General features: G+C 63.1%; 95 protein-coding genes, 8 tRNA genes and 1 other RNA gene (2 of these 104 only partly in view). 60 read left to right on the forward strand and 44 right to left on the reverse strand.

Annotated features, from left to right (window positions below; all coding sequences use genetic code 11):
• The 21 genes from aceA to ACYZGB_RS09305 form a co-directional block, all read left to right on the forward strand.
• A protein-coding gene (gene aceA / locus ACYZGB_RS09205) for an isocitrate lyase (RefSeq protein ID WP_055402695.1) crosses the window boundary here: on the forward strand, positions 1-596 show its 3' end. 736 nt of this gene lie to the left of the window's left edge; the window shows 596 of its 1,332 coding nt (coding positions 737-1,332); its start codon lies off the left edge, out of view; the stop codon is at positions 594-596.
• Positions 597-913: 317 nt separating this feature from the next.
• Positions 914-2,833 carry a threonine--tRNA ligase gene (thrS, locus tag ACYZGB_RS09210; protein WP_462387949.1) on the forward strand — a complete coding sequence of 640 codons (1,920 nt, stop codon included), beginning with the start codon at positions 914-916 and terminating at the stop codon, positions 2,831-2,833.
• A gap of 81 nt (positions 2,834-2,914) precedes the next feature.
• Complete coding sequence (gene infC, locus ACYZGB_RS09215) at positions 2,915-3,520, forward strand: translation initiation factor IF-3 (protein ID WP_082836404.1); 606 nt, start codon at positions 2,915-2,917, stop codon at positions 3,518-3,520.
• 181 nt (positions 3,521-3,701) lie between these two features.
• On the forward strand, positions 3,702-3,905 hold the full coding sequence (rpmI, locus tag ACYZGB_RS09220) for a 50S ribosomal protein L35 (protein WP_010465963.1): 204 nt from the start codon (positions 3,702-3,704) through the stop codon (positions 3,903-3,905).
• A gap of 25 nt (positions 3,906-3,930) precedes the next feature.
• The gene (gene rplT, locus ACYZGB_RS09225; protein WP_005795139.1) at positions 3,931-4,290 is read left to right on the forward strand and encodes a 50S ribosomal protein L20; all 360 of its coding nucleotides are present in this window, start codon (positions 3,931-3,933) and stop codon (positions 4,288-4,290) included.
• A gap of 101 nt (positions 4,291-4,391) precedes the next feature.
• On the forward strand, positions 4,392-5,444 hold the full coding sequence (gene pheS, locus ACYZGB_RS09230; RefSeq protein ID WP_462387950.1) for a phenylalanine--tRNA ligase subunit alpha: 1,053 nt from the start codon (positions 4,392-4,394) through the stop codon (positions 5,442-5,444).
• 70 nt (positions 5,445-5,514) lie between these two features.
• The gene (pheT, locus tag ACYZGB_RS09235; RefSeq protein ID WP_462387951.1) at positions 5,515-7,962 is read left to right on the forward strand and encodes a phenylalanine--tRNA ligase subunit beta; all 2,448 of its coding nucleotides are present in this window, start codon (positions 5,515-5,517) and stop codon (positions 7,960-7,962) included.
• A 38-nt stretch (positions 7,963-8,000) separates the two neighbouring features.
• Entirely contained in the window at positions 8,001-8,327 is a 327-nt protein-coding gene (locus ACYZGB_RS09240; RefSeq protein WP_108617000.1) for an integration host factor subunit alpha, read from the forward strand.
• A gap of 97 nt (positions 8,328-8,424) precedes the next feature.
• Positions 8,425-8,859, forward strand: a complete 435-nt coding sequence (locus ACYZGB_RS09245) for a MerR family transcriptional regulator (protein ID WP_462387952.1) — start codon at positions 8,425-8,427, stop codon at positions 8,857-8,859.
• A gap of 30 nt (positions 8,860-8,889) precedes the next feature.
• Positions 8,890-8,966 (forward strand) — tRNA-Pro (locus ACYZGB_RS09250).
• 162 nt (positions 8,967-9,128) lie between these two features.
• A complete protein-coding gene (locus tag ACYZGB_RS09255) occupies positions 9,129-9,434 on the forward strand; it encodes a single-stranded DNA-binding protein (RefSeq protein WP_462387953.1) in 306 nt (101 codons plus the stop codon).
• A 912-nt stretch (positions 9,435-10,346) separates the two neighbouring features.
• Positions 10,347-12,884 (forward strand): nitrite reductase large subunit NirB, encoded by a 2,538-nt coding sequence (nirB, locus tag ACYZGB_RS09260; protein WP_462387954.1) that lies wholly within the window; start codon positions 10,347-10,349, stop codon positions 12,882-12,884.
• Positions 12,885-12,901: 17 nt separating this feature from the next.
• The gene (gene nirD, locus ACYZGB_RS09265) at positions 12,902-13,261 is read left to right on the forward strand and encodes a nitrite reductase small subunit NirD (RefSeq protein ID WP_462387955.1); all 360 of its coding nucleotides are present in this window, start codon (positions 12,902-12,904) and stop codon (positions 13,259-13,261) included.
• 58 nt (positions 13,262-13,319) lie between these two features.
• Positions 13,320-14,636 (forward strand): nitrate- and nitrite sensing domain-containing protein, encoded by a 1,317-nt coding sequence (locus ACYZGB_RS09270; protein WP_462387956.1) that lies wholly within the window; start codon positions 13,320-13,322, stop codon positions 14,634-14,636.
• A 345-nt stretch (positions 14,637-14,981) separates the two neighbouring features.
• The gene (locus ACYZGB_RS09275; RefSeq protein WP_462387957.1) at positions 14,982-16,328 is read left to right on the forward strand and encodes a tyrosine-type recombinase/integrase; all 1,347 of its coding nucleotides are present in this window, start codon (positions 14,982-14,984) and stop codon (positions 16,326-16,328) included.
• Between the two features lie 112 nt (positions 16,329-16,440).
• Entirely contained in the window at positions 16,441-16,698 is a 258-nt protein-coding gene (locus tag ACYZGB_RS09280) for an AbrB/MazE/SpoVT family DNA-binding domain-containing protein (RefSeq protein ID WP_462387958.1), read from the forward strand.
• Positions 16,699-16,916: 218 nt separating this feature from the next.
• The gene (locus ACYZGB_RS09285; protein ID WP_462387959.1) at positions 16,917-18,293 is read left to right on the forward strand and encodes a hypothetical protein; all 1,377 of its coding nucleotides are present in this window, start codon (positions 16,917-16,919) and stop codon (positions 18,291-18,293) included.
• Positions 18,294-18,430: 137 nt separating this feature from the next.
• A complete protein-coding gene (locus ACYZGB_RS09290) occupies positions 18,431-19,534 on the forward strand; it encodes a patatin-like phospholipase family protein (RefSeq protein ID WP_462387960.1) in 1,104 nt (367 codons plus the stop codon).
• Positions 19,535-19,547: 13 nt separating this feature from the next.
• Entirely contained in the window at positions 19,548-20,615 is a 1,068-nt protein-coding gene (locus ACYZGB_RS09295; RefSeq protein ID WP_462387961.1) for a cyclic GMP-AMP synthase DncV-like nucleotidyltransferase, read from the forward strand.
• The gene (locus tag ACYZGB_RS09300) at positions 20,615-22,309 is read left to right on the forward strand and encodes a ThiF family adenylyltransferase (protein ID WP_462387962.1); all 1,695 of its coding nucleotides are present in this window, start codon (positions 20,615-20,617) and stop codon (positions 22,307-22,309) included. Before ACYZGB_RS09295 ends, ACYZGB_RS09300 begins: the two co-directional genes overlap by 1 nt.
• Positions 22,306-22,812 carry an MPN domain-containing protein gene (locus ACYZGB_RS09305; protein WP_462387963.1) on the forward strand — a complete coding sequence of 169 codons (507 nt, stop codon included), beginning with the start codon at positions 22,306-22,308 and terminating at the stop codon, positions 22,810-22,812. The genes ACYZGB_RS09300 and ACYZGB_RS09305 overlap by 4 nt, the downstream gene beginning before the upstream one ends.
• 275 nt (positions 22,813-23,087) lie before the next feature.
• Here the strand turns inward: ACYZGB_RS09305 and ACYZGB_RS09310 are convergent, their stop codons facing one another.
• The 3 genes from ACYZGB_RS09310 to ACYZGB_RS09320 all read right to left on the reverse strand — a co-directional run bounded on the left by ACYZGB_RS09310 (position 23,088) and on the right by ACYZGB_RS09320 (position 25,903).
• Positions 23,088-23,891: a DNA/RNA non-specific endonuclease gene (locus ACYZGB_RS09310; RefSeq protein WP_462387964.1), complete on the reverse strand. Its 804-nt coding sequence runs from the start codon at positions 23,889-23,891 to the stop codon at positions 23,088-23,090.
• Between the two features lie 246 nt (positions 23,892-24,137).
• Positions 24,138-25,436: a Y-family DNA polymerase gene (locus tag ACYZGB_RS09315; RefSeq protein ID WP_462387965.1), complete on the reverse strand. Its 1,299-nt coding sequence runs from the start codon at positions 25,434-25,436 to the stop codon at positions 24,138-24,140.
• 20 nt (positions 25,437-25,456) lie between these two features.
• Positions 25,457-25,903, reverse strand: a complete 447-nt coding sequence (locus ACYZGB_RS09320; protein WP_462387966.1) for a LexA family protein — start codon at positions 25,901-25,903, stop codon at positions 25,457-25,459.
• Between the two features lie 36 nt (positions 25,904-25,939).
• On the opposite strand from ACYZGB_RS09320, the gene ACYZGB_RS09325 reads away from it, so the two are divergent.
• The 7 genes from ACYZGB_RS09325 (at position 25,940) to ACYZGB_RS09355 (ending at position 36,507) form a co-directional block, all read left to right on the forward strand.
• Positions 25,940-26,629 (forward strand): SOS response-associated peptidase, encoded by a 690-nt coding sequence (locus ACYZGB_RS09325; protein WP_462387967.1) that lies wholly within the window; start codon positions 25,940-25,942, stop codon positions 26,627-26,629.
• Between the two features lie 53 nt (positions 26,630-26,682).
• Positions 26,683-26,883 carry a type II toxin-antitoxin system VapB family antitoxin gene (locus tag ACYZGB_RS09330; protein WP_462387968.1) on the forward strand — a complete coding sequence of 67 codons (201 nt, stop codon included), beginning with the start codon at positions 26,683-26,685 and terminating at the stop codon, positions 26,881-26,883.
• A gap of 836 nt (positions 26,884-27,719) precedes the next feature.
• Positions 27,720-29,465 (forward strand): type I restriction-modification system subunit M, encoded by a 1,746-nt coding sequence (locus ACYZGB_RS09335; protein WP_462387969.1) that lies wholly within the window; start codon positions 27,720-27,722, stop codon positions 29,463-29,465.
• The gene (locus tag ACYZGB_RS09340) at positions 29,462-30,787 is read left to right on the forward strand and encodes a restriction endonuclease subunit S (protein ID WP_462387970.1); all 1,326 of its coding nucleotides are present in this window, start codon (positions 29,462-29,464) and stop codon (positions 30,785-30,787) included. Before ACYZGB_RS09335 ends, ACYZGB_RS09340 begins: the two co-directional genes overlap by 4 nt.
• Positions 30,784-31,650: a GIY-YIG nuclease family protein gene (locus ACYZGB_RS09345; protein ID WP_462387971.1), complete on the forward strand. Its 867-nt coding sequence runs from the start codon at positions 30,784-30,786 to the stop codon at positions 31,648-31,650. The genes ACYZGB_RS09340 and ACYZGB_RS09345 overlap by 4 nt, the downstream gene beginning before the upstream one ends.
• Before the next feature lie 187 nt (positions 31,651-31,837).
• Positions 31,838-33,352 carry a Fic family protein gene (locus tag ACYZGB_RS09350; protein ID WP_462387972.1) on the forward strand — a complete coding sequence of 505 codons (1,515 nt, stop codon included), beginning with the start codon at positions 31,838-31,840 and terminating at the stop codon, positions 33,350-33,352.
• Positions 33,353-33,369: 17 nt separating this feature from the next.
• Positions 33,370-36,507: a type I restriction endonuclease subunit R gene (locus tag ACYZGB_RS09355; protein WP_462387973.1), complete on the forward strand. Its 3,138-nt coding sequence runs from the start codon at positions 33,370-33,372 to the stop codon at positions 36,505-36,507.
• 371 nt (positions 36,508-36,878) lie between these two features.
• On the opposite strand, the gene ACYZGB_RS09360 is transcribed toward ACYZGB_RS09355, so the two are convergent.
• The 8 genes from ACYZGB_RS09360 to ACYZGB_RS09395 form a co-directional block, all read right to left on the reverse strand.
• Positions 36,879-38,885, reverse strand: a complete 2,007-nt coding sequence (locus ACYZGB_RS09360) for a hypothetical protein (protein WP_462387974.1) — start codon at positions 38,883-38,885, stop codon at positions 36,879-36,881.
• A gap of 406 nt (positions 38,886-39,291) precedes the next feature.
• Positions 39,292-40,251, reverse strand: coding sequence for a hypothetical protein (locus tag ACYZGB_RS09365; protein WP_462387975.1), 960 nt, complete (start codon positions 40,249-40,251; stop codon positions 39,292-39,294).
• A gap of 989 nt (positions 40,252-41,240) precedes the next feature.
• Positions 41,241-41,316 (reverse strand) — tRNA-Thr (locus tag ACYZGB_RS09370).
• A gap of 12 nt (positions 41,317-41,328) precedes the next feature.
• A complete protein-coding gene (locus tag ACYZGB_RS09375; protein ID WP_063460605.1) occupies positions 41,329-42,336 on the reverse strand; it encodes a class 1 fructose-bisphosphatase in 1,008 nt (335 codons plus the stop codon).
• A gap of 22 nt (positions 42,337-42,358) precedes the next feature.
• Positions 42,359-45,115, reverse strand: a complete 2,757-nt coding sequence (gene pepN, locus ACYZGB_RS09380; RefSeq protein ID WP_462387976.1) for an aminopeptidase N — start codon at positions 45,113-45,115, stop codon at positions 42,359-42,361.
• Positions 45,099-45,773: an HAD family hydrolase gene (locus ACYZGB_RS09385; protein ID WP_462388025.1), complete on the reverse strand. Its 675-nt coding sequence runs from the start codon at positions 45,771-45,773 to the stop codon at positions 45,099-45,101. Before ACYZGB_RS09385 ends, pepN begins: the two co-directional genes overlap by 17 nt.
• Positions 45,774-45,782: 9 nt before the next feature.
• Positions 45,783-46,887, reverse strand: a protein-coding gene (prfB, locus tag ACYZGB_RS09390) for a peptide chain release factor 2 (RefSeq protein ID WP_109790915.1) whose coding sequence is annotated in 2 segments (ribosomal slippage) — positions 45,783-46,805 and positions 46,807-46,887 — 1,104 coding nt in all. Because the reading frame shifts where the segments join, the coding sequence is not laid out codon by codon here.
• Positions 46,888-47,089: 202 nt separating this feature from the next.
• Positions 47,090-47,998 (reverse strand): alpha/beta fold hydrolase, encoded by a 909-nt coding sequence (locus ACYZGB_RS09395; RefSeq protein WP_462387977.1) that lies wholly within the window; start codon positions 47,996-47,998, stop codon positions 47,090-47,092.
• Positions 47,999-48,152: 154 nt separating this feature from the next.
• On the opposite strand from ACYZGB_RS09395, the gene ACYZGB_RS09400 reads away from it, so the two are divergent.
• Positions 48,153-49,214: an aldo/keto reductase gene (locus tag ACYZGB_RS09400; protein WP_462387978.1), complete on the forward strand. Its 1,062-nt coding sequence runs from the start codon at positions 48,153-48,155 to the stop codon at positions 49,212-49,214.
• Between the two features lie 127 nt (positions 49,215-49,341).
• Here the strand turns inward: ACYZGB_RS09400 and ACYZGB_RS09405 are convergent, their stop codons facing one another.
• Positions 49,342-50,769 carry a M20 family metallopeptidase gene (locus ACYZGB_RS09405; RefSeq protein WP_462387979.1) on the reverse strand — a complete coding sequence of 476 codons (1,428 nt, stop codon included), beginning with the start codon at positions 50,767-50,769 and terminating at the stop codon, positions 49,342-49,344.
• 25 nt (positions 50,770-50,794) lie between these two features.
• Positions 50,795-51,793: a Bug family tripartite tricarboxylate transporter substrate binding protein gene (locus ACYZGB_RS09410; RefSeq protein WP_462387980.1), complete on the reverse strand. Its 999-nt coding sequence runs from the start codon at positions 51,791-51,793 to the stop codon at positions 50,795-50,797.
• Positions 51,794-51,945: 152 nt separating this feature from the next.
• Here ACYZGB_RS09410 and ACYZGB_RS09415 point away from each other — a divergent pair, with 152 nt between their 5' ends.
• From ACYZGB_RS09415 to plsY, 3 genes are all read left to right on the forward strand, one after another.
• On the forward strand, positions 51,946-52,905 hold the full coding sequence (locus ACYZGB_RS09415) for a LysR family transcriptional regulator (protein WP_462387981.1): 960 nt from the start codon (positions 51,946-51,948) through the stop codon (positions 52,903-52,905).
• Positions 52,906-52,974: 69 nt separating this feature from the next.
• Positions 52,975-53,466: an aminoacyl-tRNA deacylase gene (locus ACYZGB_RS09420; protein WP_056063754.1), complete on the forward strand. Its 492-nt coding sequence runs from the start codon at positions 52,975-52,977 to the stop codon at positions 53,464-53,466.
• 57 nt (positions 53,467-53,523) lie between these two features.
• Positions 53,524-54,198: a glycerol-3-phosphate 1-O-acyltransferase PlsY gene (plsY, locus tag ACYZGB_RS09425; protein WP_462387982.1), complete on the forward strand. Its 675-nt coding sequence runs from the start codon at positions 53,524-53,526 to the stop codon at positions 54,196-54,198.
• 48 nt (positions 54,199-54,246) lie between these two features.
• On the opposite strand, the gene ACYZGB_RS09430 is transcribed toward plsY, so the two are convergent.
• From ACYZGB_RS09430 to ACYZGB_RS09440, 3 genes are read right to left on the reverse strand one after another with little or no spacing between them, the layout of a single operon-like run.
• Complete coding sequence (locus ACYZGB_RS09430) at positions 54,247-55,266, reverse strand: HD-GYP domain-containing protein (protein WP_462387983.1); 1,020 nt, start codon at positions 55,264-55,266, stop codon at positions 54,247-54,249.
• A gap of 6 nt (positions 55,267-55,272) precedes the next feature.
• Entirely contained in the window at positions 55,273-55,938 is a 666-nt protein-coding gene (locus ACYZGB_RS09435; protein WP_462387984.1) for a retropepsin-like aspartic protease family protein, read from the reverse strand.
• A gap of 43 nt (positions 55,939-55,981) precedes the next feature.
• A complete protein-coding gene (locus ACYZGB_RS09440) occupies positions 55,982-56,467 on the reverse strand; it encodes a YajQ family cyclic di-GMP-binding protein (RefSeq protein WP_056063745.1) in 486 nt (161 codons plus the stop codon).
• 73 nt (positions 56,468-56,540) lie between these two features.
• On the opposite strand from ACYZGB_RS09440, the gene murB reads away from it, so the two are divergent.
• Positions 56,541-57,614, forward strand: a complete 1,074-nt coding sequence (murB, locus tag ACYZGB_RS09445) for a UDP-N-acetylmuramate dehydrogenase (protein ID WP_462387985.1) — start codon at positions 56,541-56,543, stop codon at positions 57,612-57,614.
• A gap of 187 nt (positions 57,615-57,801) precedes the next feature.
• Here the strand turns inward: murB and argG are convergent, their stop codons facing one another.
• The 4 genes from argG to ACYZGB_RS09465 form a co-directional block, all read right to left on the reverse strand.
• Entirely contained in the window at positions 57,802-59,139 is a 1,338-nt protein-coding gene (gene argG, locus ACYZGB_RS09450) for an argininosuccinate synthase (RefSeq protein ID WP_462387986.1), read from the reverse strand.
• A gap of 30 nt (positions 59,140-59,169) precedes the next feature.
• Positions 59,170-59,487: a pyrimidine/purine nucleoside phosphorylase gene (gene ppnP / locus ACYZGB_RS09455; protein ID WP_063460592.1), complete on the reverse strand. Its 318-nt coding sequence runs from the start codon at positions 59,485-59,487 to the stop codon at positions 59,170-59,172.
• Between the two features lie 182 nt (positions 59,488-59,669).
• Positions 59,670-60,320 carry a glycine zipper 2TM domain-containing protein gene (locus tag ACYZGB_RS09460; protein WP_462387987.1) on the reverse strand — a complete coding sequence of 217 codons (651 nt, stop codon included), beginning with the start codon at positions 60,318-60,320 and terminating at the stop codon, positions 59,670-59,672.
• A gap of 173 nt (positions 60,321-60,493) precedes the next feature.
• Entirely contained in the window at positions 60,494-60,880 is a 387-nt protein-coding gene (locus tag ACYZGB_RS09465; protein ID WP_462387988.1) for an ArsC family reductase, read from the reverse strand.
• A gap of 60 nt (positions 60,881-60,940) precedes the next feature.
• On the opposite strand from ACYZGB_RS09465, the gene folC reads away from it, so the two are divergent.
• The 12 genes from folC to ACYZGB_RS09525 all read left to right on the forward strand — a co-directional run bounded on the left by folC (position 60,941) and on the right by ACYZGB_RS09525 (position 70,616).
• Entirely contained in the window at positions 60,941-62,266 is a 1,326-nt protein-coding gene (folC, locus tag ACYZGB_RS09470; protein WP_462387989.1) for a bifunctional tetrahydrofolate synthase/dihydrofolate synthase, read from the forward strand.
• A gap of 34 nt (positions 62,267-62,300) precedes the next feature.
• Positions 62,301-63,149 (forward strand): SPOR domain-containing protein, encoded by an 849-nt coding sequence (locus ACYZGB_RS09475; RefSeq protein WP_462387990.1) that lies wholly within the window; start codon positions 62,301-62,303, stop codon positions 63,147-63,149.
• 35 nt (positions 63,150-63,184) lie between these two features.
• Positions 63,185-63,673, forward strand: a complete 489-nt coding sequence (locus ACYZGB_RS09480; protein WP_094290903.1) for a CvpA family protein — start codon at positions 63,185-63,187, stop codon at positions 63,671-63,673.
• A gap of 78 nt (positions 63,674-63,751) precedes the next feature.
• Complete coding sequence (purF, locus tag ACYZGB_RS09485) at positions 63,752-65,257, forward strand: amidophosphoribosyltransferase (RefSeq protein WP_462387991.1); 1,506 nt, start codon at positions 63,752-63,754, stop codon at positions 65,255-65,257.
• Positions 65,258-65,379: 122 nt separating this feature from the next.
• Positions 65,380-66,801 carry a glutamate--tRNA ligase gene (gene gltX, locus ACYZGB_RS09490; protein ID WP_462387992.1) on the forward strand — a complete coding sequence of 474 codons (1,422 nt, stop codon included), beginning with the start codon at positions 65,380-65,382 and terminating at the stop codon, positions 66,799-66,801.
• 65 nt (positions 66,802-66,866) lie between these two features.
• A tRNA-Ala gene (locus tag ACYZGB_RS09495) sits at positions 66,867-66,942 on the forward strand.
• A gap of 30 nt (positions 66,943-66,972) precedes the next feature.
• Positions 66,973-67,048 (forward strand) — tRNA-Glu (locus tag ACYZGB_RS09500).
• Positions 67,049-67,101: 53 nt separating this feature from the next.
• A tRNA-Asp gene (locus ACYZGB_RS09505) sits at positions 67,102-67,178 on the forward strand.
• Positions 67,179-67,240: 62 nt separating this feature from the next.
• Positions 67,241-67,316 (forward strand) — tRNA-Ala (locus tag ACYZGB_RS09510).
• Between the two features lie 30 nt (positions 67,317-67,346).
• A tRNA-Glu gene (locus ACYZGB_RS09515) sits at positions 67,347-67,422 on the forward strand.
• Positions 67,423-67,475: 53 nt separating this feature from the next.
• Positions 67,476-67,552 (forward strand) — tRNA-Asp (locus ACYZGB_RS09520).
• 298 nt (positions 67,553-67,850) lie between these two features.
• A complete protein-coding gene (locus ACYZGB_RS09525; RefSeq protein ID WP_462387993.1) occupies positions 67,851-70,616 on the forward strand; it encodes a bifunctional diguanylate cyclase/phosphodiesterase in 2,766 nt (921 codons plus the stop codon).
• Positions 70,617-70,770: 154 nt separating this feature from the next.
• On the opposite strand, the gene ACYZGB_RS09530 is transcribed toward ACYZGB_RS09525, so the two are convergent.
• The 3 genes from ACYZGB_RS09530 to ACYZGB_RS09540 all read right to left on the reverse strand — a co-directional run bounded on the left by ACYZGB_RS09530 (position 70,771) and on the right by ACYZGB_RS09540 (position 73,650).
• Positions 70,771-71,529 carry a 3-hydroxyacyl-CoA dehydrogenase gene (locus tag ACYZGB_RS09530; RefSeq protein ID WP_436138782.1) on the reverse strand — a complete coding sequence of 253 codons (759 nt, stop codon included), beginning with the start codon at positions 71,527-71,529 and terminating at the stop codon, positions 70,771-70,773.
• 115 nt (positions 71,530-71,644) lie between these two features.
• Positions 71,645-72,697, reverse strand: coding sequence for an extracellular solute-binding protein (locus ACYZGB_RS09535; protein ID WP_462387994.1), 1,053 nt, complete (start codon positions 72,695-72,697; stop codon positions 71,645-71,647).
• 404 nt (positions 72,698-73,101) lie between these two features.
• Entirely contained in the window at positions 73,102-73,650 is a 549-nt protein-coding gene (locus tag ACYZGB_RS09540; RefSeq protein ID WP_124515095.1) for a phasin family protein, read from the reverse strand.
• 200 nt (positions 73,651-73,850) lie between these two features.
• Between ACYZGB_RS09540 and ACYZGB_RS09545 the strand changes: the two genes are divergently transcribed.
• From ACYZGB_RS09545 to ACYZGB_RS09585, 9 genes are all read left to right on the forward strand, one after another.
• The gene (locus tag ACYZGB_RS09545; protein ID WP_462387995.1) at positions 73,851-74,789 is read left to right on the forward strand and encodes a histone deacetylase family protein; all 939 of its coding nucleotides are present in this window, start codon (positions 73,851-73,853) and stop codon (positions 74,787-74,789) included.
• Positions 74,786-75,277 carry an acyl-CoA thioesterase gene (locus ACYZGB_RS09550; protein WP_462387996.1) on the forward strand — a complete coding sequence of 164 codons (492 nt, stop codon included), beginning with the start codon at positions 74,786-74,788 and terminating at the stop codon, positions 75,275-75,277. Before ACYZGB_RS09545 ends, ACYZGB_RS09550 begins: the two co-directional genes overlap by 4 nt.
• 221 nt (positions 75,278-75,498) lie before the next feature.
• On the forward strand, positions 75,499-76,719 hold the full coding sequence (gene pncB / locus ACYZGB_RS09555; RefSeq protein WP_462387997.1) for a nicotinate phosphoribosyltransferase: 1,221 nt from the start codon (positions 75,499-75,501) through the stop codon (positions 76,717-76,719).
• Positions 76,720-76,808: 89 nt separating this feature from the next.
• Complete coding sequence (locus ACYZGB_RS09560; protein WP_462387998.1) at positions 76,809-78,221, forward strand: sodium:proton antiporter; 1,413 nt, start codon at positions 76,809-76,811, stop codon at positions 78,219-78,221.
• 172 nt (positions 78,222-78,393) lie between these two features.
• Positions 78,394-79,383: a 2-hydroxyacid dehydrogenase gene (locus tag ACYZGB_RS09565; protein ID WP_462387999.1), complete on the forward strand. Its 990-nt coding sequence runs from the start codon at positions 78,394-78,396 to the stop codon at positions 79,381-79,383.
• Between the two features lie 71 nt (positions 79,384-79,454).
• Positions 79,455-81,179, forward strand: a complete 1,725-nt coding sequence (locus ACYZGB_RS09570; RefSeq protein ID WP_462388000.1) for a DNA recombination protein RmuC — start codon at positions 79,455-79,457, stop codon at positions 81,177-81,179.
• A complete protein-coding gene (locus ACYZGB_RS09575) occupies positions 81,176-82,375 on the forward strand; it encodes an MFS transporter (RefSeq protein ID WP_462388001.1) in 1,200 nt (399 codons plus the stop codon). The genes ACYZGB_RS09570 and ACYZGB_RS09575 overlap by 4 nt, the downstream gene beginning before the upstream one ends.
• Before the next feature lie 50 nt (positions 82,376-82,425).
• Positions 82,426-83,763 carry a surface lipoprotein assembly modifier gene (locus ACYZGB_RS09580; RefSeq protein WP_462388002.1) on the forward strand — a complete coding sequence of 446 codons (1,338 nt, stop codon included), beginning with the start codon at positions 82,426-82,428 and terminating at the stop codon, positions 83,761-83,763.
• 47 nt (positions 83,764-83,810) lie between these two features.
• Positions 83,811-84,773, forward strand: a complete 963-nt coding sequence (locus ACYZGB_RS09585) for a FecR family protein (protein ID WP_462388003.1) — start codon at positions 83,811-83,813, stop codon at positions 84,771-84,773.
• Between the two features lie 202 nt (positions 84,774-84,975).
• Here the strand turns inward: ACYZGB_RS09585 and ACYZGB_RS09590 are convergent, their stop codons facing one another.
• From ACYZGB_RS09590 to ACYZGB_RS09610, 5 genes are all read right to left on the reverse strand, one after another.
• Positions 84,976-85,839, reverse strand: coding sequence for an LOG family protein (locus tag ACYZGB_RS09590; RefSeq protein WP_462388004.1), 864 nt, complete (start codon positions 85,837-85,839; stop codon positions 84,976-84,978).
• A gap of 93 nt (positions 85,840-85,932) precedes the next feature.
• Positions 85,933-86,319 (reverse strand): fluoride efflux transporter CrcB, encoded by a 387-nt coding sequence (crcB, locus tag ACYZGB_RS09595; protein ID WP_462388005.1) that lies wholly within the window; start codon positions 86,317-86,319, stop codon positions 85,933-85,935.
• Positions 86,320-86,358: 39 nt separating this feature from the next.
• Positions 86,359-87,669 (reverse strand): TRAP transporter large permease, encoded by a 1,311-nt coding sequence (locus tag ACYZGB_RS09600; protein ID WP_462388006.1) that lies wholly within the window; start codon positions 87,667-87,669, stop codon positions 86,359-86,361.
• A gap of 68 nt (positions 87,670-87,737) precedes the next feature.
• The gene (locus tag ACYZGB_RS09605) at positions 87,738-88,274 is read right to left on the reverse strand and encodes a TRAP transporter small permease (RefSeq protein WP_462388007.1); all 537 of its coding nucleotides are present in this window, start codon (positions 88,272-88,274) and stop codon (positions 87,738-87,740) included.
• Between the two features lie 2 nt (positions 88,275-88,276).
• Complete coding sequence (locus ACYZGB_RS09610) at positions 88,277-89,290, reverse strand: TRAP transporter substrate-binding protein (RefSeq protein WP_462388008.1); 1,014 nt, start codon at positions 89,288-89,290, stop codon at positions 88,277-88,279.
• Positions 89,291-89,473: 183 nt separating this feature from the next.
• Here ACYZGB_RS09610 and ACYZGB_RS09615 point away from each other — a divergent pair, with 183 nt between their 5' ends.
• A complete protein-coding gene (locus tag ACYZGB_RS09615) occupies positions 89,474-90,004 on the forward strand; it encodes a winged helix DNA-binding protein (protein WP_462388009.1) in 531 nt (176 codons plus the stop codon).
• 112 nt (positions 90,005-90,116) lie between these two features.
• On the forward strand, positions 90,117-93,767 hold the full coding sequence (locus tag ACYZGB_RS09620) for a hydantoinase B/oxoprolinase family protein (protein WP_462388010.1): 3,651 nt from the start codon (positions 90,117-90,119) through the stop codon (positions 93,765-93,767).
• Between the two features lie 51 nt (positions 93,768-93,818).
• On the opposite strand, the gene ACYZGB_RS09625 is transcribed toward ACYZGB_RS09620, so the two are convergent.
• The 16 genes from ACYZGB_RS09625 to gyrA form a co-directional block, all read right to left on the reverse strand.
• Positions 93,819-94,193 carry a monovalent cation/H(+) antiporter subunit G gene (locus ACYZGB_RS09625; protein ID WP_462388011.1) on the reverse strand — a complete coding sequence of 125 codons (375 nt, stop codon included), beginning with the start codon at positions 94,191-94,193 and terminating at the stop codon, positions 93,819-93,821.
• Complete coding sequence (locus ACYZGB_RS09630) at positions 94,190-94,468, reverse strand: K+/H+ antiporter subunit F (RefSeq protein ID WP_462388012.1); 279 nt, start codon at positions 94,466-94,468, stop codon at positions 94,190-94,192. Before ACYZGB_RS09630 ends, ACYZGB_RS09625 begins: the two co-directional genes overlap by 4 nt.
• On the reverse strand, positions 94,465-94,980 hold the full coding sequence (locus ACYZGB_RS09635) for a Na+/H+ antiporter subunit E (protein ID WP_462388013.1): 516 nt from the start codon (positions 94,978-94,980) through the stop codon (positions 94,465-94,467). The genes ACYZGB_RS09630 and ACYZGB_RS09635 overlap by 4 nt, the downstream gene beginning before the upstream one ends.
• The gene (locus tag ACYZGB_RS09640) at positions 94,977-96,692 is read right to left on the reverse strand and encodes a monovalent cation/H+ antiporter subunit D (RefSeq protein ID WP_462388014.1); all 1,716 of its coding nucleotides are present in this window, start codon (positions 96,690-96,692) and stop codon (positions 94,977-94,979) included. Before ACYZGB_RS09640 ends, ACYZGB_RS09635 begins: the two co-directional genes overlap by 4 nt.
• Positions 96,693-96,851: 159 nt before the next feature.
• Positions 96,852-97,217, reverse strand: coding sequence for a Na+/H+ antiporter subunit C (locus ACYZGB_RS09645; protein ID WP_291504442.1), 366 nt, complete (start codon positions 97,215-97,217; stop codon positions 96,852-96,854).
• Positions 97,208-100,174, reverse strand: a complete 2,967-nt coding sequence (locus ACYZGB_RS09650) for a monovalent cation/H+ antiporter subunit A (RefSeq protein WP_462388015.1) — start codon at positions 100,172-100,174, stop codon at positions 97,208-97,210. The genes ACYZGB_RS09645 and ACYZGB_RS09650 overlap by 10 nt, the downstream gene beginning before the upstream one ends.
• Before the next feature lie 115 nt (positions 100,175-100,289).
• Positions 100,290-100,754: a ComEA family DNA-binding protein gene (locus tag ACYZGB_RS09655; RefSeq protein WP_462388016.1), complete on the reverse strand. Its 465-nt coding sequence runs from the start codon at positions 100,752-100,754 to the stop codon at positions 100,290-100,292.
• A 40-nt stretch (positions 100,755-100,794) separates the two neighbouring features.
• Positions 100,795-101,952, reverse strand: coding sequence for a lipopolysaccharide assembly protein LapB (gene lapB, locus ACYZGB_RS09660; RefSeq protein ID WP_462388017.1), 1,158 nt, complete (start codon positions 101,950-101,952; stop codon positions 100,795-100,797).
• Positions 101,942-102,280: a LapA family protein gene (locus ACYZGB_RS09665; RefSeq protein WP_462388018.1), complete on the reverse strand. Its 339-nt coding sequence runs from the start codon at positions 102,278-102,280 to the stop codon at positions 101,942-101,944. Before ACYZGB_RS09665 ends, lapB begins: the two co-directional genes overlap by 11 nt.
• Before the next feature lie 120 nt (positions 102,281-102,400).
• On the reverse strand, positions 102,401-102,736 hold the full coding sequence (locus tag ACYZGB_RS09670) for an integration host factor subunit beta (protein ID WP_063460558.1): 336 nt from the start codon (positions 102,734-102,736) through the stop codon (positions 102,401-102,403).
• An 84-nt stretch (positions 102,737-102,820) separates the two neighbouring features.
• The gene (gene rpsA / locus ACYZGB_RS09675; protein WP_063460557.1) at positions 102,821-104,506 is read right to left on the reverse strand and encodes a 30S ribosomal protein S1; all 1,686 of its coding nucleotides are present in this window, start codon (positions 104,504-104,506) and stop codon (positions 102,821-102,823) included.
• Positions 104,507-104,700: 194 nt separating this feature from the next.
• Complete coding sequence (locus tag ACYZGB_RS09680; RefSeq protein WP_462388019.1) at positions 104,701-106,731, reverse strand: bifunctional 3-phosphoshikimate 1-carboxyvinyltransferase/cytidylate kinase; 2,031 nt, start codon at positions 106,729-106,731, stop codon at positions 104,701-104,703.
• A 156-nt stretch (positions 106,732-106,887) separates the two neighbouring features.
• The gene (locus tag ACYZGB_RS09685; RefSeq protein WP_063460555.1) at positions 106,888-107,760 is read right to left on the reverse strand and encodes a prephenate dehydrogenase; all 873 of its coding nucleotides are present in this window, start codon (positions 107,758-107,760) and stop codon (positions 106,888-106,890) included.
• Positions 107,761-107,772: 12 nt separating this feature from the next.
• The gene (gene pheA / locus ACYZGB_RS09690) at positions 107,773-108,870 is read right to left on the reverse strand and encodes a prephenate dehydratase (RefSeq protein ID WP_094290939.1); all 1,098 of its coding nucleotides are present in this window, start codon (positions 108,868-108,870) and stop codon (positions 107,773-107,775) included.
• A gap of 51 nt (positions 108,871-108,921) precedes the next feature.
• Positions 108,922-110,031 (reverse strand): 3-phosphoserine/phosphohydroxythreonine transaminase, encoded by a 1,110-nt coding sequence (serC, locus tag ACYZGB_RS09695; protein ID WP_462388020.1) that lies wholly within the window; start codon positions 110,029-110,031, stop codon positions 108,922-108,924.
• 116 nt (positions 110,032-110,147) lie between these two features.
• Positions 110,148-112,820, reverse strand: a complete 2,673-nt coding sequence (gene gyrA, locus ACYZGB_RS09700; protein ID WP_462388021.1) for a DNA gyrase subunit A — start codon at positions 112,818-112,820, stop codon at positions 110,148-110,150.
• A 224-nt stretch (positions 112,821-113,044) separates the two neighbouring features.
• Between gyrA and ompA the strand changes: the two genes are divergently transcribed.
• From ompA to ssrA, 4 genes are all read left to right on the forward strand, one after another.
• Positions 113,045-113,689 carry an outer membrane protein OmpA gene (gene ompA, locus ACYZGB_RS09705; RefSeq protein WP_094290942.1) on the forward strand — a complete coding sequence of 215 codons (645 nt, stop codon included), beginning with the start codon at positions 113,045-113,047 and terminating at the stop codon, positions 113,687-113,689.
• Positions 113,690-113,779: 90 nt separating this feature from the next.
• On the forward strand, positions 113,780-114,490 hold the full coding sequence (gene ubiG / locus ACYZGB_RS09710; RefSeq protein ID WP_462388022.1) for a bifunctional 2-polyprenyl-6-hydroxyphenol methylase/3-demethylubiquinol 3-O-methyltransferase UbiG: 711 nt from the start codon (positions 113,780-113,782) through the stop codon (positions 114,488-114,490).
• 9 nt (positions 114,491-114,499) lie between these two features.
• A complete protein-coding gene (locus ACYZGB_RS09715) occupies positions 114,500-115,165 on the forward strand; it encodes an HAD family hydrolase (protein WP_462388023.1) in 666 nt (221 codons plus the stop codon).
• 12 nt (positions 115,166-115,177) lie between these two features.
• Positions 115,178-115,343, forward strand: a transfer-messenger RNA (tmRNA) gene (gene ssrA, locus ACYZGB_RS09720); it runs 221 nt beyond the window's last position.

Genomic DNA, 115,343 nt, shown 5'->3' on the forward strand with positions numbered 1-115,343 from the left:
CCAACCTGATTACGTCCGACCACGACGCCAACGACAAGCCCTTCCTGACCGGCGAGCGTACGCAGGAAGGCTTCTACCGCGTCAAGAATGGTCTGGAACAAGCCATCAGCCGTGGCGTGGCCTACGCTCCCTACGCCGACCTGGTGTGGTGCGAAACCGGCGTGCCAGACATCGGTTTCGCCCGTGAATTTGCGCAAGCTGTGCACGCCGCCTGCCCCGGCAAGCTGCTGTCGTACAACTGCTCGCCCTCGTTCAACTGGAAGAAGAACCTCAACGACAAGCAGATCGCTTCCTTCCAGGAAGACCTGTCGGCTCTGGGCTACAAGTACCAGTTCATCACGCTGGCCGGTATCCACATCAACTGGTTCAACACCTTCCAGTTCGCCCATGCATACGCCCAAGGCGAAGGCATGAAGCACTACACCGAGATGGTGCAAGAGCCTGAATTCGCAGCACGCGAAAAGGGCTACACCTTCGTGTCGCACCAGCAGGAAGTGGGCGCAGGCTACTTCGACGATGTGACCACGGTGATCCAGGGCGGCTCGTCCTCCGTGAAGGCCCTGACGGGTTCGACCGAAGAAGAGCAGTTCCACTGATCTGAGGACTTTTTGCGCCGCTTGGGTGTGGCGCAAAATGCACCGGATGCAAGCCCGAAGCACCCGCTTCGGGCTTTTTTGTTGGCGGCAAGGTTAAAATGCCAGCAAATTCACTGCACAAGAGCGAGAAAGGCAATCTGGTTATGACACCGCGAACTACATCGGAGATGTTGACCGGCCGTTAAGGCTGGCTGTTCGCGCCTGCACGAGATTGCACACACCTCCAAAAAGCGCGGACCTGTTCCGCGCTTTTTTGTTTTCTGGGCTTGGCGCGTGCCCGCATCCATTGCACTGATTGAAAAGAAAGAGTTACTCCCATGATTCACATCACGCTTCCTGATGGCTCGCAGCGCGAATTCCCGGGGCCTGTCACGGTCGCCGAAGTGGCGGCTTCTATCGGCACGGGTCTGGCCAAGGCGGCCCTGGCCGGCAAGATTGACGGCAAAGTGGTGGACACCAGCTACCAGATCACGGCCGACGGTCCGCTGTCCATCGTCACGGCCAAGGATGCCGATGGGCTGGAGGTCATTCGCCATTCCACGGCCCACTTGCTGGCCTATGCCGTCAAGGAACTGTTTCCTGAAGCCCAGGTGACCATCGGCCCGGTGATCGAGAACGGTTTCTTCTACGACTTCTCGTACAAGCGCCCCTTCACGCCCGAAGACCTGGTTGCCATCGAAAAGCGCATGACCGAACTGGCGACCAAGGACGAGCCTGTGGTGCGCCGCGTGCTGCCGCGCGACGAGGCCGTGGCCTATTTCAAGAGCCTGGGCGAGAACTACAAGGCCGAGATCATCGCCAGTATCCCGAGCAACGAGGATGTGAGTCTGTACCGTGAAGGCAACTTCGAAGACCTGTGCCGTGGCCCCCACGTGCCCAGCACGGGCAAGCTCAAGTTCTTCAAGCTCATGAAGGTGGCGGGCGCCTACTGGCGCGGTGATCACCGCAACGAGATGCTGCAACGCATCTATGGCACGGCCTGGTCCACGAAGGACGAGCTGCAGCAGTACCTCACGATGCTGGAAGAGGCCGAAAAGCGCGACCACCGCAAGCTGGGGCGTGAACTGGACCTGTTCCATATGGACGAGCACTCGCCTGGCACCGTGTTCTGGCACCCCAAGGGCTGGGCGCTGTGGCAGGAGGTGGAGCAGTACATGCGCCGCGTGTACCGCAACAACGGCTACCAGGAAGTGAAGGGCCCGCAGATCCTGGACAAGAGCCTGTGGGAGAAAACGGGCCACTGGGACAAGTACCGCGACAACATGTTCACGACCGAGTCGGAAAAGCGCGACTATGCACTCAAGCCGATGAATTGCCCCGGACACATCCTGATCTACAAGCAGGGCATCAAGAGCTACCGCGACCTGCCGCTGCGGTATGGCGAGTTCGGTGCCTGCCACCGCAACGAACCCACGGGCGGTCTGCACGGCATTATGCGCGTGCGTGGCTTCACGCAGGACGACGGCCACATCTTCTGCACCGAAGAGCAGGTGCAGGAGGAGTGTGCCAACTACACGGCGCTGGTGCAGAAGGTCTACAAGGACTTCGGTTTTACGGACATCATCTACAAGGTGGCTACCCGCCCCGAGGCGCGCATCGGCACAGAAGAAGCCTGGGACCGTGCCGAGAAGGCGCTGATGGATGGTCTGCGTTATTCGGGCTGCGAGTTCGAGATCGCCGAGGGCGAGGGTGCCTTCTACGGCCCCAAGATCGAGTACACGCTCAAGGACGCGCTGGGTCGGCAATGGCAGTGCGGCACGATGCAGATCGACCCTAACCTGCCTGAGCGCCTGGACGCCGAGTACGTGGCCGAAGACGGCAGCCGCAAGCGCCCCCTGATGCTGCACCGCGCGACGGTGGGCAGCATGGAGCGCTTCATCGGCATGCTGATCGAACACTACGCCGGTGCCTTCCCTGTCTGGCTGGCGCCAGTGCAGGTGGCGGTGCTCAACATCACCGATGCGCAGGCCGACTACTGTCGCGAAATTGCAGCAAAACTGCAAAAAGCACTGCCGAATCAAGACCTTAGAGTGGCGGTCGATCTGCGCAACGAGAAGATTACGTATAAAATACGTGAGCATTCGTTGCAAAAGCTGCCGTACATCCTTGTCGCGGGCGACAAGGAGAAGGCCGCAGGAGCCGTCGCAGTGCGCGGCCGGGGCAATCGTGACCTCGGCGTGATGTCCATTGAAGCGTTCGCTGAGCTGATCGCCCAAGACATCGCCACCAAAGCCTGATTTTTGCCTTAAAACATGCTTTGGCGCCTGCCAGTTGTGCGGTTGTTGCTACAAAAATTGTAGTGTTTTGATTCAAGGAAGATAGCCATCGCTACTGAATTTCGTGATCGTCGCCACCGGGAAGAGCGCAAGCACCGCCTGAACCGTGAAATCATGGCCCCGGAAGTTCGTCTTTCCGGGCCTGATAACGAGCCTTTGGGTGTTGTCAGCCTGATGGAAGCCCTGCGCATGGCTGGCGAGCTGGATGTGGATCTGGTGGAAATTGCTGCCACTGCAAATCCACCGGTGTGCCGCCTCATGGACTACGGCAAGTTCAAGTACCAAGAGCAAAAGCGTGCGGCGGAAGCCAAAGCCAAGCAGACGGTCATTGAGATCAAGGAAGTCAAGTTCCGCCCCGGGACGGACGATGGCGACTACAACATCAAGATGCGCAATATCCGCCGTTTTCTGGCGGATGGCGACAAGTGCAAGATCACGCTGCGCTTCCGTGGCCGCGAGATCACGCACCAGGAATTGGGCCTTGCCTTGCTCAACCGCATCCGCGACGAGCTGGCAGACACCATCATCATCGAGCAGTTTCCCAAGCTGGAAGGCCGCCAGATGATCATGATGATTGCGCCAGGCCGCAAGAAGCCTGCCGCCAAACCGGCTGCAGAAGGTGCTCCGGCACCGGGGGCAGCTGCCTGAGTGGTGGTGGGGTGAGTATCAAGATTTGAGCGCTGCGCCTGAAAAGGTGCGGTGCTTGAAGGTGGTGTCCAAGCACTGCCAAACGAGAGGTGAAAGCCTTTCGAAAAAGTGGCTCGGGGCCAACAAGTTTGCAGATCGGTTTGCAAACGCCTCACGAGCACAATGAAAAAGGAGCATTTATATGCCCAAAATGAAGACCAAGAGCAGCGCGAAAAAACGTTTCCGCGTTCGTCCCGGTGGCACCGTCAAGCGCGGTCAAGCCTTCAAGCGTCACATCTTGACCAAGAAGACCACCAAGAACAAGCGCCACCTGCGTGGTGCAGTTGCTGTGCATGAGACCAACATGGGCTCTATCGCACAAATGCTGCCCGGTATGGGCGTGTAATTAACGACGAACAAGGAGTACATACATGCCTCGCGTCAAACGTGGTGTAACGGCCCGTGCCCGTCACAAGAAAGTTCTCGCCCTTGCCAAGGGTTTCCGTGGTCGCCGCGGTAACGTCTTCCGTATCGCCAAACAGGCGGTAATGAAGGCTGGGCAATATGCCTACCGTGACCGCCGCACCAAGAAGCGCGTGTTCCGCCAGTTGTGGATCGCCCGTATCAACGCCGCTGCCCGTGAACTGGGCCTGACCTACAGCCAGTTCGCCAACGGCCTGAAGAAGGCATCCATCGAGATCGACCGCAAGATGCTGGCTGACCTCGCAGTGCACGACAAGGCTGCCTTTGGCAGCATCGTGGAGCAAGTCAAGGCCAAGCTGGCTGCTTGAGTTCACGATGAGCGGCTATCGTTCTGATAGCTGCTTGCGCAATAACAGCAAGGGCTAGGGCTTGAAAAGGCACTAGCCCTTGTTCATTTTCAAGAGTCGATATGAACGAGTTGGATTCCCTGGTTGAAAGCGCGACGCAACTGTTTGCCCAAAGCGCCACTCCCGCTGATCTGGAAAACGCCAAGGCGCAGTTTTTGGGAAAGTCGGGCCGTGTGACGGAGCTCATGAAGGGCATGGCGCAGCTTTCCGTCGAGGAAAAAAAGTCTCGTGGTGCAGCCATCAACGTCGCCAAGCAGGCCATTGAGGCAGCGCTGACCGCGCGCCGCCAGGCGCTGGCCGATGCCGAGCTGCAGGTCCAGCTCAAGGCCGAGGCCCTGGATGTGAGCCTGCCGGGGCGCCAGCGCGGGCAGGGCGGCCTGCACCCCGTGTCTCTCACGTTCGAGCGCATCGAGGGCATCTTCGGCTCCATGGGTTTCGACGTGGCCCAGGGCCCCGAGATCGAGACCGACTGGTTCAACTTCACCGCGCTGAACACGCCGGAAGACCATCCCGCGCGTTCCATGCACGACACCTTCTACGTCGAGGGCGGCACGCCCGAGGCGCCCAATCTGCTGCGCACGCACACCAGCCCCATGCAGATCCGCCACGCCGTGCAGCATGTGAAAAAACACCGCACTCTGCTCGACGCCGGCCAGCCCATGCCCGAGATCCGCGTCATTGCGCCGGGACGCACCTACCGCGTGGACAGCGACGCCACGCACTCGCCCATGTTCCACCAGTGCGAAGGTCTGTGGATTGGCGAGAACGTGAGCTTCAAGGACTTGAAGGTCATCTTCACGGCGTTCTGCCGCACCTTCTTCGAGAGCGACGACCTGGTGCTGCGCTTCCGTCCGAGCTTCTTCCCCTTCACCGAGCCCAGCGCCGAGATCGACATCCAGTTCCAGACCGGCCCGCTGGCCGGCCGCTGGCTGGAGGTGGCTGGCTCCGGCCAGGTGCACCCCAACGTGGTGCGCAACATGGGCCTGGACCCCGAAAAGTACATCGGCTTTGCCTTCGGCATGGGCATGGACCGCATGACCATGCTGCGCTATGGCGTGAACGACCTGCGCTTGTTCTTTGACGGCGACATCCGCTTCCTGTCGCAGTTTCAGTAAAGCCCGCCGATTTAGCGACGCGCGCACGCCAGGCGGCAGCGCGCCGATCCTTTAGAACAAGAGTCCGACTATGCAATTTCCTGAATCCTGGTTGCGCGAGTTCTGCAACCCACCCCTTTCGACGGCCGAGCTGGCCGAGACGCTGACCATGGCCGGCCTGGAGGTGGAAGAGCTGCGCCCCGTGGCGCCGCCCTTCACCAAGATCGTGGTGGGTGAGATCAAAGAAGCCGTGCAGCACCCAGATGCCGACCGCCTGCGCGTGTGCCAGGTGGATGTGGGGCAGGGCGCCTTGCTCAACATCGTGTGCGGCGCGCCCAACGCCCGCGTGGGCATCAAGGTGCCTTGCGCGCTGGTGGGCGCCGAGCTGCCGCCTGGCGACGATGGCAAGCCATTCCTTATCAAGGTCGGCAAGCTGCGCGGCGTGGAAAGTCAGGGCATGCTGTGCTCGGCCCGCGAACTCAAGCTGTCTGAGGACCATGGCGGTCTGCTCGAGCTCGATGCCTCTGCAACCGTGGGCCAGGACATCCGCACCCACCTGAACCTGGACGACACGCTGTTCACGCTCAAGCTCACGCCCAACCTGGCGCACTGCCTCAGTGTGTACGGCATTGCGCGCGAAGTGTCAGCGCTCACCGGCGTGCCGCTGCAGCAGCCTTCGTTTCCCGCGGTGGCGGCAAAACTGTCCGACAAGCTCGCCGTCAAGGTGAGCGCGCCCGACCTGTGCGGCCGCTTCTCCGGCCGCATCGTGCGCAACGTGAACACGCGCGCCGCCACGCCCCAGTGGATGCTGGACCGCCTGGCGCGCTGCGGCCAGCGCGGCGTGTCGCCGCTGGTGGACATCTCCAACTACGTGATGTTCGAACTGGGCCGGCCGTCGCACATTTTTGATCTCGACAAAATCCACGGCGGCCTGGACGTGCGCTGGGGCAAGCCGGGCGAGCAGCTCAAGCTGCTCAACGGCAACACCATCACCGTGGACGACAAGGTCGGCGTGATTGCTGACGAGCAGCAGGTCGAGTCGCTCGCCGGCATCATGGGCGGCGACGCCACCGCCGTGTCCGACGACACCAAGCACATCTACATCGAGGCGGCCTTCTGGTGGCCCAAAGCCGTGGCAGGGCGCTCGCGCCGCTTCAACTTCTCGACCGATGCCGGCCACCGCTTCGAACGCGGCGTGGACCCGAGCCTCACGGTCGAGCACATCGAACGCATCACCCAGCTGGTCATCGACATCTGCGGCACGCCGGACACGGCCTGCGGCCCCATGGACGACCAGTCTGTTAACCTGCCCGTGCCCCAGCCCGTCACGCTGCGCGTGGCGCGCGCTTCCAAGGTCATCGGCATGCCGCTGGCCCAGGCGCAGTGCGCCGACGTGCTGGCCCGCCTGGGCCTGCCGGTGGTGCAGGGCGAAGGCACGCTCACCGTCACGCCGCCCGCGTACCGCTTCGACATCACCATCGAAGAAGACCTGATCGAAGAAGTGGCGCGCATGGTGGGCTACAACAACCTGCCCACCACGCCGCCGCTGGCTCCCATCACGCCCAAGTTGCCGGCCGAGGCCACGCGCAGCCCGTTTGCCGTGCGCCGCTCTCTGGCCGGGCTGGGCTACCAGGAGACCATCAACTTCAGCTTTGTCGAAGAGCGCTGGGAGCACGAGCTGGCCGCGAACGCCCAGCCCATCAAGCTTCTCAACCCCATCGCCAGTCAGATGAGCGTGATGCGCTCGACGCTGCTGGGTTCGCTGCTGCAGGTTCTGAAGTTCAACCTGGACCGCAAGGCCCAGCGTGTGCGCGTGTTCGAACTGGGCCGGGTGTTCCTGCGCGACGCCACGGTGCGCAACACCGACACCACCGTCGAAGGCTTCAACCAGCCCATGCGCGTGTCGGGATTGGCTTACGGCCAGAACGATGCCCTGCAGTGGGGTCGCGAAAAGCAGGCCATCGATTTCTTCGATGTGAAGGGCGATGTGGAGGCTTTGCTGGCCCCCGTGCAGGCGAGCTTCGAGGCTGCGACCCATCCTGCAATGCACCCAGGGCGCTGCGCTCGGGTGCTGGTTGATGGTCGCGCCATTGGCTTCGTGGGCGAGCTGCATCCGCAGTGGCGCCAGTCCTGGGACTTGCCCTTGGCGCCCGTGATGTTCGAGCTGGAGCTCGACGCGGTGCTGCAGCGCGTGGTGCCGCAGTTCAAGTCGGTGGCCAAGCACCAGGCTGTTGAGCGTGACATCGCTGTGGTCGTCGCTGAGCGCGTGACGCATGCTGAGATCGTGTCGGTCGTTCAGCAGGCAGCGCCCGACGGGTTGCTGCGCTCTGCTGTTCTGTTCGACGTGTACCGTCCCAAGTCGCTGCGTGCTGGCGAGGAGGCTCCGGTCGGCGCTCTGGCTCAAGGCGAGAAGAGCCTGGCCGTCCGCCTGACCCTGGCCCGCGACGAGGCCACGCTGACCGAAGCCGAGATCGAGGCCGCTGTGCAGGCCATCGTCGATCAACTGGTGCAGCGTACCGGTGCGCGTCTGCGTGTTTGATGACAATGATGACATTGACCGAGAGAGGGAGTGACACCATGATCGAGTTCGCCGTCGAAAGCCTGGAGACTCCGGCATTGACCAAGGCACAGCTGGCTGATCTCCTGTTCGATCAGATCGGTCTGAACAAGCGCGAATCCAAGGACATGATCGATGCATTCTTCGACCTGATCGCGCAGAGTCTGGTCGAAGGCAAGGACGTCAAGCTATCGGGCTTTGGCAACTTTCAGATCCGCACCAAGGCGCCGCGTCCGGGGCGCAATCCGCGGACCGGAGAAGCCATTCCCATCAAGGCGCGCCGGGTGGTGACCTTTCATGCCAGCAGCAAGCTCAAGGAGCAGATCCAGACAGCAGCTGCAGTGTGAGCTTGTACCGATTTTGTTCTCAAGATGAGATTGGTGGCTGGCAGTATTTGCGCGTCTGCAGTACGCTTGTCGGCTTTCCGGTTTGAATCCGCATTCCATGGGCACCACCCTTCCTTCCATTCCTGCCAAGCGATACTTCACGATTGGTGAGGTTGCGGAGTTGTGCGGCGTAAAGCCCCATGTGCTGCGGTACTGGGAGCAGGAGTTCACGCAACTGCGCCCCATGAAGCGACGCGGCAATCGGCGCTATTACCAGCACCACGAGGTGCTCATGATTCGCCGTATCCGGGACCTGCTGTACGACCAGGGCTTCACCATCAGCGGAGCCCGAAACCGTCTTCAAGAGTTAGCCCACCCAGCGCGTGAAGAGCCTTCGGTTGGCGTTGCGATGGAGTCGTTTGATGGCGAGGTGCCCAGCATGTTGATAGAAAGCGCAACTGATCTTTCAATTCCTTCGGGAGGCTTCGCACTGGACTCCAACGCAGTGCGCAAAGAGTTATTTGAGATTCGTGCGCTACTTTCTCTGAGTTGATGTTTTTTGTGTATATAATCTAAGTCTTGTCGGCGTGTAGCGCAGCCTGGTAGCGCACTTGCATGGGGTGCAAGGGGTCGCGAGTTCGAATCCCGCCACGCCGACCATTGTTAGCAAAAGCCCAGAACCGAAAGGTTCTGGGCTTTTTTGCTTTTGCGCCTCAATGCCGACTTGTGCGGGCTGACGGATCATGGTCCGTTTCATTGGCGCTGTGGCCAAAAGTGCCGCAGCCGGAACAAAGCAACGCCCGCAGCGGGCCAAGGATCTTCATGATTGATGGACTGGTGGCTGGAAGGCTGTATGGCGAGACCGAGCAACGCACAGACAAGGCGGGCAAGACTTTCACCTTGGCCAAGGTGCGTGCCAGCACCGCTGATGGGGAACTGCTGTTTGTCAATGTGATTGCGTTTGATGCAGCGGTCTGCACCGAAATGCGTGCCATGCAAGACGGCGACTCTGTGGCGCTGTCGGGCAGCCTTTCTCCGCGTGTGTGGACAGACAAACAGGGGAACGCCAGGCCCGCGCTGGACATGGTGGCGCACCGCGTGATCGTGCTGCCTGGTATTGGCAGCTGAGTGCCCTGTAGGCAAGAGCGTCATTGCCCGTGGGGGCGCAACGTCGCACATATGGCGCCTGCGTTGTCCTGACTGGCGGATGACTCACTCGGACTCAGGTGGCGCGGCCTTCTGTTTTTGATCGTGCTGCGGGAGGGCTCGCACAGCCACCATCACTGCGCTGGCGCCTGAGTCACGATTTCTGAGAGGCAGGCTTCCCCGGCGCAAACCCCAGGGCTTTGAGTTCATCCTCGCTCAGATGCAGCTCTGTCAGCTCGGGTTGCCGTGCTTCGACATTGCGCCGCCGTTCAAAGTTGGTGGGGGGGGGCCTGCTTCCGTCTCTCTGCGGTCCTTGCCACTGCGCCGGTCTGAGGCGACTCTGCGCTCTACGCTCATGGTCGTGATCTGCTGTTGAAGATGGGGATGAGATGCCTGGCACCAGTGTGGCCCTGTGGGGGGGTGAGGTGCTTTGTTCGCAGTCTGCCCGAGTTGATGCTGTTTGCAAATCAGAAAACGACCGTTTGCGATGCGCTGCGCCGGATGCTGGGCCTTCGCGGATTCCCCATGTTGGGGAAGTGCATCGCACCGCATTGATGCGTCTTCGCCCTGGGGCATGAGAAAACAGTTTCGGTGGCGCCAGTTTTCGCTCTGGATAGGTTTTCGCGTTTTTTGCCAAGGGGTGAAACGTCGGCACGGATATTGCTTCAACTTTGCTGATCCCTTGGTAATGCTGCCCCGGGATCCCATGAAATCCTCCGCTAAAGATGGCGGAACCCAAGCGAGTGTTGGGCATGCTGGCCCATCGTTTGGTTGTTCCAACCCACGCCCGTGTTGTCTGCGGAGGGTGAGGTGCCACGCTGCCCTGCTTGGGCAGGTAAGGCGCACATCCTGCATCCCCCCAGCGGCGCACCGGGCCATTGCAGGATGAAAAGCATGAAGATTGTTCTTATTGGTCACGGCATGGTGGGCCACAAGTTCCTGGAGAGCCTGGCGGAAACGGGCCTGTCCCATGTGGAAGTGACGGTGCTGTGCGAAGAGCCCAGGGCGGCATACGACCGGGTGCATCTGTCCGAATTCTTCAGCGGCAAGACGGCTGAGGATCTTTCACTGGTCGAGCCAGACTTCTTTGACCGCACAGGCTTTTCGCTGCGCCTCGGGACGCGTGCCGCGTCCATCGACCGGCGCACCTGCACCGTGACCTCCGTCAGTGGGGAGGTCTTGCCGTACGACAAGCTGGTGCTGGCCACAGGTTCCAACCCGTTTGTGCCGCAGGTGCCGGGGCGTGACCGTGAGCATTGCTTCGTCTACCGCACCATCGAGGACCTGGAGGGCATGCAGGCCTCGGGCGCCAAGTCCAAGACCGGCGTGGTGGTGGGCGGTGGCTTGCTGGGCCTGGAATGCGCCAAGGCATTGCGCGACATGGGCCTGGAGACCCATGTGGTCGAGTTTGCGCCCCGCCTGATGGCCGTGCAGGTCGATGAGGGCGGTGGGCGCGTGCTCAAGGCCAAGATCGAGGAGCTGGGCGTGCAGGTGCACACTGGCCGCAATACGCAAGAGATCACGGATGGCGCACGTGCGCGCCACCGCATGAAGTTTGCGGACGACTCCTACCTGGAGACCGACATGATCGTGTTCTCCGCTGGCATCCGCCCGCGCGATGAACTGGCCCGCCAATGCGTGCTGGCCATCGGCCCGCGTGGCGGCGTGGCCATCGACAGCGCTTGCCGCACCAGTGACCACAATGTGTATGCCATTGGCGAATGTGCATCCTGGAATGAGCAGACCTTTGGCCTGGTGGCGCCGGGCTACGACATGGCGCGTGTGGCGGCCCGCCACATTGCGGGTGAAGTTGATGCCGCCTTTGTGGGTGCCGACATGAGCACCAAGCTCAAGCTCATGGGCGTGGATGTGGCCAGCATCGGAGACGCGCACGGCAAGACGCCGCACAGCCGCAGTTGCCAGTACGTGGATGAACGTCGGCAGGTCTACAAGAAGATCGTCATCAGCGAAGACGGCAAGCAACTGTTGGGCGCCGTGCTGATAGGGGATGCCACCGAATACGGCACGCTGCTGCAGATGGCGCTCAACGGCATCACGTTGCCCGAGGACCCCGAGTTCCTGATCTTCCCGTCCAGCGACGGCAAGGCCAAGCCCGGACTGGGTGTGGAGGCGTTGCCTGACACGGCGCAGATCTGCTCGTGCAACAACGTCACCAAGGGGGGCATTTGCGAGGCCGTGGGCAATGGCGCCTGCACCATCGCCGATATGAAGGCCTGCACCAAGGCGGGCGCCACCTGTGGCGGCTGTGTGCCCCTGGTCACCCAGGTCATGAAGGTCGAAATGGCGCGCCGCGGAATGGCGGTGAACAACCACATCTGCGAGCACTTCGCGTACTCGCGCCAGGAGATCTATCACCTGGTGCGCGTGGGGCAGATCAAGAGCTTCGAGGACCTGCTGGCAAAGCACGGCAAAGGTCTGGGTTGCGACATCTGCAAGCCCGTGGCGGCCAGCGTGTTCGCCTCGTGCTGGAACGAATTCGTGCTCAAGAAGGAGCTGGCCAGCCTGCAGGACAGCAATGACTATTACCTGGGCAACATCCAGAAGGACGGCACTTATTCGGTGGTGCCGCGCATGCCCGGTGGCGAGGTCACACCCGACGGCCTGATCGCCGTGGGCCAGGTGGCCAAGAAGTACGGCCTGTACACCAAGGTCACTGGCGGTGCGCGCGTGGACATGTTTGGCGCACGGGTGGAGCAGCTGCCGCTGATTTGGGAAGAGCTGATCGCTGCGGGTTTCGAGTCTGGCCACGCGTACGGCAAGTCTCTGCGCACCGTGAAGAGCTGCGTGGGCTCTACCTGGTGCCGCTACGGCGTGCAGGATAGCGTCGGCCTGGCTGTGGAGCTGGAGAACCGCTACAAGGGGCTGCGCGCCCCGCACAAGATCAAGTTCGGCGTCTCGGGCTGCACGCGTGAATGCGCCGAGGCCCAGGGCAAGGACATCGGCGTCATCGCCACCGAGAAGGGCTGGAACCTTTACATCTGCGGCAACGGCGGCATGAAGCCGCGCCACGCCGAGCTGTTTGCGTCCGACCTGACGAAGGAAGACCTTGTGCACATGATCGACCGGGTGCTGATGTTCTACGTGCGCACAGCCGACCGTTTGCAGCGCACCAGCACCTGGCGCGAGAACCTCGAAGGCGGCCTGGACTACCTCAAGGACGTGCTGCAGAAAGACAGCCTGGGCCTGTGTGCAGAGCTGGAATCGCAGATGCAGAACGTGGTGAACACCTACCAGTGCGAGTGGAAGACGGCCGTGACCGACCCCGAGACGCGCAAGCGCTTCCGCTCCTTCGTGAACAGCGAGAAGGCCGACGAGAACGTGCTCTTTGTGGAAGAGCGCGGCCAGATTCGTCCGGCACGCGCCGAAGAGCGCAGCACCAACAAAGTCATCCCCATCCACCAGGCCGCTTGAAGAAAGAAGAGAACACCATGAGCGCACTCCCTATGAACAGCTGCACCGACTCCCTCGCCTGGACCGACATTTGCGCGGTCGATGACATCCTGCCCAGCACTGGCGTGTGCGCCCTGGTGGCCAACCGCCATGTGGCGGTGTTCCGTGTCGGCGCCGATCAATTTTTTGCCATCGACAACGTGGACCCCAAGTCCGGTGCCAGCGTGCTGGCACGGGGCCTGGTGGGCAGCATTGGCGACCGCGTGGTGGTGGCCTCGCCGCTGTACAAAAACCACTTTGACCTGCAGACCGGCGAATGCCTGGAGACGCCCGAGCAATCGGTGAGCGCCCACAGCGTGCGCGCCGTGGGTGGCCGTGTCAGTGTCTCCGTGGCCTGACACAATCGCAGTCACGTCGCCGCACGTCTGCTGCGCCACAACAACCCAGGAACCCTGCATGCTAGACCCGGCTGCGCCTTTGTCGGTATCGAACCTTGTGCTCCGCTCCAAGCAGCTGGAGATTGATGCCGTGCGCCACCTCGCCAGCCGCGCCGAGCTGGTGGACGTGATCGGGCAGCTGATTCAGGGCCTGCAGCGGGAGCGGGGCGTCTCGGGCGCGTATCTGGCCTCCAAGGCCCAGCGGTTTGTCGATGTGCGGCTGCGTGTCATCGAGGAGGTTGCGCCCCTGGAGGTGCGGCTGCGCGAAGTGTTTGCACAGCACATTGAGCCGGGGCAGGGCGCCACCGCCAAGGCGCTGTCGCTGATGGCGTGGGCCCTGCTGGGCCTGGAGTCGCTGCCGGCGCTGCGCACCCAGATCGAGCGGCAGGCCATGTCGGCGCATGATTCCGTGGCGGCCTACAGCCATCTCATTGCGGGGCTGATTGAGCTGGTTTTCCATGTGGCCGATGCGGCGGGCCTGCCCAGCGTCTCGCGCATGCTGGTGGCCCTGCTGCACTTGGTGCAGGCCGAGGAAGAGGCGGGCCAGGAACGGGCCCTGGGAGCCTTGCTGTATGCGTCTGGCAGCAGCAACGAGGCGCACCAGCAGCGGGTGATTCACCTCATCGACGCACAGGAGCGCAGCCTGCGCGTGTTTTCTGAGTTTGCCGAGCCCGCGCTGCGCGCCCGTTGGGAGCAGCAGCAACTGGTGCCTGCCGCAGCCCAGCTGGAGCGCCTGCGCCGTGCGCTGTGCGTGACCCGGCCGGGGGCGGCGCTCGACAGCGACCTCAGCGACACCTGGTTTGACCTGTGCTCCGAGCGCATCAGTGCGCTGTGGCACCTGCAGGTGGACCTCGTCAAACGCCTGCGCGAGGACTGCGAGGCGCGCATCCTGGAGGCCCAGCAGGACCTGCAGGACTCCAAGGGCTTGCTGCGCGGCCTGCGTGACAACCCGCCACAGCGCACCCATGCGGTGGACCGCTTTTTTGATATGGCCCAGGTGCCATCGGCCGCGCCAGAGCCCGTCGGTGCTGCTGCCCGCACAGGCGAATCGGCCTCGCTGGTGGACTTGCTGCAGAGCCAGTCCGCGCGCATGGCCAGCATGGAGGCGGAGCTGGAGGCCGCCCGCCGCACGCTCAACGAGCGCAAGGTGATTGAGCGGGCCAAGGGTGTGCTGATGGCGCGGCTGGGCATGAACGAGGAAGTGGCCTTCCGGGCACTGCAGAAAACCTCCATGGACCAGAACCGCCGCCTGCTGGAAGTGGCGGAAGCCACGCTGTCGCTGCCGGATTTTGCGTTCGCGCAGCAAGGCGCCCAAAACCCCAAGCCCGGGTCCTGAGGGGGGCGTTGGCGGTCATGTTTATCCGCTGCAACGGGCAGTGATGCTGGTGCTCAGAGTTTTCTGAGAAAAAAGGCTTCTGCCAGGCCCATGAAAAAAGCCCTGACTCTTGCGAATCAGGGCTTTTCATTTGGTGCCGGAGAGATGAATCGAACACCCGACCTTCTCATTACGAATGAGGTGTTTGATGCGTTGATCGCAATTGATGTGTGTTGCAAATGCTATATAAAACAATAACATACAGGAAAAACTTGCAGGCGACGGAAACGTTGGTGTTGATTTGAATGCCTGAAAATTGACTCTTTCAGTCTGTAAAATGTCTGTAAATTTTATGGACATGGCTTCATGGCACGCCCCAGCAAAAACGCGATCATCGATTTCACCGCCTCTCACGACCTGACTCATGGCATGCTTGATCGCGCGGTCTGCCCACCTGACAAATCGTTCGTCCTCATCAAGGATGCAGAGAAAAAAGGACTACGTCTCAGAGTGACTGCTGCTGGTGGAAAGCACTGGCAGTTTGAGACTCGGGTGAAAGGCAAGCTCTTTTCCCGTGCCCTTGGTGAGTGGCCCACCATCTCTATTGCTGATGCACGCGCTGAGGCCCACCGCTTGCGGGGGCTGACTGAGCAAGGTGTTGACCCCAGGCTTGGCGAAGCTGAAAAGGCAGCCCAGCTCGCGAGAGCCGTCCAGCTAGAGGCTGAGCAGGCTGCAGCCCAGTCAATCTTGGTTGGGGATGTATGGGAGTTGTATCTAGTCCAAGGCAAGCCCAAGCGTAAAGACTGCTGGAAGCCTCGTTATCTTGCTGATCTACGCGCAATGTCCAGCCCAGGTGGCGACAAGAAAAAGCGGGGCGCAGGGTTGACCAAGCCAGGGCCATTGTTTCCCCTGATGGGGCTGCCATTGGCATCCGTTGATGAAGACGTTCTCCAAGGTTGGTACGAGCAAGAGTCGCTTCGTGGCCGGCATCAAGCTGCCAGGGCCTTGATGATGTTCAGAGGCTTCCTTCGCTGGTGTTCTGCTCGACCAGAGTACCGTCGTATCGTCAATAGGGATGCGGGTCGCTCTGCCGCGATTCTGGAGAACTTGCCGCCAATGACGCGTCGGACAGATGTGCTCGAAACCGCTCAGATGGTGCCCTGGTGGAATGCTGTTGAACAGCTCCCGAATCGAACGGCGGCGCGTTATCTACAGGCGCTGCTCTTGACGGGGGTTCGGAGAGAAGCGCTTGCAGCCCTCAAGTGGGTGGATGTGGATTTCCGCTGGATGAAGCTGACCGTGGCAGACAAAGTCGAGGGCACGCGGGTAATACCGCTTACTCCGTTCCTCGCGAAGCTGTTGAGTGCCCAGCCAAAAATCAATGAGTTCATCTTCGCGGGCACCGGAAAGCGTGGACATATTGTTGATGCTCGTGCCAGCCTTGCCAAGGCACTCAAGGCGGCGGGTATAGATCACCTTACGCTGCATGGTCTGCGTCGCGCATACAAGCAGCGTGGACGTGCAGTAGCTCCCCATGGAGCTGTTGACCAAATGCAGGGCCATAGGCCATCTGGGACTGCTGATGGATATGCCATCCTGCCTCTGGATGACTTGCGGCCATTCGCACTGACCATTGAGAGGCATATCCTCAAGCTCGCGGGTGTTGCTGTTGCAGATGTGGTGTTGGATGGGATGGTAGAAGTAAGCCGCTGACCGACATCTCGTTTACATTCATTGCATTTGCAAGAGCTTGGTTGGCTGCGATGCCACACAGTACCTTTGCAAGATGCACATTCATTCAAAAGCACTCAGGCCGGAGCGACTTATGTACACCACTCATTTGCGCGATGTAGGCAGTTCAGTCATGCTGACCATTCCGCCCGAGTTTCTCAAAGTGCTGCATCTTGACGCTGGCTCATCTGTGAGCATCGCGATCGAAAACGGCCGTTTGATCATTCAACCCAAGGCACCACCACGCTACACGCTGGATGAGCTGATAGCCCAAACCGACCCAACAGCGCTGGCAGCCGCCAAGGCCGACATGTTCTTTATGAGCGGGCCGGTGGGTAGAGAAATATTATGAATTTTTGAGGGCCTCGCGTAAACGAGGTCTAAGGGCGTTGGGTTTGCTTATCCAAATAGGCTGTTCAGTGATTGCGGTTCATCTTCCTTATGTTTAGAACATGACTCTTTGCCAAGAGCGGATATTGGTCTGCGTCAATTTATTGCGGTAGATATTTCCAATCGGTGTGCCGGGATTGAGTTGAAATGTCAATCGCTACTCGTTAAAAATCTGTAGAAATGTTAAATTTCGCGCTTTCGGCTTCATTGCGAAAAAATCTCGGCGAGCATGGAATAATATTTGTTCATCACGCGGCAGGTGCAGTGCAACGCCTGCTGCCCCATGTGGAAATTACAGGTTGGCAAGAAGCCTCTTGGGCCAATGCAGGGTGTGTATGGACAAACTCCAAGAGACGAGAAGTTCGGATCACGATTACCTTTGGAGCAAAGGTCAATCCAAATTCAATATCTCTCAGTGCCTTGGCGAGGCGTCGGAGCATTCCTGGTAGCAGCTCCGTGGCTTCTGAAATTATTGATATTCGAGAGCACCATATTTGCGATTTGATTGCTCGGAGAATATCTGAAATTCTTTCAAACGCTCCAACTCTTCGTCTTGATCCAATTGCTCTGCAGGCGGTGTCTCGGGATTTTGACGAATCCATTGTCTCAGATCACATACAACAGCATCACAAACTCAATTTGCCGGTTTCAAAGGTGTTGCGTACGCTGCACACTCTGTCGGAACAGAGTTATGAAAACAAGGCGTTGACCTTCGGCTGTATCCTTGATCCACATAACCCCGCTCCTGTAGGTTCTGATGCTTTTCCCGGCGACTTCCTACGGAGTAAAAAGTACAAGGCACTATCTGACGGTTTTCGCACGGCATACCTCATCTCCACAAACGGTGCCCTTGTTGACTTTATTGACTTGAACCGAGCAAATTCCGCAACTTTATCGGAGAAGCATCATTTCCCTGACTGGACCGAGTCAATCGCCAAAGCCAGCCGAGGCGGTCGTTGCGGAATCGCCCTGAGCCGCCAAGGTGACATTCTCGTGTTCGATGAAGGCACCTTACGGCTCTCTTATCGGTTTGGTCAGTGGCAATATTGGAATCATGTGCATCTCATCAAGCTGCTTCGTGACAGAGCCAAGGCGCAGCGTGTGCGCAAGCAGGTCCTTGGGAGAGTAGTAGGTAAGATCTACCGCGTTGCACTAGATGTTTCATTTCGGCGTTCGGGTGGACTGCTTGTAATTCTGCACAACAAGCAGAAGCTGCATGAAATAGTCCGACTAGGCGACGCGATTGGCGATCCCGGCCGTCAGAGCACGGACGCATCCTTTGATGCAGTCATTGCACCGCGAATGTTTCAGTCGCTGCCGCGATCTGTAGCGGTTGAGCTTGCTTCGCTAGACGGTGCTGTGGTGCTGAAGAATTCTGGTGAAGTCGCCGCATATGGTGCAGTACTCCAGCCACAATCTCCTGGCGAATTACATGGTTCTGAGGGAAGCCGAACTAAAGCTGCAATTGGGGCCTCATTCTACGGGCTTGCCGTGAAGATAAGCTCTGATGGAGACATAAGTGTTTACTACGAGGGGAAAGAATTCATGCGTGTCTAGTCATGAGAAAATGGTAAAGGCATTAGAATCCTTGTGGACTTTGGTCTAGCTCATAGAAAGCCCAAGGGAAGACCTTAAAGGTTGCTGCACTTGAGTTGAGGTGCAATATCAAAATACATATTCGATGGGGAATAGCGGTGAATGAATCGGTAGAAACCAAACCCTTTCGAGTACTGTGCCTTGATGGAGGAGGCATGCGAGGGGTTTATCAGGCCGCTTACCTTGCGACTTTCGCTGGTCGGATTGCTAAGCAGGCGGGGCACGACAACGTCTCTCTCGATATCGGCAAGGCATTCGACCTTATCGTCGGTACGAGCACTGGCGGCATAGTCGCGAGCGCTCTGGCCAAAGGCATCCCCTTGCAGGCAGTGCAGGACCTCTACGCACAGTACGGGAGCAAGATCTTTCCGTACCAAACGCTACGGTCGATGCCCTTCATCGGGAACTTCCTGATCCGCAACTTCGGCTGCGGCCTGCGCGAGGGCGAAGCGGCCTTGCGTGATGCTCTCAGCTCGAAGTTGGGCACAACGACGGTCGGCGAGGTTTACGAGGCTCGCAAGATCGCGTTGGCTATTCCGGCTCTCGACCTCAACCGCCACTCAGCGGTAGTTTTCAAAACCAAGCACCTGAGTCGCTTGAACGGCCGCGACGATCCCCGCACGCTGGTCGATCTCTGCATGGCCAGCACTGCAGCTCCCATCCTGCGCTCAATGGCCCAACTTGACGAACCGGGCGGTGATGGTGCGACCACGGCCACCTACGTCGACGGGGGCCTGTGGGCAAACAATCCCGGCTTGGTCGGCATGATGGAAGCGGTCGAAATCCTTCATGACCGTGCGGAGGAGCGCCCAATCCAGCTCTTCATGTTGGGCACGCTACCTGCCCAAGGCGGCGAAGAAGTCACCGATAGCGGTCGGTACCGCGGTGCTCCGGGATGGAAATTCGGCCTAAAAGCCATCGAGGCGGGCATGAATGCCCAGGCCGTGGGCTACGGCTACCTTACTAACAAGGTCGCGGAGCTGCGTCGCGACGGCAGTTTCGCGTACCGCCTTCCTGCCCAGTGCCCGTCCAAGGTGTTGCAGGAGTTGCTATCCAACATGGACGACGCTCGGCCGAAGCTGCTCAACGCGCTTGCGCGTCAGGCCATTTCCGACGTGGACTACGCTTGGGCAAGCCAGGCGCACAACCTACACATGCAAGCCTTCCGGGCCGCGCTTTCCGAGTCCCCGCCGCATCCATAGAACAGGAGGAGCCATGGCTGATATCAACTGCAACGCCGAGATGACCGCGTACCACAGTGACCAGGTCACGCTATCGCTGAAGCAGCAGCAGGATATGCGCACGCGACGCGACGCCGGTCGCACGCGGCTTCAGAACGGCCTCGACACCGCTGGCAAACCCCAGCCGCGAGAGGTCCGATCCCAGGGTTCCTACCAGATGCGCACCATGGTGCAGGACCCGGAGAACGACTACGACATCGACGACGGAGCCTACTTTCAGAATAACGACCTGAAGGACGGTGATGGCGTGCATTTGACGCCGCTGGCCGCCCGTCAACGGGTTTGCGATGCCCTTAAGTGGGACGGCCGCTTCAAGCAGGAGGCCGAGGTCAAAAATAACTGTGTCCGCCAAGCCTACGCTGCGGGCTATCACATCGATGTACCCGTATACCGCATCATTCTCGTGAAGGACTGGCAGGGCAATGAAACCGAGCGTTACGAACTCGCTAGCGGCGATGAATGGATCACTTCGGACGCGCGGGCCGTGACCCGCTGGTTCAACGAAAAGGTAAAGGAGCTCAACCAGAACGACGGCGAACTGAACGAGGGCCAGTCCGACGGCAGTCAGCTGCGACGTATCACCAAGCTGACCAAGAAGTTTTCGCGGCGAGCTGACTGGAAGGCCAAGGCCACCAGCGGCATCACTATCACCAAGCTGGTCGTCGACCATTTCATGGTCAGTGCCAACCGCGACGACACTTCGCTGCGCGAGACTTGGAGAAAGATCCATGCGGCAACAACTTGGTCCACACAGGTCGCTCACCCCGTCGTCGACAAGAACCTAGCGGAGAACGGCGACGAGCAAGTGACGCACTTCCGTACCTGCCTGAAGGCGGCACTCGACTCGCTCGCGGTGCTCGACAAGGACGACTGCACCCGCGCGCAGGCTCGCCAGGCGTGGGATGACGTCTTTGACACGACGTTCTTTTCCGACCAGCCCGATCCAGATGCAGCCGAGAAGGCCGCCGGCGGCGGCTCTGTCATGACCGTGACGAAGGTCGAGCCTGCGCGGCGTGATGATGGCGGAGGTCGCTTCGGCTGATGACGTCGCACGAGGTGATCTCGGCCATCGAGGCCGAACTCCAGAGCCTACGTCCCGGACGCTGGCGGCGTATGAGCGCCGAGGAATTGCGCGAGGAGTCTCCACGTGTTTTTCAATGCGGTTGGCGGGTGGAGATTTCTGAGAATGAGATCCGACCGGTTGGTGTTGATCACTTCCTTTTGGTCGTCGACGCGGCGTTTCCGAATTCGCAACTACGGATTCTTGCGCCCGGCATGGGTAGTGACTTCCGGTGGCCTCATGTCGAGCCCAAGGGTTTGCTGTGCCTGCGCCCCACAACAGTGGCGGCACCTGCCGCCGATCGCGTCCGCCACCATTTTGGCGATGCGCTTGAGCTCTTGAACTACTCCGATGAGAAATGCGTGATGGAGTTCGCGCGAGAGTTCGGAGCGTATTGGGCTCAGCAGGCAACTCGGCCGCAAGAAAACTTGCGCGTGGTCAGCTTGGCCAAGCCAGGTGGGGAATCCCGCCAAGTGTCATTTCATCTAGACAGCCGGTTGTCTAGGCTAGTAGTCGCGGACACCAAGGCGGAGGTCAAGGCATGGCTTGACGGCGCGGGAGCGCCGATCGGCGACCATGACGTCGTGCCGGGTCTTCTCGTGCGGCTCAAAAAGCCTTGGGCGCCCGCCGAGTTTCCGAAGACTGTCGGTGACACCGTGAATGGCCTGCCCGAGGACGCAGTGCGCGCCACGCTGCTACCCAGCCGGAAGTCGTTATTCCTATTCGAGACTACAACGGCCACCGGGCCCGTATTCGCGGCGGTGCTGGCCAGCGGCGCCAAGAGCGACAAGATCAAGAACGGATTCCGCAGTTGGAACAAGGTGCCCATTGAGCACATCAAGCGAGCCATGGCGCAGCAGCGCGTTGAGCGCATAGTGGTCAACCGCGCAGATGCATCATGGATCCATGGCCGAGGCCATTCCTCCGACCAGGCGCCACTGCAGGCTCGCAAGGTGGCGTTCATCGGCTGTGGCTCCATCGGCTCGGAGGTCGCAGAGTTGCTGGCCAAGGCCGGCGTCGGCGAGCTGAGCTTCGTTGACAGCGACGATCTGATGTCCGCAAATGTGAGCCGTCACATGCTAGGAATCGCCTACCTCGGTTGGAACAAAGCCAGGGGCGTAGCGACCGAGTTGCGGCGGAGGTTGCCGCACCTGCAGATCGGATCCACCTTCGCATCGAAGTTCGAGCATCTCAAACCCGCAGACCTCGCCAAGCTCGCCGACATGGACATGATCGTGACGGCCGGTCTCGACATCGAGGGCGAGGCGGCCGTGAACGCCTGGCGACAAACACTCGATCGGCCGCCTGCGTATCTCAGTACATGGGTGGAGGCGTACGCGCTTGTTGGCCATGCCGTGCTGCTATTCGGGAAGGACGATCTGATGACCCGGTTCGATGGCGAACATCCTGCTTTTCGCCTGACTGACTGGCCTGCGGGCTCAGGCGCCCTCATCGTCGAGGCGGGCTGCGGCAATGTTTTTCAGCCTCACGGCGCGGTAGACCTTCAGACTCCGATAGCCATGGCGGCCAAGCTTGCGCTAGACGCCCTGCTTGGAAGGGTTCCCGCTTCCTGTCGCCGCGTCTGGTTAGGTGACCGGGAGACAGTGGCTATCCTCGGTGGAGTCGTCCGCAAAAGCTTCACCGAAGTCAATGCCGTGAGGCAGTATTCGTGGTGAACCTCTTCCGCCAAATGCGTGTTGCGGTGTTGCCAGTTGTGGGGCGTATCGCTGATGTCGATCAGCGTGTTTGCCTGGGTGTGGATGTCCTGTCGCATGTACGAGCGCATCGACAGCTATCATCCAGTGCAACCGAGGCAGGTGGCCAACTATTCGGAACGATCACGCCAGAACTCATCGAAGTGACCAAGGCCACAGGCCCATATTCCGGCGACGAGCGCTCGCGCTATCGGTATCGGTCTAATCCTGTCGCGGCACAGCTTGCCATTCAAGAGCAGTCGCGGACGAGCCTGCTGTACCTTGGCGAGTGGCACACCCACGCCGAGGACTACCCTGGCGCGTCGGGCTTGGACGATGAAGCGATGCAGCTGCTGTTGGCGCGGTCCCAGCTGAACAGCAATGCACTGCTGATGCTCATCGTTGGCCGCGCGGACACTATCTCTGGACTCGCGCTGTTCACAGTGGCGCCAGAGCGCGTATACCGATGGAATATAGGGTTGTAAGCTCTGTCATTGTCGGGAGTCGATGTGCGGGACCCTTAGCGCTTTTCACCTCGATACAACTGGATCAGTATGAGGTCGCGAGCCGTCGACGGCAGTCGGTCACCAACGTAGACGCGAATGACTGCTCCCAGCTTCGAGCAAACTTCGAGACCCAATCACCATGGGGTTTGCTTGCCGATTTGATATTCAAAACACTGCTTGCTGCACTTCTTGGCGTTCCCTCCCTTCGCCAAATATGCCGGGTCTGCTGGATAGATCGGGTGACGAAATGCCCTTCAGGGCTGTGATGCAACTCCATTGAGAAATTCCACGCCCGTTCTCTTAACCAGCTCCTGATAGCTGATTGGCCGACCCACCGTCTCCCCCTCGCGATTCTCCTGCCAATGCGCCCATGCTTTATTGGTCGTGGAGTCGTACACGAGCTTGTACAGATACGTCGGCACCTTCACCCCATTGGCGCCGATGCGTGGCCCCGCATCCGTGAACACCGGCCCGGTGATCACAAACACATCCCCCTTTGCCCGCTTCACATAGTGCCGCGTGTCTTGTTCGATCTTGTTCCAGGCGCCGCCGTTGTGCTGGGCATTCTGCGGAACCATGTTCGCGAGACTGAAGCTCTGCGCCATAGCCATCGGCGTTGGCATGTCCCCCGCTGGTGCCATATGCCCACGGCTATACCCGGAGTTTTTGTAGTCCTCCAGCTCTGCCCGCTCGCCAATCGGGAGTCGCGCATCTGCAAAGAACCGTTTGGCCCGCTTCTCATCGGCATCCTCAATGAGCTTGCGGTTCAACCGCTGGGCCACAAACACCGGTGTCTTTGTGGTACCGGAGTGCAGCACCGCAAACGCTTCATAGCAAAGCTCCCGCAGTTGCGGCCGGCGCGCGATGACTGGCGGTGTTCCGTTCGCAAAGAACTGTGGGCACTGCGCAAAGGAGGTGGGCTCGGGCGTGAGCAGCGCTGCGCTATCGAACTGCGGAGTACGTGCCCAGGAAAGATTCGGGAGAGCAACGCCAGCGAGAGACAGGGCCAGCACTGCTGCCAGGCGCACGCGGCCTGACCAAGAGAAGAAACGATTCACAGAAGAGGCATTCGAGTCGAATTTGACGGAGCCCGATTGGAGCACCGTTCACCTCTCACTTTGGGTTCGAATGCTCAGATTTCGCAGGGTTTTATAGCGGCTTGCTGCTATCCCTGCTATCCCTGCTATCCCAGCTAGACGAGCTAGACGAGCTAGGCGAGCTAGGCGAGCTAGGCGAGCTAGGCGAGCTAGGCAAGCTAGGCAAGCTAGGCAAGCTATATTGCCATTGCTGTCTCGCTCCCGATGTCAGGCTCTTGCCACCGGCACATCCTCCCACCGCGTCGTGTACTGCGGCGTGCGCCTCTCCTGCTTCATCCCCCAGTCCTTACCCCGGCTGGTGCCCCCCGTGGCGCCTGAATGCACAGTGCCCTTGCCATACCGCTGGTTGAGCGCATCCAGCGCCACCATCAGCTGCGTGCGGTCCCGGTGGTCTTCATCCTCCAGATCCAGCTCGCCCTGCAGCACGTTGCCCGGCACCAGGTCCAGCAGCATCACCCCGGCCTTGGCCATCTTGTAGCCGGGCTCGTACATGCGGCGCATGCCAGCAGCAGCCGCCCACACCAGCTTGCCCGTGTCTGCCGTAGGCCGGTGCAGAGGCACCACCACGGACTTGTTGAAGCGAGGGCCGGGCCGGAACGGCGAGGTGTGGCAGAACACCAGCAGCTGGCTGGCCAGGCTGCCTTGCTTGCGCAGCTTCTCGGCCGCACGGCTGGCGAATTCGCTCACGGCTTCCACCAGCGGGGGCAGCTCGGTCACTGCCTGGCCGAATGACCGGGTGCATGCAATCTCTCTCTTGGGCTCGGGAGCGTCATCCAGCTCGATGCACTGCATGCCTTGCAGCTCGCGCACCGTGCGCTCTAGAACCACACTCCAGCGCCTGCGCACCATGGCTGGGTCCAGCCGGGCCAGGTCCAGGACCGTATGCACCCCACACTGATGCAGCTGCGCGCCGATCTTGCGGCCCACGCCCCAGACCTCTTCCACCAGCGTGCTGGCCAACACATCGTCCAGGTCCTGAGCGGGCAGGGCGGTCAGGTTGCACACCTGGGCCAGCTCGGAGGGGTAGCTCCCCGGTTTGCGCTCGGCCGTCTTGGCAATGTGGTTGGCCAGCTTCGCCAGTGTCTTGGTGTGGCCAATCCCGATGCCACAGGGGATGCCCACCCACTGATGGATACGTGCGCGGATGGCGTGGCTGCGTGTGATCAGGTCGCCCCGTAGCCCCTGCAGGCCGACAAACGACTCATCGATGCTGTAGATTTCCTGCGAGGGCCCGAGGCCCGCTGCCAGGCTCATCATCCGGTTGCTCATGTCGCCGTACAGGGTGAAGTTGGCACTCAGCGCCACCAGGCCGTGGGTCTCTTCCATGTGGCGGATCTGGAACCACGGGGCCCCCATCTTGATGCCCAGGGCCTTGGCCTCATTGCTGCGGGCGATGGCGCAGCCGTCGTTGTTGCTCAGCACCACCACCGGGCGGCCGTTCAGGCTGGGGCGGAATACCCGCTCGCAGCTCACGTAAAAATTGTTGCCATCCACCAGCGCATACATGCTGGCCTCCGTCCATCAGATCAGGTGAGAAACAGCTTCACGCACCCACTCACCACACCCCACACCTCAATGGTCTGGCTGTCGCGGGGGATGATGTCGGGATAGGTGGGGTTGGCCGCGCGCAGTTTGATGCGGCCGGCGCGCTGGTGCAGATACTTCACTGTGCATTCGCCGTCCACAATGGCCACGACGATGCTGTTGTGCTTGGGCTTGATCGCCCGGTCCACCGCGATGATGCTGCCGTCCTCAATGCCAGCGTCTCGCATCGAGTCGCCACGCACGCGCCAGAAGTAAGTGGCCTGGGGATGCTTGACCAGCAGCTTCATGATGTCCAGCTGCTCCACCGCAAAGTCATCGGCAGGCGATGGAAACCCCGCGCGCACGCTCACCCCGCAAAGGGGCAAAGCCAGCGACTGCGCCGCCGTGTCGTACGGCACGGGTAGCGGGGAACTCCAAATACTGTACATATTTACAGTATAGCTCCCTGCTGCCAGAATGTTGCCATGTGTACCTACTACGAGGTCCCGGGCCGTGAGCAGCTGGTGCTGCACTTCGGTGACGTGCCCGAGGAAGAGTGGCGCGACAAGATGAGCCCGCTGTACCGGGGACCGTTCTTGCGGGCCAAGGGTGAAACTGGGCGCGAGCTGGTGGTGGGCCAGTGGGGCATGATCCCGCCGCACTCCAAGACGCATATCCCCACAGGCAAGGATGGCAAGCGCCTGAGCACCGTCAACGCCCGGCGCGAGGGTATGGCCAGGTCATGGACCTACGGCGGCCCCTGGCGCAAGGGGCAGCGCTGCATCATCCCCGCCCAGTTGTACGTCGAACCCTACTGGGGGACCAAGAAGCACATCCCCTGGCAGTTCGAGCGGGCCGACGGCGAGCCTTGGGGCCTGGCGGGCCTGTGGAGTGAATGGACCGATCCTGTTACGGGCGAGGTGCTGCCCAGCTACACCATGATTACGCAGAACTGCGACGATGTGCCGGTGCTGAACCTGATGCACAGGCCCGACCCCAAGCGCGCACCCGATATGCAGGACAAGCGCACGGTGGTGCCGCTGGAAAAGGGGGATTGGGACACCTGGCTTCACGGCACCATCGAGCGGGCCGAAGCGCTGATCAGCTTGCCAAAAATTGAACTGTTCACTCACAGGCCGGTAGATCCGAGCGTGGTGGTTGCCTTACCTGAATGACCAAGACGCTGTAGGCTTCTGAGTAATGCTTATTTCAACGGATCGAGGGACGAATGCAGATCACGGTGACCATCGATGACGCCCTGTATGAAAGGGCCTTGGAGTTAGCCGAGCCTTCCATGGATCGGGGTGAACTGTTCAGCGAGGCCGTCAAAACCTTCGTTCGGGTTCAGGCTGCAAAGAGATTGGCAGCCCTTGGTGGAGCGGCGCCTGAAATGCAGGATGTGGCTCGGGGCCGTGAGAACGTGGACTGATGCGGGTGGGCCGTTCGGTGGCCCTATAAGGATGCTCCTGGAGGAGCCAGGAAAAACGGCATGAAGGGCCTCGCCCGGACGCACTACGCCATAGGGGGGCTAAGGTCGTGGTCGCTCCGGGAAGCTCTCACTCTCGGCGCGTTTCGGCGTTGCCAGGCATAGTCCAACGGTGACGCTGGTACCTCCAGTGTGGGTCCAGGGAGCGTTCCAACTCTGAGTGGCGTAGTTCAACGGTGACATTTCTACCCTCCGAACTCGATCCTGGACGCCCTCCGACAGCGACACGCATAGTTCAACGGTGACATTCATGGCTCTCAGAGGCGTTTTCGCCCCAAAAACCCCGGTCCGGGTGCGCTTCAACAGTGAAAACTGGGGGCATAGTTCAACGGTGACAGGCGTAGTTCAGCGGTGACAGTGGAGCCCTCGACACCCCCAGTCCAGGATGCGGTGCAATGGTGACATTTGTCGCCGGGTAGTGTTTCCTCCCTCAACCACCGTCGCCTCTCCACGTCATTCCCCCTCCAAAGTGACGATGGCACACCCTTGGAGCATCATTGGACCGGGGTGCAGCACAGTCGCCCTGAGTGCCAACCAGGTCCGCGTCTGCCCCGCTTGCCAAGGCATGCTGTTCGGCCAACCACTGTGGCGCATTTTCGTCTTCCATCAATCCCCCAAGAATCGCGGTCTGCAACGTGTGACCGACTGCATTCATTAGAGATCTCAGAAGTTGGACCCTAGGGCGGAATCTGAGAGCGAAACGCGCGCGTGCGGTGGTTATTTGACTCGGTCGCGCTGGCATACTGCCCCCGGTAAAGAATTGTCAGCATCGCTCTCGAATGAACCAACAAACCCTGTCCGCTTTCATCTGGTCTGTCGCCGATCTTCTGCGCGGCGACTACAAACAATCTGACTACGGCAAGGTCATCCTCCCCTTCACGGTGTTACGCCGTCTTGACTGCGTGTTGGAGGCCACCAAGCCCGCCGTGTTGGCGGAACTGGCAGACAAGGAAAAGCTAGGCATCAATCCAGAACCCTTCCTCCTGCGCAAGGCGGGGCAGAGCTTCTTCAACACCTCGCCCCTGGATCTGCAGAAGCTGTTGGGTGACCCGGATCACATCGCCCACAACCTGTTCAGCTACGTGCAGGCGTTCTCACCTGCGGTGCGTGATGTGTTCGAGCGCTTTGAATTCCACACTCAGGTCGAGCGCCTGGCCAAGGCTGGGCTGCTGTACCAAGTGGCAGAAAAGTTCACCCAGATCGACCTGCACCCCGAGGTAGTCAGCAACATGCAAATGGGCCTGGTGTTCGAGGAGCTGATCCGCAAGTTTGCTGAAATCAGCAACGAGACCGCCGGGGAACACTTCACCCCGCGTGAAGTCATCCGGCTCATGGTCAACCTCATCTTCATCGAGGACGACGACATCCTGAGCAAGCCCGGCGTGGTGCGCACGATTTACGACCCCACGGCAGGCACCGGCGGCATGCTCAGCGTGGCGGGCGAATACCTTGCCGAGCACAACCCGCAGGCACGCCTTACCGTGTTTGGCCAGGAGCTCAACCCCGAGTCCTACGCTATCTGCAAGGCCGACATGCTGATCAAGGGCCAAGACGTGGCCAACATCGCATTTGGCAACACGCTCAGCGACGACGGCCATGGGCACAAGAAGTTCGACTACATGCTCTCCAACCCACCGTTTGGCGTGGAATGGAAGAAGGTCGAGAAGGAAGTGCGCAAGGAGCACGAGCAACAGGGCTACAACGGCCGCTTCGGCCCGGGGCTGCCCCGCGTGTCCGATGGCTCCATGCTTTTCCTGTTGCACCTGCTCAGTAAGATGCGCCCCACTTCAGAAGGTGGCAGCCGCTTTGGCATCGTGCTCAATGGCTCGCCACTGTTCACCGGCGGCGCCGGCTCGGGCGAATCCGAAATCCGCCGCTACGTGCTGGAGAACGACCTGTGCGAAGCCATCGTGGGCCTGCCCACCGACATGTTCTACAACACCGGCATCAGCACCTACGTCTGGATCATCAGCAACCGCAAGCCCGAAGCGCGCAAGGGCAAGGTGCAGCTGATCGACGCCAGCGGCATGTGGCAGAAGATGCGCAAAAGCCTGGGCTCCAAGCGCAAGGAACTGAGCGACGCCCACATCGAGCGCATCACCCGCCTGTTTGGCGACTTTGCCGAGGCGCTGAACGACGACGGCACCCCCATCAGCCGCATCTTCGACAACGAAGCCTTTGGCTACCACAGCATCACCGTCGAGCGCCCGCTGCGCGATGAAGCGGGCAACGTTGTGCTGGGCAGCAAGGGCAAGCAAAAAGGCAAGCCCCAGCCCGACAGCGCCCTGCGCGACATCGAGAACGTGCCCTACACCGAAGACGTCGGCGAATACTTCAAGCGCGAGGTACTGCCCCACGCCCCCGATGCCTGGATCGACCCCGAAAAAACCAAGGTGGGCTACGAAATCCCGTTCAACCGGCACTTCTACGTTTTCAAGCCCCCGCGCCCGCTGGCTGAGATTGACGCCGAGCTGAAGCTGACTACCGACCGCATCCTGGACATGATCAAGGGGCTGTCGGCATGAGCTTTCCGCGATACCCGGAGTACAAGGACAGTGGCGATGCTGCTTTAGGACAGATCCCCAGTCACTGGCGCGTTGCCCGAATCGGCGATGTGGCCAAAGTAGTCAATGGGTACCCATTTGACTCGGCACTCTTTAATGATGATGGTGCCTATCCGCTGATCCGAATTCGGGATCTCGGTGTTTCTGAAACTGCTACACGGTACAGCGGTGACTTTGTCGAAACGGCTGCCGTTACTTCGTCCGATGTGCTGATTGGCATGGACGGGGATTTCAATGTCGGGCGATGGTTGGGCACTGGAGCCGCCCTTCTCAACCAGCGGATGTGCTGCATTCGCACCCCGAGCCCTGTGCTGACCAAATTACTTGAATACGCGCTGCCACAACCGCTTCGCGTGATCAACGATTTGACATACGCGACCACAGTCAAACACCTCTCATCCTCCCAAATTGAAAAGATCCGAGTTGCATTGACGCTCGATCGGGACGAACTTCGCGCCATTGTTAAATTCCTCGACCGCGAAACCGCCAAGATCGACGCACTGGTGGCCGAGCAGGAAAAGCTGATCGCGTTGCTGCAGGAAAAGCGCCAGGCCGTTATCTCCCACGCCGTGACCAAGGGGCTGGACCCGAACGTGCCGATGAAGGACTCAGGCGTGGACTGGCTGGGGGAGGTGCCAGAGCATTGGAGTGTTGGCAAATGCGGTTTCTATATGCGAATCCTCTCTGGATTTCCATTCCCGTCAAGCGGATTTACAGACGATGATTCAAATCACCGCTTGCTCCGCGGTGCGAATGTCGGTGTTTCACGACTTAAATGGGATGACACCGTGTACTGGCAACGATTGGAGGGCGACGGGTTTGATGAATACGAGATGTCCGAGGGAGACCTTGTCATCGGAATGGATCGCCCATTGATCGGCGAGGGAATGCGGGTCGCAAAGGTAACGGCAGAAGATTTGCCATCATTGCTTCTTCAGCGCGTTGCGTCGCTGAAAGTAGGCGACAAGCTCAAAGCAGACTACCTGCACTACTTGCTGTCATCTGAGATGTTTGTCGCGCACTTTTCACCCGAAACGACAGGTGTGAGCGTTCCTCACATCAGCCCTGACCAAATCAACAAATTTATCATTCCCATTCCACCGATATCCGAGCAAATCGCCATCGTGAACGAGATGAAGATGCGGCTCGCGCAGTTTGGTGAATTGATCGCTGAATCAGAAATTGCCGTCAGCTTGTTGCAAGAACGCCGCACCGCCCTGATCTCCGCTGCTGTCACCGGCCAGATCGACGTGCGCGGCCTGGCACCATTGGAAACCGCATGAGCACCACGCCCAAGACCATCCAGATCTTCCTTCCAGGTGGCAGCCCCACAGGCATCCGAGTCGCAGAAATCACCACGCGCATCATCCAGGTCATCGACGTACCTCGAAAGCTGTTCTCGGAATTCATGGAGATGCCCGAAAGCAACGAGGTGGCGGTGTACTACCTCGTGGGCGAGTCGGATGACGGCACGGAGCTGAACGTGTATGTGGGCCAGACAGGCGATCTGCGCAAGCGCCTTGCCAAGCACAATGCGGACAAGCCGTTCTGGGAGCGCGCTTTGGTCCTCATCTCTCGCACCAAGTCCCTCACCCAAACACACGGCCTGTTTCTGGAATGGCGCAGCCTGCAGGAGATTCGCAAGGTGAAGCGGTACACGGATCTCAACGGCAATGGAGGATCGCGGCCTCATACCCCGGCGCCCATGGAGGCGGACTGCCTTGAAATCTTTGAAACGGCCCAGACGCTGTTGGCAACGCTGGGCCATCCCATGTTTGACCCTGTTGCACCATCGCCCCAAGATGCGTCCCCACAGGAGTACCTCTATTGCACCGTCAGTGGGGTGGAGGGCCGTGGGCTGTACACGCAAGAGGGGTTCGTGGTCTTGGCAGGATCGGTGGGACGCAAAGAGAACATGCAGTCCATCGCAGGCACGAGCAACGCGAGCTTCAGGGACAAGCTGGTGGCCAATGGCACGCTCAGTGTGAACGGCGATGCTGTGGTTTTCACCAAGAACCATCTGTTTCGATCTCCCAGTATGGCTGCCGTGGCGCTGCTCGGTACGACGGCCAATGGCTGGAACGTGTGGAAAGACAAAGACGGAAAAACCTTGGACGCATTGAAGCGCCAAGCGCTAGATACCTGACAATCTGAAAAAATATCCACTGCTCCGGGGCTTCTGAGAAAAATCCCCTTCGATACAAGATTTTTCTGCAATCAGCGGTCTCGATCATCAGCCTTGATCTTGTCGTCTGATAAAAAAATCGACTTCTTGCATGTTTCTGAGCAAAATCCCCGCACGCTGAAATTTTTCTCTCCAACATCCCACTGACATGAGCACCGCTGTTGGCTACGCCTGGATTCAGGATGCCCTCCAGGCCCCAGACTTTCTTGGTGCCCACAAGGCGCGGCTGGCGGCTGTACAAAGTCTGCAGCGGTTGCCCGAGGGGGCGTTGCTGGTGCCGGCCAAGCTGGCGCCGGGCGCACATTGGCTGGACCATGCCCTGTTCGCCATCAAGCATGAAGGGGTGCGGCTGGACTACCTGATGGCGGCCCTGCGCCAGGTCAGCCCGGAGGAGATGGAGGCAGAGTTTTTGCGCACGCCCAATGGCGCGTACGTGCGCAAGCTGTGCCTGCTCTGGGAGGCCGCACACCAGCGCCCATTACAGGCCGTGGAGCAGCACCCCGTGGCGGCCGCCTATGTGCCCATGTTCGACCCGGCGGCTTATCTCACTGGGGCATCGCGGCGCAATGCGCGGTGGCGGGTGGACTTCAACGGACTGGGCGATCTGGCCTTTTGCCCCGTGGTGCGCAAGACCGATGCGGTGGCGCAGGGCTTGCAGCACGATGTGCTGGCCCATGCCAAAGCGTTTGCGACCTCGATCGGTCCGCAGATGCTGGAGCGGGCCCTGTCCTGGGCGTATCTGAGCGAGACCGAAGGCTCGTTCGCTATCGAGGGAGAAACACCCAGCGAAGACAAGGCCAGCCGCTTTGCCGCATTGCTCAAGCGGGCGCACGACCCACGCCCGCTGACCGAGGGCTACCTGATAGAGCTGCAGAACGCCACCGTCAGCAACCCATTCGACAAGGCGATGCAGTTTCGCGTTGAGCAAAACCGCCTGCAAGGCAACGCGCTGGGAGCGGCAGGGGTGACCTATGTGCCGCCCCGGCCCGAGCTGTGCGTGGAGCTGATGGAAAAGCTCATGACCCTGTCGAACCATCGGCCTGCGGGGCTAGACCCGCTCGCACACGCGGGGCTGGTGTCATTCGCGTTTGTCTTTCTGCACCCGTTCATGGACGGCAACGGGCGTCTGTCGCGCTTTCTGATCCACCACTGCCTGGGGCAGTCGAGGGCGTTGCCAGCAGGCTTCCTGCTGCCCGTGTCGGTGGCCATGAAAAAACATGAAGAGCAATACTGGCAGGCACTGACAGCGTTCAGCCGACCCGCCCGAGAGCTGTGCCAGGTGCTGTGGTCGGGCGATGACCAGTACAGCTACACCTGGCAACCCGGCGAGGACCTGTGGTTTCGCTACATGGACGTTACCGAGGGTGTGGCGTTCACGCTGGCCATGGCCCAGGTGTCGCTGGAGATTCACCTGCGGCAAGAGGTGGAGTTTCTGGGGCTGTTTGACGACGTGGCCCGGTACATCAATAACCGCCACGACCTGCGCGGCCCGGATCTGGCGACGCTGATCGTCACCATCTTTCAGAACGGCGGGAAGCTCTCGAACAATCGACGCAAGCGCTTTGCCGACCGTGTGCAGGCGCATGTGCTGGATTCCATCGAGGCGGCCGTGGCAAGGCGCATGCAGGGCCAGCCGCTGACGGATACAGAGGACGAAGACTGAACACCGAGGGAGCCAGAGTGGCACTGCACAACGAAATCGCGTTCGAGACCGACATCTGCAACCACCTGGCAACGCAGGGCTGGCTCTACGGCGCACCAGGCACCGAGGGCGACGCCAGCGGCTACGACACCCCTCGTGCCCTATACCCCGCAGATCTGCTGGCCTGGGTTCAGTTCACCCAGCCGCAAGCCTGGGAGTCTTTGACCAAGAACCATGGCACGGCAGCTGAGGCCATGCTGCTCGACCGCCTGCGCAAGGCACTGGACGAGCGTGGCACGCTGGAGGTGCTGCGTGTAGGCATCGACTTGCTGGGGCTCAAGAGCCCGCTCAAACTGGCGCAGTTCAAGCCCGCGCTGGCAATGAACCCTGAACTGCAGGTTCGCTATGCCGCCAACCGCCTGCGCGTGGTGCGTCAGTGCCGCACTAACCACGACGACATCATCGACCTGGTGCTGTTCTTGAACGGTGTACCGGTGGCCACGGCGGAGCTCAAGACCGACTTCACGCAGGACATGAACGCGGCGGTGGACCAGTACCGCTTTGACCGCATCCCCAAGCCCAAGGGCCGGCCGTTTGCCGAGCCACTGCTGGACTTTCCGCGTGGTGCGCTGGTCCACTTTGCGGTGAGCAACCGCACGGTGATGATGGCCACCCGCCTGCAGGGCCCCGCCACGCGCTTTCTGCCCTTCAACCAGGGTGACCACGGCGGCGCTGGCAATCCGGCCAATCCGGCAGGCCACCGCACCGCCTACCTATGGGAGCAGGTGTGGCAGCGCGACAGCTGGCTGGAAATCATTGGCCGCTACCTCGTCACCCAGCGTGACACCAAGAAGAAGGTGACGGGCTTCATCTTCCCGCGCTACCACCAGCTCGACGCCACGCGCAAGCTGCAGGCGGCCGTGCTGGCCGAAGGGGCCGGGCACAAGTACCTGATCCAGCACAGCGCGGGCAGCGGCAAGACCAATTCGATTGCCTGGACGGCGCACTTTCTGGCCGACCTGCACGATGCGCAGAACCACAAGCTGTTCGACAGCGTGCTGGTGGTGAGCGACCGCAATGTGCTGGACGCGCAGTTGCAAGAGGCCATTTTCGACTTCGAGCGCACCAAGGGCGTGGTGGCCACTATCAAGGGCGAGGGCGGCAGCAAGAGCGGTGAGCTGGCCGAGGCACTGGGCGGAGGCAAGAAGATCGTGGTTTGCACAATCCAGACCTTTCCCTTCGCCCTCAAGGCCGTGCAAGAGCTGGCCGCCACACAGGGCAAACGCTTTGCAGTGATTGCCGACGAGGCTCACAGTAGCCAGACGGGCGAGGCCGCAAGCAAGCTCAAACAGCTGCTGAGCGCTGAGGAACTGAAGGACCTGCAGGATGGCGGCGAGGTGGGCACGGAGGACCTGCTTGCGGCCCAGATGGCGGCTCGTGCCAACGACAAGGGCATCACCTACGTGGCCTTCACCGCCACGCCCAAGGCCAAGACGTTGGAGCTGTTTGGCCGCCGCCCACAGCCTGATCAGCCCGCCGGGCCGGGCAATCTGCCGGCGCCGTTCCACATCTACAGCATGCGCCAGGCCATTGAGGAGGGCTTCATCCTCGATGTGCTGAAGAACTACACACCCTACAAGCTGGCCTTCAAGCTCGCGAACAACGGCAGGGAATGGGACGAGAAAGAGGTCGAGCGCAGTGAGGCCATGAAGGGCCTGATGCGCTGGGTGCGTCTGCACCCCTACAACATCAGCCAGAAGGTAGCGGTGGTGGTGGAGCACTTTCGTGAGAATGTACAGCCTCTGCTGGATGGTCACGCCAAAGCCATGGTGGTGGTCGGCAGTCGCCAGGAGGCGGTGAGATGGCAGTTGGCCATTCAGCGGTACATCCAAGACAACGGCTACAAGCTGGGCACCTTGGTGGCCTTCTCGGGGGAGGTGAATGACCCGGAGCAGGTAGACGAAGCCGTCACTGAAAATAGCACCCGTCTGAACCCCTTGCTCAAGGGCCAAGACATGCGCGAGGCGTTTGCGACGGACGACTACCAAATCCTGCTGGTGGCCAACAAATTCCAGACCGGGTTTGACCAGCCGCTGCTGTGCGGCATGTACGTGGACAAGCGCCTGGGCGGCATCCAGGCAGTGCAGACCCTGAGCCGCCTCAATCGGGCCTACAGCAGCGCCTATGGCCTCAAGGACACCACCTACATACTGGACTTCGTGAACGAGCCGGATGACATCCTGGCCGCGTTCAAGACCTATTACGAAACCGCCGAGCTGGCGGGGGTGACCGACCCGCATCTGGTGTACGACCTGCGCGCCAAGCTCGACGCCTCGGGCCACTACGACGAGTTCGAGGTCGAGCGCGTAGTGCTGGCCGAGATGTACACCAAGGCCACGCAGGCGATGTTGGTGGCCGCCATTGAGCCAGTGGCAGACCGACTACTCAAGCGATACAAGGCGGCGCAGCTGGCGCTTGCTCAGGCACAACAGACAGCCAAGGAGGGGCCGGCGACACAAGCGGCCAAGGACGAGTTGGCGGCGCTGCAGCTCTTTAAGCGGGATTTGGGCACCTTTGTGCGCGTGTATGCCTTCTTGAGCCAGGTTTTCGACTACGGCAATACGGACATTGAAAAACGGGCAATGTTCTTCAAGCGCTTGCTTCCTCTGCTTGACTTCGGCCGCGAGCGGGAAGGGGTGGATCTGTCGAAGGTCGTATTGACCCACCACCGTCTCAAAGATCAGGGCAAGCGTAGTTTGGCTCTGCATGACGACGATGGTGATCACAAGCTGCAACCACTGACAGATACCGGCGGTGGAGCGGTGCAGGAGAAGCAGAAGGTGCTGCTCTCTGAAATCCTCGCCAAGGTGAACGACTTATTTGATGGCGAGCTCAGCGATGATGACCGGCTGGTCTATGTGAACCATGTCAAAGGCAAGCTGCTGGAGTCCGACATCCTGGTGCAGCAGGCCAGCAACAACAGCAAGGGTCAGTTCGACAACTCCCCCGACTTGGACAGCGCGTTGACCGACGCGATCATTGATGCTTTCGGTGCATACACCAGCATGAGCAAACAGGCGCTGGATAGCGAGCGGGTGCGAGCCGGGCTCAAGGCCATCTTGCTGGGGCCTGCGCAGCTGTATGAGGCGCTCCGTGCCCGCGGTGGTGACGCGTAGTCTGAGGACTTGCTTTTCCGAGCGCATCCTGGGAACCGGGTTCTTTTATCAAGCAACAAGGGGCTCTTTGAGCTCGATGTCTTGTAGGTACGGTTCATGCTCGGCGGGAACTGTGACGGAAAACTCTCAGCTAGAGCAGTTTTCGCGACTTTTGAAGACCCAGTCAGACTCCGCGGAGCGGAGATCCTTGCGCTATTGAATGGGCCAATCTTCTTGGTTTTGCAGTCGGTTTGTTTTAATGCAGTGCTGAACGCATCCTTCCTGAAAGAGCTTGCGTTTCGCACCGCATTGGGATCAGGGCCCACGTCTCTGCACGAGCACGGACCAAGGTGATGGGGGAGGGTGATGGACACCCTCACTCCTCAATGTCGTCAAGTTGTCTTGGAGCTTGGAAGAACCGACGATACCGACACATCCGACTCGACGACTTGCCAGTTCTCTGCGTTCCGAGTCTTGGGTGCTTTGCGCAGCCGGTAGGGGCCCACGATCCTGCCCTCGTTGCGAGCCAGCCAGTGACCGAGCTTCCTGACGTTGATGCTTTCATTGCCCCCTGCTGCTTCAGCCAGCGCGTCCCGGAAGTCATCGGTCTCATCAAGGTGAACCGCGGCGTTGACGACGTCGCGAACCATTTTCGGGGCACCACCGTGCTTCTCATGCCAGCCTGCAAGGACCCTGCCCAACAGCAGCTGTGAGGGGTCTTCCTTCAAACCTTGGAAAACGCTTTCTGCAGGGTCAGGCTGCCCAAGCCAGAGCAGGGGTTGCCGGCACCAGTTGCTCCAGTCCGAGTAGCTCGCGAGAGATGGGCAAGTCGCAATTGGGCGACCCGCCAAAACCCAAGCGCGCACGATTGTCAGTGCCGCGCCGATGAACTTAATGCGGTCCCGGCGAACCTCGTCGAGGAGGTTGGGACGTTTGTAGACGCGCGCAGCGGGTGATTCCATGCCGGGATCCAGATGGATGCAGATACAACGCCGCACCATGTCATCGATCGGACGGACGTTGTTGCCGCTCGAAAGAAACAGGGTCTTGGTGGGCACTACGACGGTCCGGGATTGTCCAAGCTGGCGGCCTTCGAGGTATTCACTGGTCAGCGCACTGCACAGCTTGTCGAACGGCCGCAAATCAGTGGTGAGATTGTCAAACTCGACTACCGCGGGGGCTTTCATCAGCTGCGACAAAAGCAGCTTGTCGCAAGCATCGTTGCTGCGCGGGAAGGCAACCGGCGATCCAGGCGTGGGCGTCGCAAAGGCACTGATCAACTGGCACAGAAACGACTTCCCAGAGCCGGGTTGATGGGCCATGACGTGAAACATGGGCGCATGCGGAAGGCTTGGCCGAACTGCGGCGGTCAGCAGCGCAGAAAGAGCTGCAGAACGATCCACCAAGGTCGCAAAAGCACACTCGGAGAGAAGCTCGTCCAGAGTGGAAAGTGCGCTCATTGCGTCATCACGGTTGGGATGTTCCGGGACGGAAAAGCCACCCGCGTCGAACATGCCCAAAATGCGGGTGTGAGGGTCATATCCGGGGGCGGACCGGACGGTGGAATCGACTCGAAGAAATGGCTGGCTGACGATACCGTTCAGGACCGGGAGCCGACCAAACTTCCACGATTCGGCGAGAAGCCTGCAGATCCGGGGGCATGGGTCGATGGCCATCCATTCGCCTTTGCGTTTGTCGAAACGAGACCATTTACTGAGCCCGGCGAAGGCAACCACCAGATCTTGACCGGAAAGTTCGCGGATGTGATGCCTGCTCACTGCGGGATCAAAGCGGATGCTGACGATGCGATCGCCTCTTGAATAGTAGTCACCGGAATCCGCCAAAACATGCTCCGCAGAAGCGAGCGTCTTTTCCAGCTCACCAGCTTTTACCTCGATGATCGGAAGGTCGCGCGAAGCGCAATCAGCTTCGGAGGACCCTGTGGAGGCCGGATCTTCCTTTTCCACGCCCCTGTCATGCGGAACAGGGTCCTCGCCCTGAGTGAGGGTCGAGCTGGATACCGGCGATACGCAACGCTCAGGTCCCGCATCGTTCAGTCCCATATCGTCCAGCAGATCTTGCAAACGCTTCTCGTCTTCCTCTGGGGTCGTATCGGGAGGGAAGATGGACACACCGGGGGCGAGACCATGGGCCAACAAAACTTCCTGCGCCGCGTACTCTGCAACGCCAGCAGACTCATCCGGTCCATTGCGGGCCTCGTTGTTCTCGGTCTGGAGCGTGTAGTGCGACAGTGCATTCTTCGCGCCGGCCAGATCGTCGATAACCGGTTCTTGGCTTACCTCAACTTCGTCATCTGGCGGGAAGTACGACACGTCTGGCTCGACCTGATGGGTTTCGATATCCGTGAAAGGTGACTGATCAAAGGTGGTTTCGTTCATTCCAATGTGTTCTTTGTATGGAGATGCAGAGGGGCTGCGAATGATGAGAGGACGCCCGAATCAGGCCCTGTTGGAATACTGGTCGTCGTTGGTTGCTGGAGCGCATCCGAGGATGCTGCGGAGCGTTGCGACGGGCCAGGCAAGCCTTCCGTTGACCCGCTTGGGGCGGATAGGTCCATCCTCGTAGCAAGCCCACGCGCGGAGGGTTTGTGGTCGGCGGTTGAGGTGATACGCAGCTGTAGCGGTATCCACCACGGTTCGGGTTTCCATTTCGAGAGGTGTGGCTGTGTTGTGAGTCAGCATGTCGAACGAATTTCTAAAGGTATTTAGGAGCAGTAGGGGAGGGCAGACGAGGCGGTGATGTTGTCGCCCTCTTGGTGCAAAAGAAGAGGTTGTTTAGTAAGTATCAGTAAGTCATAGCTGACTTAACCAATGCGGCGGGAAGCCGCATGGATACTGGTCTTCCCGTGTTTTGGAAGATCAGAAAACGCACGAATTTTTCGTCACTGAAAGTGCGTTCGAGGCGCCCCAACGCTTGGCCGATCCTGTTGTTCAGCTCTGTGTCGCGTTTGAAAACCAGGTCGGGTTTCTGACGCTCGCCGCCAGGCAAAAATGCACCCACTCCGATGCGCTCCCAGTGCGGCAGATCGAACTCCCCTTGCTTTGAGTGCAAGAGCTCGAGGAGGCGGCTCCTGCGAGATTTCCGCACCTTCCTACGCCTCGATCCGGACACGTGGGTGAAGTACGGCATGAGCGCCTTCCGGAATTTGAAGCCCAGGAGATCCTCGATGGTGGAGAGGCCGTGGTGGTCCAAGCCCACCATGCCCATGCGGACCTCGACGCGAATACAGTGCTGAGCGACGGATAACGACTTGCCTTGGTCGAACTGCTTGTAGTAGGACTTGACCTGAACGCCATCGTTGCGGTGACCCATGAGCAGTTGCGCGTCAGGGCCTGGCACCCGGCGGTTGTATGGGATGGTTTTTTTGAGGGACGGCTCGTAGGCACCGCGGAAGCCGCTGTTCGTGCCATCGATGAAGACAGGCTTGAGGCCCTTGACGACGAACTCGGTTGTAAAGGCTGTGAGGGCAACGTGCTGCTGTTCGGCTGTCAATTGCTTGGCCGTGCGAATGTCTACCCTGACTTCTAGCTCGTCAATGAAAGCCCCGGGGAAGATTTTGGCGAGCTGGACAACATCTGCTGCCGTCGCGTCATGGACTGTCAGCTTGCCAGGTGCGCTTTGTGGCCAGATCGCTTTGCCGTCAAGCGGCGGCAGAGTTTGCTTCTGCAGGCACCTGAATTTCACGAAGTCGATGCCCGCAGAGAACCTGTAGGCGCTCAGGGCTGGAGAGGTCTTGAATGTCATTGCGTCCTTTCGTTGCTGCCGGCTGCTGGCCGGTGAAAGGACTGTCGAGGACGATCTTAGGACGGAGATTCAAAGTAAGACCTTACTTATATTTCCCACGATACGTTGAGGAACTGATCATGGCTACTCGGCTTTCCGTGGCTTTTTCGGACTCAAGCCATAACGCTTGGCCAAGTGCTCTGAGATCTGATCGTCTTTGAGCAAAAAGTCTGGCAAGCCTCGCTTGCAAGCTAGCTCCCAAAGGTAGGGCTCGTAGTTTATGAAGCGCCTTTTCCCTGTCCTCGCCATTAAGTTGTAGACCGAAGTTCTTGTAGTTGGTCGTTGAATCCGCTCCTCCAGGGCGAGCTGCGCGACCTCGACGAAACTCATTTCCACGTGTCGGAGGTGATCCGGTCCCCTGTACACGCCTAGACGCCATCCGGCATGGCGATGGATGTACCTTTGGCAGACTTCCTCCATGAACGCGTCCTCCTCGTCAGCAGGAATCAACTGGTTTCTGGAGCCGCGTCTAGGTTTCTCCGCGTCAGTGTGCTGCGTGTTCTGGATGAAGTTTTGCCGTTCTTTCGCAACCCATGTCGCTGACCGGCCGACCAAGGATGCGGTTTCACTAAGGCTTAGACCATGCAGGACGGGCAACATGACTGCAAGCGCCCTGCGGAGCTCGGTGGCAGACTCCGTCGTCCTGGATGTGTGCAAGGCCCGCTCAATATCTTCGGGCGAACCGCTGGGCTTTCTGCTCATGCCGAGATCGAAGGGGGTGAGTTATGTTGACAGGGGACACGCGTTTGGCGGGTGCAGATTCGTCAAGGGGACCGGTGCCAGGCAGATCACTATTCTTGAGTAGTCTTTTCGGGTTTTTCCCGGGCTGCCCTAAGCAAATCACTCTCGATTGTTTGAAAACCCGCAGACATAGTCTGTAAACAGTCTGTAAGAGACCAAAAACGAAAAACCCCGCTATCTTAACGATAGCGGGGTTTCTTTTACTGACTTGGTGCCGGAGAGATGAATCGAACACCCGACCTTCTCATTACGAATGAGCTGCTCTACCGACTGAGCTACACCGGCGTAAGCCTCAAATTATAGCGTGGAATGGTAGCTTGTCACGCGCTCGACCTCATTTTTTGAGCCGAGGATCACGCTCACGCGCTCGTGCAGCTGGGTGGGCTGGATGTCCAGAATGCGTTGCTTGCCATTGGTGGCGGCGCCACCGGCTTGCTCGACCAGCCAGCCCATGGGGTTGGCTTCGTACATCAGGCGCAGCTTGCCGGGTTTGTTGGGCTCGCGCTTGTCCCAGGGGTACATGAAGACGCCACCACGGGTCAGGATGCGGTGCACATCGGCCACCATGCTGGCGATCCAGCGCATGTTGAAGTCCTTGCCGCGCGGGCCTTCCTTGCCCTGCAGGCATTCGTCGATGTAGCGCTTCACGGGCTCGTCCCAGTGGCGCATGTTGCTCATGTTGATCGCAAATTCCTTGGTGTCTTCGGGAATGCGGATGTTCTCTTCGGTCAGCACGAAGGAGCCCTGTTCGCGGTCGAGCGTGAACATGGCCACGCCGTCGCCCACGGTGAGCACCAGGGTGGTCTGCGGGCCGTAGATGCAGTAGCCAGCGGCCACTTGCTGCGTGCCGGGTTGCAGGAAGTCGCCTTCCTCCACGCCCCGGTCACCGTCGGGCTTTTTCAGCACGCTGAAGATGGTGCCGATGCTCACGTTCACATCGATGTTGCTGGAGCCGTCCAGGGGATCGAACAGCAGCAGGTATTCGCCTTGCGGGTAGCGATTGGGCACCAGGTAGATGCCGTCCATTTCTTCGGACGCCATGGCGGCCAGGTGGCCGCCCCATTCGTTGGCTTCGATCAGCACCTCGTTGGCGATGATGTCGAGCTTTTTCTGTATCTCGCCCTGCACGTTCTCGCTGCTGGCCGTGCCCAGCACGCCGCCCAGCGCGCCTTTGTTCACGGCGTGGCTGATGCTTTTGCAGGCGCGGGCCACCACTTCGAGCAGCAGGCGCAGTTGCGATGGGATGAGGCCGTCCACCCGTTGCTGCTCAACGAGGTAGCGGGTCAGGCTGATGCTTTTTGCCATGGAAGTCTTTGCGTTAAAGGGGTTAGTCGGCCAGTGCGCGGGTGACCACCTCGCGCACATCGTTGGACAGGTCAGGCTTGGCGGCGACGCGGGCAATGGCCTCGCGTGCGGCGCTGCGCCAGGGGTCTGCCAGCTTCTTCCAGCGATCGAGTGCGCGCGCGAGGCGGGCTGCGACTTGCGGGTTGATGGCATCCAGCTCGATCACGCGGTCGCTCCAGAACACGTAGCCTGCTGCATCCGCGCGGTGGAAGGCGCCGGGGTTGGCGCTGCAGTAGCTGAAGATCACGCTGCGCGCGCGGTTGGGGTTCTTCAGGCTGAAGTCCGGGTGCTGCATGAGCTGGCGCACGGCGGGCAGCACGTTGCCGCCACGGTCTGGCGCGCCGGCCTGCAGTGCGAACCACTTGTCGATGACCAGGGGCTCGTCCTTGAACATGGCGTGGAAACGCGCCAGGGCAGGGGCGGCCAGTTCACTACCGCTGGCGACCAGGGCGGTGAGCGCGTTGAACCGGTCCGTCATGTTGCCCGCCACCTTGAACCGCTGGTAGGCCTTGCCGGGCCAGATGGCATCACCACTGCGCTGGGCGGCAATACACAGCATGTGCAGCGCCAGGCCGCTGAGCGCGCGGCGGCCGGAGGAGACGGGGTCGGGGCGGTAGCCACCGGTGTCCTGGTTTTGCTCCCAGGCCCATTCCCAGTCGGCCTGGAGCGAGACGGCCAGTTGCTCGCGCATGGCTTCGCGCACGGCGTGGATGCGCTGTGGGTCCACCACGTCCTGCTGCTCGGCGATGTAGGTCTCGGACGGCAGGGTGAGCACCAGTTCCTTGAATGCGGCATCCAGCGAGGGGTTGCGCAGCACGGCACGCATGGCGTCCACAAACTCTGCGGGCAGGATTTGATGCTCAAATCGGCCGTTGCCGCCTGTCTGTAAAGCGTTATTTGCTATTGAATTGATAGCTATTCGCAGTGCCAGGCGCTGGCCCGCTTCCCAGCGGTTGAAGGCGTCGGTGTCGTGCGCCAGCAGCGTCAGCAGCTGTGCGTCGGTGTAGTCGATGTCCAGCACCACGGGCGCGCTGAAGCCGCGCAGCAGCGAAGGCACGGGTTCGGCATCGAGGTTGGTGAAGGTCAGCGTCTGCGATGCCTCGGTGAGCACAACCACGCGTGATGTGCTGGCCGACGACTCTTCGCCCGACAGGTGCAGGGGCAGGGCGGCGCCGGTGCGGGCGTCGATCAGGCCCAGGTCCACCGGGATGACGAAGGGCTGCTTCTCGCTCTGGCCGGGCGTGGCCGCGCAGCTTTGCGACAGCGTGAGTGCGTAGCAGCGCGTGGCGGCGTCGTAGCGGCCCGTGGCGCGCACGCGGGGCGTGCCGGCCTGGCTGTACCAGCGCTTGAACTGCGCCAAGTGCTGCGTGAGTGGGCTGGCCGGGTTGGCGTCGGCTATTGATTGCACGAAGTCGTCGCAGGTCACGGCCTGGCCGTCGTGGCGCTCGAAGTACAGCTTCATGCCCTTGGCAAAGCCGTCACGGCCCACCAGGTTGTGCTGCATGCGCACGACCTCGGCACCCTTTTCATAGATGGTGACGGTGTAGAAGTTGTTGATCTCGACGTAGCTGTCGGGCCGCACCGGGTGGGCCATGGGGCCCGCGTCTTCGGGGAACTGGGCGGTGCGCAGCACGCGCACGTCTTCGATGCGCTTGACGGCGCGGGCCGACGGGCTGCCCGCCAGATCCATGCTGAATTCCTGGTCGCGGAAGACGGTAAGGCCTTCCTTCAGGCTCAGCTGGAACCAGTCGCGGCAGGTCACGCGGTTGCCGGTCCAGTTGTGGAAGTACTCGTGGCCCACCACGCTTTCGATGTTGGCAAAGTCAGTGTCGGTGGCCGTGGCTTCGCTGGCCAGAACGTACTTCGTGTTGAAGATGTTCAGGCCCTTGTTTTCCATCGCGCCCATGTTGAAGTCGCTGGTGGCGACGATCATGAAGCGCTCCAGGTCCAGCGGCAGGCCGAAGCGGGCTTCGTCCCAGGCCACGCTGTACATCAGCGAGTTCATCGCGTGTTCGGTCTTGCCCAGGTCGCCAGGGCGCACATACACCTGCAGCAAGTGGTTGGTGCCCGAGCGGCTCTTGATGAGCTGCTCGCGTGCCACCAGCTTGCCTGCCACCAGCGCGAACAGGTAGCAGGGCTTCTTGTGCGGGTCTACCCACTTGGCGAAATGCCGGGCGCCGTTGGGGCCGTCTTCCAGCGCGCCGCTGTCCACCAGATTGCCGTTACCGAGCAGAACCGGGTACTGCGCCTTGTCGGCGCGCAGCGTGACGGTGTAGCTGGCCATCACATCGGGCCGGTCCAGGAAGTAGGTGATGCGGCGAAAGCCCTCGGCCTCGCACTGCGTGAAAAACGTGCCCTGGCTCACGTACAGGCCCATGAGCTGGGTGTTCTTGGCGGGGCAGCAGGTGGTGAAGATCTCCAGCGCGAAGGGTTCATTGCCTTCGGGCAGATTCTCCAGCACCAAGCGGGCGCCTTCCATCTTGAACGAGGTGCCCTGGCCGTTGACCAGCACACGCGCCAGGTTCAGCTCGTCGCCGTCCAGCTTCAGTGGCTCGGCCGCCACGTCCGGGTTGCGGCGCAGCACCATGCGGTTGAGCACACGGGTCTTGTTCGGGTCCAGGTCGAAGGTGAGTTCGACGCTGTCGATCCAGTAGGCGGGGGCGGTGTAGTCCTCGCGGCGGATGGCGATGGTCTGGCCTGCTCCGTCTCCACTTCCGTCTGCGCTATGCAGTTGCAACATGGATGCTCTCCAGAAAGTCGGTGTTCATGAGTTCGGTGTAGTCGCGCACGGCAGCCAGCACATGCGGCCCGGCCAGTTGCTCGGGCGTGTGGGTGCTGCAGATGGCCACGGCGCGCATGCCCGCGCGGCGGGCGGCCTCGATGCCAAAAGGCGCGTCTTCAAAGACGATGCAGTGTGCCGGGTCGGCCGCAATGCGGCGTGCGGCTTCCAGAAAGATGGCGGGCTGGGGCTTGCCGGGCAGGCCCTCGTCGCCGCGCACGATGGCTTGCGGCGCAGGTGTGAGCCCCAGGTGGCCCAGGGCGAATTCCACGTTGCCGATGTCGCCCGCCGTGCCCACCGCCACCTTGAGGCCGCGCGCATGCACCTGCCCTGCAAACTGGCGAAAGCCCGCCACTTCGGCGAAGCGGGGGGCAAACAGCTCGCGGTAGATGGTTTCTTTTTCGTGCGTGAGCGCGTCGGCCTCGTCTTGCGACACGGCACGGCCCAGCAGTTCCACGATGCACTCGGTGCCGTTCTTGCCCGTGGTGCGGGCCATGAGGTCGGGCACGTCGATGTCCATGCCCCGGCGGCGTGCAAACTCGACCCACGCCTGGGCGTGCCAGGGCATGGAGTCGATCATGGTGCCGTCCATGTCGAAGATGATGGCGTCGGTGCGCATCCGCATCGCTCAGACGCCTTGCTTCAACGAAGCTTCGATGAAGGCATCGAGGTCGCCGTCCAGCACCTTCTGCGTGGCCGAGATTTCGACGTTGGTGCGCAGGTCCTTGATGCGGCTGTTGTCCAGCACGTAGCTGCGGATCTGGTGGCCCCAGCCCACGTCGGTCTTGGTGTCTTCCAGCTTTTGCTGCTCCTCCATGCGCTTGCGCATTTCGAAGTCGTACAGGCGGCTGCGCAGGCGCTGCCAGGCCACATCGCGGTTGCTGTGCTGGCTGCGGCCGTCCTGGCACTGCACCACGATGCCTGTGGGGATGTGCGTGAGGCGCACGGCCGAGTCGGTCTTGTTGATGTGCTGGCCGCCCGCGCCGGAGGCTCGGAAGGTGTCGGTGCGCACGTCGGCGGGGTTGATGTTGATCTCGATGGAGTCGTCGATCTCGGGGTAGACGAACAGCGAGGCGAACGAGGTGTGGCGGCCGCCCGAGCTGTCGAACGGGCTCTTGCGCACCAGGCGGTGCACGCCGGTTTCGGTGCGCAGCAGGCCAAAGGCGTATTCGCCTTCGATCTTGATCGTGGCGCTCTTGATGCCCGCTACGTCGCCCGGGGTTTCGTCTTCGACCGTGGCCTTGAAGCCCTTGCGCTCGGCGTACTTGAGGTACTGGCGCAGCAGCATGCTGGCCCAGTCGCAGGCCTCGGTGCCACCGGCGCCGGCCTGGATGTCCACAAAGCAGTTGAGTGGGTCGGCCTCGTTGCGGAACATGCGGCGGAACTCCAGCTCTTCCACCGCCGCGCGCATCGTGGCGGCTTCCGATTCGATGGTCAAAAGGCCGGCTTCGTCGCCTTCCTCTTTGCTCATCTCATACAGCTCGGCGTTGTCGGCCAGATCGCGGGTGAGTTTGTCCAGCGTGACCACCACGCTGGATAGCGATTTTTGTTCCTTGCCCAGCTCCTGGGCCTTCTTCGGATCGTTCCAGACCGAAGGGTCTTCCAGCGATGCGTTTACCGTGCGCAGGCGTTCGAATTTGGCATCGAAGTCAAAGATACCTCCGTAACTCTGCCGTGCGCAGAGCCAGGTCGCTGAGGGTGGTGCCGATGAGGTTGATGCGTTCTGCGTCCATGGTTCTTGTCCTGCGTGTTCTGTTGAATAACCCGCGATTTTCTCATGGGACAAGCAAAGTGCTTCGCCAAAGCCCTGCGATGGGCGTTGGAGCGCAAAGGCCCGGGCCTGCCGGGCCGATTTGGATGTGTTGTTAAATCAAAAATGATAGCTAAAAAGGCTTGTCCATCGCGCGGTGGAGCCTGTTTTTGCTTGAACTTTTGCTAGGCCTGCTCCAGAAACTCCTCGATCAGGCGGGCCACCTGCGCAGGCTGGTCGTGGTGCAGCATGTGCGCGGCGTCGTGCACCACGGCCGTGCGGCAGTTGCGCACATGGGTCAGGCGCTGGTGGTATTCGTCGAGCGTGTAGCGTCCCTTCCACCACTGGCCCAGGCTGTCGTCGCTGGCCTCCACGGCCAGCACGGGGGCGGTGATGTGCTTGTACAGCTCCATCGCTTCGTCCAGCCGGTAGAGTTGGGCGCTGGTGATCTTGTGGGCCGGGTCGCCCAGGATCTCCCATTGGCCTTGCGCATTGGGCTGCGCCCAGTGGCCCGCCAGCCATTGAGCTTTGTCCTCGGACAGGCGCGGGTTGGTCTTCATCAGCCTGCGGGCCACGCCGTCCTGGCTGTCGTAGCTCTTGAGGGCCATGTCGCCGGTGTGCAACTGCTTGATCTCGTCGATCCACTGCGCATAGCGCTTGGGCGCCTGATCGGGCCGCGTGGCAGGCAAGCCAAAGCCCTCCAGGTTCACCAGGCGGCGGATGCGCTCGGGCCGCACGCCCGCATACATCATGGCCACGTTGCCGCCCATGCTGTGGCCCACCAGGTCGATGGCTTCGCCGGGGGCGTAGTGGTCCAGCAGCAGGTCCAGGTCGGCCAGGTAGTCGGCAAACACATAGTGGTCCACGGGCGCGCCGGTGGTCAGGCCAAAGCCGCGCCAGTCGGGGGCGATGATGCGGCGCTCGTGTTGCAGCGCGTCCACCGTGAACTGGTACGAGGCACCCACATCCATCCAGCCGTGCAGCAGCACCAGCGTGGGCAGCGGGCTGGTGTCGGGGCCCCAGTGGCGGACGTGGTAGCTCAGGTGGCGCATGGGCAGCGTGCTGCTGCGCGAGGGTTTGAGAACTTGGTACATGTTCCGCAAATGGTAAGGCGATGGTATGCCCCCGCCTGTGCCGCGCTGTCACCAAGGAGTCCGGCGCCCGGCAGGCTTTGGCGTTCGCTTGTACCATCGCCGACCGGGGCCGCCGCAGGCCTTGTTTATCCCGATCATCTGGAGCTTTCACCGCATGAACACAGTCCGCTTGGGTCAGAGTGACCTGCTTGTCACCCCCATTTGCCTGGGCACCATGACCTTCGGCGAGCAGGTCAACGAAGCCGATTCCCACGCCATCCTGAGCCAGTCGCTCGCGCGCGGCGTGAACTTCATCGACACGGCCGAGATGTACTCGGTGCCCGCCAAGGCCGAAACCTTTGGCGCCACCGAAACCATCATCGGCAACTGGTTTGCCAAGAACCCCGGCGCGCGCCAGAAGCTGGTGGTGGCCACCAAGGTGGCAGGCCCATCGCGCGGCATGCCCTGGGTGCGCGAGGGCAAGGGCATGACCCCGGCCGACATCGTGGCATCGTGCGAGGCCAGCCTGCGCCGGCTGCAGACGGATGTGATCGACCTCTACCAGATCCACTGGCCCGAGCGCCATGTGCCCGCGTTCGGCAACATGTATTACGACCCCGCCAAGGAAACGTCGCAAACCCCCATCCGCGAGCAACTCGAAGCGCTGGCCGGGCTGGTGAAGGCGGGCAAGGTGCGCTACATCGGCCTGTCGAACGAAACCCCCTATGGCGTGCACGAATTTGTGCGCCTGGCTGAGCAGCACGGCCTGCCGCGTGTGGCCACCGTGCAGAACCCGTATTGCCTGATCAACCGCACCTGGGAAAACGGCATGGACGAAACCTGCCACCGCCTGGATGTGTCGTTGCTGGCGTACTCGCCACTGGGCTTTGGCCTGCTGACGGGCAAGTACGACGAGAGCGGCACCACCGGCCCGAACGCCCCCCAAGGCGCGCGCATTGCCACCTATGAGTCGGTGCGCAAGCAGCGCTGGGGCCGCCCCGAGGCGCTGGCTGCCTCGCGCCGCTACAACGCACTGGCCCGCGCCAACGGCATGACCCCCACGCAGATGGCGCTGGCGTTCTGCTACACCAAGTGGCAGGTGGCCAGCACCATCATCGGCGTGACGTCGGTGGCGCAGCTGGACGAAGACCTGAACGCCTGGGGCACCACGCTGTCGCCCGAAGTGTTCAAGGAAATCGATGCGATCCGCTGGGAGCTGCGCGACCCGGCTTTGTAATGGCTCCCCCCTGAGTCGCCTGCGGCGCCTTCCCCCCTGAGGGGGGACGACACCATCGCTGCGGGGCGGCCCTTGCTTGGTGTCCCTCGCCTGGGCGGCGCCAGTTTCGGGGGCTGTAGGTTGCTGTTCAGGCTCCCGCTGTAGTTTGTGCAATCAAGGCGCCTTCCCTCCAAGGCGTGCCTTGTGCCTCACCCAGGTCCCAGAACAGCCCGGCCATCACCGCCAGCCCTTCGCGCGCCACGGGCGCCAGTAAGTGCTCGTTGGGCGCATGCTGGGCGCAGGCGGGGTACGAGTGGGGCACCCACAGCGTGGGCAGGCCCAGCTGGTCGGCAAAGATGTCGTTGGGCAGCGATCCTGCCAGGTTGGGCAGCAGCGTGGCGGGCTGGCCTGCGCTGGCATGCAGCGAGGCCATTGTCCAGTCCACCCAGGGGTTGTGCAGATCGAGCCGCGTGGCGCCGCAGAGCATGCCCATGGTGATCTCGACCTGACTGAAACCGTGTGCGTCCAGGTGCTCGCACAGCGTGGCTTGCACGTTCTGCCAGTCGGTGCCCACCACAAAACGCAGCTGGCAATGTGCCACAGCCTGCGCGGGGATGGCATTGATGGGCCGCTGCGCGTTGCCCGCGCCCAGCGCCAGTACCTCCAGCGTGTTCCAGCCCACCAGTTGTTCAGCCGGTGTCAGGCCAGGCTCGCCCCAGCCGGGCGTGAGCGCCGGGGCGTCGGCATCGGCACCGATCACCACATCCTTGAGCGCCGTGCGCAGCTTGTCGGGCACCGCAGGCGGCAGCAGGCCTTTGACGAGGATGCGGCCCTTCGCGTCCACCAGCGTGGCCAGTGCGTGGGTGAGCACCGTGGCCGGGTTGGCGAGCACGCCGCCCCAGTTGCCCGAGTGGTAGGCCTTGTCACGGCTGCGCACGGTGAGTGCAAAGTTGATGGCTCCGCGTGAACCCAGGAAGAGGGTGGGGTGGCCCGCGTTTACACGGGGGCCGTCGCTGGCCACGAACAGGTCGGCCTGCAGTGCATCACGGTGCTGCTCGCAGAAGGCGCCCAGGCCGGGCGAGCCCGCCTCTTCGCCCATTTCCATGAGCAGCGTCACGTTGTAGCCCAGGCGGCCGCCCCGGGCCTCGATGGTGTGGGCCAGCGCGGCCAAGCTCACGGTGTGCTGGCCCTTGTTGTCGGCCGTGCCCCGGCCATACCAGCGCTCGCCTTCGATGGTCAGCGCCCAGGGCGAAAGGCCCTCGCGCCATTGGGCGTCCTGCCCATTGACCACGTCGCCATGGCCGTAGGTGAGCACGGTGGGCAGGGCGGGGTCTTCCACGCGTCGGGCCACCAAAAAGGGGCCGCCTTGGGGTGAGGGGTTGTCGAGCACCTGGCACTCAAAACCCAGGGGGGTGAGCCAGGGCACCATTTCGTCGGTGAGGTAGGCGCGCAACTCGGGCGGCACCTTGCCGGTGTCGCTTTCGGTGCGCCAGGCCACGCGGCGGCGCAGGTCGGTGGCAAATTGGCCGCCGTCGAAGTAGCGGTGCACGTTGTCGATCAGGTGTTGTCGGGTCATGGTGCGGGTCCTGTTCTGGTGTTCGTCAATCCACCACGATCTTGGCGCGGTGGGCCAGAGCGCGGTAGCGGCCAATTTCGTTGTCCATGGCCGCGTGCATGGCTTTGGGGCCCACAAACACGGGTTCCATGCCCTGGGCGCGGATCTGTTCCTGCAACTGGGGGTCGAGCATCGCGGCTTCCACTTCCTTGATCAGCTTGTTCACGATGGGGGCGGGTGTGCGTGCTGGCGCGGCCACGGCATACCAGCCGTCAAAGGCGGCATCCGGCAGCTTTTGCTCTGTCACGGCGGGCACTGAGGGCAGGGCGCGAGCGCGTTCGTTGCCCGCAATCGCCAGCGCCCGCAGCTTGCCGGAGCGCACATGGGGTGCTGCGCTGGCCACGGTGTCGATGGCCATCTGGATCTCGCCGCCGATCAGGCCCATCATGGCCTGCGCGCTGCCCCGGTAGGGCACGTCCTGCAGGCGCACGTCCGCCGCCTGCTCCAGCAGTGCACCGACCAGGTGCGGGGCCGAGCCCGATCCGAATGTGGCGTAGTTGATGGTTTTGGGGGCCGCCTTGGCCGCCGCGAGCAGCGCGGCCAGGTCCTTGTAGGGCGCATTGGCATTGACCACGATCACCAGTGGTGCGCGGGCCACGATGGCCACCGGGGCGAGGTCCTTGAGCGGGTCATACGGCAGCTTGTGGCGCAGCGCTGCGTTCACGGTGTAGCTGGTGGAGCCCGAGACCAGCAGGGTGTAGCCATCAGGCTCGGCCTTGACCACGTTCTCGGTGCCGATGATGGTGGAAGCACCGGGTTTGTTGTCGGTGACCACCGGCTGACCCAGGCGCGCAGATAGCTTCTGGCCCAGGGCGCGGGCCACGGCATCGGTGCCGCCGCCGGGCGGGAAGGGCACCACCACACGCACGGGGCGCTGGGGCCAGGCCTCCGAAGGCGTGGCGGTCTGGGCAAACGACAGGCTGCTGACGCTGGCGAGGGCGGCCAGGGCAGCGGACAACAACGAGGCTCGAACAAGGCTTTTCATGCGGACTCCGGTGGGAAGCGCCCTGGCACCAACGGGTGCAACGGGGCATGGGTGAATTGGAGCCTCAAGCCATGCAAGATGGATGCTGGTTTACCATTGCTTTGAATAGAGATTTGGCAACTGACCATTGCTTTTTTGTGATTGGATACGCCGTGGCCGTTTCATTGCTCAGCCTGCCTTTGCGCTACTTTCTGGAGGTGGCGCGCACCGGCTCCGTCAACCAGGCCGCCCAACGCCTGTATGTGGCGGCGTCGGCCGTGAGCCGCCAGCTGGGCAAGCTGGAAGACAGCCTGGGTGTGGTCCTGTTTGAGCGCCAGGCCCGGGGCATGACTCTGACCGAGGCGGGCACCCGGCTGCTGGCCCACGCCAGCGCGCACGATGCGCAGGCGCTGGAGCTGGTGGATCAGTTGCAGGACCTGTCCGCCCAAGGTGCCTTGCGGGTGCGGCTGGCCTGCACGGAAGGGTTCGCAGCCGCCTTCATGCCGTTGGTGATGGCGGGGTTTCGGCAGACGCACCCGCAGGTGCAGCTGCAATTGCAGGTGGCGGTGCCGCAGGAGGTGTCGGCCTTGGTGCTGCGGGGCGAGGTTGATCTGGCACTGAAGTACAGCATGGCACCCGAAAAGGGCCTGCAGGTGCTGCACTCGGCGATTGCCCCTATTTATGCCGTCATGCCCGCACAGCACCCGCTGGCCCGCCAGCGCAGCGTGTGCGTGGCCGATGTGGTGCGCTACCCACTGCTGCTGGGCGCGGCCAACACCACGGGGCGGCAGCTGTTCGACCTGAGCTGTGCGGTACAGGGGCTGCGCTACGTGCCTGCCGTTGAGAGCAATTTTTCGTCAGCACTGCTGCCGCTGCTCAGCGGGCAGGACGTGGTGCTGGCCAGCTATCTCACGGCGGCGCGCTGGGTGGAGGCAGGCCTGCTGGCGGCCCGGCCGTTTGACGAAGCGCAGTTGCAGCAGCGGCGCCTGCAGGTGCTGGCTGCCGAAGGGCGGGTGCCCTCTGCCCTGGTGGAGCAGTTCACCAAAGCGCTGGTGGTGGCCATTGAGGAGTATGGCAAGCGCAAGGTGGGGCGGCGCCGCAAGGCGGCAGCAGCGCCCGGCGCGGTGTTCTGAAGCATCGGGCGTTTTCCAAACATTCACATTTGGATACGGATACCATCGGTGCCCTATCCGCACCACACCATGGCCAAGAAAGAACACGTTTCCGAGACCCAAGCCACCCAGCTGCTCAAGGCGAACAAGGTGGCCTTCACCGAACACCCGTATGAGTACCTGGAGCACGGCGGCGCCATGCACAGCGCCGAGGTGCTGGGGCTGGACCCTTTCACCGTGGTAAAGACCCTTGTCATGCAGGACCAGGACGCCAAGCCGCTCTTGGTGCTGATGCACGGCAACCGGAAGGTGTCCACCAAGAACCTCGCGCGCCAGATCGGTGCCAAGTCGGTCGAGCCCTGCGCGCCCGAGGTGGCCAACCGGCACAGTGGTTACCTGGTGGGCGGCACATCGCCGTTTGGCACGCGGCGCACCATGCCGGTCTATATCGAGGAAACCATCCTGGCGCTGCCCCGCATTGCCATCAATGGCGGGCGCCGGGGTTTTTTGGTGCAGCTGGACCCGCAGGTGTGTGTGCAGCTGCTGGGTGCCAAACCCGTGCAATGTGCGCTGGCAGAATAGGCCGCCGCGCGATGCAGCCCGTCAGAAGGCTGACCATTTGATTTCCAAGGAGTTGCTTTGACCGCCGTTTATCCCGTTCTCGCCGCTGTGGCCGCCTACCTGCTGGGCTCGCTGTCGTTTGCCGTCATCGTGACGCGGGTCATGGGCCTCTCCGACCCACGCACCTATGGCAGCAAGAACCCGGGCGCTACCAATGTGCTGCGTTCGGGCTCCAAGGCCGCCGCCATCGTCACGCTGCTGCTGGATGCCGTGAAGGGCTGGCTGCCCGTGGCGCTGGTGATGTGGTTTGGTCACCCCTACGGCCTGGAGGACGGCACCGTGGCCCTGGTGGGGCTGGCGGCTTTCCTGGGGCACCTCTGGCCGGTGTTCTTCCGCTTCGAGGGCGGCAAGGGTGTGGCCACGGCGCTGGGCGTGCTGGTGGGCGTCAGTGGCTGGCTCGGTCTGGCGACAGCACTCACCTGGGGCATCATCGCCTTTTTCTTTCGCTATTCGTCGCTGGCTTCGCTGGTGGCCGCTGTGTTTGCCCCGGTGTACTACCTGCTGGTGGACGGCGTGGTCTGGTATGCCGAAGGCACGATTGCCGCTTCGATGGTGGTGATGGCGTTGTTGCTGGCCTGGCGGCACAAGGAGAACATCCAGCGGCTGATGGCAGGCAAGGAGTCGCGCCTGGGCAGCAAGAAGGACAAATCGGGTGCCGAGGCGGGCGCGCCGTCTGGCAAGGCGCACAAGTAGCGCGAAAGATGGTCCCGATCGCCTCGCAGGCAGGGCGATCAGAGGGCCTCAGAGTGAGCCGGGCCCCGTGACCAAGCCCCGCAGCCCGGCGCTGTGCTGGGCTGCATACAAACCCAGCCGCACCATGGTGCGATGGTTGAGTTCCAGACTCACCGCCGAGCGCGCCAGGGCCGACTGGATGCGTGGTTTGCCTGAGGCCGTCTGGTACAGGCTGGGCTGGGCGTGGTGGCTGCCGTTGCGGTCAAGCAGGCTGGCCACCAGGGGGTGATTGGCCTTGTCGCTGCGGCGCAGCACGATGGCTGTGTCGCCGTTGTCGAGTCGGACAAAGGTGCCGGGCGGGCACAGCCCAATGGATCGCACCAGGGTGTAGCTCACCTCATCGCGCTGGTCCACTTCCTGCCCCACGATGGCGCGCACCGAGTCGGTGGCGCTGCGGCCCGCGCGTGACTTGCGTGGGCTGATCATGGCCGCATAGCGGTCGATGGTGCCCAGGATGCGTGTGAGTCGGTCTTCCGGGTCCTGTCCTGCCAGAGGCACGCGTTCGGTGATGCTGGCATGGTGTTGCCCCACCACGTCCAGCCAGAGCGCATCGTTGATGAACAGGCGCTCCAGCAGCAGCATGCTTTCTTCGGGGTGGCTTTTGATGGCCTCCTGCTGCGCGGCGGTGGGGCGTTCGCGCTGCTCGGCCAGCTCGTCCTGCAGTGCGGTCATGCCGATGTTCATGGTGAGCGCGGCGCGCACCAGGCTGTCCCGCTCCCGCTGGGGCAGCTTGAGTTCAAGCGCCATGATGTGGCACAGCGTGCCGCACACCAGCGCATGGGATGCGCTGTAGCCCACGGTGGATGTGGACGCGAGCTGGAACATGAGGTACAGCGCCGCATCGATGTCGTGCGCCACCAGGTCCTGCAGCCAGGTGTCGAACTGCCGCACCTTGCCGGGGAAGTCCTGCACCTGCAGCGGCCGCGCCAGCAGCACCGACAGCGCTGATTCCAGATCGGACCAGAGGCTCAGAAGATCCTCATACTCCCCCTCGGAATGCGGGTGGCTGATGGCGGGGTGGGCGGACATGGCGGGTCAGTTGCGTTTTTCGAGCACCATCTGGTCGTTGCTGCGCGTCATCTGGAATTCGTTCAGAAAACTGTTGCCCAGCAGCACATAGGGCATGGGCTGGGAGGTGACGATGGCCTCTACCCCAAACACCTCCACATCGCCAACGCGCACAGAGTCAAGCTTCATGCGCCAGCCTTGCCCGACGCCGTTGGCAGTACTCATGCGCACGGGCTGGCCGCTTTGGTAGTTCAGCCCCATCCGGTCTGCGTCAGGGCGGCCAATGGCGACGGTGGAGGCACCGGTATCGACCATGTACTGCATCACCTTGCCATTGATGGTGCCGCTGTTCACAAAATGCCCCCGGCTGTCGGCGGTCAGCACAAGGCGTCTGCCGCTGGCGCCGCTGCGGCCCCCCACGCGCACCGGGGCTTCGCCCAGCCGCAGGATGCGCCGCTCGCCCTTGACTTCGACGGTGGCTTCTTCCTTGAGCACCGCGATGACCTTGACTCCCTGGAATTCATCCCCGGCGCCCACCGCACGCGGTGGGTGGGCATCCACCACCAGCAAGGCCTTGCTGCCCAGCATGCCGGCCAGCGCCACCGATTGCGCATGCACCGCTCCGGCGGAGGCCAGCAGAAGCCCGCCAAGGGCCACCATGGCGGCGGGCAGCAGGTGTACGGGCTTGGTCATGGTGTGGGCGATAAAAGTGGGTGGATCTTGCCGGGCGCCAGGCTCAGTCGCGGAAGTTGTCGAACGACAGCGGCACGTCGGTCACGTCCTTGCGGATCAGCGCCATGGCGGCTTGCAGATCGTCGCGCTTGGCGCCGGTCACGCGCACCTTGTCTTCCTGGATGGCGCCTTGCACCTTGAGCTTGCTCTCCTTGAGCAGCTTTTGGATCTTCTTGGCCAGCTCGCTCTCGATGCCGTTGCGCACCTTGATGACCTGCTTGACCTTGTCGCCACCCATTTTCTGGACGTCGCCCATGTCGAGGAAGCGCACGTCCACGCTGCGTTTGGTGAGCTTGTTGCGCAGCACGTCCTCGATCTGGGTGAGCTGGAAGTCGGCATCGCCAATCAGGGTGATGTCCTTGTCCTTGATCTCGATGCTGGCCGAGGTGCCCTTGAAATCGAAGCGGGTGGCGATTTCCTTGGCGGTGTTCTCCACGGCGTTTTTCACTTCAACCAGGTTGGCTTCGCAGACGGTGTCAAAAGATGGCATGGTGGTTCTCAATCTCGGGGAAACAGGGGGCAAATCGCAGCCCTTCCAAAGGGCGAATGCGACAATCGGGTCAATGGTAGTCGAGAAAAACGTCCCTTTGCAGCCCTGCAACACCTTCGGCATTGCCGCACGCGCGCAGACGCTGGTGCGTGTGCACTCCTCAGCCGATGTGCTGGCCGTGCTGGCCGACCCGGAGCTGGCGGCGGCGCCCAAGTTTGTGCTGGGTGGTGGCAGCAACATCATCCTGACCGGCGATGTGAAGCCCGTGGTGCTCAAGATGGAGATCAAGGGCCTGCGCCTGGTGGAAGAAACCCCCAAGGCGTGGATCGTGGAGGCAGGCGCCGGCGAGGTCTGGCATGACTGTGTGGCCTGGACGCTGGCGCAGGGCTTTCCGGGGCTGGAGAATTTGGCCCTGATCCCGGGCACCGTGGGCGCCTCGCCCGTGCAGAACATCGGCGCCTATGGCGTGGAGCTGCAGGACCGGTTCGAATCGCTGGACGCCATCGACCTGGCCACGGGCCGCGCCTTCACGCTGGACGCCGCACAGTGCGGATTTGGCTACCGGGATTCGGTGTTCAAGCATCCGCCCTCGGATGTGCCCGGTGCAGACGGGTTGCCCCGGGGCATGGGCCTGGAAGGGCGCGCCGTGATCACCCATGTGCGTTTTCGCCTGCCCAAACCCTGGAAGCCGGTGCTGGGCTATCTGGACCTGGAGCGCCGCATGGCGGAAGAGGGCGTGCTGCAGCCCACGGCCCAGCAGATCTTCGACTGGATCTGCGACATCCGCCGCACCAAGCTGCCCGACCCGGCCGTGGTGGGCAACGCGGGCAGCTTCTTCAAGAACCCCACCGTCTCGCCCGACCAGTGCGCCGACATCATCGCTCGCGAGCCGCGCATCGTGCACTACCCCATGCCGGACGGCAGCATCAAGCTGGCCGCGGGCTGGCTGATTGATGCCTGCGGCTGGAAGGGCAAGTCCATTGGCAAGGCGGGCGTGTATGAAAAGCAGGCCCTGGTGCTGGTGAACCGGGGGCAGGGCGCCGACAGCGTGACGGGTGGCGAGGTGATGACACTGGCCAAGGCCATCCAGACCAGCGTGTACGAGCGCTTCGGCATCCGGCTGGAGCCGGAGCCGGTGGTGGTGTAGGCCCGGCAAGCCTCTGCCAGATCGCCTTCAAACCCCGGCAGACCCCAGCAGCAGCCGCACCGCACGGGCAAAGAAAAAGCCACCGTCCCCGGTGGCTTTGCTCATTTTTTGATAGCTTCTAACGCATGATGGTCGCGCGCAAGAGGCATTTTTTGCCACTATTTTGAGTGGCAAACCCCCGCCAAACTCACTTGCGGTCGTTTTCCAGTTGGGCCAGGGCGGCATTGCCACCCAGCGACAGCAGGCCCGCGCGCGCATACACGCCCAGCTTGTCGCGCGTGTCCGAGATGTCCAGGTTGCGCATGGTCAGCTGGCCAATGCGGTCCAGCGGGCTGAACGGCGCGTCTTCCACCTTTTCCATCGACAGGCGCTCGGGGGCGTAGGTCAGGTTGGGCGATTCGGTGTTGAGCAGCGAATAGTCGTTGCCACGGCGCAGTTCCAGCGTCACGGTGCCGGTCACGGCGCGGGCCACCCAGCGCTGGGCGGTTTCGCGCAGCATGATGGCTTGCGGGTCGAACCAGCGGCCCTGGTACAGCAGGCGGCCGAGCTTGAGGCCGTTCAAGCGGTACTGCTCGATGGTGTCTTCGTTGTGGATGCCGGTCACCAGGCGCTCATAGGCGATGTGCAGCAGTGCGAGGCCGGGGGCTTCGTAGATGCCGCGGCTCTTTGCCTCGATGATGCGGTTCTCGATCTGGTCGCTCATGCCCAGGCCATGGCGGCCGCCGATGCGGTTGGCTTCGAGGATCAGTTCGACCGGGTCGTTGAATTCCACGCCGTTCAGCGCCACGGGCTGGCCTTCTTCAAAGCGCACCGAGACTTCCTCGGCCTTCACTTCGACTTCGGGCTTCCAGAACGCCACGCCCATGATGGGGTTGACGATGCGGATGCCGCTGTTCAAAAACTCCAGGTCCTTGGCTTCGTGCGTGGCGCCCAGCATGTTGCTGTCGGTGCTGTAGGCCTTCTCGGCGCTCATCTTGTAGCCAAACCCGGCTGCCGTCATGAAGGCCGACATCTCGGCACGGCCACCCAGCTCATCGATGAACAGCTGGTCCAGCCAGGGCTTGTAGATCTTGAGGGATGGGTTGGTGAGCAGGCCGTAGCGGTAGAAGCGCTCGATGTCGTTGCCCTTGAAGGTCGAGCCGTCTCCCCAGATGTTGACGTCGTCTTCCTTCATAGCCGCCACCAGCATGGTGCCGGTCACGGCGCGGCCCAGGGGGGTGGTGTTGAAGTAGGTCAGGCCGCCGGTGCTGATGTGGAAGGCGCCTGCCTGCAGGGCGGCAATGCCTTCGTGGGCCAGCTGCGTGCGGCAGTCCACCAGGCGGGCCTTTTCAGCGCCGTATTCCATCGCCTTGCGGGGAATGGCATCGTAGTCGGGCTCATCGGGCTGGCCCAGGTTGGCGGTGTAGGCGTAGGGCATGGCGCCCTTGAGCTTCATCCAGTGCAGTGCGGCGCTGGTATCGAGGCCGCCCGAAAAGGCGATGCCGACTTTTTGCCCAAGGGGCAGGCTTTGGAGAATGGTGGCCATGTGCGGGGTCCGTTGCGGTGTGGGGTGCGATCAGCCGAAGTGGCAGATGTAGTGGTAGGCCTCGGTCACGCGAATGTCGAACTTCGAGTTGCCGGGCACGCTGAACTTGTCGCCTGCGGACGACTTCACCCAGGCGTCGGTGCCTGCCAGCTTGTATTCGCAGGAGCCCGCGACGCATTCCATGATCTCGGGCGCACCGGTGTTGAAGGTGAGCGTTGCGGGCAGCACCACGCCCACCGACTTCTTCGTGCCATCGGGGAAGGTGATGCCGTGGCTCACGCACTTGCCGTCAAAGTACACATTGGCCTGGGTGGTGACGGACACGCCGTCGATTTTTTCGGTGGTCATGGATGCGCAGGATTGGGTTAGAGGAAACCCGCGATTTTAGGGCAGGGGTGGCGCGGCCCTGGCGGCCATGCCCAACGAAACCTGCGCCAGGGGCCGGGGCGCCTAGAAAAAGAGCCCCGAAGGGCTCCAATTCTGGTTGGCGAATGCTCAGGGCCTGGGTGTTGGGGGCTCCAGGCGCCCGCTCAGCGCCAGTAAGGGTTGCGGTGGTGGGGGTAGTACGGCCTATCGTAGCCATACTCAATCACCGTCACGGGTGGCGTTACATAGGTGGGCTGCTGGTAGACCGGTTGCACCGGGTAGGTGGATGTCACCACACCGGGCTGGCTGTACACGCCTTGTTGGGCGTACGGGTCAGGCTGGGTGGAATAGGTCTGGCCTGTGGGCTGCACGCTCAGCGGAATCCAGCGGCCGGGGTCGTTCTGGGTGCGTGTGGTGTATTGCCTGCCTGCGTACTCGTACACCACGTTGTAGCCCACGGTGCGGTTTTCGTAGTAGGTCTCGGTGGTGCAGCGCTGCACGTTCTGGTACTGCGGCTGGCCGCCTTCAATCTGATTGCCCAGCACGGCCCCACCGATCACGCCGATGGCGGTGGCGGCGGCGCGGCCACTGCCCTTGCCGATGGCATTGCCTGCGGCACCGCCCGCAATGGCGCCCATCACGGCGCCTGCGCCGCTGGTGCGGTTGCCGCTGTACACGGTTTCGTTGCCACACACCTGCTGGGGGATGCCCACCTGCTGCACGATGGGTGTGGCGGACAGCACACGGCCTTGTTCCTGGGCGCTTGCCAGGGAGGCGATAGCAGCCATGGCAGAAAAAATGACGATCTTTTTCATGGAGAAACTCCTTTCGGGTCGGTACATAACGCGCCGAACACAAGAAAAGTTTAGGCCCATGACGTCAATTCGGGCCCTGGCCGCCGTAAATCTGCGTAAAGATTTGTGCGATTTTCCCGCGTTGGCGGGCAAATGTCAGCCGGTCAGTCAGTCGGTATGACCCAGCGGGTTCGTCAGCCTTTGGGCGCTGCGTCGCGCCAGGCCTGCCACTGATCGGGCACAAAGCCCACAGAGACCCGGGTGTGGCCTGCGCTGTGCCATTCGACCACCGGCCGCTTGATCACACTGGGCTGGTCGTGCATCAGGGCGCTGGCGCTGGTGTCGTCCGTGACCGCCGCCTGGGTGCCTGCATCCAGCTTGCGCCAGGTGGTGCCCTGGCGGTTGACGAGCTTCTGCCAGCCCAGGGCGTTCAGCCAGCCGGGCAGTTGGCCGGTGGGGACGCCTTGTTTCTTGAAGTCGTGGAACTGGTAGTCCAGCCCTTGTTCGGTGAACCAGGCGCGGGATTTTTTGACGGTATCGCAATTGGGAATGCCGTACAGGGTGATGCGGGCGTTAGTCATGCCGCGCATCATCCTCGAAAACGCAGTGGGGAATGGGGCTCGGCGACAATCCTGGGCTGTATGCAAACCAAACCCCACACTCTGGAAGGCTGGCTGCGCCATTGCGAGCAGCTGCACCCTCACAACATCGACATGGGCCTGGACCGGGTCAGCGTGGTGGCACGCCGCATGGCGCTGCGTTTTGAATGCCCGGTGATCACAGTGGCGGGCACCAACGGCAAGGGCTCCACCTGCGCCATGCTGGAGGCCGTTGCCCAGCAGGCGGGCTACCGCACGGGGGTGTACACATCGCCCCACCTGGTGCATTTTGAGGAGCGCTGCCGTGTGCATGGCGAAAGCGTGTCTGCTTCTGATTTGGTAGCGCACTTCGAAGCTGTGGAGCGCGCAAGGGTCCAAAATGGCGATGAAATATCGCTGACCTACTTCGAGTTCACCACCCTGGCCATACTGCGACTGATGAGCCATGCGCGGCTGGATGTCGCCGTCCTGGAAGTGGGCCTGGGAGGGCGGCTGGATGCGACCAACATCATCGACGCCGACTGCGCCGTGATCACCAGCATCGACATCGATCACACCGAATTTCTGGGCCCCGACCGCGAGAGCATTGGCCGGGAGAAGGCGGGCATCATGCGCACCGGCCGTCCGGTGATCGTGAGCGACCCCATGGCCCCGCAGAGTGTGGTGGACCATGCGCGCGAGATCGGGGCAGACCTCTGGAGCTTCGGGCGCGATTTCAACTTCTCGGGCGACAAGCAGCAGTGGAGCTGGGCGGGGCGGGGGCGGCGTTATGCCGGGCTGGCCTATCCCTCGCTGCGGGGCGCCAACCAGCTGGTCAACGCCTCGGGCGTGCTGGCGGCGCTGGAGTCTCTGCGGGACCGCCTGCCGGTGACCGCACAGGCGGTGCGCAATGGCCTGGCCCTGGTGGAGTTGCCCGGCCGGTTCCAGATCGTGCCCGGCCAGCCCACCCTGGTGCTGGACGTGGCGCACAACCCCCATTCGGTGGCGGCCCTCACGGCCAACCTGGATGCGATGGGGTTCTTCCCCACCACGCACGCCGTTTTTGGCGCCATGGCCGACAAGGATCTGGGGCCCATGCTGGCCAAGGTGGGGCCCCTGGTGGACCGCTGGTATTTCACCAACCTGCCCACCCCGCGCGCCGAGACGGCCGCCACGCTGCAGCAGAAGTGGAATGCCGTGCAGATGGTGGCGGGTGGACGCCGGGATGTGACATCGAGCGTGCACGCAGACCCCATGCAGGCCCTGGCGGCTGCGGTGGCTGCGGCAGACCCCGCTGATAGAATCGTGGTCTTTGGCTCGTTTTATACGGTGGGCGGTGTGCTGATCAACGGAACACCTCGCCTGCAGGCCAAACATCTGGGCCAATAGGGCAGGTTCTGAGGTCCGCACGAGTCGTTACTCCATGGCATTTTTCAAGTTTCGGTGGCCCGGGCAGGGCGAGCAGCAACAGGCCGAAAAACCGTCCAAGCGCGGTGCGCGTGCGCCGCAGGCCGAGAGTATCGAGGTGATGCGCCGCCGGGCCCGCCACCGGCTGATTGGTGCAGCCGTGCTCGTGCTGGTGGGGGTGATTGGGTTCCCCCTGCTGTTCGACACCCAGCCCCGGCCTGTGCCCGTCGATATCCCCATCGAGATTCCTGACCGCAACAAGGTTGCGCCGCTGGTCGTGCCCGCGCCTGTGGCCGAGGCCCCTGTGCCCAAGCCTGCGACGCCTGCTGTGCCCCAGGTGGCTGCCCCTGCTGCGCAACGTGCATCGGCGCCGCGCAGCGTGGCCACCAATGGGCTGACGGAAGGGGAAGAGCTGGTGCAGAGCGCGCGTCCATCTGCTGCCAAGCCTGCGCCCGCAGCGCCCACCGTGGCTGCGGCCGCCCCTGCGGCTGCACCCAAGCCCGACACCAAACCGCCTGCGGCACCTGCGCCCGCGCCGGAGCCAAAACCGGCGCAACGCCCCGATGATTCGGCGCGCGCCCGTGCCCTGCTGGAAGGCCGCAGCGCCGAACCAGCGGCCAGCGCGAATGTCGAAGAAAGCCGTTTTATCGTCCAGGTGGGGGCGTTTGCCGATGCCGAAAAGGCCCGTGAAGCACGCACCAAGGTGGAGCGTGCCGGCCTCAAGACCTATACCCAGGTGGTGGACACCAAAGATGGAAAACGCACGCGGGTGCGTGTGGGTCCCTTTACCAACCGGGCGGAGGCTGACAAGGCGGCTGCGCGCATCAAGGCGCTGGAGCTGTCGGCCTCGGTGCTGACGCTGTAAGCCGGGCGGCCCGGCGGTTTCTATTTTTTGTGTCCATGGCTGCGCTGGATTGGATTTTTGTCGCGGTGCTGCTGGCTTCGATGCTGGTCGGTGCCTGGCGTGGCCTGGTGTTTGAAGTGTTGTCGCTGCTGGGCTGGGTGGTGTCTTTTTTTGTTGCCCAGTGGTTTGCGGCGGACATGGCAGCGCTGCTGCCTCTGGGCGAGTCGGCGGGATCGTTGCGGTATGCGGCGGGTTTTGTCGTGGTGTTCGTGGCGTCGGTGTTTGCCTGCGGGTTTGTGAGCTGGCTGGCCAAGAAGCTGATTGAGGCCATTGGTCTGCGGCCTGCTGACCGCACCTTGGGGGCTGTGTTTGGCGTGCTGCGGGGCATGGTGCTGCTGCTGGCGGTGGCTGTGGTAGTGGGGCTGACCTCGCTGCACGAAGCGCCCTGGTGGCAGGAGTCACAAGCTGCACCGGTGCTCGCCGAAGTGCTCAGGGGCTTGAAACCGGCGCTGCCGGAAGAATTTGGTAGGCATCTGCCTTCTTGATATCGATGGGGTGGCGGTCACAAGCTGCTGCCATGGGGTTGCCGCGGGGCTGTTCCCGCAAACGGATGGAAAACAACTATGTGTGGAATCGTCGGCGTCGTCAGCACAGCGCCCGTCAATCAGCTGATCTATGACGCCCTGCTGCTGCTGCAGCATCGCGGCCAGGACGCAGCGGGCATCGTGACCCAGCAGGGCCGCAAGTTCTTCATGCACAAGGCCAAGGGCATGGTGCGCGACGTGTTCCGCACGCGCAACATGCGAGCCCTGCCAGGCAATGTGGGCCTGGGGCAGGTGCGTTACCCCACGGCGGGCAATGCCTACAGCGAGGAAGAGGCGCAGCCTTTTTACGTGAATGCGCCTTTTGGCCTTGTGCTGGTGCACAACGGCAACCTGACCAATGCGCGCGAACTGCGCAACGAACTGTTCCAGACCGATCACCGCCACACCAACACCGAGAGTGACTCGGAGGTGCTGCTGAATGTTCTGGCGCACGAGCTGGAGCGCTCCACCCGGGGCGTGCCACTGCAGGTCGAGGATGTGTTCGCTGCCGTGCGTGCCGTGCACAAGCGGGTCAAGGGCTCATACGCCGTGATCGCCCTGATTGCTGGCCATGGTCTGCTCGCGTTCCGTGACCCCCATGGCATTCGCCCCCTGGCCCTGGGCCGCAGCCAGGATGGCACGCTGATGGTGGGCAGCGAATCGGTGGCGCTGGAGGGCACATCCCATGTGTTCGAACGCAATATCGACCCCGGTGAGGCTGTGTTCATCACGCTGGACGGCCAGGTCCATGCCAGCCAGTGCGCCGAGAAGCCGCAGCTCAACCCCTGCATCTTCGAGTTCGTGTACCTTGCACGCCCTGATTCGGTGCTGGATGGCATTTCGGTGTACCAGGCTCGTCTGAACCTGGGCGAGGCCCTGGCCAAGCGCGTGGTGTCCACCGTGCCACCCAACGAAATCGATGTAATCATCCCGATCCCCGAGTCCAGCCGCCCCAGTGCCACGCAACTGGCGCACTTGCTCGGCATTCCGTACCGCGAAGGCTTCGTCAAGAACCGCTATGTGGGCCGCACCTTCATCATGCCGGGGCAGGGCGTGCGCAAGAAGTCCGTGCGCCAGAAGCTCAACGTGATCGGCAGTGAATTCAAGGGCCGCAATGTGCTGCTGGTGGACGACTCCATCGTGCGCGGCACCACCAGCCGCGAAATTGTGCAGATGGCGCGCGACGCGGGCGCCCGCAAGGTGTACCTGGCCAGCGCTGCACCGCCGGTGCGTTACCCCAATGTGTACGGCATCGACATGCCTACCAGCAGCGAGCTGGTGGCCCACGGCCGCACGGTGGAAGAGATTCGCCAGGCGATTGGCTGCGACGCGCTGATTTACCAGGACGTGGATGGCATGAAGAAGGCGGTGGGCTCGCTCAATGCGTCCATCGCGGGCTTTGATGCCTCGTGCTTTGACGGCGTGTATGTCACGGGGGACATCACGGCAGAAGACATTGCCAGCCTGAACGAAGGGCGCGTGGGCGTGGAAGAGGGCGAGGAAGACACCTCCCGCTTGGCGCTGCCGAACGCACAAGAGGCCTGAGCGCCAAGGCCGGATCGCTGACGGGCAGTGTGGCGGTTGCCCGCCCGCCGCCCCTCGGATTGATTGTTGACCGATTGACCGAATCTTGACACTGGCCCCGAAAGGGGCCAGACCTTATTGATATGACTGAAACCACAGCTTCCAGCGCGGGCCGCGTGCGCACCCGGTTCGCTCCGTCTCCCACGGGCTTCATCCACCTGGGCAACATCCGCTCGGCGCTCTACCCTTGGGCGTTTGCACGCGCCACGGGGGGCGACTTCATCCTTCGCATCGAAGACACCGACCTGGAGCGCTCCAGCCAGGCGGCGGTGGACGTGATCATCGAAGGCATGGCGTGGCTGGGCCTGGACCACGATGAAGGCCCGTTCTACCAAATGCAGCGCATGGACCGCTACAAAGCGGTGCTGGCCGACCTGCAGGCGGCTGGCCACGTCTACCCTTGCTACATGAGCGTGGCCGAACTGGATGCCCTGCGCGAAAAGCAGATGGCCGCCAAGGAAAAGCCCCGCTACGACGGCACCTGGCGCCCCGAAGACGGCAAAACCTTGCCGCCCGTGCCCGCAGGTGTGTTGCCCGTGCTGCGCTTCAAGAACCCGCAAGGGGACGTGGTGGCGTGGGACGACAAGGTCAAGGGCCGCATCGAGATCCGCAATGATGAGCTGGACGACCTGGTGATCGCTCGCCCCGATGGCACGCCCACCTACAACTTCTGCGTGGTGGTGGACGACATCGACATGGACATCACCCATGTGATCCGCGGTGATGACCATGTGAACAACACGCCGCGCCAGATCAACATCTTCCGCGCCCTGGGCAAGGAGCCGCCCGTGTACGCCCACCTGCCCACCGTGCTGAACGAGCAGGGCGAGAAGATGAGTAAGCGCAACGGTGCCAAGCCCGTCACACAGTACCGCGATGAGGGCTACCTGCCTGACGCCATGGTGAACTACCTGGCGCGCCTGGGATGGAGCCACGGCGATGACGAGATCTTCAGCCGCGAGCAGTTCTTGCAGTGGTTCAACCTCGACCACCTCGGTCGTAGCGCCGCCCAGTTCGACGAGGCCAAGCTGCGCTGGGTGAATGCCCAGCACCTCAAGGCCATGCCCGACGACGCGCTCGCCGCCTTGGTGGCGCCTCAGCTGCAGCAGCGCGGTGTGTCGGAGCAGGCACTGGCCGATGGCCGTCTGGTGCGCGTCTGTGCGTTGTTCAAGGACCGCTGCGACACCACGGTGGCCCTGGCCCAGTGGGCGCAGGTGTTCTATGGCGATGTGACGCCCGTGGAGGCCGAGCGCGCGCAGCATGTCACCGACGCCATTGCGCCCGCGTTGGATGCGCTGGCCGATGCACTGTCTGCCTGCGAATGGGACAAGGCTTCCATCAGCGCCGCCTTCAAGCAGGTGCTGGCCAGCCAGGGCTTGAAGATGCCCCAACTGGCCATGCCGACGCGCGTTCTGACCGTGGGTACGGCCCACACGCCGTCGGTTGATGCCGTGCTGGAATTGGTCGGACGTGAAAAAGTTGTAGCGCGTTTGCGAAACCGCTAAAAATCTGTCTATAATTCAAGGCTCAGATGATGACAACAAATACAAAGTGTTTGAGGTCATTAAGTGGGGGTATAGCTCAGCTGGGAGAGCGCTTGCATGGCATGCAAGAGGTCATCGGTTCGATCCCGTTTACCTCCACCAAAATTTGTTAATGGTTAGTTCCAAGGTTTTGACCCTATCGTCTAGAGGCCTAGGACATCACCCTTTCACGGTGAGTACCGGGGTTCGAATCCCCGTAGGGTCGCCAAGTTTGTAGCACTTGGCTTGTGTTGAAAAATGCAAGCGAAAAGCTGCCTGCCAGGAGTGGTAGTTCAGTTGGTTAGAATACCGGCCTGTCACGCCGGGGGTCGCGGGTTCGAGTCCCGTCCACTCCGCCAGTTTCAAGCCCTTGCTGGCTTTATGTGCGCAAGGCTTTCTTTGGTGCAAATCAGGGAAATTTGGGGGTATAGCTCAGCTGGGAGAGCGCTTGCATGGCATGCAAGAGGTCATCGGTTCGATCCCGTTTACCTCCACCAAAATTTGTTAATGGTTAGTTCCAAGGTTTTGACCCTATCGTCTAGAGGCCTAGGACATCACCCTTTCACGGTGAGTACCGGGGTTCGAATCCCCGTAGGGTCGCCAAGTTTGTAGCACTTGGCTTGTGTTGAAAAATGCAAGCGAAAAGCTGCCTGCCAGGAGTGGTAGTTCAGTTGGTTAGAATACCGGCCTGTCACGCCGGGGGTCGCGGGTTCGAGTCCCGTCCACTCCGCCAGTCATCAACCGCTGCAGTCGCAAGGCTGCAGCGGTTTTTTTGTGCCTTGCTTTCTCCATCGCCTGGGCTGGTGGGCTGTGCGCCTTGCAAGAGCGGGAGTGCCACCTGGCTGTGCAAGAATGTGTAACAACCTTGTGCCATGCCGGTGCGGGGGGTGTAGACGCAAGACCCACATGACCCTTTCCCGGTGGCAGATCCATTCCCAGCATATCGCCAGTTTTAGAGCGGTGGCTCCGGTGTTGTGGGCCCTGACGGGAATCGCGGCGATGGCCTGGGCCTATTTTTCGCAGGCGAGCGCATGGCGGGTGCCGCATTTCTGGCGCTCCACCAGGGACTCGAAACGCTCTCGATTGTGGTGTCGGCGCTGGTTTTTGCGGTGGGATGGAAGGCCCACAGCTTCAATCCGCAGCGAAACGTGTTCATCCTCGCTTGCGGCTTTCTGGGGGTGGCGCTTCTGGACTTCTCGCACATGCTGTCCTATGTCGGCATGCCTGACTATGTCACGCCCAATTCGGTGGCCAAGGGCATCAGCTTCTGGTTGCCTGCGCGGTATCTGGGCGCGGCAAGCTTGTTGTGGGCACTGGCCTTGCAGTGGCATGCACCGGGCCATGTGGTGTCGGCAGGCCCCCGTCGGTACATGGTCTTGGGGTTGGTACTTGGGGTTGTGGCTGCTGTGCATGGGGTGGTCTTCTGGTATCCGCACCTGTACCCCGCAACCTATGGCGCCGAGGGCCTGACACCCTTCAAGATCGCCGCCGAGTACGGCGTGATCGCGCTCTACATCGTGGCCCTGGCGCAGCTGTTGCGTCTGGCGCGGGGTCGTGCATCCTTCGATGTGGCCCGGTTGTTTGCTGCGGTCTGGGTGCTGGCCCTGAGCGAAGTTTTTTTCACGTTGTATGCCACGGCCACAGACTTGTTCAACCTGCTGGGCCATGTGTACAAGGTGCTGGGCTACTACTACCTGTATCGCGCAGTTTTTGTTGGAACCATTGAGGCACCTTACCGGGCCTTGAAGCAATCCGACAAGGCCTTGCGCGCGGTGCTGGATGCGGTGCCCGACCTGATGTTCGAGGTGACACGCGATGGACGCTATGTGCAGATCCATACCCGCCAGCCCGAACTGCTGCTGATGCCCGCTGAGCGGGTGATTGGGCGTTCGGTGCACGACATCTTGCCGCCGCAGGCCGCCTCCGTGGCGCAGGCGGCCATTGACGCTGCGGCCGAGCACGGCATGGCCCGTGATTTTCAGTACACCTTGGACCTGCCCGATGGCAGGCACTGGTTTGAGCTGTCCGTGGCCCGCAAGGCGATGGAGGAGGGGCGGGAAGCCCATTTTGTGGTGCTGTCGCGGGACATCACGCAGCGCGTGGAGACGCTGGACACCCTGCGCAAGCTGCGCCATGCCGTGGAGCAGGCCCCACATTCGATCTTTATCGCCGGTGCCGACGGCAACATTGAATATGTGAACCCAGCTTTTTCTGCTACCTCCGGGTACCCACCCGAGGAGGTGATGGGCCGCAATCCGCGCCTGCTGAGCGCCGGGTCGACCCCGCCGTCGGTGTACCAGGACCTGTGGGCGCACCTTGCCTCTGGGCGGGCGTGGCGGGGCGAGTTCCTCAACCGCCGCAAGGATGGCCGTGAATACTACGAGGCCGCGATCATTTCGCCGCTGCATGACGAGCAGGGCCGTATCACCCATTACCTGGCGGTGCAGGAGGATGTGACCGAACGCAAGCGCGACGAGGAGCGCATCCGCAAGCTGGTCAATTTTGATGCGCTCACCGGGCTGCCCAACCGGACCATGTTTGCGTCGCGCTTCAGCCAGGCGCTGGCGCTCACCCAGCGCAGTGCGCAGCGGCTGGCGCTGCTGTACCTGGATCTGGACCATTTCAAGAACGTCAACGATTCACTGGGCCACCAGGTGGGCGATGAGTTGCTGATCGAGATCGCGCGCCGGTTGCAGTCGGTGGTGCGGGATGAAGACACGGTGTCGCGCCCCGGCGGGGACGAGTTCATCATCGTGCTGCCCCTGGCCGATGCGGAGCATGCCGCGCATGCTGCCGAGCGCCTGCAGGCCGAGGTGTGGCGCGTGTGCCTGCTGGGCCATCACGAGCTGGTGGTGACATCGTCCATCGGCATCGCGATGTACCCCGAGGATGGCCGCGAGTTCGAGACGCTGGCGCAGCGCGCGGACGCTGCCATGTTACGCGCCAAGGAGACGGGGCGCGACACCTACCGGTTCTTTTCTGCCGACATGCAGGCGCGCTCTTTGCGGGTGCTGCAACTCGAAAACGCGCTGCGCAGCGCCGTGGTGCAAGACCAGCTGAGCTTGCACTACCAGCCGCAGATCCGCCTACAGGACGGCCAGGTCACGGGGGTCGAGGCGCTGCTGCGCTGGCACCACCCGGAGTTCGGCGCGGTCAGCCCGGCAGAGTTCATCCCCGTGGCCGAAAGCAGCGGGCAGATCCTGGGTATCGGTGAATGGGTGTTGCGCACGGCGCTGGTCCAGGCCAAAGCCTGGCATGGGGCGGGGTGCATGGGGTTCAAGGGTTTCACCGTGGCCGTCAACCTGTCGATGGTGCAGTTCCGCCATCCTAGCCTCGTGGAGATGGTGCAGCGGGTGCTGGCCGAGAGCGGGGTGCCCCCGCAGATGCTGGAGCTGGAGCTGACCGAAAGCATCGCCATGGACGCACCTGAAAAGGTGATCGCGATTGTCCAGCAGCTGTTTGATCTGGGCGTTCAACTGTCTATCGATGACTTTGGCACGGGCTACTCGTCGTTCAGCTACATCCAGAGGTTGCGGGTGCACAAGCTCAAGATCGACCAGTCATTCGTACGCCACCTGGGTGAAGAGGGCAACGCCCGGCACATCGTGCGGGCCATCATCGGGCTCGCGCAGAGCCTGGGCCTGGAAACCATTGCCGAAGGGGTGGAGACCGCCGAGCAGTCGGCGGCGTTGCTGTCCCTGAGGTGTGACACCGGCCAGGGTTATTACTTCAGCCGACCGGTGCCCGTGGCCCAACTGGATGTATGGATGGCCGCCCGCCCCAATCCGCAGGGCTGACCGGGGGAGGGCAGCGGCCCCCAGGTGGGAAGGGGGCAGCACTCAGGTTTTTTAGGCCCTCTGCGCGCTATAGGTAAGCGCTTATTGCTATCTATTTGGTAGCAAAATGGGGCGATACACCAGGCACAGAGGGCTCTCAGCCTTCCGGTTCCTGTCAGCGCGGTGCCAGGCGGATGGCGCCGTCGAGGCGAATCACTTCGCCGTTGAGCATGTCGTTCTCGAAGATGTGCTGCACCAGCTTGGCGTAGTCTTGCGGTGTGCCCAGGCGACTGGGGAAGGGCACGCCAGCGGCAAGGGCGTCCTGCACTTCTTGCGGCATGCCAAACAGCATCGGTGTGCCGAAGATGCCGGGGGCAATCGTCATGTTGCGGATGCCGTTGCGCGCCAAATCGCGGGCAATGGGCAGGGTCATGCCCACCACGCCGCCCTTGGAGGCGGAATAGGCGGCCTGGCCGATCTGGCCGTCATATGCGGCCACGCTGGCGGTGGAGATCAGTGCGCCGCGCTCGCCGGTGGATTCGGGCTCGTTCTTGCTCATGGCTTCGGCGGCCAGGCGGATCATGTTGAAGCTGCCGATCAGGTTGACCGTGATGGTCTTGCTGAACAGGGCTAGCGCGTGGGCGCCGTTCTTGCCCACGGTTTTTTCGGCGGGGGCAATGCCAGCACAGTTGACCAGACCCATGAGCTTGCCCAGCGACACGGCCTTGGCCACCACGGCCTGGCCATCGGCCTCGTTGCTCACATCACATTTCACAAACGCGCCGCCGATCTCCTTGGCCACGGCTTCGCCTTTTTCTGCCTGCATGTCGGCAATGACCACGGTGCCGCCCTGGGCGGCCAGCATGCGCGCCGTGCCTTCGCCCAGGCCCGATGCGCCGCCAGTGACGATGAATACCTTGCCCTTGATGTCCATGGGGTGTCTCCAGTAAGTGACGTTAACGTAAACGTCAATTATGGCGCATATCCTTGCGGCACTGAAGGCGAAAAAAAGCCCGGACATGGCCGGGCTTGTCTGGGGCAGGGCGGGCTTACTGGAAGCCGACGCGGTCCAGCATCTGCTGCACCTTGGTGGTGTTGGCGCCCACGGCGCTGATCGGGATGGTTTCGCTTTTGAAGGGCTTGCCACCCGTCATGGCCTTGAGGGCCGGGTTGTCCAGCGCAACGCCCTTGGCGGCAGGCCATTCGTTGTTGCCGTTGGCGAAGTAGTTTTGCGCCTCGGGGCTGGCCAGATATTCGAGGAACTTGACCGCATTGGCCTGGTTCTTGGCATGCTTGGCCACCGCGCCACCTGCGATGTTCAGGTGCGTGCCCCAGGATTCCTGGTTGGGGAACACCACGCCGACCTTGTTGACCACGGCCACGTCTTCGGGCTTTGTGGAGCGCATCATGCGGGCGAGGTAGTAGCTATTGGTCACGGCAATGTCGCACTCACCCGCGGCCACGGCCTTGATCTGGTCGGTGTCACCGCCCTTGGGGGGGCGGGCCAGGTTGCCCACCATGCCCTTGAGCCAGGCTTCGGCCTTCTGCTCGCCCATGTGCTCCGTCACCGCGCCGAACAGGCTCAGGTTGTAGGGGTGCGAGCCCGAGCGGATGCACAGCTTGCCCTTGTTCTTGGGGTCACCCAGCTCTTCGTAGGTGTCCACGTCGGCCTTTTCGACCTTGACCTTGTTGTAAACGATCACACGGGCGCGGGTGGACAGGCCATACCAGGCAATGCCGCCATCGGCAACGGGATTGCTGCGCAGGTTGGCTGGGATGGCGTCGTTCAGGACCTTGGACTTGATGGGCTGGAACAGGCCATCGACTTCACCCTTGTAAAGACGGGCCGCATCCACCAGCAGGATCACGTCGGCAGGGGAGGCTGCGCCCTCGGCCTTGAGACGGGCCAGGATGCCTGCGTCGTCCGCGTCCACACGATTGATCTTGATGCCGGTGGCCTTGGTGAAGCCGGTGTACAGGGCTTCGTCGGTGGAGTAGTGGCGGGCCGAGTAGAGGTTCACCACCTGCTCCTGGGCATGGGCGGCACCCGCAGCGGCGGCCAGGGCACAAACACTCAGCAAGGCTTTCACAGTCTTCGACATGGGATGCATCTTTCGGGGTTGTTACTGCCGCAATGATAAAACAAACGCGAATTATTCTTAATAAATGCCCGAAATGGGGCCCGGGATTGTGAGCGAGGGCTGATGCAGCGCAAGGCCAGATGGGCCGTGCGGCACCTGCCCCGCAGTTGTGCCCCGATGTGCCCACATGCCCGTGCTCTCGCGCCATGTGCGCGATGGCTGGATGGGGTGGGATCGAACAAGCAAAAAAAAGCCCGGTCGCAAAACCGGGCTTTAAAAGGATCCTTGAAACGGGGGTTTCGAGAGGATCCAAGGAGACAACTCGCGCGCTGTACACAGGGTGTGTGTCGCAGCGCTTGGGTCAATTATCAGGGTAATCCCTGAATGCGGCCTAGAGGTTGCACTCCAGACCGCAGGTACTGGGCTTAGCGCTTGCGGGGAGCAGCGGTCTTGGCGGCGTTGGCAGCAGTGCTGGCCACAGCGTTGAAGTTGGCTTCGGCCACATCGGACGCTTGCTTGACGGCCTTTTGAACCGATTCAAACGCGTTGTTGGCGGCAGAGACGGCGCTCTTCATCACGGCCACGGCGGTTTCAGAACCGGCGGGGGCGTTCTTGGCGGCGCTGTCCACCAGGTTGGTGAAAGCCTTCTGCGCGTCGGTGGCTTGCGATTCGAAAGCCTTGCCGAATTCGGCGCCGGTGCCCGAAGCGATGTCGTACAGGTGACGGCTGTAGGCAGCAGTCTTTTCAGCCAGGGGCTGGAACAGGCCAGCTTGCAGGGCCAGCAGCTCTTGTGCGTCCTTCACACCCAGCACGGCTTGCGTGTGGGTGGCGGCTTCCGACAGGGCGGCGCGCGAAGCGGTCACGTTCAGTTCCACCAGCTTTTCCACGCCTTCGAAGGCCTTGGTCGTCAGACCAAACAGGGTTTCGATGTTGGCTTTGTGCGAGGCCAGGATTTGTTCAGCGGTCAGCGTCATGTCATATCTCCTAAAAATGGGACCCAGAGGGCCAGGGTGGCTTACAGACATCTGCGCTGACCTTGACCCGGTAGAGTCATGTTGCAGTGCAGCATGGGTTGAATTTTAGGGACTTGCTGCGCTATTGCAAGGGTTTTTTGTTGCACTGCAGCAAATTAGGTACGGCGCCCCAGAAATCCACGGCTTGCCACAATCGCGTCATGTTTGCCTACTACGCCGATCACTTTGTTCTGCCCCTGCCCGAGGGCCACCGTTTTCCCATGGCCAAATACCGCATGCTGCGCGACCGGATTGCACAGCAACTGCCCGGCGTGGCGCTGCAGGTGGCGTTGCCTGCGGCGGACGAAGACTTGGCGCTGGCCCACACCCCCGAATACATCGACGCAATTGCGCACGGCACGCTGCCGCCCGCTGCGCAGCGCGAGATCGGCTTCCCCTGGAGCGAGGCCATGGCCGAGCGCGCACGGCGCTCGGTGGGCGCCACGGTGGCTGCCAGCCGCCAAGCCTTGCGCGACGGTGTGGCCGGCAACCTGGCGGGCGGCACGCACCATGCCTATGCAAACAAGGGCAGCGGGTTCTGCGTGTTCAACGATGTGGCCGTGGCCGCCCGGCGCATGCAGGCCGAACATGCCGCAGGGCGGGGCGGTGGCAGCTTGCCGCTGCAGGTGGCCGTGATCGACCTGGACGTGCACCAGGGCAATGGCACGGCGCATATCTTCCAGGGTGACGACAGCGTGTTCACGCTGTCAGTGCACGGGGCGCGCAACTTTCCCTTTCGCAAAGAGGCGGGCGATCTGGATGTTGACCTGCCGGACGGCTGTGGGGATGCGGAGTATCTGCAGGCGCTGGACGAGGCCCTGGCGGTGCTGGAGCAGCGCTGCACGCCCGGCCTCGTGTTTTACCTGGCTGGGGCCGACCCGCACGAAGGCGATCGCCTGGGCCGCCTGGCCGTGACCCACGATGGCCTGGAGTCGCGCGACCGGCGCGTGTTCGACTGGGCCTGGCAGCTGCGCATCCCGCTGGTGTTCGCGATGGCGGGGGGGTATGGCAACGATCTGGAAGACACGATCCAGGCCCAGCTCACCACTTGGCGCGTGGCCTTGCAATACCACCAGCGCTGGCAGAATGTGCGGCCATGACCTCTGCCGCCAGCACCCCGTCCACCTCCCCCACCACAGCCCCCGCACCCGCGCGCCCGGCCCCGCAGCCGCGCAGCGCCTACCGCGTGTTCCGCCCCATCAGCACACGCTGGGCCGACAACGATGTGTATGGGCACGTGAACAACGTTGTGTACTACAGCTGGTTCGACACGGCGGTCAACGCCCACCTCATTGACCAGGGCGTGCTCGACATCCATGCGGGTGGCACCATCGGCCTGGTGATCGAGACCCAGTGCAACTACTTTGCGCCGCTGGCGTTTCCGCAGACGGTGGAGGCGGGCATCCGCGTGGCCAAGCTCGGGGGTTCCAGCGTGCGTTACGAGGTGGGCCTGTTTGCGCAGGGCGAGCCACTCACCGCCGCCGCTGGCCATTTCATCCACGTGTATGTAGACCGCGAAACCCGCCGCCCTGTGCCCGTGCCCGAGGCGCTGCGCGCCGTGCTGCAGGCGCTGGTGGTGCCTGCCTGACAGGCCGTGCTGTGGTTGCAATGCATTTGATAGCAATCAGTCCATGTCTAGAGCGCGGTAGCGGCCAAAAAACCTTGAAGCTCCACCCGGGCGGCAGCGCCAACTGAACACGGGTAAAGGTTCCGGGCCACACCCAGCGCTATGGCCGCCTATGGCCTACACTTTGCGGCTTCGCTGAACGGCCTCCCGCACCCTGGCGCTACCCTGCGCCTGCCCCGTCCATGATCATCACCAGCCTGCTCGACACCGACCTGTACAAGTTCACCATGATGCAGGTGGTGCTGCACCAGTTCCCGGGGGCGCAGGTCGAGTACAAGTTCAAGTGCCGCAACCCCGGCGTGCAGCTGGCGCCGTTTGCCAACGAGATCCGTGACGAGATCCGGTCGCTGTGCAGCCTGCATTTCCAGGACGCCGAACTGGCCTACCTGCGCTCGCTGCGTTTCATCAAGAGCGACTTCGTGGACTTTCTCGGGCTGTTCCGGCTCAACGAGAAATACATCACCGTCACCCCCCAGCACAACGGCGAGATCGACATCTCCATCCGCGGGCCCTGGCTGCACACCATCCTGTTCGAGATCCCGGTGCTGGCCATCGTCAACGAGGTCTACTTCCGCAACACGCAGAAGGTGCCCGACTTCCCCGAGGGCCGCAGGCGCCTCGACACCAAGATCACCCAGTTGCAGGCCGAGGGCCTGGCCGACCTCAAGATTGCCGACTACGGCACCCGCCGCCGCTTCTCGCGCGCCTGGCACGAAGAAGTTCTGCGTGTGCTGGTGGCCCGCCTGGGCACGGGCGACCGCCGCCCCGGCTCCCCCGCAGGGCCCGGCCAGTTTGCGGGCACGAGCAACGTGCTCTATGCCATGAAGCTGGGCGTGACGCCGCTGGGCACCATGGCGCACGAGTACCTGCAGGCCTGCCAGGCCCTGGGCCCGCGCCTGCGCGACAGCCAGGTGTTCGGCTTTGAAATGTGGGCCAAGGAATACCGGGGCGACCTGGGCATTGCGCTGTCGGATGTGTACGGCATGAGCGCCTTCCTGCGCGACTTCGACCTGTATTTCTGCAAGCTGTTCGACGGCGCGCGCCACGACAGCGGCGACCCGTTTGCCTGGGGCGAGCGTTTGCTGGAGCATTACCGCAAGAACCGAGTCGATCCGCTGACCAAGACGCTGATCTTCAGCGATGCGCTCACCATACCGCGCACCATCGAGCTGTACCAGCAGTTCCGGGGCCGCTGCCAGCTGGCGTTTGGCATTGGCACCAACCTCACCAACGACCTGGGCAGCCCGCCTGCGCACGAGCCGCTGCAGGTCGTGATCAAGATGACACGCTGCAACGACCAGCCCGTGGCCAAGCTGTCGGACACGCCGGGCAAGGGCATGTGCGATGACGAGAAGTACCTGGCCTACCTGCGCCAGGTGTTCGACATCCCTGCGGCGGCGTAGCCGCTGGAAGATTGTCGGTAGCTGTTGGCGATTGGGGATGGGCGCCGGGGCGCGCTTCCGATGTTGAAAACTGGATGGAGACAAGAGCTTTGAAACTTTCGCGCGGGCTGGCTTTTTCAGGTCTTCTGACCGCACTGCCCGGCATGGCCGTCGCGGCCGAAATCGACGGCAGTACGCTGTCCGTGCTTTGGGGCGTGCCGTTTGCGGGCATCCTGCTGTCGATTGCACTTTTGCCGCTGCTCGCGCCCATCTTCTGGCACCACCATTTCGGCAAGGTCGCGGCAGCCTGGGGCCTGGCGTTTCTGCTGCCTTTTGCCATCACCTTCGGGCCGGGCATGGCGGGTGTGAGCCTCGTGCATGCGCTGCTGGCCGAATACATCCCGTTCGTGATCTTGCTGACGGCGCTGTTCACGGTGGCGGGCGGCATCTTCATCCGGGGCAACCTGCATGGCAGCCCGGGGCTCAACACCGCCATCTTGGGCCTGGGCGCGGTGCTCGCCAGCTTCATGGGCACTACGGGCGCGTCCATGCTGCTGATCCGCCCGCTGATCCGCGCCAACGACAACCGCCAGCATGTGGCCCATGTGGTGGTGTTCTTCATCTTCATCGTCTCCAACGCCGGGGGCTCGCTCACGCCGCTGGGCGATCCGCCGCTGTTCCTGGGCTTCCTCAAGGGCGTGGACTTCTTCTGGACGGTGAGCCACATCTTCCAGGAAACGCTGTTCCTCGTCGGCGCGTTGCTGGCCATCTTCTTTGTGCTCGACAGCTGGTACTACCGCCGCCGCGAAGAGGTGCTCAAGGCCGACCCCACGCCCGACAGCCGTGCCATCGGCTTTGACGGCAAGGTCAACTTTGCGCTGCTGGGCGCGGTGGTGGCTTTGGTGCTGGTCAGCGGCTTCTGGAAGTCGTCCGTGGCGTTCAACATCGCGGGCACCGAAGTCGGCCTGCCCGGCATCGTGCGCGATGTGGGCCTCATCATCGTGACCCTGGCGTCGCTGTGGCTCACGCCCAAGAAGGTGCACGAGGACAACCAGTTCGGCTGGGCCCCCATGCAGGAGGTGGCCAAGCTGTTTGCGGGCATCTTCCTCACCATCATCCCCGTCATCGCCATGCTCAAGGCCGGTGTCAACGGCCCGTTCGGCGCCATCGTGGCGGCCGTCACGCGGCCCGATGGCTCGCCTGACCCGGCCATGTACTTCTGGGCGGCGGGCGCGCTCAGCTCCTTCCTCGACAACGCGCCCACCTACCTTGTGTTCTTCAACACCGCAGGCGGCGACCCTGCCGTGCTGATGACCGCCCTGGCGCCTACGCTGGCCGCCATCTCGGCGGGCGCCGTGTTCATGGGCGCCAACACCTACATTGGCAATGCGCCCAACCTCATGGTCAAGGCCATTGCCGAGGACCGGGGTGTGAAGATGCCGAGCTTCTTTGGCTACATGCTTTGGTCGGGGTGCATTCTGGTGCCGCTCTTTATCGTCATGACTTTTATCTGGTTTAGATAGTGGACATCCCCCTGAGCGGCTGCGCCGCTTCCCCCTTCTCTCGCACCGCTGCGCGCTGCGGGAAGGGGGACGCCGCCCTCGCTGCAGGGCGGCCTTTGCTCGGCGGCCCTGGTCTTGGTGCATGCCCGTTTTACGTGCGGTGATCTCCACACAATTGATTGGAAATAGCAATATGAGTAAACCCCGCATCCTGGTCGCGCGTGCGATCTTCCCCGACATCGTGGACCGCCTGCGCGAGCATTTCGACGTCGAAGCCAACCCCGACGATGTGATCTGGACGCCGCAAGAACTGGCCGCGCGCCTGGCCGACAAGGACGGTGTGCTGACCACCGGCAGCCAGCGCATCGACGCCGCGCTGCTGTCCGCTGCGCCGCGCCTCAAGATCTGCGCCAACATGGCCGTGGGCTACAACAACTTTGACTTGGATGCCATGACCGCCGTCGGTGTGTTGGGCACCAACACGCCCGATGTGCTGACCGAGACCACGGCCGACTTTGGCTTTGCGCTGCTGATGGCCACGGCCCGTCGCATGACCGAGAGCGAGCACTACCTGCGCGCAGGCCAATGGACCAAGTGGAGCTACGACATGTTCGCGGGCAGCGACATCCATGGCAGCACGCTGGGCATCATCGGCATGGGGCGCATCGGGCAGGGTATTGCCAAGCGTGGCGCGCATGGCTTTGGCATGAAGGTGGTCTATCACAACCGTTCGCGGCTTTCGGCAGAGATGGAGGCCGAATGCAAGGCCAGCTATGTCAGCAAAGAAGAGCTGCTGCGCACGGCCGACCATGTGGTGCTGGTGGTGCCCTACACCCCCGCATCGCACCACACCATCGGTGCCCCCGAGCTGGCGCTGATGAAGCCCACGGCCACACTCATCAACATTGCGCGCGGCGGCATTGTGGACGACGCCGCGCTGGCGGTGGCACTGCGAGAAGGCCGCATTGCCGCAGCGGGCCTGGACGTGTTCGAAGGCGAGCCCAGCGTGCACCCCGACCTGCTCACTGTGCCCAACGTGGTGCTCACGCCCCATATCGCCAGTGCCACGGTGCCCACGCGCCGTGCCATGGCCAACCTGGCGGCCGACAACCTGATCGCCTTCTTTGGCGGGCGCGGGCCGCTCACCCCGGTGAACCAGCCCCAGGCGGGGCTGCGGGGCTAGGATTTGAAGAAAATTGGCCGTTACCGCGCGATGGATAAGCGGTAATAGCTATCAAAATTATAGTAATCACCTTGACTACAGATACGCTTGTTTTGTTGGCCGCATGGGCCGTTGTGGTGGTGCTGGTGGCTGTGGCGCTGCTGCGCCGCCCGCGTGTGGAGCTGCCTGCCGAGTGGCTGGCGCGCCTGCAGGCGCTGGAGTCCACGGCCCAGGCCACCCAACTGGCCGTGGCCCGCAACGACGGTGCCATGGAGGCGATGGCGAAGCAGCTCTCGGGCTTTACGCAGGCCACGCAGCACCAGCTGGAGGCCCTGCGCGGCGCGGTGGATGAGCGGCTGGCCCAGGCCGTGGGCGAGTCCCGCACCGGCCGGGCTGAGCTGCTGGCCGCGTTTGGCGCGTTTGAGGCCAAGCTGGAGCAGCGTCTGGCCCAGGGCCAGGCCGAGGCAGCGTTGGCGCGCAAGGAACTGTCCGATGCGCTGGCCGCCTTCCGCGCCGAACTCACGCAGACCGCGCAGTCGCTCGCGTCGGATAGCCAGCGCTCACGCGAGGCGCTGGCCGAAAGCACGCAGCTGTTCGAGCAGCGCATCCAAGAGCGCTTCGAAGCCCTGTCGGCCGCCACGCGCGGCACGCTCGACTCGCTCAAGACCGACATCCAGACGCAGATGGGCACCGTGTCCACGGCGCTCAAGGACCAGCTCGAAGCCAACGGCAACCAGATCCGAAACCAGTTCTCGGTGCTGCAGGACGCGGTCTCGCAGCAGCTCACGGGCATGGTGCAGGGCAGCCAGCACAACGCCGAGCAGCTGCGCAATGCGCTCAACGAACGCCTGGCCGCCATCCAGGCCGACAACGCGACCAAGCTCGAAGAAATGCGCCGCACGGTGGACGAAAAACTCCACGCCACGCTGGAGCAGCGCCTGGGCGAATCCTTCAAGCTGGTGAGCGACCGGCTCGAACAAGTGCACAAGGGCTTGGGCGAGATGCAGACGCTGGCAGGCAGCGTGGGTGACCTGAAGCGCGTGATGACCAACGTGAAGACGCGTGGCACCTGGGGCGAAATGCAGCTGGGCGCCATCATCGACAACGTGCTCACACCCGACCAGTTCGCGCGCAACGTCAAGACGGTGCCGGGCAGCGACGAGCTGGTGGAATTCGCGATCCGCCTGCCGGGCAAGAACGACGAACACCCGGTGTGGCTGCCCATCGACTCCAAGTACCCCGTGGAGCAGTACCAGCGCCTCATGGATGCGCAGGACGCGGCCGACAAGGCGGCCATCCTGTCGGCGGGCAATGCGTTTGAAACGTCGATCAAGCTCGAAGCGAAAAAGATCTTCGCCAAATATGTCTCGCCCCCTCACACCACCGACTTTGCCGTGCTGTATCTGCCCACCGAAGGCCTGTTTGCCGAGGTGATGCGCCGCCCCGGTTTGGTGGAAGCGGTGCAGAACGAATGCCGCGTGATGATCACCGGCCCAGCCAACCTGGCCGCGATGCTCAACAGCCTGCAGATGGGCTTCAAGACGCTGGCGATCGAGAAACGCTCGTCCGAGGTGTGGAGTCTCTTGGGCATGGTCAAGACCGAGTTCGCCAAGTTTGGCGATGTGGTCGAAGCCACCAAAAAATCCATCGACGCCGCCGCCAAGAAGTTTGACGAGGTGGGCGTGCGTACCCGCGCCATCCAGCGCAAGCTGCGCGACGTGCAGGAACTGCCCGCACCCGATGCGGCCCGCGCCCCGCTGGCTGGTGCCCGCACGGCAGCCTTGCCCGGGCTGGACCCCGAGGACGATTTGCCGTGAACGGAACACTGGCCCGGTTGATCGCTGGCCAGATCTGCGTGCACGGCAGCATGGCCGGCATGCGCCTGGCCGCGCCGCTGCTGGCGCTGCGCGAGGGCTACAGCGCGGCGGCCGTGGGCTTGCTGGTGGCGCTTTTTGCGCTCACGCAGGTGTTTCTGGCGCTGCCTGCGGGCCGCTATGCCGACCGCCACGGGCTCAAGCGCCCGGTGGGCTATTCGGTGGCCGTGGCCTGTATGGGCGCGGGGCTGGCCGTGGTGTTTCCCATTTTTCCGGTGCTGTGCGTGGCTGCGCTGATGACCGGCGCCGCAGCCGGGACCGCCACGATTGCCGTGCAGCGCCACGCGGGCCGCGCCGTGCACGACGCGACCGAGCTCAAGCAGGTGTTCAGCTGGCTGTCCATCGGCCCGGCGGTGTCCAACTTCATCGGCCCGTTTGCGGCCGGGCTGGCGATTGACCTGGCGGGCAGCACGCCGGGCAGCCTGGAGGGCTACCGCGCAGCGTTTGCGCTGCTGGCGTTGCTGCCCCTGCTCAGCTGGTTTTGTGTGCGGGGGGTGCCAGACCTGCCAGCTGCCAGCGTTGCGGCGGGCAGCACCCCGGGCGGGCCGCCCCAGCGAGCCTGGGACCTGCTGGGCGATGCGCCGTTTCGCCGCCTGCTCATCGTCAACTGGCTGATTTCCTCCTGCTGGGACGTGCATGCGTTTGCCGTGCCGCTGCTGGGGCACGAGCGCGGGCTGTCGGCCGCCGTCATCGGCACCATCTTTGGCGCGTTTGCCATTGCGGCCACCGTGATCCGCGTGTTGATGCCCTTTTTCGCCAAGCGCCTGCGCGAGCAGGCCGTGATGGCGGTGGCCATGCTGGTCACAGCCGTGCTGTTTGCGGTGTACCCGCTGCTGCACAGCGCCTGGGCCATGGGCCTGTGCTCGGTGCTGCTGGGCCTGGCGCTGGGCACGGGGCAGCCCATGGTGATGAGCCTGCTGCACCAGATCACGCCTTCTCACCGCCAGGGCGAGGCGCTGGGCCTGCGGCTGATGGCGATCAACGCGTCCAGCGTGCTGATGCCGCTGATGTTTGGCTCGGCCGGGGCGGTGATTGGCGTGAGCGGCCTGTTCTGGGCGGTGGGCGCGGCGGGCCTGGGGGGCTCGCGGCTGGCGTGGCGCATTGTTAACAGGGTTCCCGAGGAGTCCCAAAAAGCGTAAACAGGTGTAAATTGCCTTTGCCCGTCAGCGGGTTCCGAGAGGGGGCTGTCATGTACCTTCGATTCTGGTCACGGCGCGTGTTGCCATGGTGCCTGGCCTCGGCGCTGGGCGCGGGCCTTCCGTCTGTGGCGCTGGCCGACGAGGTGGTCCAGCAGGCCACCGCCCTGGTGCGCCAAGGGCAGGCCGTGCAGGCTTTTCAATTGCTGGATGCCCACGAGGCCCGGCGTGCGGGTGACCCGGCGTTTGACGCCGCCATGGGCGAGGCAGCCCATGCGGCGGGCCAGTACACCCGGGCCATCATGGCGCGCGAACGGGTGCTGGCGGCCGACCCCGGCAACCAGGCCGCCCAGGTGGCGCTGGGGCAGTCGCTGCAGGCCGTGGGCGACCGGCGCGGCGTGTTGGCGCTGCCGCCCCAGGTGCAGGCTTTGCTGATCCCCGTGGACGCGGGGCACACCCTGGACCAGTTCCTGTATTCGTACGACCGCCCCGAGTACGGCGGACATTCCTCGATCAAGGGCTATGTGGAGCTGGGCGTGGGCCATGACTCCAACGCCAATGCCGCGCCCGTGGTGGGCGAGTTGCAGTCCCCCGTGCCGGGCACGCCGCCGTGGGCCTTGCTGCCCGAAGCGCAGGCCACCTCGGGCAACTATGTGGTGGCGCAGGCCGGGCTGCGGGGCCGGGCGGTGATCAATTCGCGCTGGTCGGTGGTGGGCACGGCGCTCGCGGCCACACGCCACTACGGCGGCCAGGCCGACCGGTTTGACCACACGGCCCTGGACGGCGCCTTGGGCATGGCCTGGCGGGCCGAGCGGCATGAGGTGATTGTCTCAGGGCAGGGCTCGTACTACGCACTCGACGGCTCGCGCCTGCGCACCATGGGCGGTGTGCTGGGCGAGTGGATCTACCGCATCGACGGCTTCCGGCAATGGGGCAGCTTCTTGCAGGTGCTGGAGGTGCGCTACCCCACGCAGGAGCTGCGCAATGTGCGGCGCAGTGTGCTGGGCACCTCGTATTCGCACCTGTTTCGCAACGGCACATCGGCCTATGCGGGCGTGTATGGCGGGCGTGAGCAGCCCAAGGCCAACGATGCCGACCCGCTGGGCCACCGCCTGTGGGGCGTGCGCGTGGGTGGGCAATGGCCGCTGGCACCGCAGTGGACGGTGTTTGCCAGCGCCGACTGGGAGCACCGGCGCTATGGTGGGCAGGACCCGTTTTTTGCCGTGACCCGCACCGACCGCCAGGCCCAGGTGGCGCTGGGCCTGAACTGGACCCCTGCGCCAGGCTGGCGCGTGACGCCGCAGTGGCAGTTCACGCGCAACGCCTCCACGCTGCCCATCACCGACTATGAGCGGCGGGTGTTTTCCATCCTGCTGCGCCGGGAGTTCTGAATGCGGCCACATCCCTGGGGTTTCGCTGCGACACCGTGGAGGTGCTTATGACATCCGACCAAAAACGCGCCCGGCTGGCGCTGCTGATGGGCATGGTGGCGGCCTGGCCTCTCACCGGGCTGGCGGCTGCCGGCCTGGTGCAGTTCACGGCGGGCGATGTGCAGCTGCGCCGGGGCGACAGCCTGTCGCGCCTGGCCAAGGGGGCTGAGCTGGACGGCGGCGATGTGGTGCTGACCGGCACCGAGGGGCGCGCGCAGATCCGCTTTACGGACGGCGGCCTGGTGGCCCTGTACCCCGACTCGCAGTTCACTGTGACCCGCTATGCCGACGGTGCAGGCACGGGCGAAGACCATTTTGTGGTCAACCTGCTGCGCGGCGGCATGCGCGCGCTCACCGGGCTCATCGGCAAGCGCAATCCCGCCAGCTACAAGGTCATCACGCCTACGGCCGTGGTGGGCATCCGGGGCTCGGCCTTCATGCTGGCCATTGATGCCAATGGCAAGGTGCTGGTGTCGGGCGAGCAGGACGAGATCGAGGTCTGCACCCAGGCCGGTTGTGTGGGTGTGACGGCTGGTGAGGCGGTGCTGGTGTTGTCCGACCAGGAGCTGCCTGTTTACACTCACACCCGTGCCTTGCTGCCGGTGCCCGAGCTGCCCACCCCCATGCTGATGGGAGAGCAGCTGGACGTGCAGGGGCGCCGTGCGTTTGTGTACATCGTCCCTGCGCCCACCCCGGCGCCGGTGCCCGTGGTGCCGCCACCGCCCATCACGGCGCCACCACCCCCTGTGCCTGCGGCGCCACCCCCGCCGCCCACGGACGACTACCAGCCCCCGGCACCGAGCACACCACCGCCGCCCACACGGCCTACGCCGCCGCCCCCGACGACCACGGCACCGCCACCTGCCACCACCGCGCCACCACCGCCCACGGTGCGGCCGCCGTTTGTGTTTATCCCGGTGCTGCCGATTTTTATACTGCCTCCGCCCCCGCCACCGCCGGTGATCCGCTAGGGATGTCCTGCTTAACCCTCGCGGGGCGGTGGTAGTGCGGATCGGGATGGGGCGCATGGCGCCTTTTGGCCGCCAACAGCCGGGCTATTGGCAAGAAAAGCAACGCAGCGAACTGCCCGAGGCCGCGCTATGACCGACCGCAGGGCGTTGTGCAGGACATCCCTAGGGTTCCACGCCGCCGTGGGGTGTGGTGCCCCGGGGGTCAGAGCTTGTAGAACGCCCGGATCAAATCCCAGGCTTCCTGCGGATCGTCGGTGTAGTGGAAGAGCTTCAGGTCCTGCGCCGAGATCGTGCCTTCTTCCACCAGCACGTCGAAGTTGATCAGGCGCTTCCAGTAGTCCGTGCCACACAGCACGATGGGCACGGGCTTGGCCTTGCCGGTCTGCACCAGGGTCAGCACCTCAAACAGCTCATCCAGCGTGCCAAAGCCGCCGGGGAACGCCACCAGCGCCTTGGCACGCATCATGAAATGCATCTTGCGCAGCGCAAAGTAGTGGAACTTGAAGCTCAGCGAAGGGGTGATGTAGCGGTTGCCGCTTTGTTCGTGGGGCAGGGCGATGTTCAGGCCCACGTTGGGTGCGCCGACCTCATGGGCGCCCCGGTTGGCGGCTTCCATGATGCCGGGGCCGCCGCCCGTGCAGATGTACAGCCGGTCTGCGGGACGCTGGCGTTCGCTGTACGCGGCCACCAGCTGGGCAAACTGTCGGGCCAGGTCGTAGTGGCGGGCATTGCGCACCGCGAGCTTGGCGCGTGCAATCTGCGTGGCGTCCCCCGTGGCTTCGGCGGCTGTCAGGGCCTGGGCGGCGTCTTCGGGCGCCATGAAGCGGGCGCTGCCAAAGACCACGATGGTGTTTTCAATGCCTTGTTCGGTCTGTCCCAGGTCGGGCTTGAGCATCTCCAGCTGAAAGCGGATGCCGCGCGTTTCGCGGCGGAACAGGAACTCGGGGTCGGCAAAGGCCATGCGGTAGGCATCGGCCTGCAGGGGGTTGCCGTTGGTGGCGTGGCTGTGCAGCTCGGCCCAGGCATCGGCCAGGCGGCGTTCGTTGAGTTGGGTGTTGGCTTCCATGGCGGATGGGCGGGACGGATGCCCGCTGTTGCAGTGATCGGTGGGTTGGGCGAGGAGGCTAAGAACCTGTTCTAGAACCTGTCTGCCAGATTATCAGCTACGGCCTGCGAGCAAAAAGGTAGCGGTCTGTATGCCGCACACCGTCAGCGCGAGCGAGCCGAAGAGGTGAAGGCCCGTGGTGCCCGCTGCCAGCAGATAACGCTGCTGCTGGAGCATGCCCACCACTTCTGCCGAGAAGCTGGAGAAGGTGGTGAGCCCCCCAAGAAACCCGGTCACCAGTGCCAGGCGCCAGGCAGGGTCCAGCTGGGGGAGGGCCTGGAAGATGGCCACACAGACCCCCACCAGGTAGCCGCCGATGAGGTTGGCCGCCAGGGTGCCCCATGGCAGCGCGGCCCCCCCTGTGTTCAGCCACAGGCCCAGACGCCACCGGGCCAATGCACCAATGCTGGCTCCGAGGGCGATGGCGAATGCTGCGAACATGAGGGAGGGATCGTACCGCGCGCAGCCTGGTGACCTGCGCTACTTCTCCACGCCCATGACGAGGTCGGGCAGGATGGTCACGATCTGCGGAAAGAGGGTGATGAGCGCAATGCAGACCACCAGGCACGCGAAGAACGGGATGGCCGCCCGCGCAATGGTGTTGCTGTCCTTGCCCGTCATGTTCTGCAGCACGAAGAGGTTGAAGCCCACGGGCGGAGTGACCTCGGCGATCTCGACCAGCAGGATCACGAAGATGCCGAACCAGATCAGGTCGAAGCCAGCCTGCTGGATCATGGGGAGCACCACCGCACTGGTCAGCACGATCATGCTAATGCCGTCCAGGGCAGTGCCCAGCACCAGGTACACCACCACCAGCACGCTGATCAGCGCAAAGGGCGACAGGTGCATGCTGTTCACCCACTCGGCCAGCTCGCGCGGGATGCCGGTGAAGGCCATGGTCTTGGTCAAAAAGGCGGCGCCCGCCAGGATGAACATGATCATGCAGCTGGTGCGCGTGGTGCCCATCAGCCCGTCCTTGAAGTTCTGCCAGGTCAGCGAGCGGCTCCACAGCGCCAGGCCCAGCGAGCCCAGCACGCCGAACGCCGCACACTCGGTGGCCGTGGCATAGCCGGTGACCAGCACCGCCACGATGAACACGATGAGCACGCCCACGGGGATCAGGTTGCCTGACTTGCGGATCTTCTCGCGGAAAGTTGTCGGCGGGTCGGCCGCTGGCACCTTGTCGGGGTTGCGCAGGCTCCACCAGCCGATGTAGCCCGAGAACAGCAGCATCAGCAAAATGCCCGGGATGAACCCGGCCAGGAAGATGCGGATGATGGAGGCATCGGCCGCCACCGCATAAACCACCATGGTGATGGAAGGCGGGATCAGGATGCCCAGCGTGCCAGCCGTGGCCAGCGAGCCCAGCGCCAGCCGCTCGTCGTAGCCGCGCTTCTTGAGTTCGGGCAGCGCCACCTTGCTGATGGTGGCGCATGTGGCTGCCGACGAACCCGAGACGGAGCCGAAGATGCCGCAGCCCAGGATGGTGGTGTGCATCAGCCGCCCTGGCACGCGGTTGAGCCAGGGGCGCAGGCCCTCGAACATCTCTTCCGACAGCTTGGTGCGAAACAGGATTTCGCCCATCCAGATGAACAGCGGCAGTGCCGCCAGCTCCCAGCTGGCATTGCTCTCCCAGAAGGCCGAGAACAGGTTTTTGGCCGGCTGCGTGGAGGTGAAGAAGGCCTGGCCTACCCAGCCGCAGATGGCCAGCGTCATGGCGATCCAAACGCCACCGGACAGCAGCACCAGCATCAGCAGGAGTAGGACGCCGCCCACCATCAGAATATCCATGTCGTGCTTTCTTGTGGTCCCTGTCCCCGCAACGGGGCAGGTCACCTGTTGTTATTGGTAGTGACGGGTCAGATGTCGGAAGAGAAGTCGCCCTTGGCGTGGCGCTCTTCGACGGCGCGCACAAAGGTAGGCACGCCACCACGCAACACGATGATGAACTCATCGACCACGGCCACCCACAGCAGGATGGAGCCGAGCGCGAAGCTCAGCTGCGGAATCCACAAGGGCATGGGCAGCAGGCCCTGCGAGATGTCGTTGAACTCCCAGCTCTCGTAGGTGTAGCTGCACGCGGCCCACATCAGGTAACCCACGGCCACTGTGCCAATGGCAAGCGCGACGGTTTCAAGCTGGCGGCAGCGGCGCGGGGGGAGTTTTTCCAGGATCAGTGTCACGCGCACAAAGTCGCCGTGCTTGAACGCGTGGGCCATGGCCATGAAGGCGGCGGCCGCGCAGAACCAGGCCACGATGTCATTGATGGCGCCCGTGCGCAGGCCCAGTTCGCGCATGATGCTTTGTGCCACCATGAGCACGCAGATCAGCACGATGAAACCTGCGCCCAGGGCGCCTGCGGCCAGGTAGATGCGGTCGAGCCAGCGGCGCAGCATGGTCACTTCTTGGCCGGTGCGGTGGCAGGCGCGCTCTTGCGGTAGGCAGCGATGATGGCTTCACCATCGGGGCCGGCCTTCTTGGTCCAGTCGGCCAGCATGATTTCACCCACCTGGCGCATGTCTGCCATGAGCTTGGGTGCTGGCGTGACGATCTTCATGCCCTTTTCGGTCAGTGCCTTCTTGTACCACTCGGTCTTCTCGGCGCTGACCTTCCAGCCGCGCTCTTCGGCCTCGGCCGATGCCTTGAGCAAGGCGTCCTGGCTGGGCTTGTCCAGCGCATCGAAGGCCTTCTTGTTCACGATGACCGCGTTCTTCGGCAGCCAGGCCTGGGTGTCATGGAACAGCTTGATGCTTTCGTAGATCTTGCTGTCGTAGCCGGTGGAGCCCGAGGTCATGGTGGCCTCGACCACGCCCGTGGCCAGCGCCTGCGACAGCTCGGCCGCCTGGATGGTCACCGGCTGCGCGCCGATCAGCTCGGCGATCTTGGCCGTGGCGGGGCTGTAGGCGCGCCACTTGATGCCGCGCAGGTCGGCCACCGAGGTCAGTTCCTTCTTGGCGTAGATGCCCTGTGGTGGCCAGGCCACGGCATACAGCAGCTTCATGCCCTGGGTGCCCAGCAGCTTGTCGAGCGAGGACTTTTGTGCGTCGTACAGGCGCTTGGAATCCGCATACGAGGTGGCCAGGAAGGGGATGCCGTCCACGCCGTACAGCGGGTTTTCGTTCTCGAAGTTGCCCAGCAGGATTTCGCCTGCGGGGGCTTGCCCGCCTTGCACAGCGCGCTTGATTTCGTTGGCCTTGAACAGCGAGGCGTTGGCGTGTACGGTGATCTTGAGCTTGCCTGCGGTGGCTGCATCTACATCCTTGGCGAACTGCACCAGGTTTTCCGTGTGGAAGTTGCTCACGGGGTAGGCCGCTGCCAGGTCCCACTTGGCCTGGGCCATGACCGATGTGGCGGTGAAACCGCAGGCCAGGGCCAGGCCGAGGGCAGTGGCGGGGAAGATTCGACGCTTCATGGGGTGCTCCGCAAGTAAGGGACGTGGGGTGAAGGGACTGTCGGCGACTGTATAGAAAACAGCCCGTGGCGACATAGGTGTTTTGCCTAAACGCTGACAAATTGCCAACAAATTATTGGTGACTTGCCTACAATGCCCCATGCATATCCCGTGCCAGATTCGACTATTGCAAAGGCGGTGTTCATGAAACCTGGGGCCAAGGACAAGGGCGATTCCGGTCCGATCGTGTCGTCTGCACACCTGGTGTCCGCGCAAAGCGCGGAGATGAGCGAGTTCGAGTTCGGCCTCATCGTGGCGGGCAATGCCTTCCACCGCTGGGTGGTGCACTGCATGGCAGCGGCGGGGCTCAAGGACCTGACGCCGCTCGACGTGGTGGTGCTGCACCATGTCACACACCGCGCACGCGACAAGCGCCTGGCCGACATCTGCTTCATCATGAACGTGGAAGACACACACCTGGTGAACTACTCGCTGAAAAAACTGCAGACACTGGGCGTAGTCGCCTCGCAAAAGAACGGCAAGGAAGTGACCTACGCTGCCACCGATGTGGGTCGTGCCTACGTGCAGCGCTACCGCGAGATCCGCGAGAGCTGCCTGATCGACGCCCTCAAAGCCGACGACGCGCTCAACCGCGACATCGGCGAGCTGGCCCGGTTGCTGCGTGTGCTCTCGGGCATGTACGACCAGGCGGCGCGCTCGGCTGCGTCGCTGTGATGCTGGCGGCCTGAGTGGCTTCGGTGCCCTGTATGGCCCGGAAATCTGAATAAAAAACGGCTCTTGCGCTCGACTGTAAAGCGCTTATAGCTATCAATTGAGTAGCATTGACATGTCCAACCAACCTTCTCCCATGTCCCGCTGGCAGTTCTGGATCGACCGGGGCGGCACCTTCACCGACGTGGTGGGCAAGCGCCCGGATGGCACGCTGGTCACGCACAAGCTGCTGTCCGAGAACCCCGAGCAGTACAAGGATGCCGCCGTGGCGGGCATCCGCCACTTGCTCGGTTTGAAGCCCGGCGAACCTGTGACGCCCGAGCTGGTGGAATGCGTGAAGATGGGCACCACCGTGGCCACCAACGCGCTCTTGGAGCGCAAGGGAGAGCCCACGCTGCTCATCACCACCAAGGGCTTCAAGGATGCGCTGCGCATCGCCTACCAGAACCGCCCGCGTCTGTTCGACCGCCACATCGTGCTGCCGGAGCTGTTGTACGAGCGCGTGATCGAGGCGCAGGAGCGTGTGGGCGCGCGGGGCGAGGTGTTCGAGCCGCTGGACGAAGCCCACCTGAAAGAACGCCTGTGGGCGGCCTACGACGCAGGCCTGCGCAGCGCGGCCATCGTGTTCATGCACGGTTATCGCTACACCGCACACGAAGAAGCCGCCGCCCGCATTGCGCGCGAAGCGGGCTTCACGCAGGTCAGCGCATCGCACGCCACCAGCCCCATGATGAAGCTGGTGAGCCGGGGCGACACCACGGTGGTGGATGCGTACCTGTCGCCCATCCTGCGCCGTTATGTGGACCAGGTGGCGAGCGAAATGCCGGGCGTGAAGCTGTTTTTCATGCAGTCGTCGGGCGGCCTCACCGATGCGCAGGTGTTCCAGGGCAAGGACGCGATCCTGTCGGGCCCCGCAGGCGGCATCGTCGGCATGGCCCGCACCGCCGGTTTGGCAGGCCACGACAAGGTCATCGGCTTTGACATGGGCGGCACCAGCACCGATGTGAGCCACTACGCGGGCGAGTTCGAGCGCGAGTTCGAGACGCAGGTGGCGGGCGTGCGCATGCGTGCGCCCATGATGAGCATCCACACCGTCGCGGCCGGTGGCGGCTCCATCCTCGGTTTTGACGGTGCGCGCTTCCGCGTCGGCCCCGAAAGCGCGGGCGCCAACCCCGGCCCTGCCAGTTACCGCCGGGGCGGCCCGCTGGCCGTGACGGATGCGAACGTGATGGTGGGCAAGATCCAGCCCGCGCATTTCCCCAAGGTGTTTGGCCATGCAGCCAACGAGGCGCTCGACCGCGACGTGGTGGGGCAGAAGTTTGCGCAGCTGGCGGTGCAAAGCGGCCGCTCGCAAGAAGACGTGGCCCATGGCTTCATCCAGATCGCCGTGCAGCAGATGGCCAACGCGATCAAGAAGATCAGCGTAGCGCGTGGGTATGACGTGACGCGCTACACGCTGCAATGCTTTGGGGGCGCGGGCGGCCAGCATGCGTGTTTGGTGGCCGATGCTTTAGGCATGACGCGCGTGTTTGTGCACCCGCTGGCGGGCGTGCTCAGTGCTTACGGCATGGGCCTGGCGGACCAGAACGTGATCCGCGAACAGGCGGTGGAAACCAAGCTCGTGCCAAACGCGCTCGCTGGCATTGAAGCCACGCTGGACCAACTCGCTACCACCGCGCGCACCGAGCTGGAGCGCCAGCAGGTGGGCGCGGGCACTGCCGTGGTGCACCGCCGCGTGCATGTGCGCTACGAGGGCAGCGACTCGGCACTCATCGTGCCGTTTGGCTCGCTGGCCGAAATCACCGCCGCGTTCGAGAACGCCTACCGCCAGCGTTTTGCGTTCCTCATGCAGGGCAAGGGTCTGGTGGTGGAAGCCGTGTCGGTCGAGGCGGTGGTGCCCGGCGATGCGCCCGTGGAACCGCGCCACGCGCTGCAGCCCGAGCGTGAGGTGCCGCGCCGCAGCACCGTGCGCATGTACACCGGGGGCGTGGACGGCGTGCCCGTGTGGCATGACGCCGCGCTGGTGGTGCGCGAGGACCTGCGCCCGGGTGACGTGATCCCCGGCCCGGCCATCATTGCCGAGAAGAACGCCACCACTATCGTGGAGCCCGGCTGGGAGGCCACGCTGACCGACCTGGACCATCTGCTGCTCAACCGCCGCGTGGCCCGTGCCGTGCAACACGCCGTGGGCACCACGGTGGACCCGGTGCTGCTGGAGGTGTTCAACAACCTGTTCATGAACATCGCCGAGCAGATGGGCCTGCAGCTGCAGAACACTGCCTACTCGGTGAACATCAAGGAGCGGCTGGACTTCAGCTGTGCGCTGTTTGACACCGCAGGCAACCTCATCGCCAACGCGCCGCACATGCCCGTGCACCTGGGCTCGATGGGCGAGAGCATCAAGACGGTGATACGTGACAACGCCGGGCGCATGCAGCCGGGCGACGTGTTTGTGCTCAATGACCCCTACCACGGCGGCACGCACCTGCCGGACATCACGGTGATCACGCCGGTCTACCTGGGGGACAACGCCGAGCCCACGTTCTACGTCGGCAGCCGGGGTCACCACGCCGATGTGGGCGGCACCACGCCGGGCTCCATGCCACCGTTCTCGACGCGCATCGAGGAAGAGGGCGTGCAGATCAACAACGTGAAGCTGGTGGAGCGCGGCGTGCTGCGCGAGGCGGAGATGATTGCGCTGCTCGAAAGCGGCGAGTACCCCAGCCGCAACCCGCAGCAGAACATGGCCGATTTGCGCGCGCAGATTGCGGCCAACGAAAAGGGCCAGCAGGAGCTGCGCCGCATGGTGGCCGAGTTTGGCCTCGATGTCGTGTTGGCCTATATGCGCCATGTGCAGGACAACGCCGAGGAGTCCGTGCGCCGCGTCATCACGCGGTTGAAGGACGGCGCGTTCACGCTGCCGCTGGACAACGGCGCGCAGATCAGCGTGGCCGTGAAGGTGGATGCAGAAAGCCGCAGCGCCACCATCGATTTCACCGGCACCAGCGAGCAGCAGACGAACAACTTCAACGCGCCCACGGCGGTGTGCATGGCGGCGGTGCTGTATGTTTTCCGCACGCTGGTGGATGACGACATTCCGCTGAATGCTGGGTGCCTCAAGCCGCTCAACGTGATCATCCCGCCGGGCAGCATGCTCAACCCCAACCCGCCAGCGTCGGTGGTGGCGGGCAATGTGGAGACCTCCACCTGCATCACCAACGCGCTGTATGGCGCATTGGGCCTGATGGCGGCGGGGCAGTGCACCATGAACAACTTCACCTTTGGCAGCACGCGCTACCAGTACTACGAGACCATCTCGGGGGGCAGTGGCGCGGGCGGCGTGTGGGATGCCAACGGGCAGCTCACTGGCGGCTTTGCAGGCACCAGCGTCGTGCAATGCCACATGACCAACTCGCGCCTGACGGACCCCGAGGTGCTGGAGTTCCGCTTCCCCGTGCGGCTGGAGGGCTACGAGATTCGCAAGGGCTCGGGCGGCGCCGGGCAGTGGAAGGGCGGTGATGGCGGCATCCGCCGTGTGCGCTTTCTGGAGCCGATGACGGCCAGCATCCTGTCGAACGGCCGCCACCATGGCGCGTTTGGCATGGCAGGCGGCCAGCCGGGTGCCGTGGGCATCAACAAGGTGGTACGCAGCGATGGCCGGGTGGAGCTGCTGGACCACATCGGCCAGGCCGAGATGTTGCCGGGCGATGTGTTTGAAATCCACACACCGGGCGGCGGCGGATTCGGGTCTTCAGGTCAAGAATAGTGCTCTAAATGGCTGCTTGCGCGCGTCCATCAAGCGCAAGCAGCTATCAAATCAGGAGTCTTTGCCTTCTGCGGGGGCCTTGGGCTGGCTGAGGCTGGGCGGCACATCCAGCCCCATCTGCCGCGCGCGGAACAGCGCCGCGCGCATCAAGAAGATCGACATGATGGGCACCGTGATCGCCACAAACACGGCGATCAGCAGTGCATGCAGCGCCAGGCTGCGGTCGGCCACCGAGAAGTACAGCACCGTGCCATGCATGATCAGCCAGCAGCCCAGCGTGGCGATGATGGCGGGCGCATGCATGCGCTCATAAAACGTGGACAGGCTCAGCAGGCCCGTGGAGCCCAACAAGGCCAGCCCGGCGCCTGCCAGCACCAGCAAGGCAACGATGATTTCCAGCCATAGTGGCAGTACGGCTTCGGTCATTCGATCACCTCGCCGCGCAGCAAGAACTTTGCCATCGCCATGGCACCCACAAAGCTGAACAGCGCCAGCAGCAGTGCGGCCTCGTAGTAGTTCTTGCTCCCGTACAGCAGGCCCAGCACCAGCATCACCAGCATGCCGCTCAGGTACATGCAATCAAGCGCCAGAATTCGGTCTTGTGCGGAAGGACCCTTGAGCAGGCGGATCAGAGCGCAGCCCATGGCCAGCGCCAGCATGAACAGGGCCGTCGGCAAGGCCCAGCCGAGGACAGGGGTCATTCGAAAATCTCCATCAGGGGGCGTTCGTAGCGCTGCTTGACACTGGCCGCTATGGCTGCTGCGTCCTCCACCTCCAGCACATGCAACAGCAGCATGCTGCGGTCCAGCGACAGTTCGGCCCAGGCCGTGCCGGGGGTGATGCAGACGATCATCGCCAGCACGGCGAGGGCATTGGGGTCGCGTACATCCAGCGGGACGTATACAAAGGCTGCCGGGTGCCGTCTGCGGCTGGGGGCCAGCAGCAGGCGGGCCACAGCCAAGTTGGAGCGTGTGGTGTCAGCCACCACCGTGAACGCCAATCGGAGCACGGCACCGGGTTTGCGTACCCGCACCGGCAGAGGGCGCAGCCCGGCAGTGAGCAGCGGAATCGCCAGAGCAAACACAGTGCCCAGGACGACATGCCCAGCACTCAGGCTGCGGTTGAGCAGCAGCCACAGGCCTAGCAGCGCCAGAGACAGCAAGGGGGCCGGTACCAACCGCTTGAACGGCCGTGGGGGAGGGGGTGGTTTCATGGCTTGTTGCCTCCCTGCGTTACGGCTGGCTTGGGTGGGTTGGGCACGGGCTCTGCCGCCATTACGGCGCGCACGTAAGCGGCAGGTGCGTGCAGAGCGTCAGCAGTGGCCTGGGTGTAGCGCATCACGGCGCCGGCCTGCCAGGCCAGCGCAGCGCAGGCGCCCAGTAGCAGGGCAATTGGCAGCCCTTCCAGCACCAGCAGCTTGGGCGCCGAGCGGTCATGCGCAGCCCAGAAGTGCCGAATGCCCGCGCGGGTGAGGGCAACCAGCGCCAGCAGGCCGGATGCCACCAGCAGGGCCACCAGGGTCCAGCCCGCAGCGCCCAGTTGCAACCCGCCGGAAGCGCCCAGCCCCAGTGGGTTGAGCAGCGCATGCACCATGGCGAACTTGCCCACAAACCCGGGCAGCGGTGGCAGGCCCGCAATGACCAGAGTGCAGGCGATGAAGGCCAGGCCCAGCAAGGCAGCGGCAGCCGGAATCACCTGGCCGATCAGTGCCTGCTCCTTGTCATCGAGGTTCATGCCCTCGGTGGGAACAAGGTCGGCTGAGAGGAAGGGGGCGTCGTCGGTTTGCTCGTGGGGCGCGAGGCTCGCGCCATCGTTGCGCCACCGGTCGATCAGGTCGGTCAGCAGGAAGAGGGCGCTCACGGCCAACGTGGAGCTGAGCAGGTAGTACAGCAGCCCGCCCGTGAGCAGGGCCTGCCCAAAGCCGACAGCCGCCAGCAGTGTGCCCGACGATAGGATGGCCGCGAATCCGGCCAGATGACCCAGGCGCTGAGAGCCTAGCATGCCGACGGCGCCAAACGCCATGGTGAGAAGGCCGCCGCCAATCAGCCACTGGCTGCCAAACTGGGCCGATTCCCCCGCCTCGGTGCCGAACAGCAGTGTCCATAGGCGCAGCACGCTGTACACACCCACTTTTGTCATGAGGGCGAACAATGCCCCAATGGGCGCCGTTGCGGCACTGTAGGCGGGGACAAGCCAGAAGTTGAGCGGCCACACAGCGGCCTTGATGAGAAACGCGACCGCCAGGATCGCAGCCGCCGCATGCAGCAGGCCTCGGTCGGTCGCTGGTATGCCTGCGATGTTTCGCGCCAGGTCGGCCATGTTCAGTGTGCCTGTGATGCCATAGAGCATGGACACGCCAATCAGGAACAGCGACGAAGCCGCCAGGTTGATGGCGATGTAGTGCAGCCCTGCCGACACGCGTGGGCGCCCCGAGCCGTGCAGCAGCAGCCCGTAGGAGGCGGCCAGCATGATCTCGAAAAACACGAACAGGTTGAACAGGTCGGCCGTGAGAAAAGCACCCGCAAGCCCCATGAGCTGGAACTGGAACAGCGGGTGAAAGTGCACACCCGCCCGGTGCCAGCGGGCCGCCGAGAACAGCACGCTGGCCAGGGCCACGGTACTGCTCAGCGTGAGCATCATGGCTGAGAGTCGGTCGATGGTGAGCACGATGCCGAACGGCGCGGGCCAGTTGCCGGGCAGGTACACGCCCAGGCCGTCGGGCAGGCTCGGATCGTCGGCCCGCACCAGCAACAGCACCGCGACCACCAAGCCCAGGAATGTCGAGGCGATGTTGAGCGTGACCTTGGTGCGCTGGCGCTCCTCGCGCAACAGCAGCATGAGCCCGGCCGTGAGCAGGGGCAGCGCGATGGGCGCAAGGATCAGGTGCGGCATCAACCGCTCAAGTAGAAATCCTGTGAATGTCATGTCATTTGTCCAAGGCGCTGCGCACGAAACTGGCACGCGCCAGACCAGGGCAGCCTAGCAAGGGCCGCCCCGCAGCGAGGGCTGCGTTCCCCTGCCCGCAGTGCGCAGCACTGCGAGAGCGGGGGGAAGGCGCGCAGCGCCTCAGGGGAGTGTTCTTCATCAAGGCATTTCCTGGGCGTCTTTCGAGCGGCTGCCATCCACATGGTCAGTGCCCGCCATGCCGCGTGAGGCCAGCAGCACCACCAGGAACAGCGCCGTCATGGCAAAGCCGATCACGATGGCCGTGAGTGTGAGCGCCTGGGGCATGGGGTCGGCATAGTGGGCCAGGTCCTGCGGCAGGCCGGGTTGCAGCACGGGCTCTTTGTCAATCGCCAGGCCCAGGCGGCCCATGCTGAAGATGAAGAGGTTGACGGCATACGACAGCAGCGACAGACCCATGATGACCTGGAAGGTGCGGGGCCGCAGCAGCAGCCACACGCCCGAGCCGGTGAGCACGCCAATGGCCAGGGCCAGTATCAGTTCCATGCAGTCTCTCCCCGGGTGGTGGGCGCTGTGGCGGCAGCGGCTTGTTCTGCCGCCTCATCGTCGGCGCGCGCATTGTTGTAGCGGTGGCTGCGCACCGACTGGTGGGCAATGCCGGTGAGGATGAGCATGGTGGAGCCCACCACCAGGGTGAACACGCCAATGTCGAAGAACAGCGCGCTGGCCACATGGATCTCGCCCACCACCGGCAACGCAAAGTGTGCTGTGTGGCTGGTGAGGAAGGGGTAGCCCCAGGCCCAGGCGCCCAGGCCCGTGGCTAATGCCACCAGCAGGCCCACGCCGATCCAGCGGCGCGGGTACAGCGGCAGGTGGGCCTCGACCCACGAGGTGCCCGAGACGATGTACTGCAGTAGCAGCGCCACCGAGAACACCAGCCCGGCCACAAAGCCGCCGCCGGGCTCGTTGTGCCCACGCATGAAAAGGTACATGGACACCAGCGTGGCAAACGGCAGCAGCAAGCGCACCAGCACGGCGGGCACCATGAGGTAGCCCACGGCGGTGTCGGCGGTCTGGCGCGGGTTGGAGAGGTCGGTGTCCACATCGGCGGGCAGGGCACGCTGTTGCGGTGGCAGGTCCATCACCTCGCGCGCTGGGCGGAAGCGCCGCAGCAGTGCATAGACCGTGAGCGCCACGATGCCCAGCACCACGATCTCTCCAAAGGTGTCGAAGCCCCGGAAGTCCACCAGCATCACGTTGACGACGTTGGTACCGCCGCCTTCGGTGAACGCGCGTTCGAGGAAGAAGGTAGAGGTGCTGTTGGGGAAGGGGCGGCTCATCATGGCAAACGACAGCAGCGCCATGCCAGCGCCCGCGCTCAGCGCCAATGCCAGGTCGCGCCAGCGGCGCAGCTGGGTGCGGCGCTCTTCGGCCATTGTGGGCAAGCGCAGGCTCTCGTCGCGGCGCGGCAGCCAGCGCAGGCCCAGCAGGATGAGGATGGTGGTCACGATCTCCACCACGATCTGCGTGAGCGCGAGGTCGGGGGCCGAGAACCAGAGGAAGGTCAGGCACACGCACAGGCCCGCGCCGCCCAGCAACGTGAGGGCGGCCAGCCGGTGGTACTTGGCCTGCCAGGCCGCCGCCACGGCACACACGGCGCCCAGCAGCCACAAAAGGGCGAAGGCGGGCGACAGCGGCAGCTGCACCCGGTCGCCAATCGGCAGGCCGCGTGCCCACAGGGGCAGCGTGCCCGCCACCAGGGCCGCTATGGCCAGCCACAGCATCTGCCACTGCAGGCGGCCCGTGCCCAGCAGGCGGCGGCCGTTGCGGCCCGCCAGCGTGAGCGCAGCCAGCAGGTGCTCGAACATGCGCTGGCCGCTCAGGCGGTGCATGAGCGGGGGCGCATCCAGCGTACCCCGTGCGCGCTGGCGCCGCAGCAGCGCATACAGCGCAATGCCGCCGCCCAGCGCCACCAGGCTCATCACAAATGGGGTGTTGAGCCCATGCCAGACCGCCAGGCTGTACGTGGGCAGCTCGCCCCCCACCACCGGCCGCGCGGCGGCAGCCAGGTAGGCACCCACCGACCAGGCGGGCAGCGTGCCCACCACCAGGCAGGCAAGCACCAGCAGCTCCACCGGCACCCGCATCCAGTGCGGCGGCTCATGGGGCGGGCGCGGCAGGTCGGTAGCGGGTGGGCCAAAGAACACATCCACCGTGAAGCGCAGCGAGTACGCCACGCTGAACATGCCGGCCACTGTGGCGGCGACGGGCAGCAGCCACTCCAGCATCGGCGTGGTGTTCACGTACACCGTCTCGGCAAAAAACATTTCCTTGGACAGGAAGCCGTTGAGCAGCGGCACGCCCGCCATGGCCGCGCTGGCCACCATGGCCAGGGTGGCGGTGATGGGCATCATCCTGCGCAGGCCCGACAGACGCCGTATGTCGCGCGTGCCACTTTCATGGTCCACGATGCCCACAGCCATGAACAGCGAGGCCTTGAAGGTCGCGTGGTTCATGATGTGGAACACGGCGGCCACGGCAGCGAGCGGGCTGTTCAGGCCCAAAAGCAGAGTGATGAGCCCGAGGTGCGAAATGGTCGAGTAGGCCAGCAGCCCCTTGAGGTCGTTCTGGAACATGGCCGCGTAACCGCCCACCAGCAGCGTGGCCAGGCCCGCACCGCCCACCAGCCAGAACCACTCTTCCGTGCCCGACAGTGCGGGCCACAGCCGCGCCATCAGGAACACACCGGCCTTCACCATGGTGGCCGAGTGCAGGTAGGCCGACACGGGCGTGGGCGCGGCCATGGCGTGGGGCAGCCAGAAGTGGAACGGGAACTGTGCGCTTTTGGTGAGCGCGCCCAGCAGTATCAGCACCAGGGCCGTGAGGTACAGCGGATGGTTCTGGATGAGCTGCCCGGCCGCGAGCACATGGTCCAGGTCGTAGCTGCCCACGATGTGGCCCAGCACCAGCATGCCCGCCAGCATGGCCAGCCCGCCTGTGCCCGTCACCGTGAGCGCCATGCGTGCACCGCGCCGCGCATCCTTGCGGTGGTGCCAGTAGCCGATCAGCAAGAACGAGAACAGGCTGGTCAGCTCCCAGAAGAATGCAATCTGGACGATGTTGCCCGACAGCACCACACCCGCCATTGCCCCCATGAAGGCCAGAAAAAACGAAAAGAAGCGCGGCACCGGGTCGGCGGGCGACATGTAGTAGCGCGCATACAGCACCACCAGGCTGCCCACGCCCAGCACCAGCATGCAGAACATCCAGGCAAAGCCATCCATGCGGATGACCAGGTTCAGGCCCAGGGCAGGGAGCCAGGCCAGCTCTTGCCGGATCACGCCGCCATCCGCAATCTCGGGGAAGTAGAGCGCTGCCTGCACCGTGCAGAACAAGGCAATGAGCCCGGCGAGCGTGGACTCGGTGTTGCGGGCATTGGCGGGCAACACTGCCGCCAGCAGGCTGCCGATGAAGGGGAGGAGGATGAGGGTGATCAGGGGCATGCGCAATTGATTTTAGGGGTAGCCCCTAAAAACCCTGTCCAGCCCTTGGTGCCGCGCCTGTGATGAGTAAAAAAAGCAAGCCCGCTGGAGCGGGCTTGCTGCTTGTGAAGTCTGCTTAGTTTTTGCTAGCGCTGGCTGCTGGGGTAGCGGCAGGGGCGGGGGCTGCAGGTGCCGCTGTTGGTGGTGTGGCTGGTGCGGCGGCGGTCTTGTCTGCGCTGCTGCGGGCCTTGCGTTCTGTGCCCTGGTGGCTGGCGGTTTTTTCTTTCTCTTTCTGTTTGCTCTTGGCTTCCGCCCTGGCGGCGGCCGCTGCGCTGTACTTCTTGCCGTTGACGGTCAGGCCCTCTTTGGAGAAGTTCACGGCGCTTTTGTTGCCCACGCCACCCACGCGGCCAATGAAGTCGGCCCAGTCCTTGAAGGGGGCGCTCTTGCGCTCTTCCAGGATGCGGCCCGACAGGCCGGGCCCGATGCCCTTGATGCCGTCGAGTTCGGCTTCGGTGGCGGTGTTCACGTCCACGGCGGCGAAGGCGGCGGTGGTGGCCAGCAGCAAAGTGGCGATCAGGGTCAGCAGTGTCTTCAGCATGGTGGTGGGTGTCCTTGGCGTGGAGGGCTGGAATGGCGGGTCAGAGTTCTTCGACGCGGCGCGCGGGGTAGCTGTCCCAGGTCTGGCAGCCAGGGCATTGCCAGAAATGCTGGCGCGCTTCAAAGCCGCAGGCCGCGCAGCGGTAGCGTGTGAGGGGTTTCACGGCATGCTCCAGCGCCCGCTGGACCTGGGGGTGGAACTCCTCGTGCTCCAGCTTTTCGGTGGCCAGCCATTTGGCGGCGGCCACCAGCGAGCGTTCCTTGTCCAGATGCTCCACATAGCGCTGCCGGGCGGAACCGCTGGTGGTGGCGTCGGCGGCCTCCATGGCAACGATGCTCTCCAGGACGTCGAGCGAGGGTGCCTGTTTATAGTGGGCCTGCAGCAGGCCATGGACCTCGGCGGTGCGCCCGCTGGCCGTGGCGGCTTCGACCATCAGCGGGGCGGCCAGAGGCAAGGCCGCAGGGTTGCGTTCACCCAGCGTCTTGAGCGTGGCCAGCACGGCGGCGGGTTGGCCCATGAGGCGCTGCAGCCGCGCCAGCTCGATGCGTGCGCGCGCCGCCTCGGGGGCGGCGGCCACCGCCTGTTCCAGCAATGCCTGGGCGGCCGGCAGATCGCCCTGCGCAATCAGGGCCAGTGCCTGTTCGCACAGGTAATGTGCCTGCCGGGTGCTGAAATCGCCCTGGTCGGCGTCGTGCATCTTGCGGGCAATGGTGGCAGCGTGTGGCCAGTCGCGCGAGCGCTCGTAGATGGCCAGCAGGGCCAGGCGGGCCTGGGCCTCGAAGGGCGTGCCTTCCAGGCGGTGCAGGGCGTCTTCCGCGCGGTCGAGCAGCCCGGCCTTGAGGAAGTCGAGCGCCAGCGCGTGCTGGGCACGCTCGCGGTCGGTGCGGGAGAGGTCGCCGCGCGAGAGCAGGTGCTCGTGCACACGCACGGCGCGGTCGTATTCGCCCCGGCGGCGGAACAGGTTGCCCAGCGCAAAGTGCAGTTCGGAGGTGTCGGGGTCGTTCTGCACGGCCTCGATGAAGGCGTCGATGGCCTGGTCCTGCTGCTCGTTGAGCAGGAAGTTCAGGCCCTTGAAGTAGGCCTTGGGCGCACGCCGGTTTTCGGCGCGCAGCTGGCGCAGGTCGAAACGCGATGCCAGCCAGCCCAGCACAAAGGCCACGGGCAGGCCCAGCAGAATCCAGCTCAGGTCAAATTCCATGGATCGAGGGCAGGTCGGGAGGTGGCGGGGGCGCGGCAGGCGTGCTGTTGTTGGCGGTTGCCGTTGTGGGCACCGGGGCTGGCGCGGCGACTGCGGCGGCAGCCTGGGCGCGGCGGGCGGCCGTGCGGTGGCGCCACCAGCGGGGCACCATGCCCAGCACACCCACGGCGAGCCCGGCCGAGAAGGCCGTCAGCACCACCAGCACCAGCGGCGCGCGCCATTGGGTGCCAAAGAAAAAATGCACGGTCGCGTCCTGCTGGTTGTTCAGCGCGAAGGCGAAGAGCGTAAAAAAAATGGCTGCCTTGAGCAGCCACAGGAGGTATTTCATCGGTCTCCCCAGTGGTGGGGCGATTCTAAGAGCTTGCGTACAGAGTTCTCCGCAAGTCTGTAGCGCACCAGTATCAATAAAAATGGCCGCTTTGGCGCGACCATAAAGCGTTTTTAGCTATTAATTTTGATCTGGCAAACCCGGCGTGGCCTGGGTCTTTTCTTCCATCTCGGCAGTGCGCTTGTCCACGGCTTCGCGCAGGGCCTTGCCGGGCTTGAAGTGCGGCACACGCTTTTCAGGAATGGCCACGGCCTCGCCGCTGCGCGGGTTGCGGCCCATGCGGGGCGGGCGGTGGTTGACCGAGAAACTGCCAAAACCCCGGATCTCGATGCGGTGCCCACGCACCAGGGCATCGCCCACGGCGTCCAGAATGGTCTTGACGGCGTATTCGGCATCACGGTGGGTGAGCTGGCCAAAGCGTGCGGCCAGTTCTTCAACGAGGTCTGAGCGGGTCATGGAGTCTTGGGACATAGGCTTCTCAAAGAAGAGCGGGCGCACGAGGCGCCCGCCGTCTGACCTTTCAAGGGGTCAGCGCTTTACTTACTTTTCCGAGTTGTCCAGCTTGGCACGCAGCAGGGCGCCCAGGCTGGTCGTGCCGGCGCTTTCGCGGGCCGACTGTTGCGACAGCGAAGACATGGCTTCTTGCTGGTCGGCCATGTCCTTGGCCTTGATCGACAGCTGGATGTTGCGGGTCTTGCGATCCACATTGACCACCACGGCCGTGACTTCGTCGCCTTCCTTGAGCACATTGCGGGCATCTTCCACGCGGTCGCGGGAGATTTCCGAAGCGCGCAGGTAGCCCACGATGTCTTCGCCGAGGTCGATTTCAGCGCCACGGGCGTCCACGGTCTTGACCTTGCCGGTCACCGTCTGGCCCTTGTCGTTCACGGTCACGAAGGTCGTGAATGGGTCGCCGTCGAGCTGCTTGATACCCAGCGAGATGCGTTCACGGTCCACGTCCACGGCCAGCACGATGGCTTCCACTTCCTGGCCCTTCTTGTAGTTACGAACCGCGGCTTCGCCGGCTTCGTTCCACGACAGGTCGGACAAGTGCACCAGGCCGTCGATGCCGGCAGCCAGGCCCACGAACACGCCGAAGTCGGTGATCGACTTGATAGGACCCTTGACGCGGTCGCCGCGCTTCGTGTCCTGTGCGAATTCTTGCCATGGGTTGGCCTTGCACTGCTTCATGCCCAGGCTGATGCGGCGCTTGTCTTCGTCGATTTCCAGAACCATGACTTCGACTTCGTCACCCAGCGAGACCAGCTTGGCGGGAGCGATGTTCTTGTTGGTCCAGTCCATTTCAGACACGTGCACCAGGCCTTCGATGCCGGGTTCGAGTTCGACGAACGCGCCGTAGTCGGCAATGTTCGTGATCTTGCCGAACAGGCGGGTCGATTGTGGGTAGCGGCGGTTCACGCCCATCCATGGGTCGTCGCCCATCTGCTTCAGACCCAGCGAGACACGGTTCTTCTCGGTGTCGAACTTCAGGATCTTGGCCGTGATTTCCTGGCCAGCCGTCACCACTTCGGAAGGGTGACGCACACGGCGCCATGCCATGTCGGTGATGTGCAGCAGGCCGTCGATGCCGCCCAGGTCCACGAACGCACCGTATTCGGTGATGTTCTTGACCACGCCTTGAACGATGGAGCCTTCCTTCAGGGTTTCCATCAGCTTGGCGCGCTCTTCGCCCATGGAGGCTTCCACCACAGCGCGGCGGCTCAGCACTACGTTGTTGCGCTTGCGGTCCAGCTTGATGACCTTGAATTCCATGGTCTTGTTTTCGTACGGCGTCAGATCCTTGATCGGACGGGTATCGATCAGCGAACCGGGCAGGAATGCGCGGATGCCGTTGACCAGAACGGTCAGGCCGCCCTTGACCTTGCCGGAGGTGGTGCCGGTGACGAATTCGCCGGATTCCAGGGCCTTTTCCAGGCTCATCCACGAAGCCAGACGCTTGGCCGTGTCGCGCGACAGGATGGTGTCGCCGTAGCCGTTTTCGATGGAGCCAATGGCCACCGACACGAAGTCACCCACTTGGACTTCGACTTCGCCCTTGTCGTTCTTGAACTCTTCCAGCGGCACGTAGGCTTCGGACTTGAGGCCAGCGTTCACGACCACGAAGTTGTGCTCGACGCGCACGACTTCAGCGGTGATGACTTCGCCAGGGCGCATTTCCGTACGCTGCAAGGATTCTTCAAAAAGGGCGGCAAAAGATTCGGACATGTGTTTCCTTGCCACAAACAGGATTCCGGCAGCACCATTGCTACCGTTTTTATAGCTGCTTGCGGTGGTTTTTTGCGGCAGAGCCGCGGGTTAGGTTATCGATCCACACAACCTGTGCGCTGGCGCGCGAGAGGGGCTGTGTGGGCCTGTGGCAAGGCCTTTCGGCACTGCCTGGAGCCCGGGGGCTCCACGTTTCAGCCCTGCGCAGCAGCTGCGAAGGGCTGGCGCTCTTGCCACCAGGCCAACACCTGTTCGACGGCTTCATCAATCGTCAAATCGGAGTTGTCCAGGACCAGAGCGTCCTGCGCGGGCTTCAAGGGAGCAACGCTGCGGGAACTGTCCCGTGCGTCACGCGCCTCCAAATCCGCGCGAAGGTCTTCGATACTAGCCGAAAAACCCTTTGAAATCAACTGTTTATAACGGCGCTCGGCGCGGCAGGCGGCGCTGGCCGTCAAATAGACCTTGAGCGGGGCCTCTGGGAAGATCACGGTGCCCATGTCGCGGCCATCGGCCACCAGGCCCGGCAGGCGCTGGAAGCTGTGTTGCAGGTCCACCAGCGCCGTGCGCACGGCAGGCAGGGCGGACACGCGGGATGCGTTCATGCCGGCTTCTTCGGTGCGGATTGCGTCGGTTACGTCGTCGCTGCCCAGCCACACCTTGCCGCCCTCAAACCGCACCGGGAGGGTCTGCGCCATGGTGGCAATGCGCGCTTCGTGGTCGGCGTCGATGGCGAGACTTGCACGCAGCGCGGCCAGGGCGGTGATGCGGTACATCGCCCCCGAGTCGAGAAAGCGGTAGCCCAGCCGCTGCGCCACCGCAGCCGCCACCGTGCCCTTGCCTGAGGCCGTGGGGCCGTCGATGCAGATCACCGGGATGTGGGCGGTCTCGACCTGGGCGACCGAGAACAGCGCCTCGAAATAGTCCGGGAAGGTCTTGGCCACGCACTTGGGGTCTTCGATGCGCACCGGCAAGCGGGCCGGGTTGAAGGCGGCCAGCGAGAAGCACATGGCCACGCGGTGGTCGTCGTAGGTGTGGATGCTGGCGGCTTTCCAGTCCGCCGCCTGCGCCGGAGGCGTCACGCGGATGTAGTCCGCGCCTTCCTCCACGGTGGCGCCGAGTTTGCGCAGCTCGGCGGCCATGGCGGCGATGCGGTCGGTTTCCTTCACGCGCCAGCTGGCAATGTTGGTCAGCGTGGTGGTGCCTTCGGCATACAGCGCCATCACGGCCAGTGTCATGGCTGCGTCGGGGATGTGGTTGCAGTCCAGGTCAATGGCCTTCAGGGGCCAGGCGCCGCGCTCAATCTGCAGCCAGTTGGGGCCGCCCGTGACCACGGCACCCATGGCGCGTGCGGCCTCCACAAAACGGATGTCGCCCTGAATCGAATCCAGCCCGACGCCCTGAATTTTGATGCTTTTTTGGCCCTCACCGCCTGTTGTTATTGCCCCGAGTGCTATGAAATAGCTAGCAGATGAGGCATCCGCCTCCACATGGATGCTGCCGGGCGACTGGTAGCGGCTGCCTGCCGGGATGGTGAAACGCTGCCAGTTCTGGTGCTCGACCACGATGCCAAAACGCGCCAGCAGTTGGAGCGTGATGGCGATGTAGGGCTTGGAGATCAGCTCGCCGACCACCTCGATCACGATGGCCTGTGTACCGGCCGCCAGAGGCAGCGCCATGAGCAGCGCGGTGAGGAACTGGCTCGATACATCGCCGCGCACGCGGATGGGCTCTGCCAGCGCCAGGGCTGGTACCCCTTGGCCGTGGGCGATCCTGAGCGGCGGGTAGCCTTCGTTGCCCAGGTAGTCGATCTGGCAGCCCAGCTGGCGCAGGGCATCGATGAGGTCGCCAATGGGGCGCTCGTGCATGCGTGGCACGCCGGACAGCTCGAACTCGCCACCCAGCAGCGCCAGCGCTGCCGTGAGCGGGCGCATGGCGGTACCCGCATTGCCCAGGAACAGCTTGGCGGGAGACTGGGGCAGGCGGCCACCCAGGCCGGTGATGCGCACCGTGCTGCCCGCTTCATCCACCGTGCACCCGATCTGGCGCAGGGCGTCGAGCATCACGCGCGTGTCGTCTGACGCCAGCAGGTCGTGCACGGTGGTGGTGCCATTGCTCAGCGCGGCCAGCAGCAGCACGCGGTTGGAGATGCTCTTGGAGCCCGGCAGGTGGACTTCACCCGCAGCGGCTTGCAAAGGGGGCAGATCGAGAAATGCGGTGCTGTACATCGTTGTGTTGTGTCCAATTGCGGCTCAAAGAGCGTTCGTGCGGCCAGCAGCCTGCACAACTGGCGCGCCCCAACACCAGCGCACCCGTGGAACTGGCTTCGCCAGGCCACCGGGTGCGTCCCCCTTGGGGGAAGGCGCCGAAGGCGACTCAGGGGGTCATTTCCGCTTCGCACCCATGCGCCAGTGCGCGCGGGTTTCGCTGGCCAGTGTCAGCATGTCTTCCAGTGCCTGGGCGTTGCCCTTTTCCATGGCCTGCTCGATGTTATGCAGGGCCTGCTGGAACAGTTTGGACTGGGCCAGGAGTTCTTCGCGGTTCGCCAGCATGATGTCGCGCCACACCTTGGGGTCGCTGGCCGCGATGCGGGTGAAGTCCCGAAATCCCGGGCCCGCCAGAGACAGGAAATCATCGCCATGCGCTTGCCCGGTGATGCTGTTCATCATCGCAAAGGCCAGCACATGGGGCAGGTGGCTGACAGCGGCAAAGGCCGCATCGTGCGATTCGGGCGACATGCTGGTCACGCGGCAGCCCAGGGCATTCCAGATCTTTTCTGCGTTCTGCAGATGGACCGTGAGGGTGCGCTCGGTGGGCGTCAGGATGACCTGGCGTCCGCTGTAAAGATCCGCTTCGGCATGTTCCACGCCCGACACCTCGCGCCCGGTGATGGGGTGCGCCGGTACAAACGAGCCGACCTGATCGCGCAAAGAGCGCTGCGCTGCATGCACCACGTCGGCCTTGGTCGAGCCCACGTCCATGATGAGCATCTGGGGCGTGACCAGGTGCTTGATGGCTTTCAGTGTGGCTTCGGTGGCGGCCACGGGCACGGCCACCAGCACGATGTCGGCACCAGCCACGGCCAGCAGGGCCGAGGGCGCCTCGACATCGATCACGCCCAACTGGCGCGCGCGGTCGGTGGTCGAGGGCGACTTGCTGTAGCCCACCACCCGTTTGACCAGACCCGCCTTCTTCATCGCCAGGGCAAACGAGCCGCCCATGAGCCCGCAACCGATGAGTCCCAATTGTTCGAACATCTTGGCGGCTCCTCAGGACGACACGGGGTAGGTGCCCAGGACCTTGTAGAACGCGCACAGGCTGCGCAGTTCTTCCAGCGCGCGCGCCACATGGGGCTGAGCGGGGTGGCCGTCGAGGTCGATGTAGAAGTAATACTCCCACTGGCCGGTGCGCGCGGGGCGGGATTCGAAACGCGTCATGGACACGCCATGCGCCTTGAGCGGCACCAGCAGGTCGTGCACCGCGCCGGGCTGGTTCGGCACCGAGACCACCAGGCTGGTGCAGTCCTTGCCAGAAGGCGGAGGCGTCTGCAGCGTGTGCGGCAGGCAGATGATGGCAAAACGCGTGCGGTTGTAGGCGTCGTCCTGGATGGCGTGCGAGACGATGTGCAGGCCGAACTGGGTGGCTGCGCGTTCGCTGGAGAGGGCCGCCCAGGCGGGGTTGGTGGTGGCCAGGCGCGCGCCCTCGGCATTGCTAGACACCGGGCGGCGTTCGGCGTGTGGCAGGTGCTTGGACAGCCAGGCCTGGCATTGGGCCAGCGCCTGCGGGTGGGCCAGCACTGCCTCGATGCCGTCGAGCGAATTGGTGGTGCGCAGCAGGTTGTGGCGCACCAGCAGGCTGACTTCGCCCACCACATGGGTAGGGGTGTGCAGGAACAGATCGAGTGAGCGCGTAACCACGCCTTCGGTGGAGTTCTCGACGCCCACCACGCCGTACTGGGCGCTGCCGGCGGCCGTGGCGTGGAACACCTCGTCGAAGTTGGCGCAGTACATCAGGTCGGCGGCACCACCGAAGAATTCGATGGCGGCCTGTTCGCAGAACGTGCCCTCGGGGCCGAGCACGGCCACGCGCTGGGGTGATTCGAGCGCCAGGCAGGCGGACATGATCTCGCGCCAGATGGCTGCCACATGCGGGCCTTTGAGTGGCCCGGGGTTGGCGTGGGTGATCTTGTCAATGACCTGGGCCACACGGTCGGGGCGGAAGAAGGGCGTGCCTTCACGCTTCTTGACTTCACCCACCTGCTCGGCCACCAGCGCACGCTGGTTCAGCAGCGTGAGCAGTTGCTGGTCGATGGAGTCGATCTGCACGCGCAGGCTGGCGAGGTCGGGTGAGGCTTGCGGAGTATTCATGGATGGGGTCTGTGTGCGCGGGCGCGTGAACGGGGGAGGGCTGGCGTTCGTTCAGGCGTGCTTTTGCTCAAATTCTCGCATGTAGTCCACCAGCGCCTGGACGCCCTCGATCGGCATGGCGTTGTAGACACTGGCGCGCATGCCCCCCACGGACTTGTGGCCCTTGAGTTGCAGCAGACCGCGTTCCTTGGATCCGGCCAGGAACGCATCGTTGCGGCTTTCGTCGCGCAGGAAGAACGGAATGTTCATGCGCGAGCGGCAGTTGGCCGCCACCTTGTTCACATACAGCTGCGAGCTGTCGATGGCGTTGTAGAGCAGGGCGGCTTTGGCGATGTTGCGCTGCTCCATCGCGGCCACGCCACTCAGGCCGCCCTCGGTCTGGCGCTTGAGCCACTGGAAAGTGAGGCCCGCGATGTAGATGCCCCAGGTGGGGGGCGTGTTGTACATGGACTGGTTGTCGGCCACGGTTTTGTAGTCAAAGGCGCTGGGGCAGGCGGGCAGGGCGTGGCCCAGCAGGTCTTCGCGCACCACCACCAGCGTGAGGCCGGCAGGCCCCAGGTTCTTTTGCGCGCCGCCAAAGGCCAGGCCCACGCGGCTCCAGTCCACGGGGCGCGACGCCACATGGGACGAAAAGTCGATGACCAGGGGCGCATCGCAGCCCAGCGCCTTGAGGTCGGGCAGCTGCTGGAATTCGATGCCGTTGATGGTTTCGTTGCTGCAGATGTGCAGGTAGCTGGCACCTCGGCTCACGGTCCATGAGGCCGGATCGGGCAGGGTGGTGAAGCCGGTGTCTTCGGCCGACGCCACGATGCTCACTTCGGAGGCGTACTTGCGCGCTTCCTTCTGTGACTTCTGGCTCCAGCTGCCTGTGACCACAAAGTCCACCGCACCGGCCCGCGAGAGGTTCAGCGGCACGATGGCGTTTTCGGCCAGGCCACCGCCCTGCATGAACAGGATCTTGTAGTTGGCGGGTACGGCCAGCAGTTCGCGCAGGTCGGCTTCGGCCTGCTCGTAGATGGACAGAAATTCCTTGCCCCGGTGGCTCATTTCCATCACGCCCATGCCGCTGCCGTGCCAGTTGAGCATTTCGGCGGCGGCTTGCTCCAGCACTTCGGCGGGGATGGCGGCCGGGCCGGCCGAGAAGTTGTAGGGGCGGGTCATGGTTTAACAGTCAAAAATGCTGCCTGCGCCTGCTGGATAAGCGCTGACAGCTACATTTTTAATAGCATCCGGGTGCCGCGTCTGGCGCGGCACCCGGAGAAGGCTAAACGAGCAGGTCAGGCGTCGGTTGTGGGCGTTGCGCCAGAGTCAGCGGAGCCACCACCGTCCACATTGCCGTCACCGTCGGTGTCGGCATCGGCCACATTGGCATCGTTTTCCACGATGCGTTGCAGGCCGCTGAGCTTGGAGCCTTCGTCCAGCGCGATCAGCGTGACGCCCTGCGTGGCGCGACCCAGTTCACGGATTTCGCTCACGCGGGTACGCACCAGCACGCCCTTGTCGGTGATCAGCATGATTTCGTCGTCGGCATGCACCAGCGTGGCGGCCACGACCTTGCCGTTGCGCTCGCTTTGCTGGATGGCGATCATGCCCTTGGTGCCCCGGCCGTGGCGGGTGTATTCGGTGATGCTGGTGCGCTTGCCGTAGCCGTTTTCTGTAGCAGTCAACACACTCTGCGTTTCGTCTTCGGCGACCAGCATGGCGATCACGCTCTGTCCGTCTTCCAGCATCATGCCGCGCACACCGCGCGCCTGGCGGCCCAGGGGGCGCACATCGTTTTCGTCAAAGCGCACGGCCTTGCCGCCGTCGCTGAACAGCATCACATCGTGTTTGCCATCGGTGAGGGCGGCGCCGATCAGGTAGTCGCCATCGTCCAGATTGACGGCGATGATGCCGCCCTTGCGCGGATTGCTGAATTCATCCAGCGCGGTCTTCTTGACGGTGCCCATGCTGGTGGCCATGAACACAAAACGGTCTGCTGGGAACGTGCGCATGTCGCCCGTGAGCGGCAGTACCACGTTGATCTTCTCGCCGTCCTGCAGCGGGAACATGTTGACGATGGGGCGGCCGCGCGAGCCGCGTGAGCCGGCGGGCACTTCCCAGACCTTGAGCCAGTACAGGCGACCCCGGTTGGAGAAGCACAGGATGTAGTCGTGCGTGTTGGCGATGAAGAGCTGGTCGATCCAGTCGTCTTCCTTGGTTGCCGTGGCCTGCTTGCCGCGCCCGCCGCGTTTTTGCGCCCGGTATTCGGACAGGGGCTGGCTCTTGATGTAGCCGGTGTGCGAGAGCGTCACCACCATGTCGGTGGGGGTGATCAGGTCTTCGGTGGAGAGGTCCTGGGCGCTGTACTCCACCACGCTGCGGCGCGCGCCCAGCTTGTGCTGGCCGAACTCGGTCTTGATGGAGGTGAGTTCTTCGCCAATGATGGTCGAGACGCGCTCGGGCTTGGCCAGGATGTCCAGCAGGTCTTCGATGACCGCCATGACTTCCTTGTACTCGGCCACGATCTTGTCCTGCTCCAGGCCCGTGAGGCGCTGCAGGCGCATCTGCAGGATTTCCTGGGCCTGCGTTTCCGACAGGCGGTACAGGCCGTCCTGGCCCATGCCGAACTCGACTTCCAGGCCTTCGGGGCGGTAGTCGTCAGCGTTGATCACGCCGCCATCGGCGCGCGTGCGGGTCAGCATCTCGCGCACCAGCTTGCTGTCCCACGAGCGGGCCATCAGCTCGGACTTGGCCACGGGCGGTGTAGGTGCGTTGCGGATGATGGCGATGAAGTCGTCGATATTGGCCAAGGCCACGGCCAGGCCTTCCAGCACATGGCCGCGGTCGCGCGCCTTGCGCAGCTCGAACACTGTGCGGCGCGTCACCACTTCGCGGCGGTGCTGCAGGAAGACGACGATCAGGTCCTTGAGGTTGCACAGGCGTGGCTGGCCATCGACCAGCGCCACCATGTTCATGCCAAAGGTGTCCTGCAGCTGCGTCTGCTTGTACAGGTTGTTGAGCACCACTTCGGGCACTTCGCCGCGCTTGAGTTCGATCACCAGGCGCATGCCGGACTTGTCCGACTCGTCCTGGATATGGCTGATGCCTTCGATCTTCTTCTCGTGCACCAGCTCGGCCATGCGCTCCTGCAGCGTCTTCTTGTTGACCTGGTAGGGCAGCTCGTCCACGATGATCGCCTGGCGCTGGCCGCGGTCGATGTCCTCGAAGTGGCAGCGTGCGCGCATGATCACGCGGCCACGGCCCGTGCGGTAGCCGTCCTTTACGCCGTTGATGCCGTAAATGATGCCAGCGGTGGGGAAGTCGGGCGCCGGGATGATCTCCATCAGCTCGTCGATAGTGGTCTCGGGGTTGCGCAGCATGTGCAGGCAGGCATCCACCACCTCATTGAGGTTGTGCGGCGGAATATTGGTGGCCATGCCCACCGCAATACCTGCCGAGCCATTGACCAGCAGATTGGGCAGCTTGCTGGGCAATACCAGCGGCTCCTTTTCGCTGCCATCGTAGTTGGGGCCGAAATCGACGGTTTCCTTGTCGATGTCGCCCAGCATTTCGTGGGCGATTTTGGCCAGGCGGATTTCGGTGTATCGCATGGCGGCGGCGTTGTCGCCGTCCACCGAGCCGAAATTGCCTTGGCCGTCCACCAGCATGTGGCGCAGCGAGAAATCCTGCGCCATCCGCACAATGGTGTCATACACCGCCGAGTCGCCGTGCGGGTGGTATTTACCAATCACGTCACCCACGATACGGGCCGACTTTTTATAAGGCCGGTTCCAGTCGTTGTTGAGTTCGTGCATGGCAAACAACACGCGCCGGTGCACAGGCTTCAAGCCATCGCGCGCGTCGGGCAGTGCCCGGCCGACGATCACGCTCATCGCGTAATCGAGATAACTGCGCCGCATTTCCTCTTCGAGGCTGATCGGCAGGGTTTCTTTGGCAAACTGGGTCATTGGGGGCTGCGGTGGCGGCAAAGGAGGGTCATTTTAGGGCTAAGACCGTGTAGCGACCGCGCAACATATCGAAGCAATTCCGGTTTTGTCCTACGGACCTCATCGCGTCACCACCGCTTTTGCCCTGTTACGTATGGCACAATCGTTTGAACGCTTTGGGTGGTGGTCATCCCTAGCGTCCTGATTCGCAGCGCGGCTGCGGCTTTTTCCCCAAGAGGAGAACCATGAAGAAACTGAACAAAGTGGCGATGTTGTTTGCCTCTGCAGCGCTCGCAACCGCCGCTGGCGCACAAACCGTGGACAACTGGCGCAATGCCAGCGGTGATCTGGTCTGGAAGAACGGCACGAACGAATACTGCTGGCGTGATGCCAACTGGACGCCTGCTACGGCTGCCGCTGGTTGCGACGGTGCTATCGCTGCACCCGCACCTGCCGCCGCTCCTGCTCCAGCCGCTGCACCCGCACCTGCCGCCGCTCCTGCTCCAGCAGCTGCTCCAGCTCCTGCCGTGGCCACCAAGGTGACCTACGCCGCTGACGCATTCTTCGACTTCGACAAGTCGGTGCTGAAGCCAGAAGGCAAGGCCAAGCTGGACGACCTGGTCTCCAAGGTCAAGGGCATCAACCTGGAAGTCATCATCGCAGTGGGTCACACCGACTCCGTGGGCTCTGATGCTTACAACCAGAAGCTGTCGGTGCGTCGTTCCGAAGCCGTGAAGGCTTACTTGGTGTCCAAGGGCATCGAAAAGAACCGCGTGTACACCGAAGGCAAGGGCGAAAAGCAGCCAGTGGCTGACAACAAGACCGCCGAAGGCCGCGCCAAGAACCGCCGCGTGGAAATCGAAGTGGTCGGTACCCGCGCTTCCAAGTAATCTTCGGATTGCTTCACAAAAAAGCCCCGGTAACGGGGCTTTTTTGCGTGTGGAGTCTTATATGCATCTGGTTCAGAGACAATTACCCGCATGAGTGACACCGTCAATGCAGATCCGGCCGAACTGGCCAAGTTTTCAGAATTGGCCCACCGTTGGTGGGATCCAGACAGTGAATTTCGCCCACTGCACCAGATCAATCCGCTGCGGCTTGATTGGATCAACGGCTTCAGCCCATTGAATGGCAAGCGGGTGCTGGATGTCGGATGCGGGGGCGGTATTCTGGCCGACTCCATGGCGCGAAAAGGTGCGGACGTGCTGGGTATTGATCTGGCGTCCAAGGCGTTGCGCGTTGCGCAACTGCATGCACTGGAGGCGGGTACCCCGAATATCCGCTATCAGGAGATCAGCGTGGAAGCGCTGGCCCAGGAGCAGCCAGCGGGTTTTGATGTGGTGACCTGCATGGAAATGCTGGAGCATGTTCCAGACCCCGCATCCGTGGTCCGCGCATGTTCCCAGTTGGTCAAACCCGGGGGCTGGGTGTTTTTCTCCACCATCAATCGCAATGCCAAGGCCTTTATGTTGGCCATTGTGGGGGCGGAATATGTGCTGAACATGCTGCCCCGAGGCACCCATGAATATGCCAAGATGATTCGCCCCAGCGAATTGGCCGCCAGCTGCCGCAGTGCGCAACTGGATGTTCTGCATACCAAAGGGCTGGAGTACAACCCCCTGACAAAGCGCTACTGGCTGAGGGAAGACACCAGCGTGAATTACCTGTTCGCCACCCGGCGTGCGGGCTAAGGGGCGTCCATGTTCCATGACATTCGTGCTGTTTTGTTTGATCTGGACGGAACGCTGATCGACAGTGCGCCCGACCTGGGGGCCGCTGCCGACAAGATGCGTACCGATCGCGGTCTGCCCTCCTTGCCCCTGGAGCGTTACCGGCCCATGGCGGGAGCTGGCGCACGCGGCATGTTGGGCGAGGCCTTTGGTATGACCCCGGACCATCCCGATTTCGCCGCTTGGCGTGAGGAGTTCTTTGTGAACTATGAATCGCGCATGACCGAGCACACCACGATTTTCGAGGGCGTGCCCGAACTGGTCCATCAACTCTTGCAGCGCAACCTGCTGTGGGGGGTGGTGACCAACAAGGCGGCACGGTTTACAGAACCGCTGACCCGGGCGATTCCGCTTTTCGAAACGGCTGGAGCAGTGGTCAGTGGCGACACGACCCCCCACGCAAAGCCGCATCCCGCCCCTTTGCTGGAGGCGGCGTCCCGCCTGAAGCTCTCCCCTGCGCAGTGCATTTATGTCGGCGACGATGAGCGCGACATTCTCGCGGGCCTGGCGGCAGGCATGGGCACTGTGGCTGCCACCTATGGATACCTGGGCGCCAAGGCCGATCCCGGTGAGTGGGGTGCCCATGCCGCAATTAAATCTCCCTCCGAGCTATTGCAATTGCTTGTGCACGCCTAAAATAGAGGGCTTGGGGCTGTCCTGGTTTCGACGTGGGTTCGGAATCGGTGTGGTGCATGTCGAGCTTGAGTCACGCTCGTAAATCTCGATTTAACAAACTAACTGCAAACGACGAACGTTTCGCACTCGCTGCTTAATTGCCAGTGAGCCTTGCAACAGTTGGCCGATGGGCTGGGCA

The organism is Acidovorax sp. Q11 (assembly GCF_054950075.1).

Excerpts from the sequence above, each read along its gene's own strand:
- thrS (WP_462387949.1), top strand. The coding sequence starts at position 914 with ATGATTCACATCACGCTTCCTGATGGCTCGCAGCGCGAATTCCCGGGG.
- ACYZGB_RS09680 (WP_462388019.1), bottom strand. The coding sequence starts at position 106,731 with ATGTACAGCACCGCATTTCTCGATCTGCCCCCTTTGCAAGCCGCTGCG.
- nirD (WP_462387955.1), top strand. The coding sequence starts at position 12,902 with ATGAGCGCACTCCCTATGAACAGCTGCACCGACTCCCTCGCCTGGACC.
- ACYZGB_RS09475 (WP_462387990.1), top strand. The coding sequence starts at position 62,301 with ATGGCATTTTTCAAGTTTCGGTGGCCCGGGCAGGGCGAGCAGCAACAG.
- ACYZGB_RS09335 (WP_462387969.1), top strand. The coding sequence starts at position 27,720 with ATGAACCAACAAACCCTGTCCGCTTTCATCTGGTCTGTCGCCGATCTT.
- ACYZGB_RS09345 (WP_462387971.1), top strand. The coding sequence starts at position 30,784 with ATGAGCACCACGCCCAAGACCATCCAGATCTTCCTTCCAGGTGGCAGC.
- ACYZGB_RS09545 (WP_462387995.1), top strand. The coding sequence starts at position 73,851 with ATGTTTGCCTACTACGCCGATCACTTTGTTCTGCCCCTGCCCGAGGGC.
- pheT (WP_462387951.1), top strand. The coding sequence starts at position 5,515 with ATGCAATTTCCTGAATCCTGGTTGCGCGAGTTCTGCAACCCACCCCTT.
- ACYZGB_RS09435 (WP_462387984.1), bottom strand. The coding sequence starts at position 55,938 with ATGACCAAGCCCGTACACCTGCTGCCCGCCGCCATGGTGGCCCTTGGC.
- rpsA (WP_063460557.1), bottom strand. The coding sequence starts at position 104,506 with ATGTCCGAATCTTTTGCCGCCCTTTTTGAAGAATCCTTGCAGCGTACG.
- ACYZGB_RS09330 (WP_462387968.1), top strand. The coding sequence starts at position 26,683 with ATGCAGATCACGGTGACCATCGATGACGCCCTGTATGAAAGGGCCTTG.
- ACYZGB_RS09590 (WP_462388004.1), bottom strand. The coding sequence starts at position 85,839 with ATGGAAGCCAACACCCAACTCAACGAACGCCGCCTGGCCGATGCCTGG.
- ACYZGB_RS09580 (WP_462388002.1), top strand. The coding sequence starts at position 82,426 with ATGTACCTTCGATTCTGGTCACGGCGCGTGTTGCCATGGTGCCTGGCC.
- ACYZGB_RS09715 (WP_462388023.1), top strand. The coding sequence starts at position 114,500 with ATGTTCCATGACATTCGTGCTGTTTTGTTTGATCTGGACGGAACGCTG.
- ACYZGB_RS09645 (WP_291504442.1), bottom strand. The coding sequence starts at position 97,217 with ATGGAACTGATACTGGCCCTGGCCATTGGCGTGCTCACCGGCTCGGGC.
- ubiG (WP_462388022.1), top strand. The coding sequence starts at position 113,780 with ATGAGTGACACCGTCAATGCAGATCCGGCCGAACTGGCCAAGTTTTCA.
- ACYZGB_RS09610 (WP_462388008.1), bottom strand. The coding sequence starts at position 89,290 with ATGAAGCGTCGAATCTTCCCCGCCACTGCCCTCGGCCTGGCCCTGGCC.
- ACYZGB_RS09620 (WP_462388010.1), top strand. The coding sequence starts at position 90,117 with ATGTCCAACCAACCTTCTCCCATGTCCCGCTGGCAGTTCTGGATCGAC.
- ACYZGB_RS09550 (WP_462387996.1), top strand. The coding sequence starts at position 74,786 with ATGACCTCTGCCGCCAGCACCCCGTCCACCTCCCCCACCACAGCCCCC.
- pheA (WP_094290939.1), bottom strand. The coding sequence starts at position 108,870 with ATGAATACTCCGCAAGCCTCACCCGACCTCGCCAGCCTGCGCGTGCAG.
- ACYZGB_RS09270 (WP_462387956.1), top strand. The coding sequence starts at position 13,320 with ATGCTAGACCCGGCTGCGCCTTTGTCGGTATCGAACCTTGTGCTCCGC.
- ACYZGB_RS09410 (WP_462387980.1), bottom strand. The coding sequence starts at position 51,793 with ATGAAAAGCCTTGTTCGAGCCTCGTTGTTGTCCGCTGCCCTGGCCGCC.
- ACYZGB_RS09245 (WP_462387952.1), top strand. The coding sequence starts at position 8,425 with ATGGGCACCACCCTTCCTTCCATTCCTGCCAAGCGATACTTCACGATT.
- ACYZGB_RS09615 (WP_462388009.1), top strand. The coding sequence starts at position 89,474 with ATGAAACCTGGGGCCAAGGACAAGGGCGATTCCGGTCCGATCGTGTCG.
- ACYZGB_RS09300 (WP_462387962.1), top strand. The coding sequence starts at position 20,615 with ATGACGTCGCACGAGGTGATCTCGGCCATCGAGGCCGAACTCCAGAGC.
- ACYZGB_RS09640 (WP_462388014.1), bottom strand. The coding sequence starts at position 96,692 with ATGACATTCACAGGATTTCTACTTGAGCGGTTGATGCCGCACCTGATC.
- ACYZGB_RS09685 (WP_063460555.1), bottom strand. The coding sequence starts at position 107,760 with ATGTTCGAACAATTGGGACTCATCGGTTGCGGGCTCATGGGCGGCTCG.
- pncB (WP_462387997.1), top strand. The coding sequence starts at position 75,499 with ATGATCATCACCAGCCTGCTCGACACCGACCTGTACAAGTTCACCATG.
- ACYZGB_RS09465 (WP_462387988.1), bottom strand. The coding sequence starts at position 60,880 with ATGACTAACGCCCGCATCACCCTGTACGGCATTCCCAATTGCGATACC.
- ACYZGB_RS09285 (WP_462387959.1), top strand. The coding sequence starts at position 16,917 with ATGTTAAATTTCGCGCTTTCGGCTTCATTGCGAAAAAATCTCGGCGAG.
- ACYZGB_RS09340 (WP_462387970.1), top strand. The coding sequence starts at position 29,462 with ATGAGCTTTCCGCGATACCCGGAGTACAAGGACAGTGGCGATGCTGCT.
- ACYZGB_RS09255 (WP_462387953.1), top strand. The coding sequence starts at position 9,129 with ATGATTGATGGACTGGTGGCTGGAAGGCTGTATGGCGAGACCGAGCAA.
- rpmI (WP_010465963.1), top strand. The coding sequence starts at position 3,702 with ATGCCCAAAATGAAGACCAAGAGCAGCGCGAAAAAACGTTTCCGCGTT.
- ACYZGB_RS09635 (WP_462388013.1), bottom strand. The coding sequence starts at position 94,980 with ATGAAACCACCCCCTCCCCCACGGCCGTTCAAGCGGTTGGTACCGGCC.
- nirB (WP_462387954.1), top strand. The coding sequence starts at position 10,347 with ATGAAGATTGTTCTTATTGGTCACGGCATGGTGGGCCACAAGTTCCTG.
- ACYZGB_RS09375 (WP_063460605.1), bottom strand. The coding sequence starts at position 42,336 with ATGGCAAAAAGCATCAGCCTGACCCGCTACCTCGTTGAGCAGCAACGG.
- ACYZGB_RS09315 (WP_462387965.1), bottom strand. The coding sequence starts at position 25,436 with ATGTATGCGCTGGTGGATGGCAACAATTTTTACGTGAGCTGCGAGCGG.
- ACYZGB_RS09295 (WP_462387961.1), top strand. The coding sequence starts at position 19,548 with ATGGCTGATATCAACTGCAACGCCGAGATGACCGCGTACCACAGTGAC.
- ACYZGB_RS09360 (WP_462387974.1), bottom strand. The coding sequence starts at position 38,885 with ATGAACGAAACCACCTTTGATCAGTCACCTTTCACGGATATCGAAACC.
- ACYZGB_RS09440 (WP_056063745.1), bottom strand. The coding sequence starts at position 56,467 with ATGCCATCTTTTGACACCGTCTGCGAAGCCAACCTGGTTGAAGTGAAA.
- ACYZGB_RS09530 (WP_436138782.1), bottom strand. The coding sequence starts at position 71,529 with ATGGACATCAAGGGCAAGGTATTCATCGTCACTGGCGGCGCATCGGGC.
- ACYZGB_RS09630 (WP_462388012.1), bottom strand. The coding sequence starts at position 94,468 with ATGACCCCTGTCCTCGGCTGGGCCTTGCCGACGGCCCTGTTCATGCTG.
- ACYZGB_RS09275 (WP_462387957.1), top strand. The coding sequence starts at position 14,982 with ATGGCACGCCCCAGCAAAAACGCGATCATCGATTTCACCGCCTCTCAC.
- ACYZGB_RS09350 (WP_462387972.1), top strand. The coding sequence starts at position 31,838 with ATGAGCACCGCTGTTGGCTACGCCTGGATTCAGGATGCCCTCCAGGCC.
- pepN (WP_462387976.1), bottom strand. The coding sequence starts at position 45,115 with ATGTTGCAACTGCATAGCGCAGACGGAAGTGGAGACGGAGCAGGCCAG.
- ACYZGB_RS09400 (WP_462387978.1), top strand. The coding sequence starts at position 48,153 with ATGAACACAGTCCGCTTGGGTCAGAGTGACCTGCTTGTCACCCCCATT.
- serC (WP_462388020.1), bottom strand. The coding sequence starts at position 110,031 with ATGACCCGCCCCTACAACTTCTCGGCCGGCCCGGCCGCCATCCCCGCC.
- gyrA (WP_462388021.1), bottom strand. The coding sequence starts at position 112,820 with ATGACCCAGTTTGCCAAAGAAACCCTGCCGATCAGCCTCGAAGAGGAA.
- rplT (WP_005795139.1), top strand. The coding sequence starts at position 3,931 with ATGCCTCGCGTCAAACGTGGTGTAACGGCCCGTGCCCGTCACAAGAAA.
- ACYZGB_RS09525 (WP_462387993.1), top strand. The coding sequence starts at position 67,851 with ATGGCGGGTGCCGCATTTCTGGCGCTCCACCAGGGACTCGAAACGCTC.
- ACYZGB_RS09605 (WP_462388007.1), bottom strand. The coding sequence starts at position 88,274 with ATGCTGCGCCGCTGGCTCGACCGCATCTACCTGGCCGCAGGCGCCCTG.
- murB (WP_462387985.1), top strand. The coding sequence starts at position 56,541 with ATGGTAGTCGAGAAAAACGTCCCTTTGCAGCCCTGCAACACCTTCGGC.
- ACYZGB_RS09240 (WP_108617000.1), top strand. The coding sequence starts at position 8,001 with ATGATCGAGTTCGCCGTCGAAAGCCTGGAGACTCCGGCATTGACCAAG.
- ACYZGB_RS09665 (WP_462388018.1), bottom strand. The coding sequence starts at position 102,280 with ATGAAATACCTCCTGTGGCTGCTCAAGGCAGCCATTTTTTTTACGCTC.
- ACYZGB_RS09535 (WP_462387994.1), bottom strand. The coding sequence starts at position 72,697 with ATGTCGAAGACTGTGAAAGCCTTGCTGAGTGTTTGTGCCCTGGCCGCC.
- crcB (WP_462388005.1), bottom strand. The coding sequence starts at position 86,319 with ATGTTCGCAGCATTCGCCATCGCCCTCGGAGCCAGCATTGGTGCATTG.
- purF (WP_462387991.1), top strand. The coding sequence starts at position 63,752 with ATGTGTGGAATCGTCGGCGTCGTCAGCACAGCGCCCGTCAATCAGCTG.
- ACYZGB_RS09385 (WP_462388025.1), bottom strand. The coding sequence starts at position 45,773 with ATGCGCACCGACGCCATCATCTTCGACATGGACGGCACCATGATCGAC.
- ppnP (WP_063460592.1), bottom strand. The coding sequence starts at position 59,487 with ATGACCACCGAAAAAATCGACGGCGTGTCCGTCACCACCCAGGCCAAT.
- ACYZGB_RS09480 (WP_094290903.1), top strand. The coding sequence starts at position 63,185 with ATGGCTGCGCTGGATTGGATTTTTGTCGCGGTGCTGCTGGCTTCGATG.
- ACYZGB_RS09365 (WP_462387975.1), bottom strand. The coding sequence starts at position 40,251 with ATGACATTCAAGACCTCTCCAGCCCTGAGCGCCTACAGGTTCTCTGCG.
- ACYZGB_RS09585 (WP_462388003.1), top strand. The coding sequence starts at position 83,811 with ATGACATCCGACCAAAAACGCGCCCGGCTGGCGCTGCTGATGGGCATG.
- ACYZGB_RS09325 (WP_462387967.1), top strand. The coding sequence starts at position 25,940 with ATGTGTACCTACTACGAGGTCCCGGGCCGTGAGCAGCTGGTGCTGCAC.
- ACYZGB_RS09600 (WP_462388006.1), bottom strand. The coding sequence starts at position 87,669 with ATGGATATTCTGATGGTGGGCGGCGTCCTACTCCTGCTGATGCTGGTG.
- ACYZGB_RS09280 (WP_462387958.1), top strand. The coding sequence starts at position 16,441 with ATGTACACCACTCATTTGCGCGATGTAGGCAGTTCAGTCATGCTGACC.
- ACYZGB_RS09565 (WP_462387999.1), top strand. The coding sequence starts at position 78,394 with ATGAGTAAACCCCGCATCCTGGTCGCGCGTGCGATCTTCCCCGACATC.
- ACYZGB_RS09670 (WP_063460558.1), bottom strand. The coding sequence starts at position 102,736 with ATGACCCGCTCAGACCTCGTTGAAGAACTGGCCGCACGCTTTGGCCAG.
- ompA (WP_094290942.1), top strand. The coding sequence starts at position 113,045 with ATGAAGAAACTGAACAAAGTGGCGATGTTGTTTGCCTCTGCAGCGCTC.
- pheS (WP_462387950.1), top strand. The coding sequence starts at position 4,392 with ATGAACGAGTTGGATTCCCTGGTTGAAAGCGCGACGCAACTGTTTGCC.
- ACYZGB_RS09650 (WP_462388015.1), bottom strand. The coding sequence starts at position 100,174 with ATGCCCCTGATCACCCTCATCCTCCTCCCCTTCATCGGCAGCCTGCTG.
- folC (WP_462387989.1), top strand. The coding sequence starts at position 60,941 with ATGCAAACCAAACCCCACACTCTGGAAGGCTGGCTGCGCCATTGCGAG.
- argG (WP_462387986.1), bottom strand. The coding sequence starts at position 59,139 with ATGGCCACCATTCTCCAAAGCCTGCCCCTTGGGCAAAAAGTCGGCATC.
- ACYZGB_RS09655 (WP_462388016.1), bottom strand. The coding sequence starts at position 100,754 with ATGCTGAAGACACTGCTGACCCTGATCGCCACTTTGCTGCTGGCCACC.
- ACYZGB_RS09320 (WP_462387966.1), bottom strand. The coding sequence starts at position 25,903 with ATGTACAGTATTTGGAGTTCCCCGCTACCCGTGCCGTACGACACGGCG.
- ACYZGB_RS09540 (WP_124515095.1), bottom strand. The coding sequence starts at position 73,650 with ATGACGCTGACCGCTGAACAAATCCTGGCCTCGCACAAAGCCAACATC.
- ACYZGB_RS09420 (WP_056063754.1), top strand. The coding sequence starts at position 52,975 with ATGGCCAAGAAAGAACACGTTTCCGAGACCCAAGCCACCCAGCTGCTC.
- ACYZGB_RS09430 (WP_462387983.1), bottom strand. The coding sequence starts at position 55,266 with ATGTCCGCCCACCCCGCCATCAGCCACCCGCATTCCGAGGGGGAGTAT.
- ACYZGB_RS09625 (WP_462388011.1), bottom strand. The coding sequence starts at position 94,193 with ATGACCGAAGCCGTACTGCCACTATGGCTGGAAATCATCGTTGCCTTG.
- lapB (WP_462388017.1), bottom strand. The coding sequence starts at position 101,952 with ATGGAATTTGACCTGAGCTGGATTCTGCTGGGCCTGCCCGTGGCCTTT.
- gltX (WP_462387992.1), top strand. The coding sequence starts at position 65,380 with ATGACTGAAACCACAGCTTCCAGCGCGGGCCGCGTGCGCACCCGGTTC.
- ACYZGB_RS09405 (WP_462387979.1), bottom strand. The coding sequence starts at position 50,769 with ATGACCCGACAACACCTGATCGACAACGTGCACCGCTACTTCGACGGC.
- ACYZGB_RS09395 (WP_462387977.1), bottom strand. The coding sequence starts at position 47,998 with ATGTACCAAGTTCTCAAACCCTCGCGCAGCAGCACGCTGCCCATGCGC.
- ACYZGB_RS09460 (WP_462387987.1), bottom strand. The coding sequence starts at position 60,320 with ATGAAAAAGATCGTCATTTTTTCTGCCATGGCTGCTATCGCCTCCCTG.